The sequence below is a fragment of the Pseudomonas sp. 43mfcvi1.1 genome, assembly GCF_900115935.1.
Taxonomy (GTDB): domain Bacteria; phylum Pseudomonadota; class Gammaproteobacteria; order Pseudomonadales; family Pseudomonadaceae; genus Aquipseudomonas; species Aquipseudomonas bijieensis.
Genome location: NZ_UETT01000001.1, coordinates 459,386 through 572,291, shown reverse-complemented (window position 1 = coordinate 572,291; position 112,906 = coordinate 459,386). Strand labels below are relative to the sequence as shown.

110 protein-coding genes and 3 tRNA genes (2 of these 113 cut by a window edge) are annotated in these 112,906 nt (G+C 60.5%); 67 read left to right on the top strand and 46 right to left on the bottom strand.

The window, feature by feature from the left end:
- On the top strand, positions 1–441 hold the end of the coding sequence (locus tag DTP52_RS02685) for an intermembrane transport protein PqiB (protein WP_109751720.1). It extends 1,218 nt beyond the left edge of the window; the window shows 441 of its 1,659 coding nt (coding positions 1,219–1,659); its start codon lies off the left edge, out of view; the stop codon is at positions 439–441.
- Positions 442–458: 17 nt separating this feature from the next.
- Positions 459–995 carry a membrane integrity-associated transporter subunit PqiC gene (locus DTP52_RS02680; protein WP_109751719.1) on the top strand — a complete coding sequence of 179 codons (537 nt, stop codon included), beginning with the start codon at positions 459–461 and terminating at the stop codon, positions 993–995.
- A gap of 1 nt (position 996) precedes the next feature.
- On the opposite strand, the gene DTP52_RS02675 is transcribed toward DTP52_RS02680, so the two are convergent.
- Positions 997–1,626: a glutathione S-transferase family protein gene (locus DTP52_RS02675; protein ID WP_109751718.1), complete on the bottom strand. Its 630-nt coding sequence runs from the start codon at positions 1,624–1,626 to the stop codon at positions 997–999.
- Positions 1,627–1,819: 193 nt separating this feature from the next.
- On the opposite strand from DTP52_RS02675, the gene DTP52_RS02670 reads away from it, so the two are divergent.
- Entirely contained in the window at positions 1,820–2,332 is a 513-nt protein-coding gene (locus DTP52_RS02670) for a hypothetical protein (RefSeq protein ID WP_063325134.1), read from the top strand.
- A gap of 99 nt (positions 2,333–2,431) precedes the next feature.
- On the opposite strand, the gene DTP52_RS02665 is transcribed toward DTP52_RS02670, so the two are convergent.
- The 4 genes from DTP52_RS02665 to DTP52_RS02645 form a co-directional block, all read right to left on the bottom strand.
- On the bottom strand, positions 2,432–3,526 hold the full coding sequence (locus DTP52_RS02665) for a DUF1615 domain-containing protein (protein WP_109751717.1): 1,095 nt from the start codon (positions 3,524–3,526) through the stop codon (positions 2,432–2,434).
- Positions 3,527–4,070: 544 nt separating this feature from the next.
- Entirely contained in the window at positions 4,071–5,045 is a 975-nt protein-coding gene (hemB, locus tag DTP52_RS02655) for a porphobilinogen synthase (RefSeq protein ID WP_109751716.1), read from the bottom strand.
- 114 nt (positions 5,046–5,159) lie between these two features.
- On the bottom strand, positions 5,160–6,017 hold the full coding sequence (locus DTP52_RS02650) for a PhzF family phenazine biosynthesis protein (protein WP_109751715.1): 858 nt from the start codon (positions 6,015–6,017) through the stop codon (positions 5,160–5,162).
- Positions 6,014–6,712, bottom strand: a complete 699-nt coding sequence (locus DTP52_RS02645; protein WP_109751714.1) for a glutathione binding-like protein — start codon at positions 6,710–6,712, stop codon at positions 6,014–6,016. The genes DTP52_RS02650 and DTP52_RS02645 overlap by 4 nt, the downstream gene beginning before the upstream one ends.
- Before the next feature lie 316 nt (positions 6,713–7,028).
- Between DTP52_RS02645 and DTP52_RS02640 the strand changes: the two genes are divergently transcribed.
- Positions 7,029–7,703 (top strand): histidine phosphatase family protein, encoded by a 675-nt coding sequence (locus tag DTP52_RS02640; RefSeq protein ID WP_109751713.1) that lies wholly within the window; start codon positions 7,029–7,031, stop codon positions 7,701–7,703.
- 142 nt (positions 7,704–7,845) lie between these two features.
- Here DTP52_RS02640 and mnmH read toward each other — a convergent pair whose 3' ends face one another.
- Positions 7,846–8,949, bottom strand: coding sequence for a tRNA 2-selenouridine(34) synthase MnmH (mnmH, locus tag DTP52_RS02635; RefSeq protein ID WP_109751712.1), 1,104 nt, complete (start codon positions 8,947–8,949; stop codon positions 7,846–7,848).
- Positions 8,949–9,983, bottom strand: a complete 1,035-nt coding sequence (selD, locus tag DTP52_RS02630) for a selenide, water dikinase SelD (RefSeq protein ID WP_109751711.1) — start codon at positions 9,981–9,983, stop codon at positions 8,949–8,951. Before selD ends, mnmH begins: the two co-directional genes overlap by 1 nt.
- 308 nt (positions 9,984–10,291) lie before the next feature.
- Here selD and DTP52_RS02625 point away from each other — a divergent pair, with 308 nt between their 5' ends.
- From DTP52_RS02625 to DTP52_RS02615, 3 genes are all read left to right on the top strand, one after another.
- The gene (locus DTP52_RS02625; protein WP_109751710.1) at positions 10,292–11,242 is read left to right on the top strand and encodes a nucleoside-specific channel-forming protein Tsx; all 951 of its coding nucleotides are present in this window, start codon (positions 10,292–10,294) and stop codon (positions 11,240–11,242) included.
- Positions 11,243–11,283: 41 nt separating this feature from the next.
- Positions 11,284–12,300 carry a purine nucleoside permease gene (locus DTP52_RS02620; protein ID WP_109751709.1) on the top strand — a complete coding sequence of 339 codons (1,017 nt, stop codon included), beginning with the start codon at positions 11,284–11,286 and terminating at the stop codon, positions 12,298–12,300.
- A gap of 128 nt (positions 12,301–12,428) precedes the next feature.
- Complete coding sequence (locus tag DTP52_RS02615; protein ID WP_109751708.1) at positions 12,429–12,710, top strand: hypothetical protein; 282 nt, start codon at positions 12,429–12,431, stop codon at positions 12,708–12,710.
- A 5-nt stretch (positions 12,711–12,715) separates the two neighbouring features.
- On the opposite strand, the gene DTP52_RS02610 is transcribed toward DTP52_RS02615, so the two are convergent.
- A complete protein-coding gene (locus DTP52_RS02610; RefSeq protein WP_109751707.1) occupies positions 12,716–13,168 on the bottom strand; it encodes a DMT family transporter in 453 nt (150 codons plus the stop codon).
- Between the two features lie 2 nt (positions 13,169–13,170).
- Positions 13,171–13,665, bottom strand: coding sequence for a DMT family transporter (locus DTP52_RS02605; protein ID WP_109751706.1), 495 nt, complete (start codon positions 13,663–13,665; stop codon positions 13,171–13,173).
- A 112-nt stretch (positions 13,666–13,777) separates the two neighbouring features.
- On the opposite strand from DTP52_RS02605, the gene DTP52_RS02600 reads away from it, so the two are divergent.
- Positions 13,778–14,710, top strand: a complete 933-nt coding sequence (locus DTP52_RS02600) for a LysR family transcriptional regulator (RefSeq protein WP_109751705.1) — start codon at positions 13,778–13,780, stop codon at positions 14,708–14,710.
- A 14-nt stretch (positions 14,711–14,724) separates the two neighbouring features.
- Here DTP52_RS02600 and DTP52_RS02595 read toward each other — a convergent pair whose 3' ends face one another.
- On the bottom strand, positions 14,725–15,327 hold the full coding sequence (locus DTP52_RS02595; RefSeq protein WP_109751843.1) for an NADPH-dependent F420 reductase: 603 nt from the start codon (positions 15,325–15,327) through the stop codon (positions 14,725–14,727).
- Positions 15,328–15,469: 142 nt separating this feature from the next.
- Here DTP52_RS02595 and DTP52_RS02590 point away from each other — a divergent pair, with 142 nt between their 5' ends.
- Together DTP52_RS02590 and DTP52_RS02585 are read left to right on the top strand one after the other, a co-directional pair.
- The gene (locus DTP52_RS02590; RefSeq protein WP_109751704.1) at positions 15,470–16,417 is read left to right on the top strand and encodes a LysR family transcriptional regulator; all 948 of its coding nucleotides are present in this window, start codon (positions 15,470–15,472) and stop codon (positions 16,415–16,417) included.
- A 36-nt stretch (positions 16,418–16,453) separates the two neighbouring features.
- Entirely contained in the window at positions 16,454–17,041 is a 588-nt protein-coding gene (locus DTP52_RS02585) for a hypothetical protein (RefSeq protein ID WP_109751703.1), read from the top strand.
- Positions 17,042–17,100: 59 nt separating this feature from the next.
- Here the strand turns inward: DTP52_RS02585 and DTP52_RS02580 are convergent, their stop codons facing one another.
- A complete protein-coding gene (locus tag DTP52_RS02580) occupies positions 17,101–17,817 on the bottom strand; it encodes an alpha/beta hydrolase (RefSeq protein WP_109751702.1) in 717 nt (238 codons plus the stop codon).
- A gap of 135 nt (positions 17,818–17,952) precedes the next feature.
- On the opposite strand from DTP52_RS02580, the gene DTP52_RS02575 reads away from it, so the two are divergent.
- From DTP52_RS02575 to DTP52_RS02525, 11 genes are all read left to right on the top strand, one after another.
- A complete protein-coding gene (locus tag DTP52_RS02575; protein WP_109751701.1) occupies positions 17,953–18,777 on the top strand; it encodes a DUF692 domain-containing protein in 825 nt (274 codons plus the stop codon).
- A complete protein-coding gene (locus DTP52_RS02570; protein ID WP_109751700.1) occupies positions 18,767–19,558 on the top strand; it encodes a DNA-binding domain-containing protein in 792 nt (263 codons plus the stop codon). Before DTP52_RS02575 ends, DTP52_RS02570 begins: the two co-directional genes overlap by 11 nt.
- A 599-nt stretch (positions 19,559–20,157) precedes the next feature.
- Positions 20,158–20,805 carry a DUF2282 domain-containing protein gene (locus tag DTP52_RS02565; RefSeq protein ID WP_109751699.1) on the top strand — a complete coding sequence of 216 codons (648 nt, stop codon included), beginning with the start codon at positions 20,158–20,160 and terminating at the stop codon, positions 20,803–20,805.
- A 253-nt stretch (positions 20,806–21,058) separates the two neighbouring features.
- Positions 21,059–22,456, top strand: a complete 1,398-nt coding sequence (locus DTP52_RS02560) for a KamA family radical SAM protein (protein ID WP_109751698.1) — start codon at positions 21,059–21,061, stop codon at positions 22,454–22,456.
- A 31-nt stretch (positions 22,457–22,487) separates the two neighbouring features.
- Positions 22,488–24,047 carry a thioredoxin family protein gene (locus tag DTP52_RS02555; protein WP_109751697.1) on the top strand — a complete coding sequence of 520 codons (1,560 nt, stop codon included), beginning with the start codon at positions 22,488–22,490 and terminating at the stop codon, positions 24,045–24,047.
- A gap of 49 nt (positions 24,048–24,096) precedes the next feature.
- Complete coding sequence (locus DTP52_RS02550; RefSeq protein ID WP_158285161.1) at positions 24,097–25,017, top strand: JmjC domain-containing protein; 921 nt, start codon at positions 24,097–24,099, stop codon at positions 25,015–25,017.
- A 26-nt stretch (positions 25,018–25,043) separates the two neighbouring features.
- Positions 25,044–26,003 (top strand): hypothetical protein, encoded by a 960-nt coding sequence (locus tag DTP52_RS02545; protein WP_146206832.1) that lies wholly within the window; start codon positions 25,044–25,046, stop codon positions 26,001–26,003.
- On the top strand, positions 26,000–27,277 hold the full coding sequence (locus DTP52_RS02540) for an ATP-grasp domain-containing protein (protein ID WP_109751694.1): 1,278 nt from the start codon (positions 26,000–26,002) through the stop codon (positions 27,275–27,277). Before DTP52_RS02545 ends, DTP52_RS02540 begins: the two co-directional genes overlap by 4 nt.
- A 25-nt stretch (positions 27,278–27,302) precedes the next feature.
- Entirely contained in the window at positions 27,303–27,938 is a 636-nt protein-coding gene (gene yfcF, locus DTP52_RS02535; RefSeq protein WP_109751693.1) for a glutathione transferase, read from the top strand.
- Between the two features lie 48 nt (positions 27,939–27,986).
- Positions 27,987–29,357: a cysteine--tRNA ligase gene (gene cysS / locus DTP52_RS02530; protein ID WP_176689567.1), complete on the top strand. Its 1,371-nt coding sequence runs from the start codon at positions 27,987–27,989 to the stop codon at positions 29,355–29,357.
- 34 nt (positions 29,358–29,391) lie between these two features.
- On the top strand, positions 29,392–30,645 hold the full coding sequence (locus DTP52_RS02525) for a cysteine desulfurase-like protein (RefSeq protein WP_109751691.1): 1,254 nt from the start codon (positions 29,392–29,394) through the stop codon (positions 30,643–30,645).
- Between the two features lie 30 nt (positions 30,646–30,675).
- On the opposite strand, the gene DTP52_RS02520 is transcribed toward DTP52_RS02525, so the two are convergent.
- Positions 30,676–31,110 carry a rhodanese-like domain-containing protein gene (locus tag DTP52_RS02520; RefSeq protein ID WP_109751690.1) on the bottom strand — a complete coding sequence of 145 codons (435 nt, stop codon included), beginning with the start codon at positions 31,108–31,110 and terminating at the stop codon, positions 30,676–30,678.
- A 101-nt stretch (positions 31,111–31,211) separates the two neighbouring features.
- On the opposite strand from DTP52_RS02520, the gene ftrA reads away from it, so the two are divergent.
- Entirely contained in the window at positions 31,212–32,171 is a 960-nt protein-coding gene (ftrA, locus tag DTP52_RS02515; RefSeq protein ID WP_109751689.1) for a transcriptional regulator FtrA, read from the top strand.
- A gap of 167 nt (positions 32,172–32,338) precedes the next feature.
- Here the strand turns inward: ftrA and cobF are convergent, their stop codons facing one another.
- Complete coding sequence (gene cobF / locus DTP52_RS02505) at positions 32,339–33,097, bottom strand: precorrin-6A synthase (deacetylating) (RefSeq protein WP_109751688.1); 759 nt, start codon at positions 33,095–33,097, stop codon at positions 32,339–32,341.
- A gap of 5 nt (positions 33,098–33,102) precedes the next feature.
- Positions 33,103–33,672, bottom strand: coding sequence for a histidine phosphatase family protein (locus tag DTP52_RS02500; protein ID WP_109751687.1), 570 nt, complete (start codon positions 33,670–33,672; stop codon positions 33,103–33,105).
- 299 nt (positions 33,673–33,971) lie between these two features.
- Between DTP52_RS02500 and DTP52_RS02495 the strand changes: the two genes are divergently transcribed.
- The 11 genes from DTP52_RS02495 (at position 33,972) to DTP52_RS02440 (ending at position 44,013) form a co-directional block, all read left to right on the top strand.
- Positions 33,972–34,826 (top strand): MurR/RpiR family transcriptional regulator, encoded by an 855-nt coding sequence (locus DTP52_RS02495; RefSeq protein WP_109751686.1) that lies wholly within the window; start codon positions 33,972–33,974, stop codon positions 34,824–34,826.
- Between the two features lie 2 nt (positions 34,827–34,828).
- A complete protein-coding gene (locus DTP52_RS02490; protein WP_109751685.1) occupies positions 34,829–35,473 on the top strand; it encodes an isochorismatase family cysteine hydrolase in 645 nt (214 codons plus the stop codon).
- Complete coding sequence (locus DTP52_RS02485; protein WP_109751684.1) at positions 35,470–36,822, top strand: glutamine synthetase family protein; 1,353 nt, start codon at positions 35,470–35,472, stop codon at positions 36,820–36,822. Before DTP52_RS02490 ends, DTP52_RS02485 begins: the two co-directional genes overlap by 4 nt.
- Positions 36,806–37,558, top strand: a complete 753-nt coding sequence (locus DTP52_RS02480) for an N-formylglutamate amidohydrolase (protein WP_109751683.1) — start codon at positions 36,806–36,808, stop codon at positions 37,556–37,558. Before DTP52_RS02485 ends, DTP52_RS02480 begins: the two co-directional genes overlap by 17 nt.
- A 71-nt stretch (positions 37,559–37,629) precedes the next feature.
- Positions 37,630–38,979 carry an APC family permease gene (locus DTP52_RS02475; protein ID WP_109751682.1) on the top strand — a complete coding sequence of 450 codons (1,350 nt, stop codon included), beginning with the start codon at positions 37,630–37,632 and terminating at the stop codon, positions 38,977–38,979.
- 109 nt (positions 38,980–39,088) lie between these two features.
- Positions 39,089–40,105 (top strand): arginine N-succinyltransferase, encoded by a 1,017-nt coding sequence (locus DTP52_RS02470; RefSeq protein WP_109751681.1) that lies wholly within the window; start codon positions 39,089–39,091, stop codon positions 40,103–40,105.
- 61 nt (positions 40,106–40,166) lie between these two features.
- Positions 40,167–41,201 carry an arginine N-succinyltransferase gene (astA, locus tag DTP52_RS02465; protein ID WP_109751680.1) on the top strand — a complete coding sequence of 345 codons (1,035 nt, stop codon included), beginning with the start codon at positions 40,167–40,169 and terminating at the stop codon, positions 41,199–41,201.
- A 199-nt stretch (positions 41,202–41,400) separates the two neighbouring features.
- Complete coding sequence (locus tag DTP52_RS02460) at positions 41,401–42,105, top strand: hypothetical protein (protein ID WP_109751679.1); 705 nt, start codon at positions 41,401–41,403, stop codon at positions 42,103–42,105.
- Positions 42,102–42,785, top strand: coding sequence for a transposase (locus DTP52_RS02455; protein ID WP_109751678.1), 684 nt, complete (start codon positions 42,102–42,104; stop codon positions 42,783–42,785). The genes DTP52_RS02460 and DTP52_RS02455 overlap by 4 nt, the downstream gene beginning before the upstream one ends.
- Positions 42,782–42,964 carry a hypothetical protein gene (locus DTP52_RS02450; RefSeq protein ID WP_109751677.1) on the top strand — a complete coding sequence of 61 codons (183 nt, stop codon included), beginning with the start codon at positions 42,782–42,784 and terminating at the stop codon, positions 42,962–42,964. Before DTP52_RS02455 ends, DTP52_RS02450 begins: the two co-directional genes overlap by 4 nt.
- Positions 42,965–43,143: 179 nt before the next feature.
- Positions 43,144–44,013 carry an oxaloacetate decarboxylase gene (locus DTP52_RS02440; protein WP_109751675.1) on the top strand — a complete coding sequence of 290 codons (870 nt, stop codon included), beginning with the start codon at positions 43,144–43,146 and terminating at the stop codon, positions 44,011–44,013.
- Positions 44,014–44,302: 289 nt separating this feature from the next.
- Here the strand turns inward: DTP52_RS02440 and DTP52_RS02430 are convergent, their stop codons facing one another.
- Positions 44,303–45,532, bottom strand: a complete 1,230-nt coding sequence (locus DTP52_RS02430) for an acyl-CoA dehydrogenase (RefSeq protein WP_109751674.1) — start codon at positions 45,530–45,532, stop codon at positions 44,303–44,305.
- A gap of 177 nt (positions 45,533–45,709) precedes the next feature.
- Here DTP52_RS02430 and DTP52_RS02425 point away from each other — a divergent pair, with 177 nt between their 5' ends.
- The 3 genes from DTP52_RS02425 (at position 45,710) to DTP52_RS02415 (ending at position 48,226) form a co-directional block, all read left to right on the top strand.
- Positions 45,710–46,639, top strand: coding sequence for a LysR family transcriptional regulator (locus DTP52_RS02425; protein WP_109751673.1), 930 nt, complete (start codon positions 45,710–45,712; stop codon positions 46,637–46,639).
- Between the two features lie 188 nt (positions 46,640–46,827).
- Positions 46,828–47,229: a MerR family DNA-binding transcriptional regulator gene (locus tag DTP52_RS02420; RefSeq protein WP_057447765.1), complete on the top strand. Its 402-nt coding sequence runs from the start codon at positions 46,828–46,830 to the stop codon at positions 47,227–47,229.
- A gap of 97 nt (positions 47,230–47,326) precedes the next feature.
- On the top strand, positions 47,327–48,226 hold the full coding sequence (locus DTP52_RS02415; protein WP_109751672.1) for a hydroxymethylglutaryl-CoA lyase: 900 nt from the start codon (positions 47,327–47,329) through the stop codon (positions 48,224–48,226).
- 637 nt (positions 48,227–48,863) lie between these two features.
- Here the strand turns inward: DTP52_RS02415 and DTP52_RS02410 are convergent.
- The gene (locus DTP52_RS02410; RefSeq protein ID WP_109751671.1) at positions 48,864–50,561 is read right to left on the bottom strand and encodes an AMP-binding protein; all 1,698 of its coding nucleotides are present in this window, start codon (positions 50,559–50,561) and stop codon (positions 48,864–48,866) included.
- A gap of 185 nt (positions 50,562–50,746) precedes the next feature.
- On the opposite strand from DTP52_RS02410, the gene DTP52_RS02405 reads away from it, so the two are divergent.
- The 4 genes from DTP52_RS02405 to DTP52_RS02390 are packed head-to-tail and all read left to right on the top strand — an operon-like array spanning position 50,747 to position 56,307.
- Positions 50,747–51,910, top strand: a complete 1,164-nt coding sequence (locus DTP52_RS02405; protein WP_109751670.1) for an isovaleryl-CoA dehydrogenase — start codon at positions 50,747–50,749, stop codon at positions 51,908–51,910.
- A gap of 11 nt (positions 51,911–51,921) precedes the next feature.
- Entirely contained in the window at positions 51,922–53,529 is a 1,608-nt protein-coding gene (locus DTP52_RS02400; protein WP_109751669.1) for a carboxyl transferase domain-containing protein, read from the top strand.
- A 13-nt stretch (positions 53,530–53,542) separates the two neighbouring features.
- Complete coding sequence (locus DTP52_RS02395; protein WP_109751668.1) at positions 53,543–54,361, top strand: gamma-carboxygeranoyl-CoA hydratase; 819 nt, start codon at positions 53,543–53,545, stop codon at positions 54,359–54,361.
- Positions 54,358–56,307 (top strand): acetyl/propionyl/methylcrotonyl-CoA carboxylase subunit alpha, encoded by a 1,950-nt coding sequence (locus tag DTP52_RS02390; protein ID WP_109751667.1) that lies wholly within the window; start codon positions 54,358–54,360, stop codon positions 56,305–56,307. Before DTP52_RS02395 ends, DTP52_RS02390 begins: the two co-directional genes overlap by 4 nt.
- Before the next feature lie 29 nt (positions 56,308–56,336).
- Here DTP52_RS02390 and DTP52_RS02385 read toward each other — a convergent pair whose 3' ends face one another.
- Positions 56,337–56,984, bottom strand: a complete 648-nt coding sequence (locus DTP52_RS02385) for a LexA family transcriptional regulator (RefSeq protein WP_109751666.1) — start codon at positions 56,982–56,984, stop codon at positions 56,337–56,339.
- Positions 56,985–57,115: 131 nt separating this feature from the next.
- On the opposite strand from DTP52_RS02385, the gene DTP52_RS02380 reads away from it, so the two are divergent.
- Positions 57,116–57,457, top strand: a complete 342-nt coding sequence (locus tag DTP52_RS02380) for a DUF6124 family protein (RefSeq protein WP_109751665.1) — start codon at positions 57,116–57,118, stop codon at positions 57,455–57,457.
- Between the two features lie 493 nt (positions 57,458–57,950).
- The gene (locus tag DTP52_RS02375) at positions 57,951–59,102 is read left to right on the top strand and encodes a M14-type cytosolic carboxypeptidase (RefSeq protein ID WP_109751664.1); all 1,152 of its coding nucleotides are present in this window, start codon (positions 57,951–57,953) and stop codon (positions 59,100–59,102) included.
- Between the two features lie 139 nt (positions 59,103–59,241).
- Here the strand turns inward: DTP52_RS02375 and DTP52_RS02365 are convergent, their stop codons facing one another.
- Both DTP52_RS02365 and DTP52_RS02360 read right to left on the bottom strand, forming a co-directional pair.
- Positions 59,242–59,778: a cytochrome b gene (locus DTP52_RS02365; protein WP_109751663.1), complete on the bottom strand. Its 537-nt coding sequence runs from the start codon at positions 59,776–59,778 to the stop codon at positions 59,242–59,244.
- Positions 59,775–60,857 carry a catalase family peroxidase gene (locus tag DTP52_RS02360; protein ID WP_109751662.1) on the bottom strand — a complete coding sequence of 361 codons (1,083 nt, stop codon included), beginning with the start codon at positions 60,855–60,857 and terminating at the stop codon, positions 59,775–59,777. Before DTP52_RS02360 ends, DTP52_RS02365 begins: the two co-directional genes overlap by 4 nt.
- 168 nt (positions 60,858–61,025) lie before the next feature.
- On the opposite strand from DTP52_RS02360, the gene DTP52_RS02355 reads away from it, so the two are divergent.
- Together DTP52_RS02355 and DTP52_RS02350 are read left to right on the top strand one after the other, a co-directional pair.
- Positions 61,026–61,532 (top strand): sigma-70 family RNA polymerase sigma factor, encoded by a 507-nt coding sequence (locus tag DTP52_RS02355; protein ID WP_109751661.1) that lies wholly within the window; start codon positions 61,026–61,028, stop codon positions 61,530–61,532.
- Positions 61,529–62,281, top strand: a complete 753-nt coding sequence (locus tag DTP52_RS02350; protein WP_109751660.1) for an anti-sigma factor — start codon at positions 61,529–61,531, stop codon at positions 62,279–62,281. The genes DTP52_RS02355 and DTP52_RS02350 overlap by 4 nt, the downstream gene beginning before the upstream one ends.
- A gap of 135 nt (positions 62,282–62,416) precedes the next feature.
- Here DTP52_RS02350 and DTP52_RS02340 read toward each other — a convergent pair whose 3' ends face one another.
- Positions 62,417–63,253 carry an IclR family transcriptional regulator gene (locus DTP52_RS02340; protein WP_109751659.1) on the bottom strand — a complete coding sequence of 279 codons (837 nt, stop codon included), beginning with the start codon at positions 63,251–63,253 and terminating at the stop codon, positions 62,417–62,419.
- A gap of 247 nt (positions 63,254–63,500) precedes the next feature.
- Between DTP52_RS02340 and DTP52_RS02335 the strand changes: the two genes are divergently transcribed.
- The 8 genes from DTP52_RS02335 (at position 63,501) to DTP52_RS02300 (ending at position 71,675) form a co-directional block, all read left to right on the top strand.
- Positions 63,501–64,526 carry an ABC transporter ATP-binding protein gene (locus tag DTP52_RS02335; RefSeq protein WP_109751658.1) on the top strand — a complete coding sequence of 342 codons (1,026 nt, stop codon included), beginning with the start codon at positions 63,501–63,503 and terminating at the stop codon, positions 64,524–64,526.
- A complete protein-coding gene (locus DTP52_RS02330; RefSeq protein ID WP_109751657.1) occupies positions 64,523–65,392 on the top strand; it encodes an ABC transporter permease in 870 nt (289 codons plus the stop codon). The genes DTP52_RS02335 and DTP52_RS02330 overlap by 4 nt, the downstream gene beginning before the upstream one ends.
- Positions 65,393–65,398: 6 nt before the next feature.
- On the top strand, positions 65,399–66,193 hold the full coding sequence (locus DTP52_RS02325; protein ID WP_109751656.1) for an ABC transporter permease: 795 nt from the start codon (positions 65,399–65,401) through the stop codon (positions 66,191–66,193).
- 7 nt (positions 66,194–66,200) lie between these two features.
- Positions 66,201–66,491 carry a (2Fe-2S)-binding protein gene (locus tag DTP52_RS02320; protein ID WP_109751655.1) on the top strand — a complete coding sequence of 97 codons (291 nt, stop codon included), beginning with the start codon at positions 66,201–66,203 and terminating at the stop codon, positions 66,489–66,491.
- Between the two features lie 166 nt (positions 66,492–66,657).
- Positions 66,658–68,013 (top strand): NAD(P)/FAD-dependent oxidoreductase, encoded by a 1,356-nt coding sequence (locus DTP52_RS02315; RefSeq protein ID WP_109751654.1) that lies wholly within the window; start codon positions 66,658–66,660, stop codon positions 68,011–68,013.
- On the top strand, positions 68,010–69,125 hold the full coding sequence (locus DTP52_RS02310) for an FAD-binding oxidoreductase (protein WP_109751653.1): 1,116 nt from the start codon (positions 68,010–68,012) through the stop codon (positions 69,123–69,125). The genes DTP52_RS02315 and DTP52_RS02310 overlap by 4 nt, the downstream gene beginning before the upstream one ends.
- 18 nt (positions 69,126–69,143) lie before the next feature.
- Positions 69,144–70,205, top strand: coding sequence for an ABC transporter substrate-binding protein (locus tag DTP52_RS02305; RefSeq protein ID WP_109751652.1), 1,062 nt, complete (start codon positions 69,144–69,146; stop codon positions 70,203–70,205).
- 144 nt (positions 70,206–70,349) lie between these two features.
- Positions 70,350–71,675, top strand: coding sequence for a leucine-rich repeat-containing protein kinase family protein (locus tag DTP52_RS02300; protein WP_109751651.1), 1,326 nt, complete (start codon positions 70,350–70,352; stop codon positions 71,673–71,675).
- Positions 71,676–71,865: 190 nt separating this feature from the next.
- On the opposite strand, the gene DTP52_RS02290 is transcribed toward DTP52_RS02300, so the two are convergent.
- Positions 71,866–72,570: a YebC/PmpR family DNA-binding transcriptional regulator gene (locus tag DTP52_RS02290; RefSeq protein ID WP_003199952.1), complete on the bottom strand. Its 705-nt coding sequence runs from the start codon at positions 72,568–72,570 to the stop codon at positions 71,866–71,868.
- A 218-nt stretch (positions 72,571–72,788) separates the two neighbouring features.
- On the opposite strand from DTP52_RS02290, the gene DTP52_RS02285 reads away from it, so the two are divergent.
- Complete coding sequence (locus DTP52_RS02285; RefSeq protein ID WP_109751650.1) at positions 72,789–74,195, top strand: type VI secretion system Vgr family protein; 1,407 nt, start codon at positions 72,789–72,791, stop codon at positions 74,193–74,195.
- Between the two features lie 126 nt (positions 74,196–74,321).
- Complete coding sequence (locus tag DTP52_RS02280; RefSeq protein WP_109751649.1) at positions 74,322–74,870, top strand: cytochrome b; 549 nt, start codon at positions 74,322–74,324, stop codon at positions 74,868–74,870.
- 6 nt (positions 74,871–74,876) lie between these two features.
- On the opposite strand, the gene DTP52_RS02275 is transcribed toward DTP52_RS02280, so the two are convergent.
- Positions 74,877–75,785 carry a 1-aminocyclopropane-1-carboxylate deaminase/D-cysteine desulfhydrase gene (locus tag DTP52_RS02275; protein WP_109751648.1) on the bottom strand — a complete coding sequence of 303 codons (909 nt, stop codon included), beginning with the start codon at positions 75,783–75,785 and terminating at the stop codon, positions 74,877–74,879.
- A 188-nt stretch (positions 75,786–75,973) separates the two neighbouring features.
- Positions 75,974–78,013, bottom strand: a complete 2,040-nt coding sequence (locus DTP52_RS02270) for an FAD-dependent oxidoreductase (RefSeq protein WP_109751647.1) — start codon at positions 78,011–78,013, stop codon at positions 75,974–75,976.
- A 240-nt stretch (positions 78,014–78,253) separates the two neighbouring features.
- Here DTP52_RS02270 and DTP52_RS02265 point away from each other — a divergent pair, with 240 nt between their 5' ends.
- The 3 genes from DTP52_RS02265 (at position 78,254) to DTP52_RS02255 (ending at position 81,813) form a co-directional block, all read left to right on the top strand.
- Positions 78,254–79,471 (top strand): DUF3422 domain-containing protein, encoded by a 1,218-nt coding sequence (locus DTP52_RS02265; RefSeq protein WP_109751646.1) that lies wholly within the window; start codon positions 78,254–78,256, stop codon positions 79,469–79,471.
- A 171-nt stretch (positions 79,472–79,642) separates the two neighbouring features.
- Complete coding sequence (locus DTP52_RS02260; protein ID WP_109751645.1) at positions 79,643–80,773, top strand: carbon-nitrogen hydrolase family protein; 1,131 nt, start codon at positions 79,643–79,645, stop codon at positions 80,771–80,773.
- 2 nt (positions 80,774–80,775) lie between these two features.
- Entirely contained in the window at positions 80,776–81,813 is a 1,038-nt protein-coding gene (locus DTP52_RS02255) for an AraC family transcriptional regulator (RefSeq protein ID WP_109751644.1), read from the top strand.
- 287 nt (positions 81,814–82,100) lie between these two features.
- Here DTP52_RS02255 and DTP52_RS02250 read toward each other — a convergent pair whose 3' ends face one another.
- The 10 genes from DTP52_RS02250 to DTP52_RS02200 all read right to left on the bottom strand — a co-directional run bounded on the left by DTP52_RS02250 (position 82,101) and on the right by DTP52_RS02200 (position 92,625).
- Positions 82,101–82,961 (bottom strand): DUF2242 domain-containing protein, encoded by an 861-nt coding sequence (locus tag DTP52_RS02250; RefSeq protein ID WP_109751643.1) that lies wholly within the window; start codon positions 82,959–82,961, stop codon positions 82,101–82,103.
- Between the two features lie 392 nt (positions 82,962–83,353).
- Complete coding sequence (locus DTP52_RS02245) at positions 83,354–85,225, bottom strand: SurA N-terminal domain-containing protein (protein WP_109751642.1); 1,872 nt, start codon at positions 85,223–85,225, stop codon at positions 83,354–83,356.
- A 224-nt stretch (positions 85,226–85,449) separates the two neighbouring features.
- Complete coding sequence (locus tag DTP52_RS02240; protein WP_002552737.1) at positions 85,450–85,722, bottom strand: HU family DNA-binding protein; 273 nt, start codon at positions 85,720–85,722, stop codon at positions 85,450–85,452.
- 149 nt (positions 85,723–85,871) lie between these two features.
- The gene (gene lon, locus DTP52_RS02235; protein WP_109751641.1) at positions 85,872–88,268 is read right to left on the bottom strand and encodes an endopeptidase La; all 2,397 of its coding nucleotides are present in this window, start codon (positions 88,266–88,268) and stop codon (positions 85,872–85,874) included.
- 160 nt (positions 88,269–88,428) lie between these two features.
- On the bottom strand, positions 88,429–89,712 hold the full coding sequence (gene clpX / locus DTP52_RS02230; protein WP_109751640.1) for an ATP-dependent Clp protease ATP-binding subunit ClpX: 1,284 nt from the start codon (positions 89,710–89,712) through the stop codon (positions 88,429–88,431).
- Positions 89,713–89,819: 107 nt separating this feature from the next.
- Positions 89,820–90,461, bottom strand: a complete 642-nt coding sequence (gene clpP / locus DTP52_RS02225; protein ID WP_003183177.1) for an ATP-dependent Clp endopeptidase proteolytic subunit ClpP — start codon at positions 90,459–90,461, stop codon at positions 89,820–89,822.
- Positions 90,462–90,554: 93 nt separating this feature from the next.
- Positions 90,555–91,865, bottom strand: coding sequence for a trigger factor (tig, locus tag DTP52_RS02220; protein ID WP_109751639.1), 1,311 nt, complete (start codon positions 91,863–91,865; stop codon positions 90,555–90,557).
- A 423-nt stretch (positions 91,866–92,288) separates the two neighbouring features.
- Positions 92,289–92,373 (bottom strand) — tRNA-Leu (locus tag DTP52_RS02210).
- A gap of 58 nt (positions 92,374–92,431) precedes the next feature.
- A tRNA-His gene (locus DTP52_RS02205) sits at positions 92,432–92,507 on the bottom strand.
- A 41-nt stretch (positions 92,508–92,548) separates the two neighbouring features.
- A tRNA-Arg gene (locus DTP52_RS02200) sits at positions 92,549–92,625 on the bottom strand.
- A gap of 281 nt (positions 92,626–92,906) precedes the next feature.
- Here DTP52_RS02200 and folD point away from each other — a divergent pair.
- Complete coding sequence (folD, locus tag DTP52_RS02195; RefSeq protein ID WP_109751637.1) at positions 92,907–93,761, top strand: bifunctional methylenetetrahydrofolate dehydrogenase/methenyltetrahydrofolate cyclohydrolase FolD; 855 nt, start codon at positions 92,907–92,909, stop codon at positions 93,759–93,761.
- Positions 93,762–94,103: 342 nt separating this feature from the next.
- Positions 94,104–95,042 carry a D-alanyl-D-alanine endopeptidase gene (pbpG, locus tag DTP52_RS02185; protein ID WP_109751636.1) on the top strand — a complete coding sequence of 313 codons (939 nt, stop codon included), beginning with the start codon at positions 94,104–94,106 and terminating at the stop codon, positions 95,040–95,042.
- A gap of 43 nt (positions 95,043–95,085) precedes the next feature.
- Here the strand turns inward: pbpG and DTP52_RS02180 are convergent, their stop codons facing one another.
- Complete coding sequence (locus tag DTP52_RS02180; protein WP_109751635.1) at positions 95,086–95,280, bottom strand: DUF6021 family protein; 195 nt, start codon at positions 95,278–95,280, stop codon at positions 95,086–95,088.
- A 101-nt stretch (positions 95,281–95,381) separates the two neighbouring features.
- The gene (locus tag DTP52_RS02175) at positions 95,382–96,059 is read right to left on the bottom strand and encodes a hypothetical protein (protein ID WP_109751634.1); all 678 of its coding nucleotides are present in this window, start codon (positions 96,057–96,059) and stop codon (positions 95,382–95,384) included.
- Positions 96,060–96,282: 223 nt separating this feature from the next.
- Between DTP52_RS02175 and DTP52_RS31155 the strand changes: the two genes are divergently transcribed.
- Positions 96,283–96,447, top strand: a complete 165-nt coding sequence (locus DTP52_RS31155; protein WP_176688252.1) for a hypothetical protein — start codon at positions 96,283–96,285, stop codon at positions 96,445–96,447.
- A gap of 67 nt (positions 96,448–96,514) precedes the next feature.
- Here DTP52_RS31155 and DTP52_RS02170 read toward each other — a convergent pair whose 3' ends face one another.
- Together DTP52_RS02170 and DTP52_RS02165 are read right to left on the bottom strand one after the other, a co-directional pair.
- Positions 96,515–97,264 (bottom strand): TerC family protein, encoded by a 750-nt coding sequence (locus tag DTP52_RS02170; RefSeq protein WP_109751633.1) that lies wholly within the window; start codon positions 97,262–97,264, stop codon positions 96,515–96,517.
- A 26-nt stretch (positions 97,265–97,290) separates the two neighbouring features.
- Entirely contained in the window at positions 97,291–97,542 is a 252-nt protein-coding gene (locus tag DTP52_RS02165) for a hypothetical protein (protein WP_109751632.1), read from the bottom strand.
- A 139-nt stretch (positions 97,543–97,681) separates the two neighbouring features.
- Between DTP52_RS02165 and nhaR the strand changes: the two genes are divergently transcribed.
- Entirely contained in the window at positions 97,682–98,578 is an 897-nt protein-coding gene (nhaR, locus tag DTP52_RS02160) for a transcriptional activator NhaR (protein ID WP_063322135.1), read from the top strand.
- On the opposite strand, the gene DTP52_RS02155 is transcribed toward nhaR, so the two are convergent.
- Entirely contained in the window at positions 98,575–99,726 is a 1,152-nt protein-coding gene (locus tag DTP52_RS02155) for an MFS transporter (protein WP_109751631.1), read from the bottom strand. The two genes, nhaR and DTP52_RS02155, sit on opposite strands and share 4 nt — an antisense overlap.
- 282 nt (positions 99,727–100,008) lie before the next feature.
- Here DTP52_RS02155 and sstT point away from each other — a divergent pair, with 282 nt between their 5' ends.
- Positions 100,009–101,241: a serine/threonine transporter SstT gene (gene sstT, locus DTP52_RS02150; protein WP_109751630.1), complete on the top strand. Its 1,233-nt coding sequence runs from the start codon at positions 100,009–100,011 to the stop codon at positions 101,239–101,241.
- A gap of 226 nt (positions 101,242–101,467) precedes the next feature.
- Here sstT and DTP52_RS02145 read toward each other — a convergent pair whose 3' ends face one another.
- Complete coding sequence (locus DTP52_RS02145) at positions 101,468–101,977, bottom strand: DUF1993 family protein (protein ID WP_109751629.1); 510 nt, start codon at positions 101,975–101,977, stop codon at positions 101,468–101,470.
- Between the two features lie 130 nt (positions 101,978–102,107).
- Here DTP52_RS02145 and DTP52_RS02140 point away from each other — a divergent pair, with 130 nt between their 5' ends.
- Complete coding sequence (locus tag DTP52_RS02140; RefSeq protein WP_109751628.1) at positions 102,108–102,755, top strand: YceH family protein; 648 nt, start codon at positions 102,108–102,110, stop codon at positions 102,753–102,755.
- 6 nt (positions 102,756–102,761) lie between these two features.
- Here DTP52_RS02140 and DTP52_RS02135 read toward each other — a convergent pair whose 3' ends face one another.
- Positions 102,762–103,583 carry a shikimate 5-dehydrogenase gene (locus DTP52_RS02135; RefSeq protein WP_109751627.1) on the bottom strand — a complete coding sequence of 274 codons (822 nt, stop codon included), beginning with the start codon at positions 103,581–103,583 and terminating at the stop codon, positions 102,762–102,764.
- A 260-nt stretch (positions 103,584–103,843) separates the two neighbouring features.
- Between DTP52_RS02135 and DTP52_RS02130 the strand changes: the two genes are divergently transcribed.
- Positions 103,844–104,194: a hypothetical protein gene (locus DTP52_RS02130; RefSeq protein WP_109751626.1), complete on the top strand. Its 351-nt coding sequence runs from the start codon at positions 103,844–103,846 to the stop codon at positions 104,192–104,194.
- A 213-nt stretch (positions 104,195–104,407) separates the two neighbouring features.
- Here the strand turns inward: DTP52_RS02130 and DTP52_RS02125 are convergent, their stop codons facing one another.
- The 5 genes from DTP52_RS02125 to DTP52_RS02105 form a co-directional block, all read right to left on the bottom strand.
- The gene (locus DTP52_RS02125) at positions 104,408–105,928 is read right to left on the bottom strand and encodes a nucleobase:cation symporter-2 family protein (RefSeq protein ID WP_109751625.1); all 1,521 of its coding nucleotides are present in this window, start codon (positions 105,926–105,928) and stop codon (positions 104,408–104,410) included.
- A gap of 123 nt (positions 105,929–106,051) precedes the next feature.
- The gene (locus tag DTP52_RS02120) at positions 106,052–106,876 is read right to left on the bottom strand and encodes an arylamine N-acetyltransferase (protein WP_109751624.1); all 825 of its coding nucleotides are present in this window, start codon (positions 106,874–106,876) and stop codon (positions 106,052–106,054) included.
- A gap of 116 nt (positions 106,877–106,992) precedes the next feature.
- Positions 106,993–107,787 carry an exodeoxyribonuclease III gene (gene xth, locus DTP52_RS02115; protein ID WP_109751623.1) on the bottom strand — a complete coding sequence of 265 codons (795 nt, stop codon included), beginning with the start codon at positions 107,785–107,787 and terminating at the stop codon, positions 106,993–106,995.
- A 107-nt stretch (positions 107,788–107,894) separates the two neighbouring features.
- Positions 107,895–109,466 carry a GGDEF domain-containing protein gene (locus tag DTP52_RS02110; RefSeq protein ID WP_109751622.1) on the bottom strand — a complete coding sequence of 524 codons (1,572 nt, stop codon included), beginning with the start codon at positions 109,464–109,466 and terminating at the stop codon, positions 107,895–107,897.
- A 211-nt stretch (positions 109,467–109,677) separates the two neighbouring features.
- On the bottom strand, positions 109,678–110,337 hold the full coding sequence (locus DTP52_RS02105; RefSeq protein ID WP_109751621.1) for a ribonuclease T2: 660 nt from the start codon (positions 110,335–110,337) through the stop codon (positions 109,678–109,680).
- A 178-nt stretch (positions 110,338–110,515) separates the two neighbouring features.
- On the opposite strand from DTP52_RS02105, the gene chrA reads away from it, so the two are divergent.
- Positions 110,516–111,874, top strand: a complete 1,359-nt coding sequence (gene chrA / locus DTP52_RS02100; RefSeq protein WP_109751620.1) for a chromate efflux transporter — start codon at positions 110,516–110,518, stop codon at positions 111,872–111,874.
- On the opposite strand, the gene arsN2 is transcribed toward chrA, so the two are convergent.
- Positions 111,871–112,302, bottom strand: coding sequence for an arsenic resistance N-acetyltransferase ArsN2 (arsN2, locus tag DTP52_RS02095; RefSeq protein WP_109751619.1), 432 nt, complete (start codon positions 112,300–112,302; stop codon positions 111,871–111,873). The genes chrA and arsN2 overlap by 4 nt on opposite strands.
- 130 nt (positions 112,303–112,432) lie before the next feature.
- Between arsN2 and DTP52_RS02090 the strand changes: the two genes are divergently transcribed.
- Entirely contained in the window at positions 112,433–112,747 is a 315-nt protein-coding gene (locus tag DTP52_RS02090) for a type II toxin-antitoxin system RelE/ParE family toxin (protein ID WP_109751618.1), read from the top strand.
- A 2-nt stretch (positions 112,748–112,749) separates the two neighbouring features.
- Positions 112,750–112,906, top strand: the 5' portion of a protein-coding gene (locus DTP52_RS02085) for a DNA-binding transcriptional regulator (protein ID WP_058545613.1). The gene runs 131 nt beyond the window's last position; only the first 157 of its 288 coding nucleotides appear in the window; its start codon is at positions 112,750–112,752; its stop codon lies beyond the right edge, outside the window.

The following is a 112,906-nucleotide window of genomic DNA, read 5'->3' as shown; positions in this document are numbered from 1 at the left end:
AAGGCGGAAAAAGTCACCTTCGACCCAAGCGCCCGCCCCGTGCGCATCCCGACCATCCCGGGCAGCCTCCAACAACTGCAGGAACAACTGCAGGCGATGATCGAGCGGATCAACAAACTGCCACTGGAGAGCATCGCCGGCAACCTGGATGGCAACCTGGTAGAGCTGCGCAAAGGCCTGGCCCAGTTCAACAGCAAGACCCTGCCGGGCGTACAAAGCACCTTGCAGGACGTGAGCAAGACCCTGCAATCGGCCAATTCGACCCTCGCCGAAGATTCGCCCCAGCGCGAACAACTGACCCAGACCCTGGACGACCTGGGGCGCATGTCGCGCTCGCTGCGCGAACTGTCGGACTACCTGAGCCGCCACCCCGAATCGCTGCTTCGCGGTCGTCCCAAGGACGCACCGGCACAGAACCTCACATTGCCGGTGAAAGAATGATCACAGGAGCCCGCCCCATGCCGATGACGCTGAAACTCACCCTGGTTGCCGTGGCGTTGCTACTGGGCGCCTGCCGCAGCGATCCGATCCACTACCACACCCTGAGCCCGGCCCAACCGGCCGGCCAGTCGCGCTCCGGCGTGGACATCCAGATCGAACAGGTCAGCGTGCCGCCCCAGGTGGACCGCACCCAGATCGTCATACGCCAGGGCAACAGCGGGCTGGCGATCCTGGAAACGCAATGGTGGGGCGCCAGCCTGGCCGATGAACTGCGCAGCAGCCTGGACGAACAACTGGGCAACCCCGGCGCGCCGAAAGCATTGCTGCGGGTGGACGTGCAACGCTTTGATTCGATCCCTGGCCGCTATGCCCGCATGGATGTGCAATGGCGACTGCGCAACCCGGGCAACGACGCCCGCCCCCTCACCTGCCGCAGCAGCCTGCAGACGCCGACGGGCGCCAGTATCGACGAGCTGGTGACGGCGCATCAGGAGAATGTCCGGCAATTTGTCGGCCTCGTCGAGCAGGCGGCCGCACGCAAGATGTGCCCTTGATTCACTCAGGCCAATGCAGCGACAGCACGGGCGCAACACGCGGATGGTGATCGATGCGCTCCAACAACTCATAGAACGCTGGACGTGCGTTTAGCATCGCCGCCCGCGTATCTCTCCACTTCGTGATCACGGCCGCCAGGATATCCAGCGCCCCCGGCTCGGCACCGCTGAGAAAAGGTCGGGCCGGGAACTGGTCGGCAAACAGTGCCCAGTTGTGATGCAGCCGTTGCTGCGTGCCGGATATCAAACGCTGCCGAGTCGCTTCGTCCGCATCCTCCAGCCAGCGTTGCGGAAAATCGATAATGCCGATGGGCGTGTAGCAATTGGCCGCGATGTAAACCAGGCCCCGTATGGCTTGCGCACGCTGGGCCGGATCTTGCGGAAGCAGCTTCGATGCGGGGAAGGTCAACCCGAGGTGGATCAGGATCGCCGCCGCCTCAGTCAGCACCGAGCCATCCGGCAACAGCAGGGTCGGCACCTGCTTCTGCGGGTTGAGTTTCTCAAGCTCTTTCGCTGCATCGCTGTCCTCGGTCGAATAGGCATCGACCCGCCGATAAGCCACCTTACAAAGACACAGGGCAACCTCCACCGCCGAGGAACCGGATTGCCTGTAACCGAATAACTGATACATGGACGCACCTCCTGCATAAGGGTTAGCCGGTAGAGCCTGGGAGCCTATCAGTGTTCCATCGAGCTGACCGGCAGTGGCCCAACGAGCTATCACTGCCGTCGATGTTCACCATCATGTCAATGAAGTTCTCTTGATGATCGCCCGGGACAACAATGGCCCCACACAAACCTACTGCACCCCGGAGCACACCATCATGAAACGCCAAGTCATCCTCAGCCTCGCTTTCTCTGTACTGGCCGCCAACGTATTTGCCGCCTCCTCGCAACCCGTCGTCGCTGAAGGCGGTTCTGATCGCCTGATCGAAAACCGCGTCGCTGAAGGCGGTGCCGATCGCCTGCTGGAACGTCGCGTCGCCGAAGGCGGTTCTGATCGCCTGATCGAAAACCGCGTTGCCGAAGGCGGGGCTGATCGTCTGCTGGAGCGTCGCGTCGCTGAAGGTGGCTCCGATCGCCTGATCGAAAACCGCGTCGCTGAAGGCGGTGCCGATCGTCTGCTGGAACGTCGCGTCGCCGAAGGCGGCTCTGATCGCCTGATCGAAAACCGCGTCGCCGAAGGCGGTGCCGATCGTCTGCTGGAACGTCGCGTCGCCGAGGGTGGCTCTGATCGCCTGATCGAAAACCGCGTCGCCGAAGGCGGTGCCGATCGTCTGCTGGAACGTCGCGTCGCCGAGGGTGGTTCTGATCGCTTGATCGAAAACCGCGTATGAGTTGTTCCGTCGTCACAACGTTCCAGATAGCGCCCGCCCCCACACCATCCCAGTAAAGCCCGGCCTTATCCGCCGGGCTTTTACTTGGCCTGCGTTTGGCTAACGCCCCGACGTCCGCGCCATGCACCGCTGATAACGCTCATCCACCCGCTTGGCGAACCACGCGGTGGTCAGCTTGCGCGTAATCTTCGGGCTCTTGAGCACGATCCCCGGCAGTACCGCCCGCGGCAACGCCTTGCCCTCGGCCCGCTCAGCCATCTCGAACACACGCTTGTAGAGCTTGCTGTCCTCGAATGCCAGGCTGTCACCCTGCTCCAATTGATCGCGAATGGTCGGATTGCGCATCCCTAGCGACTTGCCCAACGTACGTACCGCCAATTCCGTGCTGCCTGGCATGATTGAATCATGGGCAACCAGATCGCCATCCAGCGCCAGGGAAATGCCCGACGCTACACTTACCGCATGCTGGAAAGCCGCGTTACGACTGGCGTACCACCCGGCATTGAAATCGGCAAAACGATACAACGGCTCGGTGTAGCTCACCGGATAGCCCAGCAAATGCGCGATACCGAAGTACATCCCGCCACGACGACTGAACACTTCGCGACGAATCGAGCCATCTACCGTATAGGGATAATTTCGCGCATTGGCCTGGGCAAAGGCGATGCTGACCTGCATTGGCCCACCCGTGTGCACCGGATTGAAACCGTCGAACAGTGTCTTGCCCAACGGCACCATGCCAATGAAGTCGTCGAAAATCTCGCTCAGTTCTTTCTCGCTACGCGCCGCGTTGAGCCGATCGCTGTAGCTTTTGCCGTTGGGCGAACGTACCTGGAGTGCACCACTGACCAACAGCTCCGGAACGTGCACCTTCGCCGCACGGCGGTTGATCTCCTGACGCGCGATCCTGCCCAGCCCCGGCACCGGCGGGTCGGCCTGGAACGTCGACTCCTGTTCGGTCACCGCCAGGACAGCACAGATGTTCTGCGTGGTGGTCGGGATCTGCTGAGCCGCGAAAGCGACATAGATATCAGTCGCCCAGCCCTCGCGATCCACAGTCTTGGCCGGCAGCAATCGCACAATCTGCGCCTTGACCTCGGCGGGCTGGCGCTCAGGCTCCTGGACCTGGCGGCTGCCGCAACCGGCAAGGGCCAGCAATGCGGCGACGCTGATCATCAATCGATTGAGTTGCATGGTGCTCCATCAGGTCTGTTATTCCGGAGCAACCATACGATCAAAAGCGGGTACGGGCTATGTTCTATCGCGCAGAGCACCGAAATGGTCCTGGAAGGAAACCGGCTCGATAGCCCCAGAAACCCAATGTGGGAGCGAGCCTGCTCGCGATGCCGACGGCACATTCACCATCGCCGCCAACTGACCCACCGCTATCGCGAGCAGGCTCGCTCCCACAGGGGAATGGCGGTGAATATAAAACTTGCGTCCAATCAAATCAGTGTGGGAGCCGAGCTTGCTCGCGATGACGGCGGCACATTCACCATCGCCGCCAACTGACCCACCGCTATCGCGAGCAGGCTCGCTCCCACAGGGGAATGGCGGTGAATATAAAACTTGCGTCCAATCAAATCAGTGTGGGAGCCGAGCTTGCTCGCGATGACGGCGGCACATCCAACATCACCGAAGCTGACCCACCGCTATCGCGAGCAAGCTCAGCCCCCACAGGGATTGGGGTGAACGCCGGATGTGTGAACACCCGCTCCCAGCGAAAATCCAGCGCTGATCAGATCCCGCTCAGCGCCAGATCCATCGCGAAATAAGTGAAGATCAGGTCTGCCCCCGCGCGCTTGATCGCGCCGAGGCTTTCGCGCACCACGCGGGCTTCGTCGATGGCGCCGGCCTGGGCGGCGAACTTGATCATCGCGTATTCACCACTGACCTGATAAGCCGACAGCGGCAGGTTCGAAGCCTGGCGAATGTCGCGGATGATATCGAGGTAGGCACCGGCCGGCTTGACCATCAGCGCATCGGCACCTTCCTGTTCATCGAGCAAGGATTCGCGCAGGGCTTCGCGGCGATTCATCGGGTTCATCTGGTAACTCTTGCGATCGCCTTTCAGCGCGCTGCCGCCGGCCTCGCGGAACGGACCATAGAGCGCCGAGGCGAACTTGGTGGAATAGGCCATGATCGCCGTCTGGCTGAAACCGGCTTCGTCCAAGGCCTTGCGAATGGCCTGGACCTGCCCGTCCATGGCCGCCGATGGCGCGATCACATCGGCACCGGCGCGGGCCGCCGCCACGGCTTGCTTGCCCAGGTTGACCAGGGTCCGGTCGTTGTCCACTTCGTGCCCGTGGAGGACGCCGCAATGACCATGATCGGTGTATTCGCAAAAGCAAGTGTCGGACATCACGATCATTTCCGGCACCGCGTCCTTGCAGATCCCGGCCATGCGCGACACCAGACCGCGCTCGCTCCAGGTGTCGCTGCCGTCGTTGTCCAGGTGATGGGACACACCAAAGGTCATCACCGCCTTGATGCCGGCACGGGCATAGCGCTCGATCTCGCCGGCCAGCTTCGATTCAGGAATGCGTACCACCCCCGGCATGCTGTTGATCGGCACGAAGTCATCGATTTCTTCTTCGACGAAAATCGGCAGCACCAGGTCGTTCAACGTGAACTCGGATTCCTGGAACAGGCTGCGCAGGCTCGCATTGCGACGCAGGCGGCGTGGACGGGCTTCGGGGAACTGACTGGTCATGGGACTCCTGGCAAATGGATGCTCGATCACAAGGGGGCAAAGCTTATGCCCTGGTCGACCAGGGCACAAACGCCGGCAGGAAAACAGAGTGTTACCGGCGCGGCAATAATCGCCTCACAAGGTCAGCGAGCCATTGATGCAAGTCACCACCGCGCCGCCAATCCAGATCTCCTCCCCTATTTGCTCGACATGAATCCGCCCGGCCCGGCCCATGGTCAAGCCCTGGCTGACCACATAGGACGAAGACGCCAGGCCCTTGTCCAGCATCCATTGCGCGAGCCCGGCGTTCAGGCTGCCGGTAGCAGGGTCCTCGGGCATGCCGTCACCGGCGATGAAGCCGCGCACTTCAAAGTGTGCCGCATCGCCATCCACGGCCCGATCCCAAGGTGCGATCACACCCACGGCCAGATCGAGTAATTGATGATAATCGGGCTTGAGCGTCAGGACCTGCTGGCGATCCTTGAGCATCAAGGCCAGCCAGCCAGCACCATTATCGACCCATTGCGCCTCGACAATCGCCTCGGCGGCGAGCCCCAGCGCCTTGCGCACCCGCTCCAGCAGGTCGGCCTCCAACGGACCGGACTTGAGCAAGGGCGGTGCGAGGAATGCCAACCCACGATCGTTGCGGCGAATCCTGACCAGGCCAACGCCACATTCCTGCACGATCTCCTGCCCTTTCGGCACGCCTCCGGCTTCCAGCCAGGCGTGGCAACTGCCCAGGGTCGGATGCCCGGCAAACGGCAATTCGGTCGAGGTGGTGAAAATACGCACCCGGTAATCGGCCTGCGGGTGCTGCGGCGCCAACAGGAACGTGGTTTCGCTGAGGTTGGTCCAGTTGGCAAAAGCCGCCATGCGCGAATCACTGATCCCATCGGCCCCCAGCACCACCGCCAACGGATTGCCCTTGAGGGGTACGTCGCTGAACACATCCAGTTGCTTGAAATCGAATCGGCGGGGCGGCGGGTTACTCATTCCGGGATCTTCAATCCACGTGCCACAGCCGGTCGGGCCAGGAAACGCTCCAGCACCCGCGTCACATTGGGGAAGTTCTGGATACCGACCAGATCACCTGCCTCATAAAAACCGATCAAGTTGCGTACCCAGGGAAAGGTGGCGATATCGGCAATGGTGTAACGCTCGCCCATGATCCAGTCCCGCCCTTGCAGACGGCCATCGAGCACCTTGAGCAGGCGCTTGCTTTCCTCGACGTAGCGATCGCGCGGCCGCTTGTCCTCGTAGTCCTTGCCGGCGAACTTGTTGAAGAACCCCAACTGCCCGAACATCGGCCCGATCCCGCCCATCTGGAACATCAACCACTGGATCGTCTCGTAGCGCGCCGCCGATTCCTGGGCCAGCAGCTGTCCGCTCTTGTCCGCCAGATAAATCAGGATCGCCCCCGACTCGAACAACGCCAACGGTTGGTCCCCCGGCCCATGAGGGTCGAGAATCGCCGGGATCTTGTTGTTCGGGTTCAGGGAAAGGAACTCGGGCGACAGCTGATCGTTGCTGGCGAAGTCCACTTTGTGGGGCTCGTATGGCAGGCCGATCTCTTCCAGCATGATCGAGACCTTCACGCCGTTAGGGGTTGGCAGGGAGTAGAGCTGGAGCCACTCCGGGTATTGGGCGGGCCATTTCTGGCTGATGGGGAATGAGGTCAAGTCGGGCATGGGACAGGCTCGGCAATTAAGGAAAGGCCTGAGAATAATCCAAGATGTGCCAGACAGCACCAGCGCATCACGGGTTTCACACCGACCGTTCTTAATTCCGCAACATCCTGTCGCTAAGATTCGACTGACCTCCAAACAGGAGGCCTTACAGTGCACGGGATCAACCGAGATCGAACCAAAGGGCACGAAGAGACTCTGAGCAGTGCCCCTTTGGAACCGAAGCGGAGTAACGACACGGAAAAACACCCGAGGCCAACGCTTCCCGGTGCCCCAGGTTTGTCAGCCTGACTAGAGAGTTCAAAAGAACATTTATTCGATGATGAACCCACTGAATTTCGCCAGACGCTTCAAACGCCGTTCGTGGCTGTTGCTGCCGACGCTGCTTGTGACCTGTGGCCTGGTGCTGTCGCTGGAATCGAGCGTCAGTCGCGCCCAGCCAGTCGATGGCATCCAGACCCTGGTGTTCCTGCGCCACGCCGAGAAACCCGCCGGAGGCCTGGGCCAGCTCAACTGCCAGGGCCTTAACCGCGCCATCGACCTGGCGACCCTGCTGCCAGAAAAATTCGGCAAGGCCGACTACGTGTTCGCAGCCAACCCTACCCGCAATGTCGAAGAGGGTGAGCTGGACAATTCCTATAGCTATATTCGCCCGCTGATGACCATCAGCCCCAGTGCCATCAAGCTCGGGTTGCCGGTGAACATCAATTTTTCGGCCAACGATACCGGCGACCTGGCGGACGAATTGCTGCATGACAAGTACCACAACTCGACCATCTATACCGCTTGGTCCCATGGCTACTTGCCGGAGCTGATCAACAAGGTTGCCGGCGAGGCCGTGGGCAAGAAGCAGACCATTACCGATGACTGGGCATCCGGCGATTATGATTCGCTGTATGTGCTGACCCTGACCTGGCACAACGGCAAGGCCAGCCTCACCAGCCAGAGCTACAAGCAAGGCTTGGACAACGGCCAGGAAGCCTGCCCGACTTGACCAAAAAGGCCCCCTGTGGGAGCGAGCCTGCTCGCGATAGCGTTGGCCCCATTGGCATTGATGTGACTGATGCACCGCTATCGCGAGCAGGCTCGCTCCCACCGGGTTAGTATTTTCCAATCATGAGCCCGAACTTGCGAGTTCACCCTCCCCGAACCGCCCGCTCACGCAGATACTCCAACACCGCCGCCTGCTCCCCCGAGAACTCGATCCGCCGCCCCTTCTTTTCCCGCTGGAACGCGTACATCGGGTCGTAATACTCACGCAACAAGCCTTCGATCCAACCGCGATGCAAGTCGACGGCGCCGCTGCTGGCCTGCTCGGCCAGGGCGGTTTCCAAGATGTTCATCAAGCGCCGGTGACGGTCGCCGCCCAGGCGTTTGTGGATATTGTCCAGACTTGCCAGCAACCGCTCGGAAAACAGCGAAAAACCTTCGTCGCCATGCACGGCGACAAACTCCGCACACAGATCGACCACGTAATCGCGCAGGATCCGCTCCACCCGGTGCTCGAGGCTGTCTTCCAGCCAGACCATCGGAACCTCCTGCATACGCTGGTACAAGGACAGCGGCAAGGCGCAACTGCCGACTGCACGGCTCTCATCTTCAAGGATAAATTGTTCGATGCCGGCGGCGCGCTTTTTCAGCACATCCACCGCCAGGCGGTTTTCAAAATCGATGTTGGAAGGCTGGCCGGTGGCGCGTTTGCCGAAGCTCGAACCACGGTGGTTGGCATGCCCTTCCAGATCCAGGCTGTTGCCCAACTGACCCAGCACTTCAGTCTTGCCGGTGCCGGTCATGCCGCCCAGTAGCACCAGGTCGCACTGGCTCACCGCCTGCTCGACAGTCTCCAGCAGGAACGTACGCATGGCCTTGTAGCCACCACCGACCCTGGGGTAGTCAATGCCCGCTTCGTCCTTGAGCCACTGCTGGACGATCTGCGAACGCAAGCCTCCGCGAAAGCAATACAGCACACCGTCGGGATGGGCCTTGGCGAACTCGGCCCAGGCCTGGATGCGCTGGGCCTTGGTTTCACCGGATACCAGTTGGTGCCCCAGGACAATGGCGGCCTGCTGTCCCTGTTGTTTGTAGCAGGTACCGACGCGTTGCCGTTCGCTGTCGGTCATCAACGGCAAATTGACCACACCGGGGAAGGCGCCCTTGATGAATTCGACCGGGGCACGGGTGTCCATCATCGGTCGGTCATTGAGGAAGATGTCGCGGTAATCGGTGATGTCATGGCCCATCAAGACACCTCGACCGCGTAGGTCTGTCGCTCGACCAGTTCGCCGATGGGCTCCAGGGCCAGGCCCAGTTCAGCGGCAACCCGCAGGAATTCGCCCTCGCCTTCGGCGGTGACCGCAATCAACAGGCCGCCACTGGTCTGCGGATCGCACAGCACGCGCTTGTGCAGTTCCTGGACCCGACCGACCTTGCTGGCATAGCTGTCGTAGTTGCGCAACGTACCGCCCGGCACACACCCCAGGTCGAGGTAGTACTCGACACCCGGCAGACGCGGCACTGCGTCATAGCGGATGCGCGCGGTCAGTTGGCTGCCGTCAGCCATTTCCACCAAGTGCCCAAGCAGGCCGAAACCGGTGACGTCGGTCATCGCCGTCACACCGTCGAGCTTGCCGAAGCGGCTGCCGGGTTTGTTGAGGGTGCACATCCAGTCACGGGCCAGGCCAACATCGGCGGCGCGCAGCTTGCCCTTCTTTTCCGCCGTGGTCAGGATGCCGATGCCCAGGGGCTTGGTCAGGTACAGGCGGCAACCGGCGATAGCCGTGTCGTTGCGTTTCATGTGGCGCTTTTGCACCAGCCCTGTGACCGCCAGGCCGAAAATCGGCTCAGGCGCGTCGATCGAATGTCCGCCAGCCAGGGGGATACCCGCCTCGTCGCACACTGAACGACCACCGCGAATCACTTCCCGGGCAATTTCCGGGGCCAATACATTGACTGGCCAACCGAGGATCGCGATAGCCATCAGCGGGTCACCGCCCATGGCGTAGATGTCGCTGATGGCATTGGTGGCGGCGATGCGACCGAAATCGAACGGGTCATCGACAATCGGCATGAAGAAATCGGTGGTCGAGACCACGCCGCGTTCCTCGTCGATGGCGTATACCGCAGCATCGTCCCGGGAGGCGTTGCCGACCCACAGCTTGGGATCAAGGTTTTGCGCACCGCTGCCGGCCAGGATCACTTCCAGCACCTGGGGCGAAATCTTGCAGCCGCAACCGGCGCCGTGGCTGTACTGGGTCAGGCGAATCGGCTCGCTCATGGGCATACCTCGTGTCAGTCAATTGGAACGAGTCTACCAGCAACGCCGACGGTCCTGTGTCGCTGCACGACAGTGCCCCCTTACGCCCTGCCACCTTTTGGTGCCCCTTCAAGGAACCGGGTAACAGGTCGTGCACGACGCCTGACCATAAGGACAGGAAAAATGTCCTAAATACATGTTTTTCAAGCCAGTACGAAAAACTGGTACAGGATGTGCAAACGTTTGCGAAATCACTCGCAACGCCGAAGCGAGTCGCGTTTTTTCAATCACGGAACCCGGGTTTCGACCCGCACGAACAAGGACTTTCCATGGACTTCAATCCTCGGTGTCACGCCGCGCCCGGCGTATTCGCAGCCGCTGTGCTACTGACCGCCGTTACCGGATTACTCAGCACCACCAGCCAGGCCCAGACGAGCGAAGCATCCGCCCAAGGTGAGGCGCTCAGCCCTGAAGCCACTTCCTCGAAAAAAGGTGTCTACCTGTCCGACTGGTACAACCAGGATCTGACGATCATCGGCAGCAAGGACATCAGCTTCGGCCCGCAACCCGTTGATGACATCTATCTGGAATACGAATATTTCGGACGCAAGGGGCCGTTCGAGCTGTATGGCTATATCGACATCCCAAAGATCTTCGACATCGGCAACAGCCACGACAAAGGCGTGTGGGATCACGGCTCGCCGGTGTTCATGGAGCATGAACCGCGTATTTCCATCGACTACATGACTGGCCGCAGCCTGGCCATCGGGCCATTCAAGGAGTGGTATGTGGCGTTCGACTGGATCTACGATCACGGCAGCAATAGCGCCAATCGCGCGAACACCTTGTACAGCGGCCTGGGCACCGACATCGATACCCATTCGCGGGTCAACCTGTCGGCCAACTTCTACGGGCGTTATCAATGGGAAAACTATGGCGCCAGCAATGAATATTCCTGGGATGGCTATCGCGCCCAACTCAAATACATCGTGCCGATCAGCCAGTTCAGCAACGGCGCCTCGCTGACGTACATCGGCTTCACCAACTTCGATTTCGGTTCAGACCTGCACAAGGACAACCCGGCCCGCACCGCCAACGCCACAGTCGCCACCAACGTCTTGCTGTATTCCTTCACGCACCTGCGCTTCACCCTGGTGGGCCGTTACTTTCACAACGGCGGCAACTGGCAGGACGGCAGTGAGCTTAACTTTGGCGACGGTAACTTCCGCGCCCGTTCCGATGGGTGGGGATACTACGCGGGTGTCGGCTATCAATTCTGAGCCCCTGCTCGCCCCTTTCTAATCCATGGAGGTAACGATTCATGACCAATCGCCTGCTTGCTTCAATCGGTTTGGCCCTGTTCTGCTCGACCGCCGGGGCCACACCGCCGCTTCAACCCAAAGTCATGCTGATCACGATGTTCGCTCCCGAGGCGCAGAACTGGATCGAACGCCTGCAGCTCAAGAATGAGATCCGTATACCAGGGCTGTCCGCCGAGTATCCAACGATCCGCTGCAATGCCGAGCGGGTTTGCCTGCTGATCACCGGCATGGGCCAGACCAACGCCGCGGCCTCGACACTGGCCCTGGCGCTCTCGCCAACCGTCGACCTGCGCAAAAGCTATTTCCTGGTAGCCGGGATCGCCGGGATCAACCCGCACCATGGCACCCTCGGGACGACTGCCTGGGCCCATTACCTGGTGGAATTCGGCACCCAATGGGAGCTTGATTCGCGCGATGTACCCAAGGATTGGCCCACCGGCTACCTGGGCATCAACACCAAGGGGCCGAATGAAAAGCCGCCGCTGGACTACAAGACCGAAGTCTTCGAACTCAACCCGGCCCTGCAAGCCAAGGCATTTGCCCTCAGCCAGAAAGTGGCCCTGACTGAAAGCAAGGAGTCAGCCGCCTGGCGTTTGAAATATCCGTATGCACCGGCCAACCAGCCACCGGTGGTGACCCGCTGCGACACCCTGGCCGGCAACACCTGGTTCTCCGGTACGCGCCTGAGCGAACGCGCCGAGGTCTGGACCCGCCTGCTCACGGATAACAAAGGCGTCTACTGCACCACCCAACAGGAGGACAACTCCACCTACGAGGCCTTGCTGCGAGCCAGTCGTGAAGGTCGGGTCGATATCAACCGGCTGGCCGTACTGCGGGCCGGGTCCGACTTCGATCGTCCCGAACCCGGCGGCAACGAAGTGGACAACCTGCTCAAATACGCTGACCAGGGCGCGTTCGTTCCTGCACTGGAAAACCTCTTCCGCACCGGCAACCCGGTGGTGCAGGACATCGTGAAAAACTGGTCGGTGTGGGAAAACGGTGTGCCTGCTTTGTGATCTGTCGAAGCTCACACCACAGGACATGTGCAGGGGTGGTGAGCTAGTTTCCATAGCTCACCCGATGGAATTTTCCATTCCAGGCAGGATCACTTGAACATCCACCGAGCGTCCCCAGGAGACCGCCGATGCACATGCCCCTTGCTGCCGACAGCACTCACTTCTATTACGGCCTGGACGCGCTACTTGGGCACCAGACCCAAAATGCCACTTGCCAGTTCGACGTCAAACGCTTCGACGACGCCGAACCGCCATGGTTCGTACTGCACGTACACCCACCGATGCCGGACGACCTGGATAAAGCCCAGATCGTAGTATTCAGCGCCGAAGGCCGGCAAACCAGTGGCATCGTCCGAAGCACCGAGCGCCTGGACGATGGCAGCCTGCGACTGAATGTCGAAAGCAACTGAGCCCTTCAGGCCTGCTGCACACTGCTGCGATACATGAACACCAGCGCCAAGGCCAGGCAGGCCATGGCCAGGATCCGGCTACCGGACAACCCGATGGCCGGGTTGCCCAGCCAGCCGAAGTTGTCGATCAACATACCCATGCCCAATTGCCCGACGATCACCGCCACCGTCGCCACGCCCGTCCCGACCCGCGGCACCGCACCGACCATCACCATCATGTAGACGACGCCGAACAACGCACCGCTGAGCTGCCATTTCGGCACATCCAGCAAGGTGACCGCGTGGGCCGGTTCGAAAAATACGATCAGCAACCCGGTGACCACAGCGCCCACAGCAAAGGTCAGCAGGCTGCTGCGCAGCACACCGACCGTCTGGCCCAGGCGGCCGTTGATAGCCGCCTGGACACTCAGCACCGCACCCGCAGCGACCACCACCAGCAATAAAATGAACAGACTCATATTCAACCTCGGGCAATCAGGATAAGGGCTACGACTATCAGTGCCAACGCCAGCCAACGTTCGCCGTTGACCCGTTTGCGGCTCGCACCGAACCAGCCGAAATGGTCGATCAAGACACTTTTTCCCACCTGGCCGGAAAGGATCGCGACCATGGTCATGGCGATACCGATGTGGGGCGTGGCGAGCGTCAGCACCACCACGTAGATGGGCCCCAGGAAACCGCCGATCAGTTGCCAGCGTGGCAGTTCATTCAGGGCCGGGCCTTGTTGCCGACCGCTGAGCAGTAATAGCAGGAAGAGAATCGCCGAGCCGACGCCAAAGATGCTCAGGGTGGCCCACAAATGCCCGACCTGGCTCCCAAGCGGCCCCAGCAGGCCGGCCTCTACCGACAAGCCCATACCGGCCAGGATCACCACGGGCAACAATAGCCAGCGCAAGAACGACCGTGGTTGGGCAGCCGTCACCGGACCGGCTTCGTTCAATGAGGAAACCTGCATGCTCAGAACCTGTTTGGAAAAGGAAGGCCGGCATTATCGGCTGGTGTCCCTGTGCGATAAATGGGAGTATCCCGACAACACTTTTGCGTAATACGCACAGGACCGCCACCCCATGCACGGCCTCAATGAACTCGGCTTCAAGGCGCTTCGCTTGTTTGTCGCGGTGCTCGATCACGGCAGTTTCTCGGAGGTGGCCCGGCGCGAAGGCTTGGCTCCGTCATCGATTTCCCGGCAGATCCAACTGATGGAGCAGGCCCTGAACCAGCAATTGCTTTACAGGCACACCCGCGCCGTGTCCCCCACCGAAGCCGGCCGCCTACTGGGGCATCATGCGCGGCTGCTACTGGTGCAATTGGAGGAAGCCGAACAAGCCTTGCAGGAACAGCACAGCGAGCCCTCCGGACTGGTGCGGATCAACGCCCCGGTGGTATTCGGCCAGCGCCACCTGACACCGTGGCTGGGCCAGTTGTGCGAACGCTACCCAAAGCTGCAATTGGAGATCCAGCAGACCGACAGTTACGTCGACCCACTGCAGGAAGGCGCCGACCTGCTGTTTCGGATCGGCCCGCTGCATGATTCAGGCATGCAGGCGCGGGTCGTCGCCCCCCATCGTTTTCAGATCGCGGCCAGCCCCGCCTACCTGGCTCGCCACGGCGTGCCGCTCAAACCCCAGGATCTGGCGGCCCATCAATGCCTGGCCTACAAAGGCGTGACCGGCCAGCAGCGCTGGTTCTTCCGCCGCCCGGGCCAGGCCTGGACGCCCTACAGCGTCAAGGGCCCGATCACCGGCAACCACGCCGACACCTTGACCCAGGCCGCCGAACAAGGCCTGGGGTTGGTGATGTTTCCGTCCTGGCTGATCGGCGAAGCGTTGCGCAATGGCAGGCTGGTCCCGGTACTGGAGGATTACCAGGCCTCCAACAGCCTCGAACCCCAGCAGATCGCCATTCTCTGGCCGGGCAGCCGACGCCTGTCAGTGAAGGTGCGCACGGTCATCGATTTTTTCCTGGAGTGTTTTGGCGAAGTGCCCTATTGGGATCGCTGAGCGCACTGTGAGGCTCAGTCGAACTTGACCAGGTTCAGCACCGGCAGAGGGCCGCCCGGGAACTGGGTCAAGCGTGCGCCTACACTCAGGGGCCCCAGGTCCACGGCGAAGAATCCCAAGCGCTCGATCAACTGCGCGACCTCATCGCGTGCCTGCACGTCGTCACCGCTCAGGAACAGCACCCGCTTGCCGCCTTCGGACGTCGGATCTGCCTCCAGCAGGCGCGCCAGCAAGTGATTGAAGGCCTTGACCACCCGCGCGCCCGGCACCCACTCACTGAACACCTCGGTGGAAGCCCGGCCCTGCAGATCAACCGCCTCGAACTCCGGGACTTTGATTGCATTGTTGGCATCGATCACGATGCGCCCGGCAAAGTCCGGCAAACCACTCAACGCCTCCGGCAGCCTCGACCAGTTAACGGCCACCAACACCATCGGCTGGGCCGCGGCTTGCTGCACGGTGCCGGCACGCACGGTGGGCCCCAGATCGGCGACCAGCCCGGCCAGGCTGTCCGGGCCACGGCTGTTGGCAATCACCACGTTGATGTTCTGGCGGGCCAGGGCGCGGGCGAAAGCACTGCCAATGGCGCCGGCGCCGATGATGCCGATGGTTTCGATACTCATGTCGTCTGTCCTCAAAGGTTGGGATAAGCCTGGCGGTGATGTCCGCCGTTGGGGTGCATATTGCTCTTGTCATTCCCGCCTGATTAGCCGGTAATAGCTTGAATCATTTTCAAGCATTGCTATCAGGCAGAACGCCATGGAAACCCTCGCCAACCTTGAATGCTTCGCCCGCAGTGCCGAGACGGGGAGTTTTTCCGCTGCCGCCAGATTGCTGGGCCTGACGCCTGCCGCCGTCAGCCGCAACGTAGCGATGCTCGAGCGCAACCTGGGCGTGCGCCTGTTCCAGCGCTCGACCCGAAAATTGTCCCTGACCGAAAACGGCGAACACTTCCTGGCCAGTATCGGCGCTCACCTCGAAGCCTTGCAGACGGCCATCGGCGCCGTGACCACGGAACGGGGTGAACCGGCCGGGGTATTGCGAGTGAGCCTGTCACCGAGTTTCGGCATCGGGCATGTGTTGCCGCTGATGCCGCAATTCCTGGCTCGCTATCCGCTGATCCGGCCACAATGGCATTTCGAAAACCGCCGGGTAGACCTGATCGCCGAAGGCTTCGACGCGGCGATTGGCGGCGGCTTCGAACTGACGCCCGGCGTCGTCTCGCGCACCTTGGCCCCGGCCCATCTGATCGCGGTGGCAAGTCCTGCCTACCTGGTTACACACCCCCGGCCCGCGCATCCAGAAGACCTGGCCCACTTCGATAACATCGTGCTGCGCTCGAGCCTGACCGGTCGCGTGCGCCAGGCCGTGATGCGCAACGCTGCCGGGCTTGAATCGGCGCTGCGGCTGCCCGAATCCATCGTCCTCAACGACCCCGTCGCCATGCGCGAAGCCACCCTGCTGGGCCTGGGTATCTCACTGTTGACGGTGCCGGACGTGCTGCCCTGGCTGGAACGGGGCGAATTGGTGCGGTTGCTGCCGGACTGGTACATGGACCTTGGCGCAATCTCCTTGTATTACCCCAGCCGCACATTGATGCCCGCCAAGACCCGGGGCTTTATTGACTTCATCACCGAACATTTCGAACGCGAAGGGCTGGCCAAGCGTTTCTGCGCGCTGGAATCCAGTGCAGCGCCCATGGGATGATCGGCCTCCGAGCACGACCATCCGTGGAGCGTTTCAATGTCATTGCTGAGTAAACAAGCCACCGCCCTGTTGCTGGCGGCCATCGCCAGCCTGGTCGTGGTACCTGCCCATGCCGCCCCGGCCAAAACCGCTGGCGATGCACCGGCACAGAAGGTTTCGATGCTGGGTGGCAAGCTTAACTTCACCCTGCCCAAGGGTTTCACGGCGACGCCGCTGCCCGCCGGTGAACTGACCCAGGGCACGGCCGGGGCAACGGGCACGATGTACAGCAATGCCGCCAGCAGAACCGTTGTGATCACCGCTGAAAACACCATCGTCAACGGCGCGAATGTGAAGGACAACGACAATGCCTTTCTCGATACCACCTTCGCCGACTTCGCCGTTCAGAAAACCAAGGCCCTGCCGGACGCCAAGATCCTCGGCGAAAAAAGCCTGACCCAGAAAGGCACCGGCCTGGGTCTGCGCCAGCTCGATACCAGCGCCACCCAGGGCGGCGGGCCAACCCTGGACACCACGTTGATAGGCGCCTCCGGCACGCGCATGGCGGTGGTGCAGATCATCTCCCGGGCCAGCGACAAGACCGGTCATGAAGCGTTGGTGAAACAGATCGCCAGTGGTCAGTGACGGGCACCGCATAGCCCTCAATCGCGAGCAAGCTCGCTCCCACAGGGATTTACAGCGGGTCAGGGGTTGAGTCGCTCCAGCCAGGCTCGCAGGTCCTGCACCTCCTGCGCACTGATGCTGTGGCCCAGGCCCAGGTAGGCATGGAATTCCGGTTCCAGCGCCAGGGTCTTCAGGAATGTGTTGGCCTCGGTGCCATCGTGGTAGGGAATGATCGGGTCTGCCGTGCCATGGCCGATGAATATCGCCAGTGCCCGTCGCGACTCGTCGGGGGTCAGTTCCGCCCGCAGCACCGACAGGACACGCCCGCCCATCGCGGCAATGCCGTCGACAGCTTCGGGGTGTCGCAGGGCCACCTCGTAGCTCATCATCGCCCCCTGGCTGAACCCCACCAGGTAGACCTTACTCGCGTCGGTCGAATATTTGGCCCGGGCCTTGTCGATGAAATCCAGCAGCACCTGGCCGCTGGCCTTCAGGTCCGAGGCGTCACCGTCATAGGCGCCCTCGCCCTTTTTGGCGAACCACTGGTAACGGTCCTGCTCCATGCTCTTCGGCGCCCGCACCGAGAGGTAGTTGTAATCCCGGGGCAGTTCGTCCTTGAGTTCGAACAGGTCCTGTTCGTTGCTGCCGGAGCCGTGCAGGAAGATCACCAGCGGGCGGTTACCGGCTTGCCCATCGACTTGGGCCAGGTAGTTGAGCGGCAAGTCCGTGTGCAGCGAGGGTTGGGCCTGCAACCCGGACGAGACCAGCAACAGAAACAGGGTGAGCGCTTTAAACATCAATCTTCCTCCATCGTTCGATAGCCGCACAGCAGACACGGTGCCGGCGGTAGACAGCGGTTATCAGTGGTTGCTCAATTCGATCCGACACTGCGCTATGATCAGCGGCGACCATCGACAAGCGAGTCAGAAAAAGTGCGTCCATTACCACGGATTGGTGTTGGCCTCAGGGCCCCTCATTATCAAGCGTTCCTGGAGGGCCATCCCGCCGTCGACTGGCTTGAGGTTCATACGGAGAACTACTTGGGGCCTGGCGGCAAGGACCTGCATGTTCTGCGATGCCTGGCGCAAAGATATCCCATCAGCCTACATGGCGTCGGACTGGGCATCGGCTCGGTCCATGGTTTTTCCAGCGCCCATGTCGAACGCATACGACGCCTGGCTGCGGACGTAAATCCGTTCCTGGTATCCGAGCATTTGAGTTGGGGGGCGATTGAAGGACGATGCCTCAACGACCTGCTGCCGCTACCCCTGGTTGAAGCTTCGCTGGACCTGGTCTGTGACCGGGTCGACCAGGTCCAGGATACGTTGGGCCAACAGTTGTTGCTCGAAAACATCTCCACCAGCTTGCGCTACCACGGCGATACCCTGGGCGAAACCCAGTTCCTCGCCGAAGTGGTGGCACGCACCGGAAGTGCAGTGCTACTCGACCTCAATAACCTCCACGTCAATCAGTACAACCATGGTGAATGCGCACTCGCCGCCCTGGAGGCTCTGGATAAATCGGCTGTTCGCGAATTTCATCTGGCGGGCCATAGCCAGGAAGAGGACCTGTTGATCGACGATCATGGCAGCGCGGTGGCGGAACCGGTCTGGGCACTGTATCGCAATGCCTTGCGCCGGTTTGGCCCGGTACCGGTACTGGTTGAATGGGACACACGCCTGCCGCCGCTGGGCGAGTTGTTCGATCAGGTCGAGATCGCTCGGACGATTGCCCGGGAGGTGTTGCATGACACGTGAAGAGTTGGCCGCGCTGCAGATCAGCTTTACCCAGGCGCTGGATAGTTCATCATCGCCCTCTGTCCTGCCACAAGGATGGTTGGAGACGGCAAGCGCTGGGGACCGGCGACGCTTCGCACGCTATCGCAGCGGGCTGTGGCGGCATCAGGAGCAGTCGTTGGCCTTGACCTATCCCGTCATCAAGGCGCTGGTGGGCGATCATTTTTTTCGCTCGCTCGCCTATGACTATGGGCGGCGCTATCCGTCGCGACATCCAGACCTGGGCATGTTCGGCGAGCGCCTGCCGACTTTCCTCGATCAATATCCTTCCGTAGCGCCCTACCCATATTTTGCGGCGGTGGCCTCATTGGAATGGGCCCTCCACCTTGCCTCTCATGCCCGAAAAGCCACGGCACTCGATCCTCGGTCACTGGCCACAATGAGCAGCGCCGAGCTGGATATCCAACGATTCACCTTGTCGCCGGGCTGTGGACTGCTGCCCTGCGAATGGCCGGTGGTCAAGATATGGGCCGCCCATCGCCAGCAGAACCAGCCTCTACCGTCGGTGAACCGCCACGCCTGCACCGCTCTCGTCTATCGAAACGGCTGGAGCGTCGAAGCACGCGAGGTCGAGCCCTGGGAAGCCGCGGCGCTGGAGCGCTTGGCGCAGGGCACGACCCTGGGCGAAGCGTTGATCGCCGCCCAGGAGCGTTACAGCGCGCTGGGTCAGCCCCAACTGGTCGATAGCGCTACCCTGGTCACCCGCTGGTTGAATGATGGCCTGCTGACTGCCGTTCCCTGAGCCCTGCCAAAACACCTGTATCGGGCAATTCTGTCTCCGTGGTCGCGTACTGCTGGGGCCGAACCCCCATTGTAGACAGCCGGCGACATCCTGTTACATCTTGAATCATTTTATAAGCTTATATCGATTAGAAATATTCTGGTCGTGGGCTACAAATAGAAAGCACCTTGCAAACTCCCCAGCAATAGATTCGATTTCGCGGTGAAGATACGACGGGCACATAGCACTTTCGATAGACAACGAGTGCTGTGTAACCTGACAGGAACGGATTCCGAACAAGTCGCCAGACGCGGCCTGTACCAAAAGGGAGCGGTAAATGTATCCAAACAGTTACTTGAGCGAATCAACTCCGCGCACACGGCGTCCTCTTATCGCTGTTTGCCCCTCGACCTTCATGACTCCCTGCATACGAAGTTCCGGCACGACTTGCTGGTCAAGTTCGCTTGTCGCGGGCACCGTTAAAAACCCATTTAAAAATCAAATAATCCGCTGAACGCCTGATACATGTTTACAGACTGACTGTAATACGGTCCGTTCGTGTGTGCGAAAGACTCATAAAAATTAATGACTGTATAAAACCTTGACCGGGAACTTGCGTGATGAATCTAAAGGATATTCTGGTAGCCACCGCGTTGGCCTCCATCAGCAGTGCTTCGCTGGCCGATGTGGCAACTGATAAAACAGCAGAGACCGAGGTTTGCTACGGCGTAGCCAAGGCAGGTCATAACGATTGCTCCGACAGCAGTTGCCTGCACGACTGCTCGGAAATGAGCAAGGTCGACAACGATCCACTTGAGTGGGTCGCTGTACCCAAAGGCACCTGCACGCAGATGGGCGGCGTCGTCAAAGCCCAGCCAGATGCCTGCCCGTTCGACGAGCCCGCTGTCGCTGCGACCGTTGACGTTGGCGCCGGGGAACGGCTCTTCAACGCCGGCGATCATGCCCGCGGCATCGTAGCCTGCTCTTCCTGCCACGGCACGGCTGGCGCCTCTGAAAACGCCGAGTACCCAAAACTGGCAGGTCAGTTTGCCAAGTATGTGGAGACACAACTGCGAGCCTTCCGTGATGCCTCGCGTCCATCTCCTGTGATGGTGACCGTGGCCAAGTCCCTCAGCGACCAGGACATCGCCAACGTGGCGCAATATCTGGTCCAGTCTTCGGGCACGGCGCAGCCTCAACCGGGGGTTGTCGCGTCCTCCACAGCACTCATTCATCAAGAAGTGAAATCGGGCAGCGTGCCTAACTGAATTCACCGTGCTCCTATATACATTTCATTAACCGCTTCAGGCGCCGATAGAGCAGCGTAGAACAATACGCGCTCAACAATAGCGCTTGGCCTGGTTATGCTCGGGACAAAAAACTGCAATTAAAAAATTTGCAGTACGTACACTTTCGCCTTTGAAAAGTACTGAATAAATAAATAAACCAGCACCTTGATTTAAGATAAATATTAAGTATTGTCAGTCTATGGACGCAGCCATCTGAAAGGGACGACACCAAATGTCAAGTAACATTGTGGATTATGACTTTGCTGACATTCCATTAAAGTCATTGATTGCCCATTCTTCTCAGGGCCAACGTCTGAAACCATTACTGTCGCTGCGATATGCCTTTCGAAGTGATGAATTCTGGCGCGACCTGGATCATTGGAAAGGCATTGATGCCCAGTTGTTTCTGAATCATCTGTGGCAAGAAAAAAATGCCATTACCAGCGTTGGTGCACTGGGTGCATTGATCAAGAACAGAATCAGTGCCGCGTTCCTGAGAGACCTTGAAGAAGGTCATCAGATGGCTCCGATGTCTATCCGGCTGACGCCCTATATCCTCTCGCTGATTGACTGGGACAACCCTTACCTGGACCCGTTGCGGCGCCAGTTCCTGCCCCTGGCCTCGGAGATATCCATCGATCATCCCATGGTGAAGCTCGACCCCATGGGCGAGCAGGATGATTCACCGGCCCCGGGGCTGACCCACCGCTACCCGGACCGCGTGTTGTTCCTGGCGACCAATGTCTGTCCGGTCTACTGCCGGTATTGCACCCGCAGCTATGCGGTGGGGCTGGACACCGATGCGGTGACCAAGAAGAAGATCAACGCCCCCGGCGAGCGCTGGGAGCCTGCCCTGCGCTACATAGAAGCCAATTGCAGTGTCGAGGACGTAGTGATCTCGGGCGGCGATGCCTATCGACTCAAGGCCCGGCAGATCACCGAGATCGGTGAACGACTGCTGGACGTTCCCCATGTACGACGCATGCGTTTCGCCACCAAGGGGTTGGCGGTACTGCCGATGAAGATCCAGAGCGATCACGACTGGACCGATGCCATTTCGCGCTTGTCGGACCGGGCGAGGAAGATGCACAAGTCCATTGCGATACACACTCATTTCAACCATCCGAACGAAATAACGGCGATCACCGCCAAGGCCTTGGAAATGCTCTATGAGCGTGGCGTCGAGGTCAGGAACCAGGCCGTCATCCTCAAAGGCGTCAATGACAACCCGCAGACCATGCACCGTTTGAACGAATGCCTTGCCTACCTGAACGTGCGTCCCTACTACTGTTTTCAAGGGGACATGATTCGTGGTGTCGAGGCACTCAGAACCAGCCTTTGCGATTCGATCGCCCTGGAAAAATCCACCCGTGGCCTGATTGCCGGGCATAACACGCCGCATTTCATCGTGGATCTGCCCGGCGGTGGCGGCAAGCGCGATATCCATAGCTACGACTACTACGACCAATACCTGGGTATCGCCGCCTATCGCGCGCCGGCCGTAAAGGAGGACAAGGTTTTTCTTTACTGCGACCCGCTCCATACCCTGACCGCAGACGCCCAAGCCCTCTGGATGAATCCGGCGACGCGGACACAGTTGCTCGAAGATGTACTGAAATCCGTCAAATAAGTGTTCAACCACCGTGAATGGAAGCATAGAAATGAGCGAAACCAACAAGATTGACTGGGTCCACCATACGTCCTACGTCCACGCCATTGAGCAATCCAAATCGACTGGCAAGCCGATACTGATTTATTTCCATAGCCAGTCCTGTAATGGCTGTAATCGCTTGGTGGACAGCGTTTTCAACGACCCCCAGCTTATCGGTGCGGTCAATGAGTCAACGATTCCGGTGTGGGTTGAAGTAGAGAACTCCCAACCCGATCCACGCATCTCCGAGTTGGTCGGGAGCCACATCTTCATCATGTCGCCGGTTCTCCAACTCATATCCAGCGACGGTGACATCTACCATAAATTCCTCGGTGCTCCGCTCCATACCCGACTCGACCTGGGGTACTGCCGTGTGCATCACGACGTCGAGGGTGATATCGATGCCAGCGAAACCGTTTCCCAACTCTCGGTAGGCCTGGCCAAGCAGGCCATGGCCAGCTTCAACTATTCCATCGCCGAATCGAAATTGCGAAAGGCGCTGAACGCCAGCAGTACGGCCAGCGTGGCGGTGCGGGAAGCGGCGTATTGGCTGCCTATCGTGCAGGCCCGTGGACAATACCCTGAAGACAGCTTGTCCGAAGATGGCATCGCGCAGACAGCCATTGCCCGCGAAGTGCGTCGCTTCTGCAATACGCTGATTCAGGTGCCGGACCATGAACTGATGGCCGACTGGCCGGGCGTCCAGGGCGAAGGCGGCTGGGCCCATTACACTGACTGCCTGCGTGAGTTGTGCCTGGGCATCTACCAGATGCTGCTGGATGTCGCGACCGAAACGGCGCACAAGCGCGCGGCACAAGGCCGCGGATTGACCCGTGCGCAAATGATCATCCGGGACTGGCAGATTTCCTTCCGAGACCTGCAAGCCAGCCTCATCGGTCTCAAGGGGTCCGAATACGATCAGCAGCACCTGCATCAGAATTACACCCTCGGCAAGCAGCGGACAATTCGCAACAACATCGTCCACTGCGTCATGGCCGAGTTCTGGGCGCACTCCCCTGCTATCCGTTCTACCCTGGAAGCCAGCCGGACGGGCATCCGCCACTCCCAGGACGTCAGCCCGGCGTTGCTCAACTGGAAGATACATGGCCCGGCCCCCTACAACTTCGGCAGCATCCAGTCGTTGCTGACCCTCTGGGAAAAACGCCACCAACAGCTGGTGGAGGAGTTCTCCGGGATCACCGACGCCGAACTCGACGCCTCGCTGAACTGGTGGGAAGACTCGCCTGTCTCTGTGAAATTCCGTCTTTGCCGACTGGGTTGGCACTTCCACGATCATGCCGCGGTCGTCGAAACCATTTGCCAGCGAATCGGCCATGAACGATCGGAAACCGAACTGCTCGCCAAGCTCCTGTTCAACGCACTGGGTCGCGCCGAGGGTGAAATGGTGGGCCTGTCGCGAGACGAGCAGCAAGCGCTTTTCGCCAGCGCCGCCAGCCAACTGAAAACCCGCAGCGATGAGCTTGCCCGCGTCTACGAGGGCTACCTCTACAAGCGGGAAAACGCCTCCTACGCCACGTCGAATACTCAGCCAGTAGCCGCGGCCGTGTAATGAAAAAATGCGGCGCGCAATGCGCGCCGCTTCAAGGATGGAATGCGTGATGAATATTCTGCAGCAGATGTTTGGCGACCAAACCGAGGTGTTCCTCGACACGTGCTGGCCCAAGCGCTCATACGTCGCCGACGGTGCAATGAGCCGCTTTACGCAATTGTCGGCCCTGGAAGAATTCCAGGACATTCGAAAGCTGTTCAATGCGCTGCCTGGGCCCGTCGACCTGCTCTTTGCAGGTGGCAAGCGTATTACCGTGGCCAGGTCCGCCGATGCCCTCGCTCCGTACAACGATGGCGCCGCGATGGTCTATATAAAGGATCTGGAAGCGCTCCCGGCGATATCCCTGGCCTGCGATGAACTGGCGAAGATACTCGACATCCCAAGGCACTATGTCAGCTGCGAGGCGTTCGCGGCCAACCATGGCGTGGAAGTGGCGACGCACTTCGATCATGAAACCAACTTCATGATCCAGATCAAGGGCGAGAAGACCTGGAGGTTCGCCGAAAACACTTCGCTACCAGATCCCATCTATCCATTTTTCCCGAATAACCCGAACCGCTTCTACCAGGAAGGTACGCATCCCTACACCGGCGCCAAATTGCCGCTGACGATGCCCGAAGGCCACGAGGAGAGGCTGGTCAAGCCCGGCACCACGACGTTCATGCCCCGAGGTTATTGGCATGCCACGGTGGCCCACGAAGAGTCCTTTTCCATCGGTTTCGTGATCAACCCGCCGACTGTTGCCGACATCATTACCTATGCACTGCTGGACCGTTTGCATGGGGACGAACGACTCAGGGCTCACCCGCTCGATACGCTGTCGGAGTCTGCACTCCAGCGCATCCTGGGCGATATACAGAGCGGCCTGGACGAAGTCGCGAAGTTGTCCAGGACATTGCCGGCAGAAGCGCTGCTCCAACGCTACAAGCAATCGAGGAAAGGGAACATTCGCACACTTACCTCCCTATGACCGCTTTCTTGATTGGAATCCGTACCATGCGCACTGCACAAGCTCTGTTTGTGGGGATCACGGCGTTGATGCTTGTCAACGTGATCGATGGGCTCAAGGAGGTGTATTTCGGGATCCTGCTGCAACGCCTCGACAGTGTCATAGCGACATTCGTGTTATTCGCCGTCGCCTGGCCTGTGTTCTTTCTCGGCTACATGGCCCGGAAACGCTCGACGCCTGCCCTGCTTTCGAATCCGGAAAAAAAGGCCTCCATCCGACGTTGCCTGCTGATGTTGAACGTCAGCTCCGCCGCACTCTGGATCTCCTTTCTGCTGGCATTGAAATGGGTGGAGCCGGCCATCGTCAGTGCGCTGGTGGGCGGGGTCGGGATAATTTCGACGCTCGTGCTGAACAAGCTGTTGCGTCCGACCGCGATCATGATCCGGGCCGACTATATAGCCGCCCTTGTCATCGCACTGGCCAGCGTCTACCTGGGGTGGGTCTCGGTGGACGGACGCACCGCCGTCAGGGATGAGTTCGACAGCGACCAGGTGCTGCTGGGCTACCTGATGATGCTCGTGTGCGGTGTCGCAATGGCATTGACCAGCATTCTCTCGAAGGTCGTCGCGGATCACGGGGCGTCGAGTCACTATCTCTATGCCCATCGGTTCTATCTCTTGCTGGCGGTTACCGGCATCTACACCTCTTTGAACCTGAGCGAGATCGCCGCCGTCATCGATCATCTCGACGCCTTGGTCCTGCTGGCGTTCGTCGGCGTGATCCTGCCCTTGTTATTGCTGCAGGAAGGGATAAAGCGCTGCGAACCCGTCACCACGGAAGCCATCCTGGCGGCCGCTCCCTTGTTCACCATCATTTTTCAAACCGTTGATTCGAGACTGGCCTTTTCAGTGTTCAGTTTCGCGGGAGTGGCCCTGATCTGCCTGGCCGCAACCTACAACGGCTATTGCCACCTTAGTCGCCTTTCAGTCGAAGGAGTTAGAACATGAAATACGCGGTGATCGTCGATGCCTACTCGACCGGGGCAAGCCTTGCGGACGAACTCAAGTTGTATGGAATAACCTGCATCCATGTGCAGACATCCGCCGAAATTCTCGAATATGACGTGGACAGCTACAGGCCAGAGGATTTCCAGCAGCGGTTTGTCGCGACGCAAGATCTCAAGGCGCTGACGGACAAATTGGCTGAATTCGAACCGGCGTTCATCATTCCCGGATGCGAGTCCGGCGTTGAGCTGGCCGACCAGCTCAGCGAGTTGATGGGCACGCCTGGCAACGGCACGGCGCTGTCAGCCTGCCGCCGGGATAAATGGCACATGGCCAAGCGGCTGCATCAGATGGATATCCCGGCGGCACGGGTCGCCTTGATTCATCAGATGAGTGAGGTCGAGGCCGCGATCGAGACGATCGACGGCTGGCCGGTGGTCATTAAGCCGGTCAACAGCGCCGGGGCGGACGGTATTCATTTCTGCTACGAGATGGTGCAGGTGCGTCACGCGGTGGACAAGGAGCTGGGCCGACTCAACGAAATGGGGCTCATCAACGACACGCTGCTGGCGATGGAATACCTGGCTGGCCAGCAGTACCTGGTACAGGCTGTTTCCCGCGACGGTGAACATTTCGTCTTCGAGATCTGGCGCGACAATCGCAAGCCCGTTCCAGGCGCCGGGGTGGTCAACGATCGTGAGGTGCTGATCGACCTGCTCTCGGAAGAAGCGGCTCCCATCATCGCTTATGTTCACCAGTGCCTGGATGCATTCGGCGTCAACATCGGCCCCTCGTTCCTGGAAGTAATGGTGACGGCCAACGGACCGATGCTGATCGAGTGGGCAGCCCGGATGATGGGGACCCAGGAGCTCAGCGCGATGACTCGCGTGCGCGGCGTCAACGCCGTCAATCTCTGCGCGGCCTGCTATGCCGATCCCGAGGTGTTCTATTCGATGCAGGATAAAGTCAACCGATCGAACGCGACGTGTGAAGTCATCGGGATGATCAACAGCGTCGCCGGCCAGGTGATCCATCGCCGTTGGCTCGATGAACTGAGCGCCAGGCCAAGTTTCTTCAAGATGATCAGGGCCCCTGAAATTGGCGACAGCGTCGCGCCTACCATCGGCATCTCGACGAACTACGGCTTTATCTATCTGGTTCACGAAGACCCTGCGGTTACCTATGCCGATTACCTGTGGATCCGGGAAAAGGAGGCCGAGGCCACCGGCTTTTTCGACGTGCAACTCAGCCAGGAAGCTGTCGCGCAAGCCTGCTGACTTTGATCGGGATGGAGCGGACTCAATGAAGCTATATGTGGATCATCAATGCACGTCGCCCTTTGCCATGTGCGCGTTCGTAGCGCTCAAGGAGTGCCGGTTCGATTTTGGCCTGCACTACCTCGACCTCTCCCAAGGCGATCACCAGCGGCCGCCATTTACCGGGATCTCGCTCACCCACCGCGTTCCGACGCTGGTGGACGGGACGTTTTCGCTGGCTGAATCGTCCGCCATCGCCGAATACCTGAACGACATTGCGCCGGGCGCCCGCTTGTTCCCGGTTGACGTTCAGGCCCGCGCCCAAGCCCGGCAGGTCCAGGCCTGGCTGAGGAGCGACTTCTTCAACCTGCGCGGCAACCGGCCCACGGAGACCATCTTCATCGCACCGTCGCAGGAACCGCTGGGGCCATTGGCGATGGCCGATGCCCGGCGGCTGGTCGAGACCTTGTCCCATAGCCTTCGGGACGGGAGATCGTTTCTTTTCGACGATTGGAGCATCGCCGACGTCGATGCCGCCGGCATGTTGAACAGGCTCATCTACAACGGCGACCCGGTTCCCGAGACGTTGAAGCATTATGCGCTTCGGGCGTGGGATCGCGAGAGTGTCCATCAATGGCTGGATCTCGACCGACAGGGCAATACGACTTCCTCCGGGCGCTGAGCCCGGTTGGCCCGGGGCGTCAATGCCCCCTCAACGCAAGAGTTGGCAATGGAACTATTCAATACACTTGGAAGGACTGTCGTCCCCTTTATTCCGATCGTTGAAAACCATGTAGGCCTCTATGCCTGCGGCCCCACGGTCTACCACTATGCGCACATCGGGAATATGCGCACATACATCTTCGAAGATGTCCTGGCCAAGACCCTGCGTCATCAAGGGCTGGTGGTAAAGCACGTCATGAACATCACGGATGTCGGGCACCTGCAATCCGACGCCGACGCCGGCCATGACAAATTGATGGTGGGTGCCGCTCGCGAGAACAAGACCCCCTGGCAGGTCGCTCAATTCTACGAAGAAGCGTTTTTTCGTCACTGCGGCCTGTTGAATATCACCCGGCCTGACGTGGTCTGCCGGGCGACGCAACATATTCCCGAAATCATCACGTTGATCGAACGCTTGCTGGAAAAAGGCGTGGCCTATGAAAGTGCCGGCAATGTCTATTTCAGCGTGGAAAAATTTCCTGCCTATCATGAACTTGGACAGCTGGTGCTGGACGAGCAAAGAGCCACTGAGCGTGTCAGTCACGATCCATTGAAGCGGTCGCAAGCGGACTTCGCCTTATGGTTTTCGACCTCGAAGTTTCCTGGTCAGATCATGAAGTGGGAATCTCCCTGGGGCCTGGGATTTCCCGGCTGGCATATCGAGTGCTCAGCCATGGCAAGCAAGTACCTGGGTGAAAGGGTCGATATCCATTGCGGTGGTATCGATCATATCAACGTCCACCATTCCAACGAGATCGCGCAGTCGGAATGCTGCTTCGGTCACCGTTGGGTCAACTACTGGTTCCACTGCGAGTTTCTCAACGTGGAGGCAGAGAAAATGTCCAAGTCCAGCGGGGAATTCCTCACTGTGGACTCGCTGGTCGACAGAGGCTACGACCCCTGCGCGTTCCGGTTGCTGGTCCTGGGCTCGCATTATCGCAGCGCCCTGGCTTTTTCATGGGAGGCCCTGGATGACGTCGCCACGGCATTGCAAAAAGCTCGGCGACGGATCAGCAGTGCCCTGGAGAACAACAGCCCTCCCGGCGAAGCTTTTTCAGCACTGCATGCCGCGTCCTATCGAAGGTTCTTCGCTGCGCTCGAAAAGGACCTGCACACGCCAAGCGCCATGGCTGAGTTCTGGTGGGTGATCAAGTCCAATGAACTGACTGAGTCGGAACGCATCGACCTGCTACGCAGTTTCAATGCGGTGCTGGACATCGGTTTATTCGACACTCAGGCCACCCGCCTGACATCGGAACAAAGCGACTTGATCGCGGCGCGTAACGTTGCCCGTAACGAAAGAAACTGGGCGGAATCCGATCGAATCAGGGATTTGCTGCTGGCCCAGGGCATCAGCCTCAGCGACCTGAAGGCCTGAACGGCCTCAGTCGCCACCACGAAGGAACGACAGTTTGAATATCGAGCGTATCAGGCAACAGTTTCCGATTTTCTCCCTGGCATCGGCGAGCAACAGCGTGTTTCTCGACAGCGCCGCCGGGACCCAGATGTGCAAGCGCGCCCTGGAGGCGAGCGTCGAGGCGGCGATTGAAAACAATGCCAACCTGGGCGGCCATTTCTCGACATCGGTCATTGCAGAAAAAGCCATCGTCCAGGCACGGTGCGCGGCAGCCGCACTGGTCAATGCCCACTGTGCCGAGGAAATCGTGTTCGGCCAGAACATGACGACGCTGACGTTTCATCTCTCCCGTTGCCTCGGCCGAAGCCTTGGCAAAGGCGACGAGATTGTCCTGACCCAGTCAGATCATGAAGCCAATATTTCGCCATGGCTCGAATTGGCGAAAGACCTGGAACTGAAAATTCTCTGGCTGCCGTTCGATCCCCTTACCTACGGTTTCAGCACCGCCGACATGGAGTCGATCATTACGGAACGTACCAAGGTCGTCGCGTTGAGCTATGCGAACAACGTCACCGGCACGATCAATGATGTCGCCGCGGTTGCCGCACTGGCCAAGCGCAAAGGCGCAATGGTCTATGTCGATGCGGTTCAGTTCGCCCCCCATGGGGTGATCGATGTGCAGACCCTGGGGTGTGACTTCCTGGTGTGTTCCTCGCACAAACTCCACGGCCCCCATCACGCAATCCTCTGGGGTCGCCTGGCGTTGCTCGAAAGGCTCATGCCCTACAAACCTCGCCCCACTGCCGATAAGCCGCCCTATAAATTCGAAACCGGGAGCAAGAGCCGAGAGGCGATCGCCGGAATCCTGGGGGCCATCGATCATCTGGCATGGATCGGTCGCGAGTTCGGAGCGTGCGGCGAGCAGACTGGCAAGCGCCAGCAGATTGTCGCGGGGATGCACGCCATCGTCGAATACGAGCAGCGGCTGGTGCAGTCAGCCCTGGAAGGATTGAGCAGCCTCAAGGGTGTTCATATCCACGGCTACCGAACGTCACATGAACGGGAGCGCCGGGTGCCGACCGTCTCCTTTACCCTGGAGTCGACACCCAGCGAAATGATTTCCCGGCACATGGCCGAACAAGGCATTCGTCTCTGGCATGGTCATCATTTCAGCCCGCAGACCGTTCGCGCCCTGGGCATTGACGAGCATGACGGCGTGGTCAGGATCAGCCTTGCGCAGTACACCTCTGAAGACGACGTTCATCGTTTCCTGTCGGCAATGGATGACCTCGTTCGAATCATGCCCTGAGCAAGCCACCGGACAGTGGATCGGCCAGCCTCAGCAATCGCAGCGAATGGCCTGGTCCGCCACGCGCTCCACTGAGCCGGTCAGGCGAAAGCCTTCATCGAGCCAGCCCATGACGCCGCCGATCATTTCCTTGACCGGGTAACCCAAGGTTGCCAGACGCACCGCCGCCTTGTTCGCGCCATTGCAATGGGGGCCGGCGCAATACACCACGAACAGGGTGGTCTTGGCGTAGGCGGCCAGTGCCTGGGCGGTGATCGTGCGAGTTGGCAGGTTGATCGCCCCGGGTACATGGCCGCGCTCGTAGGCCAGTGGTCCGCGTACGTCCACCAACACAAAATCAACGTTGCCGACCTGTTGGCTGGCATGAACGTCGGAACAATCCGTTTCGAATGTCAGGCGACTACTGAAATGCTGCAGGGCGATATCGGACGGGGCAGCAGGCACTTCGCGAACCAGGCTGGTCATGGGTGTGTACTCCAGGATAGATAAGGCATGAAGAGACTTTATCCCCCTGGTGCTTACCGCTACAGTGGCGCACAAGACACTCTGTGGGAATTTTCCGCCAAATGCAGCCTACTCCTGGTCTGGTCGCGATCCTCGCCTACGACGGCCTGTGCACTTTCGAATTCGGTGTTGCCGTCGAGATCTTCGGATTGGAGCGACCGGAATTCGATTTCCCCTGGTACGCGCATCGGATCGTCGCGGTCGATGAAGGGCCGATGCGCGCCATGGGCGGCTTCCAGGTATTGGCCGATGGCGGCATGGAACTGCTCGAAACCGCTCGGACCATTGTCGTGCCAGGCTGGCGCAGCCGCAGCGAGCCACCGTCCCCGGCGTTGCTCGAGGCGCTGCGCAGGGCCCACGCACGTGGTGCGCGCCTGCTGTCGATCTGCTCCGGTGCCTTCGTACTCGCCGCCGCCGGGCTGCTCGATGGCCTGGGCGCCACGACGCATTGGCGCTACACCGACGAACTGGCCGCAAGCTTTCCCGCCGTGCGGGTAGACCCGGATGTGCTGTATGTGGATTCAGGACAGGTCATCACCTCGGCGGGCAGCGCCGCCGGTATCGATGCCTGCCTGCACCTGGTGGCACGGGACTATGGTGTCCAGGTCGCCAACTCCGTGGCACGCCGATTGGTGATGTCGCCGCAACGTACGGGCGGCCAGGCCCAGTTCATTCCCTCGCCGGTCAGCCGCACGCCACGCAGCGACCTGTCGAGCGTCATGCAATGGGCTCGCGAACGCCTGCATGAACCACTCGGCGTGCGCGAACTGGCCAGCCAGGCGGCCATGAGCGAACGCACCTTCCTGCGCCATTTCACCCAGGCCTGCGGCGTGTCGCCCAAGGCCTGGCTGCAACATGAACGCCTGGCCCGGGCCCGTGAGCTACTGGAAAGCACCGGGGACAACACCGACAACATCGCACAACTGTGTGGCTACCGCTCGGTGGAAAGCTTTCGCGTGGCGTTTCGCAGCGTCGTGGGGTTGGCGCCGTCGGTGTATCGGGAGCGGTTTGGGCGGGGGTAAGTAGCCCATTGGTGATGGAATTGTCGAACGCTGTCATGGCGAGCGAATATATGTGGGAGCAAAGCTTGCTCGCGATATGAGCGCCTCGATTTCTTGAAGCCCTCATCGCCTGTATCGCGGGCAAGCCTTGCTCCCACATACCTCTCGCCACAGGTTGATGGGCGGCATCATTGGGGCTTACGCAACAAATACGTATCCATGATCCACCCATTCGCCTCGCGCGCAGCCTTGCGGGTGCGTTCGATGTCATCGGCCACGTCTCCCAGTCGGCCGGCGATAAGGATTTCATCCGGCGTGCCCACATAGGCGCCCCAGTAAATCTGCGTATCGGGATCGCTCACCTGGCGATAGGCGTCCTCAGCATCGAGCATCACCACCATACTCGCCGCATCACCCACCTGCCCTGCCGCCAACCGGCGTCCAGTGGTGATTTCCAGCGCACCACCAATGCTGTTCAACGGCACTTTGTGCCGGGCGGCAAGGGCCTGGACACTGGTGATACCGGGGATCACCTCGAATTCGAAAACGCAGCGGCCCGCATCGAGGATCGCCTGCAGGATGCGCACGGTACTGTCGTACAACGCCGGATCGCCCCACACCAGAAAACCACCCCGCTGACCGTCGGACAGTTCTTCATCGATCAAGCGTTCGAAGGTGGCCTGTTTAGCTCGGTTCAACGCTTCGACGGTGTCCTTGTAGTCCAGGTCGCCGCGTTGGCGCTCCGGGCTGTCGGCTTCGACGAAACGGTAGGTGCAATCAACGATGTAGCGTCGACAGATTTCACGCCGCAGGTCCAACAGTTTGTCCTTGGCCGGGCCCTTGTCCATGAGAAAGACCACGTCCAAGCGGTTCAAGGCTTTCACCGCCTGCATCGTCAAGTGGTCCGGATCGCCGGCCCCGATGCCAATGACTGACAACTTCTTCATCGCGGCTACTCCTGGCCAGGTCCCTGGGTGCGCAATCGCCATACGCCGTTGAAACGCAGTTCGAGGGTGGACAACGGTTCGATGTCGATCCGGTTGAATGTGGCGGCCGGGCAACCCAGGACATTCACCAGGGCTGCACGGATCACGAGGGGGTGGGTGACGGCCAGCAGATGTCCTGGTCGGTTTTCCAGGTCGGTCAGCCAATCAGCCACACGGCGACACAACTGGGCGACAGATTCACCGCCATGGGGGGCCGCCTCGGCATCGTCGAGCCAGGTTTGCACGGCTTGCGGTTCAGCCTTGAGCAACTCATCGATGGACAGCCCGCGCCAGCGTCCCAGATCGCAATCGACCAGGGCCGGGTCCACCAGGGGTTCGTCGCCGAACAAGGCGGCGGTCTGACGAGTACGCAACTCCGGCCCGCACAGCAGTTGCCGGACATTTCGGTAGCGCTGGGCAACCTGCGCTGAACGCGCCAGCCATTCGGCGTCCAACGATTCGTCCAGACCGAAGCGCGCCTGCTTCTGGGCGACGGTGCGAGCGTGGCAGATCAAGGTCAGTCGAGTGGCTTGCACGCTGGATACTCAGGCAATCGGAAGGGGCGCATGGACGGGATATTCATGCATTTAGTTGTACAGCACCTTATACGAAATCAAATAACCGAGACAAAAAGGCGCTATATCCGACATCACCAGAAGCATCGGCTGACATACCTGGTCTACCCAGTCAGGACCAACTCCTACAGGGGTTTCGCACAATTCTGGAGCATTTTAAACGGAACGTAAAAACCGCTGGACATGTAGCACCAGCTACATAAATACTGTTTTCAGGAGTTATGAAAGAAATTCAACACCCATCCCGGCAAGGAGCACGGATGCCACCCCTCAGAGACCTGATCACTGATCCCGGCCTGGTTTTGACGCCGTCGGAACGCAAGGTCGTACGTGCCCTGCTTGATCACTACCCACGCAACGGCCTCGGTCCGATGTCACGCCTGGCAGACCATGCCGGCGTCAGCGACCCGACCATCGTGCGGCTGGTGAAAAAGCTCGGGTTTGGCGGTTATGCCGAATTCCAGGATGCTCTGCTCAGTGACATGGACCATCGCCTGCGCTCCCCACGCACTCTGTTGCAACCGCGGGCCAAATTGCAGCAAGGCGATACCTGGAGCCAGTACCTGGCCGCCAGTCAACGCAAGCTCATCGACACCCAGGCCCTGACCCAACCCGAAGACGTGCGCATTCTTGTGCAGTGGCTGCTCGACAGCCGCCACCAGGTGCATTGCTTCGGCGGGCGCTTCAGCAGCTTCCTGGCCCACTATCTGCTCAACCATTTGCGTCTGCTGCGCGCTGGCTGTTTCGCCCTGGACGATAACGCCCAACTGCCCGACCGGCTGTTCGACGTGCAACGCCAGGACGTGGTGCTGATCTTCGATTACCGTCGCTACCAGGCCCAAGCCCTGCGCGTGGCCAGCGCGGCCAAGGAGCGCCACGCCCGCGTCGTGCTGTTCAGCGACGTCTATGCCTCGCCCTTGCGCGAGCTAGCCGACCTGATCATCAGCGCCCCGGTGGAATCGATCTCAGCCTTCGACAGCCTGGTGCCGGCGCTGGCCCAGGTCGAGGCACTGATCGCCTGCCTGACCCTGCAATGCCCCGAACTGGCCGAACGCCTGGAAGGCATCGACGCCTTGCGCACGGAATTCAACACGCATCTGTTGGAGGAAAAATAAGGATGTTCTCGCTCCCCCACCGCTCCCCTCGGGATTTGCCGTTCACTCGCGACCACACCGCATTGCTGCTGGTGGACATGCAACGCGCCTGGCTGGAACCGCAATTCGATGCCCACCTGCACACCCGGGAGGCCGAGTACTTCATCCATCGGGCGCGCCAGCAGGTCATCCCCAACCAGCAGCGCTTGCTCAATGCGATGCGAGAAGCCCAGCACAACGTGTTGCACACCCACATCGAAAGCCTCACCGCCGATGGCCGCGACCGTTCCCTGGACCACAAGCTGTCGGACATGCACCTGCCCAAGGGCAGCCCAGAGGCGCAGATCATTGCCGAACTGGCGCCGCTGGAAAACGAAATCGTACTGCCCAAGACCTCCTCCGGGGTTTTCAATTCCACCAACATCGACTACGTGCTGCGCAACCTGCGGACCCGACACCTGATCGTTGCCGGCATCGTCACCGACCAGTGCGTCGACATGGCCGTGCGCGACGCCGCCGACCGCGGCTACCTGGTCACGCTGGTGGAAGATGCCTGCGCCACTTACACCGAACAACGGCACCTGGCATGCCTGAACGCGATCAAGGGCTATTGCTGGATCACCGATACCGACACCGTACTCGCGCGTTTGCAGGAGATGCAGCCGTGAGCCGCCTCGATACTGCTAGCATCCTCGCCCCGTTGCCCGTCACGACGCTGGTGACCACCGACCTGATCGGCGTGACCCGTGGGCGCTCGTTTCCCAGCGATGAATTGCCCCACTACGTCACCGCCGGTTGTGGCTGGGTGCCGGCCAACAGCGCGCTGACGCCCCAGGACATCATCGCTTCGACCAACCCCTGGGGCGCCTATGGCGACCTGCGACTGGTGCCGGACCTGTCCAGCCGGGTGACCGTCAACAACGGCCCCGACGTCCAGGCGCCCGCCCTGGACTTCATCCATTGCGACATCCGGGAGACCGATGGCCGCCCCTGGAGTGCCTGCCCGCGCACGCTGCTGCAGGACGAAGTGGAGCGTTATCGCGCCGACCTGGGCTTGCAGGTTTTCGCCGCGTTCGAACATGAATTCAACCTGGTGACCACGCCTGCGCAGCCTGATCGACTGGCCTTCAGCCTCCAGGCCCAGCGCCAGCAGGCCGGGTTCGCCGGGTGGTTGCTCAGCGCCCTGCGCGCTGGCGGCGTCGAACCGGAAATGTTCCTGCCTGAATATGGCAAGCAGCAATACGAGATCACTTGCCGCCCGACCTTGGGCGTGGCCGCTGCCGACCGAGCCGTGAACGTACGGGAAATCACCCGCGAGATCGCCCGGCAAATGGGCCTGGACGTGAGCTTCGCCCCCAAGACCTCGGAACATGCCGTGTGCAACGGCGTGCATTTGCACCTGAGCCTGCAAGACCTGAGCGCAGACCCGGTGCTGCATGACGCCGCCAGCAGCAACGGCTTGTCCAGCCTCGGCCAGCATTGGGCCGCCGGGGTGCTGCACTATCTGCCGGCGCTGTGTGCGCTGACCGCGCCGACGCCAGTGTCCTACGAGCGGCTGCAACCGCATCACTGGAGCGCATCCTATGCGTGCCTGGGACAGCGCAACCGCGAAGCGGCGCTGCGTATCTGCCCAACCGTGAGCCTGGGTGGAAAACCGCTGGCGAACCAGTACAACCTGGAGTTCCGCGCCATGGACGCCAGCGCCTCGCCGCACCTGGCGATGGCGGCGCTGTTGATCGCCGGGCGCCTGGGCATCCAGCAACGACTGGCGTTGAACGCTGTCACCGATGAAATACCCGATGAGCTGGATGAAGCACAACGTCGTGCCCGTGGCATTATCGCCTTGCCGACAACCCTGGCCGAGGCACTGGACTGCCTTCGCCACAGCGGGGCGCTGCTCGAAACCCTGCCCGGCCCGCTGGTCGAAACCTACTTCGCCTTGAAGGCCCAGGAGCTGGCCTTGACCCAGGCGCTGTCACCTGCCGAGCGTTGTGAGCACTATGCACGAATCTATTGAATGTGCTGAATCAGGTCTCTACACCAAGCCACCTTACCGGCTGGCCCGGGAGGAGTCCGAACATCCGGTGCTGCTGGTGTGCGAACACGCCAGCCGCTTCATTCCCGGTGCGCTGAATGACCTGGGTCTGGATGAAACGGCGTCCCAGGAGCACATCGCCTGGGATATCGGTGCCCTGGCCTTGGCCGAACGCCTGTCCGAAACCCTCGGCGCAACGTTGCTGTCGGCCAACTATTCACGGCTGCTGATCGACCTCAACCGCCCACTGCACGTGCCGGACAGCATTCCAGCCCAGAGCGAGATCTATCAGGTCCCGGGCAACCATGCCCTGAACGAAGCCACTCGCGAATATCGCCGGCAGTGCCTGTTCCACCCCTTCCATGATCGATTGCGGGCGTTGATCGACCAGCGCCTGGCCGCCAACCGACCGGTGCGCGTGGTGGGCATCCACAGTTTCACCCCGGTGTTCTATGGCCAACCGCGCGCCCTGGAAGCGGGCGTGCTGTTCGGCGAAGCCAAGGAATACGCCCAACGTATCGTCGACGGGCTGGGCCGGCACTCACTGCGGGCGGCGGGCAACCAGCCCTACAAGATCAACCCCTTGAGCGACATGACGGTCCCGGTGCACGGCGATGGACGCGGCCTGGATTCGGTATTGATCGAAGTGCGCAACGACCTGTTGCGCAGCCCCGAGGCGGTACGGACCTGGAGTGCCTACCTGGCACCTTTGCTGTAGCGCGGCAGCGGCAGACTCCCAGCGACAGACAGCAAGCAAGAGCAACCCACAGCTGAAAAGGAAAACGGCTCATGAGCATTGAGGCATTTGGCTACAAACAGGAATTGAAGCGCGGCCTGTCGCTGACAGACCTGGTGGTATACGGGATGATTTTCATGATCCCCATCGCACCATTCGGCGTGTATGGCTACGTCAACGCCGAAGCACCGGGGCTGGTGCCGCTGGCGTACATCATCGGCATGGTGGCGATGCTGTTTACTGCCCTGAGCTACGGCAGCATGGCCCGAGCCTTTCCGGTGGCAGGTTCGGTCTATTCCTACGCGCAACGCGGCCTCAACCCACACGTCGGGTTCATCGCCGGCTGGCTGATGCTGCTGGACTATCTACTGATCCCGCCGCTGCTCTATGTCTACGCCGCCATGGCGCTGAACCATTTGTACCCGGACATTCCCAAGGTCGGTTTCATCCTGGCCTTCCTGGTGAGTGCGACCTTCGTGAACCTGCGGGGCATCACCTTCACTGCGCGGATGAACATCATTTTCCTGCTGGCGCAGTTGGTGGTACTGGGGATTTTCCTGTTCTACGCCTGGAATGCCCTGCACGGTGGGGCTGGAAACGGCCAACTGACCCTGGCGCCGCTGTACAGCCCGGAACACTTCAACTTCGCCCTGCTGATGCAAGCCGTGTCCATCGCAGTATTGTCGTTCCTGGGCTTCGATGCCATTTCCACCCTGGCGGAAGAAATCAAGGGCGACCCGGGCCGCAGCGTCGGCAAGGCGGCGCTGGTGACCTTGCTGGTGATGGGGGCGATTTTCGTGGTGCAAACCTGGATCGCCACGGACCTGGCGGCCGGCATGGGTTTCAAGTCCGCCGACACCGCGTTCTATGAAATCGCTGAACTGGCGGCTGGCAGTTGGCTGGCTACCTTGACCGCGGTTGCCACGGCCCTGGCCTGGGGCGTGGCGGTGGCGATCACCTCCCAGGCGGCCGTGTCGCGCCTGTTGTTCGGCATGGCCCGGGACGGCCAGTTGCCCAAGGTGCTGGCCAAAGTCCATCCCAAACACAACACCCCGTATTTGAGCATCTACCTGGTGGCGGTGCTCTCGTTGCTGATCTGCTACCTGTTCATCGACGCCGTGGACACCCTCACCTCCCTGGTCAACTTCGGCGCCCTGAGCGGCTTCATGTTGCTGCACATCACCGTCATCAACCACTACTGGCGCCGCCAGCAGTCCGGCCAACTGATTCGCCACTTGATCTGCCCATTGATCGGCTTCGTGATCGTCGCGGCCATCATGTACAACATGGGCGTGGCGGCGCAGAAGCTCGGCCTGATCTGGATTGCCGCGGGCGTGGTCTATCTGTGTGTGCTCAATAAATTCGGCACCCCTGGCACCGTGCCCGATCCGGCCGGTCGGTGAGGGCCGGCGGTCGAAGGATTCGGCCAACCATGGTTACAACGCGTGGACATCGACAGTGATCGTCAAGCCCGGTGCCTGTCACCGGGCTCTTGGAACAGGAGTGCAATCCATGCTGGCCTTACGTCCAGTTCAATTAACCGATCTGCCACAATTGCAACAATTGGCCCGTGACAGCCTGGTGGGCGTCACGTCGCTGCCGGACGATAGCGGGCGCCTGGAGGAAAAGATCCTCGATTCGTGCGCCTCGTTCGAGGCCGATGTGCAGAACCCTGGTGCAGAGAATTACTTTTTTGTCTTGCAGGACCAGGAATCCGGGCGTCTGGTCGGCTGCTCGGAAATTCTCGCCAGCACCGGTTGCAACGAACCGTTCTACAGCTTGCGCAACCGGCCGTTTTCCAGCGAGTCCCGAGAGCTGAACATCCAGCATGGCGTGCCGGCGCTGTCGCTGTGCCAGGACCTGACCGGGCAGACGCTGCTGCGGGGCTTCCACATCGACGCCGAGCGGGTGCGCACGCCGGAATCGGAGCTGTTGTCCCGGGCCCGGCTGATGTTCATCGCGGCTCACCCGCAACGCTTCGCCGAATCGGTCATCACCGAAATCGTCGGTTTCAGCAGCGAAGACGGCCAGTCGCCTTTCTGGGACGCCATCGGCCAGCACTTCTTCGACCTGCCCTACGTCGAAGCCGAACGGTTGTGTGGCTTGCAGAGCCGAACCTTTCTCGCCGAACTGATGCCGCAGTATCCAATCTACGTACCCATGCTCCCCCCAGCGGCCCAGGCCTGTATCGGCCGGGTCCATCCCGACGGCCAGGAAGCCTTCGACATCCTGGCGCGCGAGGGTTTCGAGACCAACAGCTACGTCGATATCTTCGACGGCGGGCCGACCGTGCATGCCCGTATCGCAAACATTCGCACCATCACGCAAAGTCGAATCGCCACGGCCCGGCAAAGCCGGCAGATTGATGCAAGAGGCCATTACCTGGTGAGCAACGACCGCCTTGGAAACTATCGGGCCATCGTCGCCGGGCTGGACGTCAACACCGAGGGGCCCGTGGCTTTGTCGCCTGACATGCTGGCCGCCCTGGACATCATTGATGGTGAGCGGATCCGGGTGGTTACCCTATGACCCTCACTCGATCCTGTGGTACGCATTGGCGCTTGGACCGACACAATGAAGGAGCCGCATCATGATTGTCCGTCCGGTCGCCCTCACCGATCTGCCCGCATTGCTGGACCTGGCCCGTTGCGCAGGCCCCGGTTTCACCAGCCTGCCGGCCAGCGAAGAACGCCTGGCCCACCGCGTTCGCTGGGCCCAGCGGACCTTTGCCGGGCAAGTCGAACGTGCCGACGCCGATTATCTATTCGTGCTCGAAGACGATGACCGGCAGGTGGTGGGTATCAGCGCCCTGACCGGCGCGGTCGGACTGCGCGAGCCCTGGTACAACTATCGGGTCGGGCTGACCGTCAGCTCGGCGCCGGAGCTGGGGATCCAGCGGCAGATCCCGACTCTGTTCCTCAATAACGAGATGTCCGGGCAATCGGAAATCTGCTCGTTGTTCCTGCACCCCGAACAACGCCGTGGCCATAACGGACGTCTGTTGTCCTTGGCGCGCCTGTTGTTCGTTGCCGAATTTTCCCAGCTATTCGGTGAAAAACTGATTGCCGAACTGCGGGGCCATGCCGATGAACAGGGTTGTTCGCCGTTCTGGGACAGCCTGGGAAGGCACTTTTTCAAGAAGGATTTCAGCTACGCCGATCAGTTGTCCGGCATGGGCAACAAGTCGTTCATCGCCGAGCTGATGCCACGCCAGCCGCTGTATACCTGCCTGCTCACCGAACAGGCCCAGGCGGTGATCGGCAAGGCTCACCCGAACACCGAGCCGGCCATGAAAATCCTCAGCGCCGAGGGCTTCAGCCACAAAGGCTACATCGATATTTTTGACGGTGGCCCGGTGATCGAGGCGCTGGTATCGAAGATCCGCACCGTACGCGATAGCCAGGCGCTGACCCTGGTCATTGGCACCCCGGACGAACAGGCACCGGTCTGGCTGATCTACAATCGACGCCTGGAAAATTGCCGTGTCACCAGCGCCCGTGCGCACCAGCATGGCAACAAGCTGCTCGTCGATCGCCTCACCGCCAAACGCCTGCAGGTACAACCGGGCGATACGGTGCGCGCCGTGACATTGCCCAGGCTGGGGCAGCAGGCGGAGGCGGCGTAGCCCTGGGTATCGCCCAGCCTTGGATAATCAATATCATTAAGCAGCAATACTTCTCCACAATTGCATAATTGCCACTCACTAACTCGAGACCCATACTTTCGCGCACCGCCCCACTGTAACGGCAATATTCATGATCAGAAATCTGATTGCCACAAGATTACCGCCCGAATACGTAGCGCAGACAATCACGACATTAGACATGAGTGCACAAATCAAGCAATTGATCGAAGACCTGTACGCTCAACAAAATTTTGCTACGGCGCAGTCTCGCCGCGCAGCCATCATGAACATGACCAACCCGCACACGGGCACCCTCACATTGCACTGCACGGACATTGGCAATATCAGTATCAAGGCACTTGCGTTCAACAATACTTCTTCGCAACTGTACTCGGTGCCCGGCCAGAGTATTTTATTCGCACTGGATCGCCCCTTCGAAGTCCAGCAATACATCCTTGACGGGCATCAACTTGAAAAAGCTGACACTCGGATCATCGACAACAACAATCCTCTGGTCATCGATGGTAGTCGAACCCTGTTCGACTACTCCCAACAGAGCCGAAAACAGGCGGGGTTGATCGGCAGGATTAACTTTCCCGACCGAAGTTCGGACATCAGCGTATTTGACCGTGCCTCATTGCGCAAAACCGCCTGGCTGCCTCATGACGGCAGTGCCGCCCGGTACCTGGTGAGCCTCGAACTGCTCGAAACAATCCAGGACCCAGGAGGCGCCAGGGTTGCCGGGGAGCTGATCTACCACTATCACCCCGCCGTGGCCTGGAAAGCCTTCCAGATGCTTTATCGGGCTGACCCGCAAAACGCGCTGAACTACGTCCCACTGCTGAAAAAATTCAAAAATACGCGCCTGGACAACTTGCTTCGCCCATTGGAGCAGGCGACATGAAGCTGGAAGCTTTTATCGAGCGCCTGAATACCTATGACCTGCAGCGAGACAGAACCAGGATCATTGCGGATTTGCGTCAGTTGGCGTCAAACCGTTGTTTATTGAGCAATCATCTTTATTCCACCCTCCAGCAAGACGGCTTTAGTACACGCAACAGTCTCTATAACGCTTATGGTTTTGTTCTGTATAAAAACTCTTTATTCACCCTTCGCCTGGGGTTTTGGTCCCCGGTAAAGACGCAGGATGAGCGCGAAACTTTCATTTACGACCTGAATCACAGTCACGACTTTGAAATTTATTCGGTCGGCTACAGCGGAGATGGCTACACCACCATTACCCGGGAAATACTCGATGATCTACCCCTGCAAAAAGGTAAAAGACCCCGCTTGGGTAAAGCGCGAAGACTTAAACTTGCGCCAGGAAAAGTCTTGTACATACCTGCATTGCGGGTAATCCATAAGCAAATAGCCCCGAACACAATGTCTGCGTCCCTCAGTCTGCTTATCCATCCCGAACGTTTGGACAAGATCGACGAAGCCTGGTGTTTTGACAGGAATTATTACCCTCTATACCCCGGCGTAGCGGCGCAAGAAATCGCGTTGTTTACCGATACGCTGTCGCTGCTCGATGCCGGTAGCCCTTCACTGTCCAGTAACCAAAGAAAGGAGGAAGAAACTTGAATAAACTGATGAAAGACTGGGAGCAAGCTCCATTGCTGCGGGCAAGTACCGATGTGGTCGATACCGCAATCCAACTGACGAACGACACTCACTGCACAATTCCTGGATTCCCCACCCGCTTCAACGTCGGAAACATCCATGAGATCAAGCAACTCTGGAGCCTGCCGACCGAAGACTGAATAGCTTGATGGCCCTCACCCGGCTGCAGACTTTCCGGGCCTGCGGCCTTTCTTCGATGCCGTAAACGCATCGCCCATACACATTCGTCATCATCTTTGCGCTTGCCACGTGATAGCCTTTGGATCTTTCGGCGTTGACACTTTTGCTCAAGCCTTTCCATTCCATTGGTGGAACTCATATGTCCAGGCTTTCCCATCAAGATTTGCGTCGTGACTTCCGTCAACTGCTGGCTTCCAAGACCTGCTACCACACCGCATCGGTATTTGACCCCATGTCGGCGCGTATCGCCGCCGACCTGGGTTTTGAAGTGGGCATCCTGGGAGGCTCGGTGGCGTCGTTGCAAGTATTGGGCGCGCCGGACTTCGCCCTGATCACCCTGAGCGAATTTGCCGAACAGGCCACCCGCATCGGCCGCGTGGCCCAACTACCGGTCATTGCCGACGCCGACCACGGCTACGGCAATGCCCTGAACGTGATGCGCACCATCGTCGAACTGGAACGTGCCGGCATTGCGGCGTTGACCATCGAGGACACCTTGCTGCCGGCCCAGTTCGGGCGTAAGTCCACCGACCTGATCAGCGTCGCCGAAGGCGTCGGCAAGATTCGTGCAGCCCTGGAGGCGCGAGTCGATTCGGAAATGGCGATCATTGCCCGGACCAACGCCGGTATTCTGCCGGTCCAGGAAATCATCAGCCGGACCCAGCAATATGAACGTGCCGGGGCGGACGGGATTTGCATGGTGGGCGTGCAGGACTTCGATCACCTGGAGAAGATCAGCGAAAACCTGACGGTGCCGCTGATGCTTGTCACTTATGGCAACCCACTGCTGCGCGACGACAAGCGCCTGGCCGAGTTGGGCGTGCGCGTGACCATCGACGGCCACGGCGCCTATTTCGCCGCGATCAAGGCCACGTATGACAGCCTTCGCGAACAACGGCAGATATTCACCCAGGCGTCAGACCTCAACGCCACCGAACTGACTCATACCTACACCCAGCCCGAGGACTACATCCGCTGGGCCGAGGAGTACATGAGCGTCAAGGAGTAAGCTGACCTCCAGCCTGCGGTGATACTCAAGGACGCTATCGCGAGCAGGCTCGCTCCCACATTGATCTGTGGGTAAATCGAATATCTCGAATACCCAGAAAATTCATGGTGGGAGCGGGCTTGCTCGCGAAAGCGGTGGGTCAGTTTGCATCAGTGTTGAATGTGCTGCCGCTATCGCGGGCAAGCCCGCTCCCACAGGGGGTTGCAGTGAACGCCAATCTTGCGTCCACCCAACAACCCCTGTGGGAGCGAGCCTGCTCGCGATAGCGTTGCCAGGGTGAAACAGGTCTTCAGCGCCCGCTACGCAACATCTCCTTGGGCACGTACTTGCCAATCTCGAACTTGCCGATGGCGGCGCGGTGGACTTCATCGGGGCCGTCGGCCAGGCGCAGGGTCCGTTGCATGGCGTACATGTAGGCCAGCGGGAAATCGTTGGAGACCCCGGCGCCACCGTGGATCTGGATCGCCCTGTCGATGACTTTCAAGGCCACGTTCGGCGCGACGACCTTGATCTGGGCGATTTCGCTTTTCGCCACTTTATTGCCAACGGTGTCCATCATATACGCCGCCTTCAAGGTCAGCAGGCGCGCCATGTCGATTTCCATTCGCGAGTCGGCAATCTTGTCGACGTTACCGCCCAGGCGCGCCAACGGCTGGCCGAAGGCCGTGCGGCTGACGGCCCGCTTGCACATCAATTCCAAGGCGCGCTCGGCCATGCCGATGGAACGCATGCAGTGATGAATGCGACCAGGACCGAGGCGACCCTGGGCAATTTCGAAACCACGTCCTTCACCCAACAAGACATTTTCGTACGGCACCCGCACATTATCGAACAGCACTTCGGCATGCCCGTGCGGCGCATCGTCGTAGCCGAACACCGGCAGTGGCCGGACGATTTTTACCCCAGGCGTATCCACCGGAACCAGGATCATCGAGTGCTGGGCATGCCGTGGCGCATCGGGATTGCTCAGGCCCATGAAGATCAGGATTTTGCAGCGCGGGTCACAGGCCCCTGAAGTCCACCACTTCTTGCCGTTGATCACCCATTCATCACCGTCACGCTCAGCACGGGCGGCCATGTTGGTGGCGTCCGAGGAGGCGACGTCCGGCTCGGTCATGGCAAAGGCCGAGCGAATCTCGCCGCGCAGCAGTGGCTCGAGCCAGCGCTGCTTTTGTTCTTCATTGGCATAACGCACCAGTACTTCCATGTTGCCGGTGTCCGGCGCCGAGCAGTTGAACGGCTCCGGCCCCAACAGCGAACGGCCCATGATCTCCGCCAATGGCGCATATTCCAGGTTGGTCAGGCCGGCACCCAGCTCGGATTCTGGCAGGAACAGGTTCCACAAACCTTCAGCCTTCGCCTTGGCCTTGAGCTCTTCCATGATGGCCGTGGGTTGCCAGCGGTCGCCTTCGGCCACTTGCCGTTCGAACACCGCTTCGGCTGGGTAGACGTAGGCATCCATGAACGACGTGACACGTTCACGCAGTTCCTGAACCTTGGGGGAATACGCAAAATCCATGAGCAGCACCTTCTGGGCAGAGGTTGTTTTAGGTCATGAAATCGATGCTAGTTCAGCTACGAAAATTTACCTAACCTATTCTCGGCGTGTATTAACATTCATCACTGATATATGTTTCACTGATTCTCATCGCCACCCGGCACCTCACAACAAGCCCAAGAACAAGAGTGCAGCGCCATGAATCTGAGCAAGGTCGACCTCAACCTTTTCATTGTCTTCGATGCGATCTACACCGAAGCCAACCTGACCCGCGCCGGGCAGATCGTCGGCATCACTCAGCCGGCCGTGTCCAATGCCCTGGCCCGCCTGCGGGAGACCTTCAACGACCCACTCTTCGTGCGCACTGCCCAAGGGATGGTGCCGACACCCATGGCCCAGAACATCATCGGTCCGGTGCGCAACGCCTTGTCGCTGCTGCGGGTATCGGTGCAGGAAAGCCGGATCTTCAACCCGTTGCAGGCGGTCAAGACCTACCGCATCAGCATGACCGACCTCACTGAAGGCGTGATCCTGCCCCTGCTGTTCCAACGCCTGCGCCGCCTGGCACCGACCGTGGCGATCGAAAGCTTCCTCTCCAAGCGCCGTGAAACCACCAAGGAACTGGCCGCCGGCCGCCTCGATTTCGCCGTCGACGCGCCGCTCAACACCGACCCGCAGGTGCGCCACGTCAAGTTGATGGAAGATCGCTACGTGTGCGCCATGCGCAAGGGCCATCCATTGGCGGGCAAGGAAAAGATCAGCCTCGACGATTACCTGGCCCAGACCCACGTGCATATTTCGAGTCGCCGCAACGGCCTGGGTTATGTCGACCTGGCCCTCGGCAAGATGGGCATCCAGCGCAAGATCGCCCTGCGCTCCCAGCACTACCTGATGGCCTCCCAGGTGCTACAGCAGACCGATATGGTCATGACCGTTCCCGAACGCTTTGCCCGTCGTCACGATTTGCACGCCTTCCTGCTCCCGGTCAACGACGTGCCACCGGTGGAAACCCACTTGTACTGGCACGAAAGCACCGACCAGGACCCCGCCAACCGCTGGATGCGCGAGCAGATGATCGAGCTGTGCCAGCAGGTGACGGCGCATGAGAAGAAGCTCGATACGGTTTAGAAGACGATAATATTGTGGGAGCGAGCCTGCTCGCGATAGCGGTAGACCAGCCAATGCCATGGCGACTGATTCGACGCTATCGCGAGCAGGCTCGCTCCCACAGGTTTCGTGTGCAAAACCTCATTGCTTGACGCGAACGTCAACCTGCCATTAGCTTAGCGCCAGTCCCTTTCGTTTCGAGCGCGTTCATGAGCAGTCAGACCTACAGCATCTCCGACCTCGCCCGCGAGCTGGATATCACCACCCGGGCCATCCGCTTCTATGAAGAACAAGGCCTGTTGAGCCCGGAGCGACGGGGCCAGGAACGTATTTACTCGCCGCGGGACAAGGTCAGCCTGAAGTTGATCCTGCGGGGCAAGCGCATCGGTTTTTCCCTGGCCGAGTGCCGCGAGCTGATCGAACTCTACGATCCCTCCAGCGGCAATCAGAAGCAATTGCACAGCATGCTGGCGAAAATCGCCGAGCGCCGGGAACAACTCGAACAGCAATTGCTGGACATCGAACAGATGAAGCTGGAACTCGACACCGCTGAAGAACGCTGTATCCAGGCGCTGGAGCAAACGATCAAAGGCGAGGAAATCGTCCAGTAACACTTTCTGAAAAAACTGTGGGAGCGAGCCTGCTCGCTCCCACAATGGCTCATCATTGCTCTCGATATATTGGCACCCCCACCACAGGTCAATCCCCATGTCCCTCCCCTCCTTTGTACGCTTGATCGAAGTCGGCCCTCGTGACGGCCTGCAGAATGAAGCACAGCCCATCAGCGTCGCCGACAAGGTGCGCCTGGTAGATGCCTTGAGCGCCGCCGGCCTGGGCTACATCGAAGTCGGCAGTTTCGTCTCGCCCAAGTGGGTGCCACAAATGGCCGGCTCCGCCGAGGTGTTCGCGCAGATCCAGCGCAAGCCGGGTGTGACCTATGGCGCTCTGGCACCAAACCTACGGGGCTTTGAAGACGCGCTGGCGGCGGGCGTAAAAGAAGTCGCGGTATTCGCCGCCGCGTCCGAAGCGTTCTCCCAGCGCAACATCAACTGCTCTATCAAGGAAAGCCTGGAGCGCTTCGCGCCGATCATGGAGGCCGCCAGGCAGCACGGCGTCAGTGTGCGCGGCTACGTGTCCTGCGTACTGGGCTGCCCCTATGAAGGTGCGGTCAAGCCTGAGCAGGTGGCTTGGGTCGCTCGGGAACTGTATGCGATGGGCTGCTACGAGGTCTCCCTGGGTGACACCATTGGCACAGGCACCGCTGGCGCCACACGCCGGATGTTCGAAGTGGTGGGCGCCGAGGTGCCGCGGGACAAGCTCGCCGGACACTTCCACGATACCTACGGCCAGGCCATGGCCAACGTGTACGCCAGCCTGCTGGAAGGCATCGCGGTGTTCGACAGCTCCATCGCCGGCCTTGGCGGCTGCCCTTATGCCAAGGGCGCCAGCGGTAACGTTGCCACCGAAGACGTGCTGTACCTGCTCGATGGGCTGGGTATCGAAACCGGTGTCGATCTGAATGCCCTGATTGCCGCGGGTCGGCAGATCTGTGATGTGCTCGGTCGTCCTAGCGGGTCGCGTGTCGCCAAGGCCCGTAGCGCACAGTGAGGTGTTACCGCTGGCTTTGTAACAGCGGCGAAACGAGTAACACGGAAACAATTTGTCAGGTTTGGCCCGTCAGATTTTTCAGCCTAAAAACACAACTCATTGATTTATATGAGTTTTTAAAAGTTGGCACGCCACCTGCTATATCTCTGGCATAACAAGAATAAAAAAACGCAGCAAACCCAATAAAAACAAGACGAAACGACTCTGACATAACAAAAACAACACGGCAGAGACGCAGCTAACAGATTTTTTTGGAGAAGATGTGCTTTTCAGGGTGCTTCCAGAAGCAACCCGCAACCGGGCAGAGAATAATAAAACTACCTTCAGGTAGCTCCCGAATCGGTTGGATCGCAAGGCGAAAAAGCAGATCAGCGCTCAAAAAAATACGTTTGCTCTTGATCCCGGATGGGGATCGCCAAAAACAGCGGTAAAGGGCCACGGCTGCCAAAAACAACAACAGGCCGCCCCTCAATAATAAAAAAAGAGCACGCGACGACAAAATTAAAGGGGAGCTTCGGCTCCCCTTTGTGCTGTCTGGGGTTTTGGTTTTTCGGTTGTTTGGAAGGCGGTGTATCAGCCACAGCGCTTTGACCGACACACCGCATCGCGAGCAGGCTCGCGCCCACAGGTCTTGTGGCTAGTCTTCCTTCTTGCGCAGTTCTTCGATGCTGATTTCGCGCATGCGGAATTTCTGGATCTTGCCGGTGACCGTCATCGGGAATTCCTCGACGAATTTGAAATGACGCGGCGTCTTGAAGTGGGCAATGCGCTCCTTGCACCAGGCTTGCAGCTCTTGCTCGCTGGCGCTGTGGCCGGGATGGAACTTGATCCAGGCGACGATTTCCTCGCCGTAGCGCGAACACGGAATGCCGATCACTTGCACGTCCGCCACGGCCGGATGGGTGAAGAAGAACTCTTCCAGCTCGCGCGGATAAACATTCTCGCCACCACGGATGATCATGTCCTTGTTACGTCCGACAATGCGCACATAGCCCTGCTCGTCCATGGTCGCCAGGTCACCGGTGTGCATCCAGCCATCGGAGTCGATGGCATCGGCGGTGCCCTTGGGGTTGTTCCAGTAACCCAGCATCACGCTGTAACCACGGGTACACAGTTCGCCAACGGCGCCACACGGGACGACATTGCCTGCCTCATCGATAATTTTGCTTTCCAGTTGCGGCTGGGTGCGGCCGACGGTGGTCACGCGCAATTCCAGTTCGTCTGAAGGACCAGTCTGCAATGACACCGGGCTGGTTTCCGTCATGCCGTAGGCAATCTGCACTTGCGCCATGTGCATTTCGTTGATGACCCGCCGCATCACTTCGATGGGGCATGTGGCGCCTGCCATGATCCCGGTGCGCAGGCTGGACAAGTCAAAATCACCTCGCAGTGGCTGGTCCAGCATGGCGATGAACATGGTGGGCACGCCATACAGTGCAGTGGCTTTTTCCTCGGCCACGGCCTTTAGCGTCAGCAACGGGTCGAAGGAATCGTTGGGGTAGATCATGGTGCTGCCGTGAGTCATGCAACCCAGGTTGCCCATGACCATGCCGAAGCAATGGTAGAGCGGCACCGGGATCACCAACCGATCGCCAGCGCTCAGGCCCAGGCTTTCGCCGACCATGTAACCGTTATTGAGAATGTTGTGATGGCTGAGGGTCGCGCCCTTGGGAAAGCCGGTGGTGCCGGAGGTGTACTGGATGTTCACCGGCTGATCGAAATGCAGGCTGGCCTGACGCTCGGCCAGTTGTTCAGGCGTAACCGCCGCACCAAGGCCTGCCAATTGCGCCCAGGGCAGAAAGCCTGAAGGCGGCTGGGGATCGAGGCTGATCACGCCTCGCAAATCCGGCAAGCGCTCACTCTGCAGGTGGCCGATCGATTGCTCTGCCAGCTCTGGCGCCAGCGTTTGCAACATGGCGTGATAATCCGAGGTCTTGAACGCCCCGGCACACACCAGCCATTGGCATCCGGATTGTTTGAGCACGTATTCGAGTTCAGAAACCCGATAGGCCGGATTGATGTTGACCAGAATGACGCCGATCTTCGCACTGGCGAACTGGCTGATGCACCACTGGGCGCAATTGGGCGCCCACACGCCAAGGCGATCACCGGTTTTCAAGCCCAACGCCAACAAGGCGCGGGCGTGCAGATCGACGGCCTCGGCCAGTTGTTGCCAGGTATAGCGTAGCGATTGATGGCGAACCACCAGCGCCTCGCCCTCTGGATACCGGGCTACGGTCTGGTCGAAAACCTCGCCGATGGTTTGCGCCAACAAGGCCTTGGCCTGGGAGCCACGGGTGTAGCTGAGCTGCGAATGCGAACCGGGTTGATCCATGACGCCCCCTCTTGTCTTTATTAGTGGGTGTAGCGGTGAACCTGATGCAGAGCACAGTTACTCTCGCTCAAGTTGACGTTAACGTAAAGGGCGATTGACAGCTTCTCGTCGCAGGCTTACGTTAACGTAAAGGTGAGAGCCATCCCGCCACTCTCCACACCCGATAAAAAAGCCAAAGGTGTCCCATGAGCTACCCATCCCTGAATTTTGCCCTCGGCGAAACCATCGACATGCTCCGCGACCAGGTGCAGGCCTTCGTCAAGGCCGAACTGGCGCCGCGAGCAGCGCAGATCGATATCGATAACCTGTTTCCCGCCGACATGTGGCGCAAGTTCGGCGACATGGGCCTGCTGGGCATTACCGTACCGGAAGAATATGGCGGTGCTGGCCTGGGCTACCTGGCCCACGTGGTGGCAATGGAAGAAATCAGTCGCGGCTCGGCCTCGGTCGCCCTCTCCTACGGTGCCCACTCCAACCTCTGCGTGAACCAGATCAACCGCAACGGCAACCACGAACAGAAAACCAAGTACCTGCCCAAGCTGATCAGCGGCGAACACATCGGCGCCCTGGCCATGAGCGAGCCGAACGCCGGCTCCGACGTGGTCTCCATGAAACTGCGGGCCGACAAGCGTGGCGACCGTTACGTGCTCAACGGCAGCAAGACCTGGATCACCAACGGTCCCGATGCCAACACCTATGTGATCTACGCCAAGACCGACCTGGAAAAAGGTCCCCACGGCATCACCGCCTTCATCGTCGAGCGCGACTGGAAAGGCTTCAGCCGCAGCAACAAGTTCGACAAGCTCGGCATGCGTGGCTCCAACACCTGCGAGCTGTTTTTCGATGACGTCGAAGTGCCGGAAGAAAACATCCTCGGTGTGCTCAATGGCGGCGTGAAAGTGCTGATGAGCGGTCTCGATTACGAGCGCGTCGTACTCTCCGGCGGTCCGACCGGGATCATGCAGGCGTGCATGGACCTGATCGTGCCGTACATCCACGACCGCAAGCAATTCGGCCAAAGCATCGGCGAATTCCAGCTGATCCAGGGCAAGGTCGCCGACATGTACACCCAGCTCAACGCCAGCCGCGCTTATCTATATGCCGTGGCCCAGGCCTGCGAGCGCGGCGAAACCACCCGCAAGGACGCCGCCGGGGTGATCCTCTACAGCGCCGAACGCGCCACGCAAATGGCCCTCGACGCCATCCAGATCCTCGGTGGCAACGGCTACATCAATGAATTCCCGGCCGGTCGCCTGCTGCGTGACGCCAAGCTGTACGAAATCGGTGCTGGCACCAGTGAGATTCGTCGGATGTTGATCGGCCGCGAACTGTTCAACGAAACCCGCTAACGGAGCTGACCATGGCCACGCTGCACACTCAGCTCAACCCACGCTCCCCGGAGTTCATAGCCAACCGCGATGCGATGCTCGGACACGTCGAGGCCCTGCGCACCTTGCTCGCGCAAGTGCGCCAAGGCGGCGGCCCCAAGGCCCAGGAACGGCATACGTCGCGGGGCAAGTTGCTGCCCCGTGAGCGCATCAACCGGCTGCTGGATCCGGGCTCGCCGTTTTTGGAGATCAGCCCGTTGGCGGCTCACGAAGTCTATGGCGAAGATGTGCCGGCGGCCGGCGTGATTGCCGGCATTGGTCGCGTGGAAGGCGTCGAATGCATGATTGTCGCCAACGACGCGACGGTCAAAGGTGGCTCTTATTATCCACTGACGGTGAAGAAGCACCTGCGCGCCCAGACCATCGCCCAGCAAAATCGCCTACCGTGCATTTACCTGGTGGATTCGGGCGGCGCCAACCTGCCACGCCAGGACGAAGTGTTCCCGGACCGCGAGCACTTCGGCCGGATCTTCTTCAACCAGGCCAACATGAGTGCCCAGGGCATCCCGCAGATTGCCGTGGTCATGGGTTCCTGCACCGCTGGTGGCGCCTATGTGCCGGCCATGGCGGACGAGGCGATCATGGTCCGCCAGCAGGCGACGATTTTCCTCGCCGGACCACCGTTGGTGAAAGCCGCCACCGGCGAGGTGGTCAGTGCCGAAGACTTGGGCGGGGCCGACGTGCATTGCAAGATTTCCGGGGTGGCCGACCATTACGCCGACAGCGACGAACATGCCCTGGCCCTGGCCCGTCGTAGCGTCGCCAACCTCAACTGGCACAAACAGGGGCAGTTGCAGCAACACCTGCCCATCGCCCCGCTGTACTCGATCGATGAGCTGTACGGTGTGGTTTCGGCCGACGCCAAGCAACCGTTCGATGTCCGGGAAGTGATCGCGCGCCTGGTAGACGGTTCGGTGTTCGACGAATTCAAGGCGCTGTTCGGAACGACGCTGGTGTGCGGCTTCGCTCACTTGCACGGCTACCCGGTCGCGATCCTCGCCAACAACGGCATCCTCTTCGCCGAGGCCGCGCAGAAAGGCGCGCACTTCATCGAACTGGCGTGTCAGCGCGGGATTCCGCTGCTGTTCCTGCAGAACATCACCGGCTTCATGGTCGGGCAGAAGTACGAAGCGGGCGGCATCGCCAAGCATGGTGCCAAGCTAGTGACGGCGGTCGCCTGTGCCAAAGTGCCGAAATTCACCGTGATCATCGGCGGCAGCTTCGGCGCGGGCAACTATGGCATGTGCGGTCGCGCCTACGACCCACGGTTCCTGTGGATGTGGCCAAACGCGCGGATTGGCGTGATGGGCGCCGAACAGGCGGCCGGCGTGCTGGTGCAGGTCAAGCGCGAGCAGGCCGAACGCAGCGGCCATCCCTTCAGCGCCCAGCAGGAAGCCGAGATCAAGCAGCCGATCCTCGATCAATACGAAGAACAGGGCCACCCCTATTATTCCAGCGCCAGGCTGTGGGACGACGGCGTCATCGACCCGGCCCAGACCCGCGACATACTGGGCCTGGCCTTGTCCGCGTCACTGAACGCGCCTATCGAACCGAGCCGCTTCGGCGTGTTCCGGATGTAAACGGGGAACGACCATGGATAACTTCAACACCCTCGAACTGCACACCGACCCACGGGGCGTTGCCACCCTGTGGCTCAGCCGCGAGTCGAAAAACAACGCGTTCAACGCCGAAATGATCCGCGAACTGATCCTTGCCCTGGACCACGTCAGCAGCGATCCAAACTTGCGTTTCCTGCTGATCCGCGGGCGCGGCAAGCATTTCAGCGCTGGCGCCGACCTGGCCTGGATGCAGCAATCGGCCGAGCTCGACTACCACACCAACCTCGATGATGCCCGGGAACTGGCGGAGCTGATGTACAACCTCGCCAAGCTGAAGATTCCCACGCTAGCCATCGTCCAGGGTGCGGCGTTCGGTGGCGCACTGGGGCTTATCAGCGCCTGTGACATGGCCATTGGCGCTGATGAAGCACAGTTCTGTCTATCGGAAGTGCGCATTGGCCTGGCGCCGGCGGTGATCAGCCCGTTCGTGGTGCAAGCCATCGGCGAGCGTGCGGCGCGTCGTTATGCCCTGACTGCAGAACGCTTCGACGGGCAACGCGCGAAAGAAATCGGTTTGCTGTCGGAAAGTTACCCGGCCGAAACCCTCGACCAGCAAGTCGAGCAATGGATCGACAATCTGTTGCTCAACAGCCCGGCGGCCATGCGCGCCAGCAAGGAACTGTTGCGCGAAGTCGGTAACGGCGCCCTGACCCCGGCGCTGCGGCGCTACACCGAAAACGCCATCGCCCGTATTCGCGTCAGCCCGGAGGGCCAGGAAGGTCTGCGGGCCTTCCTGCAAAAGCGCGCGCCGAACTGGCAAGCCGAATCGAGTCATAAGGAGCCGCGTCGATGAGCGCACCCGCCCTCACCACATTGCTGGTGGCCAACCGTGGCGAAATCGCCTGCCGCGTGATGCGCACCGCCAAGGCCATGGGCCTGACCACCGTTGCCGTACACAGCGCCACCGACCGCGATGCCCGCCACAGCCGCGAAGCCGACATTCGCGTCGACCTGGGCGGCAGCAAGGCCGCCGACAGCTACCTGCAAATCGACAAATTGATCGCCGCCGCAAAAGCCAGCGGCGCCCAGGCCATCCACCCCGGCTATGGCTTTCTGTCCGAGAACGCCGGGTTCGCCCGGGCGATTGAAGACGCCGGGCTGATCTTCCTTGGCCCACCGGCCTCGGCCATTGATGCCATGGGCAGCAAATCGGCGGCCAAGACCTTGATGGAAACTGCCGGGGTGCCCCTGGTGCCCGGTTATCACGGCGAAGCCCAGGACCTGGACACCTTTCGCGACGCCGCCGAGCGCATCGGCTACCCGGTTTTGCTCAAGGCCACCGCTGGCGGTGGCGGCAAGGGCATGAAAGTCGTCGAGGACGTCAGCCAACTGGCCGAAGCCCTGGCCTCGGCCCAGCGTGAAGCGCAGTCCTCGTTCGGCGACTCACGGATGCTGGTGGAGAAATACCTGCTCAAGCCGCGCCATGTGGAAATCCAGGTATTTGCCGACCAACACGGCAACTGCCTGTACCTCAACGAACGCGATTGCTCGATCCAGCGCCGCCACCAGAAAGTGGTGGAAGAAGCCCCCGCGCCCGGCCTGACCCCGCAACTGCGGCGGGCGATGGGCGAAGCCGCCGTGCGCGCGGCCCAGGCGATTGGTTATGTCGGAGCCGGTACGGTGGAGTTTCTGCTGGATGCGCGGGGCGAGTTTTTCTTCATGGAGATGAACACCCGGTTGCAAGTCGAGCATCCGGTCACCGAAGCGATCACCGGACTGGACCTGGTGGCCTGGCAGATCCGCGTCGCCCAAGGCGAGCCATTGCCGATCACTCAAACGCAAGTGCCGCTGCTGGGTCACGCCATCGAAGTACGGCTGTATGCCGAGGATCCGGTCAACGATTTCCTGCCGGCCACCGGGCGCCTGGCGTTGTATCGCGAATCGGCCGAGGGGCCGGGGCGGCGGGTCGACAGTGGTGTGGAGGAAGGTGACGAGATCTCGCCGTTCTACGACCCGATGCTCGGCAAGCTGATTGCCTGGGGTGAAGACCGTGAGCAGGCGCGCTTGCGGCTGTTGAGCATGCTCGACGAATTTGCCATTGGCGGGCTGAAAACCAACATTGGTTTTCTGCGACGAATCGTGGCCCACCCCGCTTTTGCGGCGGCGGAGCTGGATACCGGATTTATCCCACGTTACCAGGCGCAATTACTGCCAGAGCCTGGCGAATTGGATGACGCGTTCTGGTCCGCAGCCGCCCAGGGATTCGCCTTGAGCCTGACACCGCGCGTACGCGGTGATGACGCCGATTCACCTTGGGCCAGCACCACCGGGCTGCGCCTGGGGCTGCCCAGGGAAACCACCCTGCACCTGAGCTGCGAAGGCCAGGATCGCGCGATAACGCTGGACATCAGCGCCCGCCGCGCGGAACTCAAGGGCGAGCAACTGATAATCGAGCAGCACGGCCTGCGCCGCAGCCATCGGGCCATTCGCCGGGGCGATAGCCTGTATCTGCAATGGGCGGGTGACCTGCACCGGATCGACCTGTACGACCCTCTGGCCGCCGCCGAGGCCAGCCACAGCCATCAAGGTGGCCTGGCTGCGCCCATGAATGGCAGTATCGTGCGGGTATTGGTGAGTGTCGGCCAGACGGTGGAAGCCGGGGCGCAACTGGTGGTACTGGAGGCCATGAAAATGGAGCACAGCATTCGTGCGCCGAAGGCCGGTGTGATCAAGGCGTTGTACTGCCAGGAAGGTGAAATGGTCAGCGAAGGCTGCGCCCTGGTGGCGTTCGAAGAATAGGAATCGGCCCGCTCCCAGGGCCGATCCAGTCAGAACCTGATGGTGGCCTGCACCACCACACCGATGAGGCGGCACTGTTCGGTGTACAGGGTTTTCGGGTAAGTCGGATTGAGCGGAACCAGGTAACGCTGACCGCTCTCTTCGATCAATTTGCGAAAGGTCGCGTCACTGCTGCCAGGCAAGCAGGCGACCACCAGTTTGCCAGGCACCGCCTCGATGGCCGGATCCACCAGGATCGACATGCCCTCGGGAATGCTCAACCCGCTGGGTGCGGTCATCGCATCGCCCACCACTACCAGCCAGAATGCATCGCCCAGGGCGTGGTAGTCCGTCAGCTCGTAGCGCGCCTGGCTGTAGGCGCCAGGATCACCTTCGCGAACCCCGCCAACCTCATGCCATTCACTGACCGGGTAGCGGAAGTACGGGTTGTACTTCTGCGCCAGGGCCATGCCTTCGTCCGTGGAGGTGTCCGGCTCGCGAATCACCATTGCCACCTCCAGAAACTCCAGCCCCAGCTCCCGCAGGACCCGGTTCATGTCTTCGACACTGGGTTGCCGGCGCTTGGTCAGCCAATGGCCGACGCCGCCCTGGGACATTCCCAACCGCTCCGCGAGCACCACTTGCGTGATGCGCAGCTCCTTCATCTTGGCCTTGACCAACTCTATCCATTTATCCATGTGCGGCACGATACGTGGGTGACTGTGACCATTCAAAACACAAATTGTAGTATTTAAATTATCGTCACAATTACGATAAGTACTATTCTGGATTCAGGAGTTCAGCCCCCTACACGGAGATTTCCATCACCATGGATACACCCAGCAAAGACCAGCCCAGCAGCCCTTTCGACGGTACGTTTCCTCCCTTGCAGGATTGTCCGGCGGCCAAACGTGCCCTCGACTACTACCTGAAACCAGGTGTTTCGCAGGCACCGGCAGAACATCGCTTCTTCGACGTCAACCACAATATCAGCGCAGAAGAAGCCCTCGTTCATGCGTGCGACCTGCTGCGTTGTGCCGCGGCGACCGCCCACGAGTCCGCCAACCAGTTGAATGGTTCGAGCCGTGACCTGGCATTTTCGGTGGTGCACATGATCGATCTGGTCAAGGTGATGCTTGACCGATCCCTGGATGGTTACCCTGCCCGCTAGGAGTAACACATTGGGAATGTCGTCGCGAACGCGAACGACGAGAAAAATTTTCCAATCGATGCGATAAAACCATTTGACTTGCAAATGATAATGATTATTATTGCATCAGCTGGTCGCGAGATCAGTCGATAGACCAGAAGACCTTAGGTCGGACTTCTGGAATATCTCCTCATCAGGCTAATCACGGTTTTTGACCCGGCTTTTTGCCGGGTCTTTTTTTGCCGATTTTTCGGCTTATGGCTTCAGGCTAATGAAGTCTTTTTGGATGCTGCCAATTCGGTGGCGGCGATGATAGCAAATGAATATCCGTTTACAAGAGCCCTCCCGCCACACAGGCGAAATCTATCGCTAACCAGCACTTGAGAATCAATTGCAGACTCTCTAAGCTGGCTCGGCGTCCAGGGAGGACGCCCCCTCGTTTACGTGACTTAAATCGTCTCGATTCGCCTTCCTTGCGTGTAAAGTAACGGCATGAAAATCCTTTCCAGGAATCGTGACCGTGGCTAAATCTTCCTTTGATATCAGTGCCAATTTCGACAGCGGCAACATCGAGGTCGTCGACATCAGCAACCCGTTGCAGTCGTTGCTCAAGATCAGGCCCGACACCCGCAGTGCCCATTTCCAGTGGTTCCACTTCAAGGCCAGCGGCCTGCATGTCGGCCAGGAATATTCCTTCCGCCTGCTCAACGCCAGTCAATCGTCCTATAACAAGGCCTGGACGGGCTACCAGACCGTTGCCTCCTACGACCACGTCAATTGGTTCCGCATTCCGACCCAGTTTGAAGGCGACGCCCTGCGCTTTCATCTGGAGGCCGAACAACCCCACGCCTGGTTCGCCTACTTCGAACCCTACAGCCGCGGTCGTCATGATTGGCTGATCGAACAAGCGCAGCACAAGGCCGGCACCGAGCTATTGGCCGTTGGTAAAAGCGTGGAAGGCCGTGACATTCAACTGCTGCGCAAGGGCAACGGTGCCGAAGGCCGACGCAAAATCTGGATCATCGCCCAGCAGCACCCCGGTGAGCACATGGCCGAATGGTTCATGGAGGGCGTGATCGAGCGCCTCCAGCACCATGACGATGCGCAACTGAACCGGTTGCTCGCCAAGGCCGATCTGTACCTGGTACCGAACATGAACCCCGACGGCGCATTCCACGGTCATCTGCGAACCAACGCCATGGGCCAGGATCTCAACCGTGCCTGGCAGAACGCCAGTCCGGAAATCAGCCCCGAGGTTTTTTTCGTACAACAGCAAATGGAAAAGTACGGCGTCGATCTGTTCCTCGACGCTCACGGCGATGAGGAAATCCCCCACGTCTTCACCGCCGGTTGCGAAGGCAACCCAGGCTACACGCCACGCATCGCCAAACTCGAAGAGCGCTTTCGCAGCCATCTCAAGCACCAGACCAAAGACTTCCAGACAGCTCACGGCTACACCCGCGACGAACCGGGCCAGGCCAACATGACCCTGGCCTGTAATGCGGTCGGGCAGAAATATGACTGCCTGTCCCTGACCCTGGAAATGCCGTTCAAGGACCACAACGATCACCCGAACCCGATCACCGGCTGGTCTGGCAAACGCTCGATGCAACTGGGCAAGGATGTGTTGAGCACCATCGAGGCCATGGTCGACGAGTTGCGCTGATCCAATGACCTGATCAACCCTTGTCCAAGGTGCTTCCCTGAGTGGGAACAATGTGGGAGCAAAGCTTGCTCGCGATATAGGCGGTGAGGTCTTTCTGAAACCGAGTCGCCTGTATCGCGAGCAAGCTTTGCTCCCACCATCAACCCTTGCCGCGCAACATGCTGTCCAACACCTCATCCCGACGCACCCACGCGTGAAACAACGCCGCCGCCAGATGCACCAGCACAGTCAGGAACAGCAAGTAAGCCAGGTACCCGTGGGCCTTGCGCAGCAGCGCGAACGTCTGGGCGTGCGCTGGCAGGATCGAGGGCAGTTGCAACCAATTGCCGAGCATCACCGGATCCCCCGCCGCCGAAATCATGCCCCAGCCCAGCAGCGGCAGAACCAGCATCAAGGCGTACAGCAATACATGCGAAGCCTTCGCCGCCAACACTTGCCAGCCTGGCAGATCGGCCGGCAGCGGTGGTTGTCGGGTACTGAAGCGCACCACCAGGCGCACGATCACCAACAGCAAAATCGCGATACCCAATGGCTTGTGCAACTGAAGCAGCCATTCATGGCGCTCGGACACCGAGGCGACCATGCCCGCGCCGATAAACAGCATGGCGATGATCATCAATGCCATCAGCCAGTGCAGCAACCGAGCCAGCGGTGCAAAGTGACGAGGGGCGCTCATGGGCGGGACTCCTGGTGGGCGGGCAATTGGTTCACTTCGCTGGTGCGCCGCAGGTAGGAACTGGCATAGGCAGCGGAGCGCGCGACCAGCAGCGGATCGTCGGAACCTTCGATCCCTTGGGGCAAGATCAGCGGGTCATAGTTGATGTCGCGGCATTCGCCGTTGTCCTGCGCCTGGGTACGCTCCAACACCAGCGTGCCGGCATTGAGTACCTTGCGGTCAGCGGGCCAGGCCTTGCTGGCGTCGTTCACCGGATCACCCGGGTTGGCCAAGGTGATGTTCAGTTGCCAGCGCAACGGCCCGGCGGCGAGACGCTTCACCAAGTCTTGCTCGAGGAAGTCGGCCCCCTGGGGTGGCGTCGTATCCGCAGCGTCCTGAGTCATCGGCACCACGCCCCAGCGCACCGCCTGGCGTTGCCCGGCGGGGTTGACCAGATAGAACGCGTTGATGCCGTTGTAAGTTTCGCTGGCATAACTGGCCGACGGCTTGGCGGTCTTGATCCATTGCAGGAATGGCGCGGCTTCGGGGTGAGCGGCAAAGAACGCCGGTACGGCCGCAGGGTTCGGTTTTCCTGTGGCGGGGTCCGGCGACTGGGCTTGCTGCAGTTGGTAGAAGGCTTCGGGCGTGCCCACCGGAAACACCGGCATGCTGTTCATGCCAGTGCGCCACTGCTGGCCGTTGGCCTGGGTAAAACGCAGCGCCAGGCTGCGAATCGGCACGCTTGCGTCCGGTGCATAGGGGTTGCCGCTGGGCAAGGCGAAACGCCCGACCACCGGCGTTTGCGGCTGCGAGAACACTTGGGCGCTGGAATAGGCGCTGGCCTCGCCCGTGCTTTGGAAATAGCCCACGACGCAGACACCTTTGGAGTGGTTACGGCGAAAGCCCGGGTGAACGCCGTTGTTTTTTTCCAGGACATTGACCAGCGCCTGCGGTGTCAGGCGCTGTGGGTCGAGGCTGCCATTGACGTAGGCAAACGCCCCGGCCAACGCGGCAACAATCACGGCGATGCCGCTCAGGCGCAATGTCAGGGCGGCGGCACTCAAGGGTGGCCGGCTCGACGAGGATGAAGGATCAACCATGAGAAAGCTCCAGGGCGCGAGGCCATTCGTTGGAAATGGACCCGTCAGACGAAGGACCGTCAGGTTTATTCCCATGCCTCGTATTTATTTTTCCTGCCCTGGAATAATCTCGTTCGTGGGTCGTCTTTCCAGTCCCGGTGCAGTGACTGCCCACAGAAGCCACACCCTATGAACGCACTCGACGAACAGTTGCGCGAACTCATCCCCAGGCTACGGCGTTTTGCCGTGTCGCTGACGCGCAACCCGAGCAATGCCGACGACCTGGTGCAGATGTGCCTGGAACGGGCGTTGTCCAAATGGACCGACAAGCGCCCGGACGGCGACCTGCGGGCCTGGTTGTTTTCGATTCTGTATCGGCAGTTTCTCGACGGCCATCGCCGCTCCCGGCGGTACGCGCGCATGCTGGAGTTTTTCACCGGTCGCGATGACGCCCATCCTTCGGCCGAGCGTAGCGTGATCGCACAATCGTCCCTGCAGGCCTTCGATCAGCTCACGACGGAACAGCGTGCCCTGTTGCTCTGGGTGTCGGTGGAAGGCTTGAGTTACCAGCAAGTCGCCGACATCCTCGGCGTGCCGACCGGCACGGTAATGTCCCGCCTGTCCCGCGCCCGCCAGGCCTTGCGCCAACTCAGCGACGGCGAAATCACCCGCCCTGCCCTGCGGATACTCAAATGATCAACATCCCCCCCAGCGACAGCGACCTGCACGCCTACGTCGATCGCCAACTGAGCGAGGCCGACCAGCGCCTGGTGCAGGCCTACCTGGCCAACCAGCCTGAAGTCGCCGCCCGGGTCCGAGCCTGGCAACAGGACGCGCAGCACCTGCGCACGGCCCTGAGTGGAACCTTGCAGCAGCCGCCCAACCCGGACCTCGACCCGGCGATGATTCGCCAGCACCTGAAACATCGCTCCCGCCGCCACCTGGCCAGCGCCGCGATGTTGTTGCTGGCCGTCAGCGTGGGAGGCTTCGGTGGCTGGCAAGCGCGGCAAATGACCCTGCTCAGCGCCGCAGCCCCCATGGCCGATGCCCTGCAGGCGTACCGGTTGATTGCCCAGCAAGGTATCCTGCCAGCCGATTACCAGACGGGCGACGAGCGGAGCATGCAAGGCTGGCTCGACCGCTACTTCACCCAGGCCGACCGACTGCCCGACCTGTCGGGCGCGGGCTTCAAGCCGGTCAGCGGGCGCTTGCTCAGCACCGAGCAAGGGGCGGCGGCCATGGTGGTTTACCAGGACCAAAGCGGTCAGAAGATCAGCTTCTACGTGCGCCCACCGGGCCCGAAAAACTTCCTGCTCCCTCGTGGCAGCCGCCGTGACGGCGAGCTGCAAGCCGAGTACTGGTCCGGCCCGGGCTACAACTATGCGATGGTCATACCCAGCGATATGCCGGCAGCGCAGCGGCTCAAGCAGACCCTGAATTTCTGATCCCCGCCGCCGCCCCTGTGGGAGCGAGCCTGCTCGCGATAGCGATGTGTCAGCCGGCACATTACTGACTGGACCACCGCTATCGCGAGCAGGCTCGCTCCCACAAGGGTTCTGCGATAGTTCAGAGGAGTCGGTTCACCCCTGCCCAAACACCTGCGAAGGCCTGCGCAGCAATGGGTCGAACGGGTTGATCCGCGGCCCGATCAGGGCCGCCTCACGCTTGAGCATGTCCACCACCGTCGGCAGGCGATCAGGCCCCAGGCGATCGCTCACCGTCGCCACGCTCAAGGCGGCCACGGCCCGACCGTCACGGTCCAGGATCGGCACTGCCACCCCGGCCATGCCTTGCAATACACCAGTGTTGCGCCCGGCGTAGCCCAGCGTGCGCACGTTCTCCACTTCCGAACGCAGGAAGACTTCATCGTACAAATGGAAATCCTTGAGCCGCGGCAGGTTGTATTGAATCACCGTGTCGCGCTCTTCTTCCGGCAGGAACGCCAGGATCGCCAGGCTGCCCTGCCCCACGCCCAACGCCACGCGCCCCCCAATGTCGCCGGTGAACGTGCGGATCGGAAATGGCCCTTCGCTACGGTCCAGGCAGATGGCATCGAAACCGCTGCGGGCGAGCAAAAATAGCGAGTCTCCCAAGGAAGCCGACAACCGCAGCATGGCCGGGCGCACCAGTTCGCGCAGGTTGCCGGTGTTACCGGCGCGGGCGGCCAGGGCGAAGAACTCCAGGCTCAGGCGATAGCGCTTGCTGCGAGCGTCCTGCTCGACCATGCCCTCGTCCATCAGGCTGCGCAACAAGCGATGGGTGGTGGGTTGGGACAAACCGATGCGCTGGGCCAATTGCGTCACCCGCTCGCCGCCCTCGACGGTGTCACCCAGGCTGCGCAACACGGCAAACAGTCTGGAGACCGCGCTGACACCCACCTCGCCTTTTTCATTATTCCGCTCAGTGGAATTAAACATGCTATTTCTCATTATTAAATTTACTCACTGAATGAAATTGAAAATAGTCTTCTCTTCAGTGAAATAGTCCATTGAGCCCATCCTATTCTTCGTCCTACTCTGCGTCCATACAGGGGCGATTCGAACAACAGCGGCAGCCGACTCAAGGTCGAGCGCCAACGCACCCCAGCAGCACCTTTTCGTATCTGCCCATACAAAAAAGCGCGCCCTTGCGGCGACGCATAACAATCCCAGGTGGAGCGCAGCTATGGCTTTTGTGCAACTTAAAGGACTTGGCAAACGTTACGGCGACATCGACGCCGTGGTCGCCACCAACCTGTCGGTGGAAAAAGGCGAGTTCGTCTCGCTACTGGGGCCTTCGGGCTGCGGCAAGACCACCACCCTGCAAATGATCGCCGGCTTCGTCGAAGTCAGCAGCGGGCGCATCCTGCTGGACGGCCGCGACATCACCCATGCCAAGCCCGCCAGCCGTGGCCTGGGGGTGGTATTCCAGAGCTACGCGCTATTCCCCCACATGACCGTCAGGGACAACGTCGCTTTCGGCCTGCGCATGCGCAAGGTCGCCAATGCCGAGCTGCAACAACGCGTGGATCGAGTGTTGAAGCTGGTGCGCCTGGACCAACACGCCGAACGCTACCCACGGGAACTCTCGGGCGGCCAGCGTCAACGCGTGGCGCTGGCTCGAGCCTTGGTGATCGAGCCGCCGGTGCTGTTGCTCGACGAACCGCTGTCCAACCTCGACGCCAACTTGCGCGAAGAGATGCAATACGAAATCCGCCGCATCCAGCGCGAAGTCGGAATCACTACCCTGATGGTGACCCATGATCAGTCCGAAGCCCTGTCGATCAGCGACCGGGTCGTGGTGATGCAGGCCGGGCGTATCACCCAGATCGACGCGCCGTACACCCTTTACGAGCACCCACGTACCGAATTCATTTCCGGCTTCGTCGGCAAGGCCAACCTGCTGCCCGGCCTGCGCGATGGCGCGGGCGTCGTTCAAGTCTGCAACCGGAGCGACGCTGACCTGACCCTGAGCCTGCGCCCGGAAAAAATCGATCTGCTTGCCTCGGGCTCGGGCCGCCTGCAAGGCACCCTCGTCAGCCGCTTCTTTCTCGGCAGCCAATGGCTGTACGGCGTCACCACCAGCCTGGGTGAACTCTGCGTGGTACGCCGCAACGACGGCTCCGCGCCCTTGGTCGAAGGCACGGCGGTGGGCCTGGACTGGGATCCGGCGCTGCTGCGGGTGCTGAGCACGGACGAGGTGCCGGCATGAAGCTGATCGATGCGATGCGCCGTGGCCGGCAAGGTTACCTGATGTCCGCGCCGGCCCTGGCCTTGTACCTGGGCCTGCTGGTCATTCCCTTGGGCTTGACGCTCGTCCTGTCATTCAACGTCTTCGACTACAGTTCGGGCATCAACAACGACGCCTTTACCTTCGACCACTACACCAGCCTGCTGGGGGACCCGTACTTCTACGAGATATTCCTGCGCACGTTCTGGATCAGCGCCCTGACCACGCTCTTGTGCGTGCTGATCGGTGTGCCCGAGGCGTACATCCTCAGCCGCATGGGCGCACCGTGGCGTTCGATTTTCCTGATCCTGATTCTCACGCCGCTGCTGATTTCAGTGGTGGTGCGAGCCTTCGGCTGGAGCCTGCTGCTCGGCGCCGACGGCCTGGTCAACCAGGCTCTGCAAGCCTTCGGTGGCGCACCGATGAAGCTGCTCTATACCCCGTTCGCCGTGGTCATCGCCCTGGTCCACGTGATGTTGCCGTTCATGATCATTCCAGTCTGGACCTCGTTGCAGAAACTCGACCCGGCCGCCGAACAGGCCGCGCTGTCGCTGGGGGCCAGCCAGTTCACGGTGATCCGCAAGGTCGTGCTGCCACAGATCATGCCCGGCGTGCTCTCCGGCACGCTGATCGTGTTCGGCCTCGCCGCCAGTTCCTTCGCCATCCCCGGTCTGCTCGGCGGACGGCGCTTGAAGATGGTCGCCACGTTGATCTACGACCAGTACCTGTCAGAACTGAACTGGCCCATGGGTGCGGCCATTGCTGTCGCCCTGCTGTTGCTCAACCTGCTGATCATGCTGTCGTGGAACCGGATGATCGAAGGCCGCTACAAGAAGTCATTGGGGTAACGGGTCATGTCCAGAAACGGTCCTTTCGCACTGCTGTTCCACGCCCTGGTGGTGGTCTTCATGCTCGCGCCGCTGGTGGTGGTCTGCCTCGTCGCCTTCACCCCGGAAAACACCTTGAGCCTGCCGACCACCGAGTTCTCCCTGCGCTGGTTTCGCGCCGTGTTCGAGCGCGCGGACTTTGTCGACGCGTTCTACAACAGCCTGATCCTGGCGTTCTGCGCGGCCTCGCTGGCGACCTTGATTGCAGTGCCGGCGGCCCTGGCGATCACCCGGCTCGAGTTCCCGGGCCGGGATTTCTTCAATGGTCTGTTCCTGTCGCCGATCATCATTCCGCACCTGGTATTGGGGGTGGCGTTACTGCGTTTGTTTGCGCTGATGGGCGTGAACGGCAGCTTTGCCTGGCTGATCTTCGCCCATGTGCTGGTGATCACGCCGTACGTGCTGCGCCTGGTGCTGGCCTCGGCCATCGGCCTGGACCGCAGCGCCGAGCAGGCCGCGCAATCGTTGGGGGCTGGGCGCTTCACGCTGTTCCGGCAAATCACCCTGCCGATGATCCTGCCGGGGGTGGCCGGAGGCTGGTTGCTGGCGTTCATCAACAGCTTCGATGAAGTCACGCTGTCGATCTTCGTCACCTCGCCGGCCACGCAAACCCTGCCGGTACGCATGTACGTATACGCCACCGAATCCATCGACCCGATGATGGCGGCGGTGTCGGCGCTGGTCATCGGGCTCACCGCGCTGACCATGATTCTGCTCGACCGGGTCTATGGCCTGGATCGAGTCCTGGTAGGCAAACAATGAGGGTGTCATGGCACTGCTGAAACGACTGGCCGAAGGCGACCGCCCGGCCCTGGACTTTACCCTCGACGGCCAGCCCGCCACCGGCCTTCTGGGGGACACCCTGTTGACCGCCGTGCTGACCTGCAGCGAGCACCTGCGCGGCAGTGACTTCAGCGCCGAACCCCGGGCCGGTTTCTGCCTGATGGGTGCCTGCCAGGACTGCTGGGTGCGCCTGGGTGATGGCCGCCGCGTACGCGCCTGCTCGACCCTGCTCGAAGCCGGGCAGCACATCATCCGCGAACCGGGGCGCCAGGTATGAACAATGTAGCCAAATATGCCCCCATCGCGAGCAGGCTCGCTCCCACAGGGGACTTGTGCCGTCCACAAAATCCACGTCCACCGCAAATCCGATGTGGGAGCGAGCTTGCTCGCGATGGCGTCTTTAAAGATGTCGCCAATCTCACTGCATCGCCAACGAGGTGGTCATGAAACCCGTCGCCATCATCGGCGCCGGCCCGGCCGGTATCCGTGCCGCACAGACCCTGGTCGCCCACGGCATATACCCCGTCCTGCTGGACGAAGCCACTCGCGGTGGCGGGCAGATCTATCGGCGCCAACCGGCCAACTTCAAGCGCCCGCCAGCCAAGCTCTATGGCTTTGAAGCGTCCAAGGCCAACGCCATCCACCAGACCCTCGACGCGTTGCGTGAACAGCTCGATTACCGTCCCGACACCCTGGTGTGGAACGCCGAGGCCGGCCTGCTCGATACCTTGCATGAAGGTCGCACCGCGCGCCTCGAGTACGCCAGCGTGATCGTCGCCACCGGCGCCACCGACCGGATCCTGCCTGTACCGGGGTGGACCCTGCCCGGGGTGTACAGCCTGGGCGCGGCGCAGATCGCCCTGAAGTTCCAGGGTTGCGCCATTGGTGAACGGGTGGTGTTCGCCGGCAGCGGTCCGTTGTTGTATCTGGTGGCCTATCAATACGCCCGGGCCGGCGCCAAGGTGGTCGCGGTCCTCGACAGTTCGCCCTTTAGCGCCCAGGTTCGTGCCCTGCCCGGCTTGCTGGCACAACCGGTCACCCTCGCCAAGGGCCTCTACTACCGCGCCTGGCTAACCGCCCGCGGCATCGCCGTGCATCAAGGCGCGAGCCTGGCGCGTCTCGATGGAGAACGCCGGGTGCAGTCGCTGCAATGGCACGACGCAAGCGGCGAACACACCCTCGACTGTGACGCGGTGGCGTTCGCCCATGGCTTGCGCAGCGAAACCCAACTGGCCGACCTGTTGGGTTGCGAGTTTGCCTGGAATGCCCTCAACCGCGCCTGGCTGCCACGACGGGACCACGCCGGGCGCAGCAGCGTGCCGGGGATTTACCTGGCCGGTGACGGTGCCGCAATCATGGGCGCGGACGCAGCTGAAATGGCCGGTGAACGGGCGGCCCTGGCCTTGCTCGAAGACAGCGGCTACTCCACCGACCCACAACGTTGCACGCAACTGGAACAAGCCCTTGAACGCATCGGTCGGTTCCGGGAAGGCCTGGAGCGCGCGTTTGCCTTTCCTGAACGCTGGGCCGCCGATGCGGCCGATAACCTGATGATTTGCCGCTGCGAAGAAGTCCGCGCGGGTGACATCCGCCGGGTGGTGGGCGAAGGCCATTGGGAGATCAATCGGGTCAAGGCGCATTGCCGGGTCGGCATGGGTCGTTGCCAGGGTCGGATGTGCGGTGCCGCGGCAGCGGAAATCATTGCGCGCGAAAGTGGCCGCACCATTTCCGACATCGGCCGCTTGCGGGCCCAGGCGCCGGTCAAGCCAGTGCCGTTCGGCCTGGAGGTCGAGCCATGATCGAAGTGGATGTGGTGATCATTGGCGGTGGCATTATCGGCGCCTCGGCCGCGTTGTTCCTGAGCAAGGCCGGCCGCCGGGTAGCGCTGCTGGAGCGCGACTTCTGTGGCTCGCACTCCAGTGGCGTGAACTACGGCGGTGTGCGACGCCAGGGCCGGCCATTGTCGCAACTGCCCTTGTCGCAACGGGCCCATGAAATCTGGAGCCAGTTGCCCCAGTTGATCGGCATCGACGGTGAGTACCAGCGCAGCGGTCATCTCAAACTGGCCCGCAGTGCCGATGATCTGCAAGCGTTGCGCGACTACGCCGCCAGCAGCCAGGGCTTCGGCCTGGATTTGCAGCTGCTCGATCAAGAAGAACTGCGGGCTCGCTTTCCGTGGGTCGGTGCTGTCGCGGTCGGGGCATCGCTGTGCCCGGATGACGGCCATGCCAATCCGCGCCTGGTCTCACCAGCGTTTGCCCAGGCCGCTCGCCGACATAGCGCGCAAGTCCACGAACAATGCACCGTCAGTAACGTTGTGCACGACGGCCAGCGCTTTGCCGTAAACACCGCGACAGGTCTGACCTTCCACGCGCCCTGGCTGCTGAACTGCGCCGGAGCCTGGGCCAGCCAGTTCGCCGCGCAGTTCGGCGAAGCGGTGCCCATGCATGCAGGGCACCCGGCGATGCTGGTCACCGAGCCCTTGCCCTTGGTCATGGACGCCAGCACCGGCGTCGAGGGGGGCGGTATCTATGCCCGCCAGGTCGCGCGTGGCAACTGTGTGCTGGGGGGCGGCCAAGGTTTTGCGTTGGACGCTGCTCGCGCCCGTCCCGGCCAGAACGCAGTGATCGAGATCCTGCGCCAGGCTGTCGAGCTCTATCCATTCCTGGAGGGCACCCAGGCGATTCGTACCTGGAGCGGCACCGAAGGTTACCTGCCCGATCGCCAGCCGGTGATCGGCCACAGCAGCACCCAGCCTGGTCTGTTGCACGCGTTCGGCTTTGCCGGCGCGGGTTTCCAGATCGGCCCGGCGGTGGGCCAGGCGCTCACCGAGATCATCTGCAGCGGGGCTTCGAGCACGCCGCTGGATGCGTTTTCCATCACCCGGTTCCACTCCATCTCCGTTGCTTGATAGAGGAAGGTCGCGCCAATGAATAACGTCAAACGCAGTGCACTGTTCGGTTTCTGCTCGCTGGGCTCCGCTTGCCTGGGCGCCCTGCTCCCGGTCACCCAGGCGTTGGCCGAGCCGACGCTTTACCTGGGCATGAACGGTGGAACCATGGAGCGGCTTTATGCCGACAAGGTCTTGCCTGCTTTCGAAAAAGCCAACAACGTCAAAGTGGTCATGGTACCGGGCACCTCAGCCGATATCCTGGCGAAGGTGCAGGCCAGTAAAGGCAACCCGCAGATGCACGTGATGTTCCTGGATGACGGCATCATGTATCGCGCCATCGCCATGGGGCTGTGCGACAAACTCGAGGACAGCCCGACCCTGGCGCAGATCCCGGCCAAGGGGCGCATCAAGGATCAGGCCGTGGCCGTCAGCCTCGGGGTGACGGGGCTGGCCTACAACACGCGGCTGTTCAAGGAAAAAGGCTGGAATACGCCCACCTCATGGATGGACCTGGCCGATCCACGTTTCAAGGATAAAGTGGTGTTCCAGTCGATGGCCTCCTCCACATTCGGCCTGCACGGTTTCCTGATGTTCAACCGGATCCAGGGCGGCAGCGAAACCGATGTCGAGCCGGGCTTCAAGGCCTGGCCAAACACGGTGGGGCGCAACGTGCTGGAGTACATCCCCAGCTCGGCGAAGATATCCGAAATGCTGCAGACCGACGAAGCCGCCCTGTTTCCGCTGACGCCGACCCAGGTGACCGCGTTGAAACTCAAGGGCATGCCGGTCGAATACGCCCAGCCGAAGGAAGGCGCCGTGGTGCTCAACGTCGCCGAATGCGCCATCGCCCAGAACACCCAGCCGGAACTGGCGCAAAAGCTTGCCGCGTTCCTGCTGACACCTGAAGCCCAGGCCATTGCCCTGGAAGAAGGCGACCAGATCCCCTCCAACCCCAATACCCCGACCACCGACAAGACCCGCGGCCAGGTGGAGGCGATGAAGCAATACCTGGAAACGGCGATTGCCGTGGATTGGGACCAGGTCAACGAACAACGCCCGGCCTGGAACGCGCGGTGGAACCGCAGTATCGAACGCTAGGGCGATCGATTGTGGCCAAGGGAGCAACACTGTTGCTCCCACAGATAAATCCCCTCGCCACAGGGTTTTGTGTTGGGCTGATTATTGGTTAACTGTCTGGCTTCGGACCTTGCGCCCGCCCCTTGATCAACAGCGAACCCCGCCATGCACACCCTCGCCCAACTGCGCGCCGGCCAGCTCTCAGGCATCACCCGACTGGACCTGGCCTGCGGCTTGACAGAGTTTCCCCGGGAAATCTTCGACCTGGCCGACTCCCTCGAAATACTCAACCTCAGCGGCAATCAGTTGGACACGCTGCCCGACGACCTGCATCGGCTGACCCACCTGCGCGTGCTGTTCTGTTCGGATAACCGCTTCACAGAACTGCCCGAATGCCTGGGCCGTTGCAGCGCGTTGACCATGGTCGGTTTCAAGGCCAACCGTATCGAGCGCGTCACTGGCGCCGCCCTGCCACCGCTGCTGCGCTGGCTGATCCTGACCGACAACCTCGTCAGCCAATTACCCGATGAACTGGGCCAACGCCCACACCTGCAAAAACTGATGCTGGCCGGCAACCGTCTGCAGCAATTGCCTGCAAGCCTGGGCCAGTGTCATCGCCTCGAACTGCTACGCATCGCCGCCAACCAATTGACCGAACTGCCGCAATGGTTGCTGCAACTGCCAAGCCTCAGTTGGTTGGCCTACGCCGGCAATCCGCTGGAAGCCCAAGCCGAAGCGGCCGCCCTGGCTGCCACGACGCCCATCGACTGGGCGCAGTTGCGCTTGCAACAACAATTGGGCGAAGGCGCATCGGGAGTGATTCACCAGGCGCTCTGGCAGCCGCCCGGCCAAATTGCCCGAAACGTTGCAGTGAAGCTGTACAAAGGCCAGATGACCAGCGACGGCTCGCCCCTGCATGAGATGCATGCCTGCATCACTGCCGGTCGACACCCGAACCTGATTGACGTGCTGGGCCAGGTTGACGGGCATCCCGAGCAACAGGCCGGACTGGTGATGGCGCTGATCGCGCCCAGCTACCGTAATCTCGCCGGGCTGCCGAGCCTGGCATCATGTACCCGCGACGTGTATGCCGACGAGCTGCGCCTCAGCGCCCCAACAGCCTTGCGCATCGCCCACGGCATCGCCTCGGTGGCCGCGCACTTGCACCGCCAGGGCATCACCCATGGGGATCTGTACGGGCACAACATCCTGTACAACGACCAAGGCGATTGCCTGCTGGGAGACTTTGGCGCGGCGTCTTTCCACGCCACCACGGACAACGGGCAAACCCGCGCACTGCAACGCATCGAGGTGCGAGCCTTCGGGATTCTGCTGGGGGAATTGCTGACGCGGATCGAGCCGAGGCTCAGTGCTGTGGACCTGGCAGCGCTGCAGGATCTGCAGGCGCGCTGCTGTCAGCCGGATGTGCTGGCGCGGCCAGAGTTCGATGAGATTGAAAGGTTGCTGAGCGAGTTCAAACACATCGACTAAACCAGCCCCCCAAACTAACAGGCACGCCGCCTATTGTGGTGAGGGGATTTATCTGTGGGAGCAAGGCTTGCCCGCGATGCGGACACCTCGATTTCTCAGAGACCGCGTCGTCTTCATCGCGGGCAAGCCTTGCTCCCACAGAGTGAACCGCACCCAGGGATAAATTCCCTCGCCACAGGGGGTGTAGTGCTTAACCGGCCAACCCGACAAACATGTCCTGCACGTCGTCATGGTTATCGAGGCCTTCGAGGAAAGCTTCGACTTCAGCCATCTGCTCATCGGTCAGGCCGCTGACCGGGTTTTTCGGCTGGTAGCCCAGTTTGGCCGACAACACGGTGAAGCCCTGCTCCGGCAACGCCTTCTGTACGGCATCGAGGTCGGCAGGGTCGGTGAGAAACAAGGTCGCGCCTTCTTCGCCCGGCTCGAAATCCTGGGCACCGGCCTCGATGGCGGCCATTTCCGGATCGGCGTCCGGGCTGTCCGGTGCGGCTTCAATCATGCCGACATGGTTGAAGTCCCACGCCACCGAACCCGAGGCGCCCAGTTGGCCCTTGCGGAACGCGACGCGAATTTCGGCAACGGTACGGTTGATGTTATCGGTCACGCATTCAACGATCAGCGGCACCTGGTGCGGCGCGAACCCTTCATAGGTCACGCGGTGGTACTGCACGGTCTCACCGAGCTGACCAGAACCTTTCTTGATCGCACGCTCCAGGGTCTCGCGGGGCATCGAGGCCTTCTTCGCTTGTTCGACCACCAGGCGCAAGTGCGCGTTGGTAGCGGTATCAGCGCCGTTGCGCGCGGCAATGGTGATTTCCTTCACCAGTTTGCCGAAGATCTTGCCCTTGGCGTTGGCAGCCGCTTCTTTGTGTTTAACCTTCCACTGTGCGCCCATTACTCACTCTCTTGTCTGACGCGCCGAGACATCTGCCGGCCGGCGCTGTGGCGCAAGTTTATACGGCCTAAACCGGCTGATCGACCAAAAATTCACCCTGCTGGATCGACATTTTCACAGCGTGTTGTAGGGCTTTTCTGAAACAGCGACTCACACGCACCGTTCTCCGTCACGGTTTCGTACCCTCTGCGCCTCTCTCCCAGCCAGTAGGAGCTGCGATGCGCAACGACACGGAAAGTCCCTTCAGCCTGACACTCACGCAAAGCGACTTGCAATTGCAAGTATTGCGGTTCAATGGCCGCGAAGCCCTCAACCAGCCGTACCGCTTCGACCTCGAACTGATCGGCCTGGCCCCGCCGATAAACCCCGACCTGCTATTGGGGCATCCGGCCTTCCTGCGCCTGGACGGCGAATCGGGGGTCCATGGGATTGTCCACAGCGTCAGCCTGAACGCCCAGGCGCCGCAGCTCATTGTCTATCGCCTGACACTGGTTCCCTACCTCCAGCAACTGGAACAAGGCCCGCGGCGCCGGGTTTTCCATCAGCTCAGCGTGGTGCAGGTGCTGCAACGCCTGTTGGAAGAACACCCGCTACCCACCGACAGTTACCGTTTCGAACTGCCCCATGGGCAGTATCCGTGTCGCCCGTTTTGCATCCAGTACGACGAAAGCGACCTGACCTTCCTGCAACGACTGTGCGAGGAGGAAGGCATCCACTACCACTTCGAACACGCCCCCCATGGCCATGTCCTGGTGTTTGCCGAAGACCCGAAGAGCTTCCCCGCGCGCGCCATCGAGCTGCCCCTGCGCCCGAGTGACAACCTGCTACCGGCCATCAAGCGCCTGTATTTGCGTCACCACTCGCGAATGCCTGGCCTACCCGTCGGCTTCAGCGACCGGGCCATGCCTGAAGCCGGGGCCACGGCGGCGAATCACCTCCTTGAACAGATCGATCACGAAGCCATGCGCGGCGACCCGGCCTTGGCTCACCGTTACCAGGCCGGACGCCGCCACCTTGAACGACTGCGCTGTCGGCAGCGGGAAATCCATGGCCACAGTACCCAACCTGCCCTGCACGGCGGCGACATCGTACAGGTCTGCGAACACCCGGTTGCCACCTTCAACGATCAATGGCTGATCACCGAGGTCCAGCATCGCGGGCGGCAGTTTTCGATCCTGGAGCCGGACTTGCCCGCCACACCGTCGGCCCGTGACTACCGCAACCGGTTCACCGCCATTCCATGGTCCACCGTATTCAGGCCGGCCCTCAAGCATCCCAAGCCCTGTATCCCCGGGTACCACCTGGCACACGTACTCGGCCGCACCGGCCAGCCAGCCAGGCCCGATGAACGCGGCCAGGTGAGTGTCAGCCTATGGGCGCCGGACCAGGAAGGCATCACGCTACCCGTATCGCGACTGACGCTGGGTGACAGCCCCAGCCTGATGGCCGGCAGCGAAGTGCTGGTGAGTTTTCTCGATGGCGACCCCGACCGCCCGGTGCTGTGCCCGGGGGCTATCGATACCGGTGCCGGACAAACCGCCGTGCCACCGAAACCGCCCCGTGGCAATCATGATGCCGGGCTGCTGTTGGACTGGCTGCTGAACCCGCCGGACTTCACCCCCTGACTCATCTCTGTGGCTTCATCCCGGCAAAACTGATCTGGCTCATGCAAACCCAGCGAAACGGGCTTACAGTAAACAGACAACGCCGCTCTAGACGGCGCTCTACCCTGATTGTTGGAGATACCCACAATGCCCTGGAAAAACTCAGAAAGCCGCTACAGTACCGTCACGGTGACCTTGCATTGGTTGATGCTGGTTCTGCTGGCGGTGGTCTATGCCTGCATCGAGTTCCGGGGGATTTTCCCCAAGGGCAGCGGCGGCCGGACCCTGATCAAGGAAGCGCATTTCATGCTCGGCCTGACCGTGTTCGTACTGGTCTGGCTGCGCCTGTTCGCCCGCAGCATGGGTAAGGCACCGGCGATTTTCCCGGCCTCGCCTGCGTGGCAAACCTTCCTCGCGCGCCTGATGCACTGGGCGCTGTACCTGTTCATGATCGCCATGCCGCTGCTGGGCTGGCTGATCACCAGCGCCGAAGGGCATCAGGTGATGTTCTACGGTTTCGATTTGCCCTTGCTCGTCGATCAGGACAAGGATTTCGCCAAGCAACTGGAAAGCTGGCATGTGCTGGGCGGCACCATCGGCTATTGGTTGATTGGCCTGCATGCCTTGGCGGGGCTGTATCACCACTATGTGGTACGCGACAACACGCTGTTGCGGATGATGCCCAAACGCGGCTGATCGCTGTTATTCGAACCCTCGGCGGCCTTGCAAGCCGCCGGTGTGGACGAAGATCAAGCGGGTACCTGGGGCAAACCCTCCGGCCTCGACCCGCGCTTTAAGCAACAGCAAGGCTTTGCCGGTGTACAACGGCTCCAGCTCGATGGCCGCCGTGGTTTCGATGAAATCGGTGAGTTCACCATCGACCCGGGCGAAACCGCCACGGCTGCCGTCGAACAGTTCATAAAGCGCACTGCAAAGGCCCGCTTCCCCCAGGATGCTTTCGACTTGCTGCGCCACGCCATGGTCCTGGGGCACCGCCAGTACGCCATAGACCGGGCGCTGCCCGGCTTCGGCCAACACCAGCCCGGCCAGTGACGTTCCGGTGCCGCAGGCCAGCCACCAGCCGTGATAATCCGCCCATCCCAACGTCGCCAATTGTTCACGGACGCTGGCCGCCCAAGCCATGCAACCTTGTGCACCAGGTAATCCTGAGCCGCCTTCGGGCACCGGATGCAAATGTGGATAGCGGATCTGCCACGACTCCCAGAAATCCGCTGCGTGCCGCTCTCGGTATCCGCCATAACCCAGCCAGTGCAGGTCCATGCCAAAGGCTTTCAGGTCGCGCACCGTCGGCGTGTCCTGGGGGTGCCCACGCAAGAGCCCCGCCGTGGGAAAGCCGAAACGCTTGCCCGCCGCCGCCAGTGCATGCAAATGATTGGAATAGGCCCCACCCAGGCTCATGATCCCCTTGGCACCGACCTCATGGGCGGTGCGCAAATGATTGACCAGCTTGAACCACTTGTTGCCGCTGATCAGCGGGGCGATCCGGTCCAGGCGCAACACTGCCACTTCAACACTGGCACGGGCGAGCCAGTCCAGATGAAGGGGTTCAAGTCGGGGTTGGGGATGCCAGTCGAGGGCGGGAAGCAGCATGGCGGCAGGCCGGACAGGAAGACGCCGGTATCTTAACAGCTGGTCGCAGACTCCCTGACGTCGAAAAACCTGTGGGAGCGAGCCTGCTCGCGATAGCGGTGGATCAGCCAGCGCTTCTGAAACTGACTAACCGCCATCGCGAGCAGGCTCGCTCCCACAGGGGATCCGGGTGATACGGGGCGTGAACCTTACAACTGCGCCGCCAACCGCGAACCCTGGTTGATCGCCCGCTTGGCGTCCAGCTCCGCCGCCACGTCGGCACCGCCGATGAGGTGAACGGTCTGCCCCGCGGCTTCCAGTCCTTCCTGCAATTCACGCAGCGGATCCTGGCCGGCGCAGATCACGATGTTGTCCACGGCCAGCACTTGTGGCTCGCCGGTTTCGCCGATGCGAATGTGCAGGCCGTCGTCGTCGATCTTCAGGTACTCGACGCTGTTGAGCATCTGCACCTGCTTGTTCTTCAGGCCCGTGCGGTGAATCCAGCCAGTGGTCTTGCCCAGGCCGTCACCGACCTTGGAAGTCTTGCGCTGCAGCAGGAACACCTGGCGCGCCGGTGCGTGTGGCTGGGCCTTGATCCCGGCCACGCCGCCGCGGGCTTCGAGCCGGGTGTCGATCCCCCACTCCTTCCAGAACGCCTCACGGTCCTGGCTGGTGGCAACGCCCTGATGCACCAGGAATTCCGACACGTCGAAGCCAATACCGCCGGCACCGATCACCGCGACGCGGCTGCCCACTGGCTTGCGCTCCAGGATCACGTCCAGATAACTCAACACCTTGGCATGCTCCACCCCGGGAATCGCCGGCACGCGCGGCGCGATGCCCGTAGCGAGGATGATCTCGTCGTAACCGCCGGCCACCAACTGCGCCACATCCACCCGGGTGTCGAGGCACAACTCGACATGGCTGGTCTGCAATTTGCGCTTGAAATAGCGCAGGGTTTCAAAGAACTCCTCCTTGCCTGGCACGCGCTTGGCGATGTTGAACTGACCACCGATTTCGCTGGCCGAATCGAACAGTGTCACCTGATGCCCACGCTCGGCCGCCACCGTGGCGGCGGACAACCCGGCCGGGCCGGCACCGACCACGGCGATTTTCTTCACCTGGGTCGCCGGCAAGTAGTTGAGTTCGGTTTCGTGGCAAGCCCGTGGGTTGACCAGGCAACTGGTGAGCTTGCCGCCAAAGGTGTGGTCCAGGCACGCCTGGTTGCAGCCGATGCAGGTGTTGATTTCATCGCTGCGCCCTGCGGCCGCCTTATTGACGAACTCCGGGTCGGCCAGGAAAGGCCGCGCCATGGAGACCATGTCGGCATCGCCTTCGGCCAGGATCTGCTCGGCCACTTCCGGAGTGTTGATGCGGTTGGTGGTGATCAGCGGAATGCTCACCGAACCGCGCAGCTTGGCCGTGACCTTGCTGAACGCCGCCCGTGGAACCTTGGTGGCGATAGTGGGAATTCGCGCTTCGTGCCAACCGATACCGGTGTTGATAATCGTCGCGCCGGCCTGCTCGATGGCCTTGGCCAACTGGACGATTTCGTCCCAGGTGCTGCCACCTTCCACCAGATCGAGCATCGACAGACGAAAGATGATGATGAAATTCGGGCCTACCGCCTCGCGTACCCGACGCACGATTTCCACCGGCAGGCGCATGCGGTTTTCATAGCTGCCGCCCCAGCGGTCGGTACGGTGGTTGGTGTGGGCCGCCAGGAACTGGTTAATGAAATAACCTTCCGAGCCCATGATCTCGACGCCGTCGTATTCGGCCTTCTGGGCCAGGACCGAGCAGGTGACGAAATCGCTGATCTGCTTCTCGATCCCCTCTTCGTCCAGCTCCTTGGGCTTGAATGGGTTGATCGGCGCCTGGATCGCGCTCGGTGCCACTTGCTTGGGGCTGTAGGCATAGCGCCCGGCATGGAGAATCTGCATGCAGATCTTGCCACCAGCCTCGTGTACGGCCCGGGTAACGATCTGGTGCTTGAGCGCCTCTTCTTCAGTGGTCAGCTTGGCCGCGCCGGAGTAGACACCGCCCTCGTCGTTCGGCCCGATCCCACCGGTGACCATCAGGCCCACACCGCCCCGGGCGCGCTCGGCGAAATACGCCGCCATGCGTTCGAAGCCGCCCGGCTTCTCTTCCAGGCCGGTGTGCATCGAGCCCATCAGGGTACGGTTGCGCAACGTAGTGAAACCCAGGTCCAGCGGGGCCAGCAGGTGCGGGTAATGAGAGGCGGTCATCGGTAACTCCACAACGGGCGATCACGGAAAAAAGCGCAGGCTCTGCGGCTTGCGTCTGTCATGGCCCACAGCGTAAGAGGCAGAGTTCGGGCGCTCAATGACCGTAACTGACAACTTAATGATCCAAATGTGCAGGACGCCGCTCAGTCGTGCGTGACTCTCAGCCGGATACGCCAGTCCTATCAACGCAGGTCCAGGTGCTCAAACCAATAATAACGTTAACAACACGGTTGTCCTTGCATGCATCCCCAACGAAAAATGCTGCACAACGAGTTGCACGCCCGCCCGTCGTTGTATTTCGACGAACCGGCCCATGTCTTCCACCTGGCGTTTCTGGGTGACACCGCCCAGTGCAACGCACTGCTCGAGCGACTGTGCCCTGATACCGTCGCCGCGCAGGCCGCACAGGGCATCACCCGCCTGGAAGGACATCCGCTGAAGTGGGAACGCCACGCCGAGTTCTTCACGCTGACCCTGGTCGTGCCGGCCAGCAGCAATGAGTTGCAATGGACGACGCTGCCCGAAAGCCTTGCCCGAGGTATCGAAGGTCACGCCCAGCACCTCATCAATGCCGTTCAGGTGGTGGTGCGCGCAGAAGCCGGTCTCGACCTGCCCAGCTACGGTTTCAAGGACCCTTGCGGCTCATGCGTGGGCGGTGGCGATGCGGTGGTCTGGAGCGATTTTCGCCTGACCGAGGACGGCACCAATCGCCTGCTGTTCATCAACCGACGGCTCAATGCGTATCGCCAGGGCCGCATGATCCGGCGCCTGCTGGAAATCGAGACCTACCGGATGATGGCGTCCTTGTCGCTCAGTACCGCCAAGGCACTGGACCCGCAACTGAACGAATTCGATCGCACCCTGGTGAGCCTGTCCGAACGCAACGCCAATGCCAGCGGCGTGCATGCCAAGGCGCTGCTGGAGGACATCGCCCTGCTGTCTCGCCAGGTGGTCAGCAGCACGGTCAGGAATCGCCACCGCTTCAGCGCGACCCGCGCCTACGCACAACTGGTGTTCGAGCGCCTGGGGGAGTTGCGTGAAAGTCACCTGGGGGATTGTCAGCGGCTGGGGGTCTTCATCGAACGGCGTTTCAAACCCACGGTGCGCTATTGCGCTGCCACCGAACAGCGCCTCGAACAACTGGCCATGAGTGTCGCCAACCTGGGCGACTTGCTGCAAGCACGCGTACAGGTCGAAATGGAGGACCAGAACGCCGAGATCCTGCGCAGCCTCAATGCGCGTGCCGATGCACAGATCAAGATCCAGCGCGCGGTGGAAGGCCTGTCGATCATTGCCATCACCTACTACCTGATCAACCTGTTCAAGTTGGTCTATAGCGGGCTGCATACCTTGGGCGCAAACCTCTCGGCCCGCGAAGCCTTGCTGGGCATGACACCGCCAGTGCTGTTGATCATGCTGCTGATTCTGATCAGGATCAGGAAGGCGAAAAGTCATTAGCGCGCCTTGCCAGTGCGGATGGCGTCCAATAGCTCCATGGACGCCGTTGCGCTTGCTTGCCGTGAGTACAAATCAGCGCCCGCCCTTCGCTAATCCCTTGTTTTACCGTACCCTGCCCCGTAGCTCCTGATGAAAATCACGAACCTGCACACGGCCGCTGACTGTTCCCCCATGCGCAAATTTCTGTACCTGCTGTTCACACTGGCCTTGATTGCCGCCCTGATCACCTACGCGCTATGGACGACGGATCGTCCGACGGGTCATTACCTGTCAGACCTGCGGATCAACCTGGCGGTCGACCAGGGTACGCCCGCCGATCGCGGCAACCTGCTGGGCATCCAGCCCGAATTGTTCCCCACCGACTACCAAAGTCCCGAGCGCCTGCATCGCAAACTGGCGGCCTATCTGCAAACGGCTCGCGACCTGGGCTTTCTCAATGCCAAGACCGTGGTGGTCCTGCCCGAGCACATCGGCACCTGGTTGATGGTCGGCGGCGAAAAAGACGAGTTGTACCAGGCCACTACCCTGAAGGAAGCCATGAACTGGCTGGCGATCAGCAATCCGCTGGCGTTTATCCGGGCGCTGGTCAGCGCTCAAGGCGATAACCGACTGGACGATGCCTACCTGCGCATGAAAGCCGAACGCATGGCCCATGACTATCAAGCGCTGTTCGGTGGACTGGCCAAGGAGTTCGGTATCACCCTGGTGGCCGGTTCCATCGTGCTTCCCGAGCCCAGCGTCAGCGAGGGTGAACTGAAGATCGGCCGCGGCGCGTTGTACAACAGCAGCCTGGTATTCGGCAGCGATGGCCGGCCGATCGGCCAGCCACAGCGCCAGCGTCATCCCGTGTTCGAACAGCGAGATGTGCTTGGGGCCAACCATCCGACCGTCCCGCAAGTCATCGACACCCCCGCCGGGCGCCTGGGCGTGCTGATCGGCAGCGACAGTTGGTACCCGCTCCATTACCGGCAACTCAACGACCAAGGCGCGCAACTGATCGCGGTACCTGCCTTCATCATTGGTCGCGATACGTGGGACAAACCCTGGAGCGGTTACAAAGGCCTGTCCACGCCGAGCGAAGTGAGCCTCAAGCCAGGTGAAGTAAGCGAGGGGCAAGCCTGGCATCGCCTGACACTGACCGGCCAATTGCCCATCAGCCAGGCCCGGGGCGGCGTCAGCGTGTTCCTGCGTGGCCAGTTCTGGGACAGCGGCAGCGCCGGCCAGAGCTTCATCAGCCACGACGGCCAACACTTCCCCGATGGCGAAGCCCGTGGTGCCCGCCTGCTGAACCTGTGGTTGTGAACATGAAACCGCAGCCGATGCGCCTGGGGGACTTGTCAGTGGGCTTCGTCCATAGCCTGGCTGACGCGGTCGCCAGCCATGGGCAAGACCCGCAACCCTTGCTTGAACAGTACGGTCTCGATGCTGCGCGCCTGGCCGAGCCTGGGGCTCGATTGTCGATTCCACGCTACATGCGCCTGGGCCACGCCGCGATCCAACAAACCCAGGACCCGGCCCTGGGCCTGCGCATGGGTCAGCTCGGCCGCTTGAGCCAGGCCGGGCTGGCGGGCGTTACCGCGGCCCAGGCACCGACCGTGCGCGAGGCGGCCCGCTGCATGATCCGCTTCGAACCACTGTATGGCTCCAACTATCGCGGCCAATCGAGTTTCCATGAGGATGCCCGGGGCGCTTGGCTACGGTTCTATTCCATCAGCCCGTATAACGCCTATAACCGCTTCGTCGTGGATTCGATCCTTGCCGGCTGGCTGGCGCAGTTGTCCAGCGTCAGCGGCATCGCGCTGCGGCCCGAACGCATCGAAATCGAATTCGAGGAGCCTGCGTACCTGGACGCCTACCGCACGCTCGGTGACTGCCCGATCCAGTTTGGCGCCGAACAGAATCAACTGCGCCTGGGCCTGGACAGCCTCGCCCAGCGCAACCCACAGCATTGCCCCAGCACCTGGCACCATCTGGTTCAATTGTGTGAACGGGAATTGGAACAACTGACCCGCACCCGCAGCCTGCGTGAGCGCATCATTCAACTGCTGGGGCCGTTGCTCAACGGCGGCCGGGAGCCCGACCTGGAGGAAGTGGCGGCTCGCTTGAAGCTGCCGACCTGGACCCTGCGTCGCAAGCTGGCCGAGGAAGGCACGCAGTTTCGCGCCATTCTCAACGACACCCGCCGCGACCTGGCCATGACCTACATACGCGATACCGAACTGGCGTTCGGCGAAATCGCCTATCTGTTGGGATTCGCCTCGGCCGAGGCATTTCAACGGGCCTTCAAGCGCTGGAACGACCAGACGCCTGGGGAGTTTCGTCGTAGTCACAGAGGGAGTTGAGCTTCAAGCGTTTAGCTGAAGCTTGCAACGCCCTTACAACTCCGTCGCATCTTCGGCGGGTTCCAGCGGGTCCAGTTCATAGGCCTGGTATTCCAGCAGCTCTTCCTGATAATCATCCATTACGTGTCCTTCCCCTGTCATTGAGACCATGCCTGATGGCGCTGGCATCAGCATAAAGCTGCTTTATGAACAAAACATGAAGCAAAGGCTTCATGAATTAAACGTAGCACAGGGGCAGGAAATTACCGCGTGAAGTGTGACAGGGCGTAACTCCCTGCCACAGCACCTCAGGAGGCCGGAAGCGGCTGGATCGGCTCGGTCGGGGGCGGCAACGAGCTGGACGGCGGTGGTGGCGGTGTCACGGTTTCCGTCGTCGGCGCAGATTCGAACGACTCGGGCGCAATCGGCGCGGGCTCGCTTGGCGGTGCGACTGGCTCCGATACCGTAGGAGCGGTTTCGACAGGGGCCGGCGTGGCCTCCTCCACCGGCGTAGCGGGCGCGGGGGCAACAGGCTCCGGTGCAGGCGCTGGTCCAGGCACCAGGGCGGCCGGTTCGACCTTGGTTTCCGGAATACCCAGTTCAGCTTTCGGTTTATCGGCGCTCTCGACAGCCTTCTTCGCTTCGGGCGGCAGGAACAGCTCTACCAAGGCAAAGAAACGCTCATAGAACTTGGCCGCCGACACGGTTTCGCTGGCGACCTTGACCATCGAATCGTCCGAAGAGCCGATCGGCATCGATACGGAACCCAGCACGCCCACGCCCAGGCTCGCGGAGTTGTTGATTTTCTTCAGGGCGTAGCGGTCCTGCAAGGCGTTGGCGAACATGGTCGCACGATGCCCTGCCCCACCATCTTCGGCACAGACCAGGTTGAAGCTGATCTCCATGTGGGTGTCGCCGGTCTGCTGGAAACTCTTGTGGCCGCTGACCAGCTTCGGATCGCTGCTGGTGATGATGTAGCCCTGGCTGAGCAACGCCCTACGCCCCGCCTCGCAGGTGGCGGCGTCACTCACTGGATAAGTGCGCGAGAACGTGCCGGAGTCATCGAAGTTCTCGTGCTCGTAAATGGCGGCTTTCTTCGACGAGCAACCGGCTGCGGCGGCCAGCAGCAATGCAAGCCCGACGGTGCGCATGTGAAATGATCTGAACATTGAACATCCTGAGAAAAACGGTCCGGGGCGTATTGTGCAACAGAACGCGACCTGGCAGCGTGGCTAATCTTGTTTCAAGGGGGTTACAAGTCTACTGGGGGTTGTTTGCAGGAAAAAGACGCTGGTCCGGTGGAGCGACGAATACCCCCCGCTTTTGGGCAACAAGCAGATATGAAAACCCTGGCATTTTGGCCTAATGCCGTTTACTTGAGCCGGTTAATGAAGATTTTGACATTCCGCTTCGAGAGGCGTGGTTTTTACCTGGTTTGGTGTGTGTATCCCCCATCTCCGAAAAAACGAAGCAAAAAAAACGACGCTTCCCATTTCTGAAGAAGCGCCGTTTTTTTCTAACTGAACAGCATCACAACCAAGTTTGAAAAAGCATCACGCAATTAGAACCGCTTGATATCCGCCTGGCTCTCCAACTGCTTGCGATACGCCGCAAAGTCCTGCTGACCAACACGGGACGCAAGGTAACGACGATATTCAGCCTTCTCTTCGTCAGTCGGTGCCGCCGCTTCGTTCACGCCGTTCAGACGTACGACCACCAGGCTGCCGTCAGGCAAGGTCACGCTGCTGAACGTCGGCTTGTCCTTGGATTCAGGCTTGGGCATGCGGAACAGTGCTTGCAGCACCGCCGGGTCGATGCCTTCCTGGTTGCGGGTCGCCGCCTGGGTGGCTTTCCAGCCTTGGCCGTCGACCGGCTTGTCCAGTGCCGCCTTGCCGTCGCGCAGGCTGGCGATCAACTCATCGGCCCGGGTCTTGGCTGCCGCGCTGGCGTGCTCCTTGGCCAATTGGGCACGAATGGGTCCTGCCACCTTGTCCAGCGGCAGTTGCTCAGGCTTGCGGTGCTCCTTGGCACGCAGCACCACGACGGTTTCCGGGTCCAGCTCGATGGCGGTGCTGTTGGCACCCTCATCCAGTACTTCCGGGCTGAACGCAGCGGTGACCACGGCACGATTGGCCGCAATCCCTTCGCCGCCTTCGCGACCGAACGGAGCCGACGTGTGGACGGTCAGCTTCAGATCCTGGGCTGGTTGCGCCAGGTCGGACGCTTCGAACGAGGCATCCTCCAGTTGCTTGGTCGCCTCGACAAAACGCTGCTCCACCTGCTGGGTTTTCAGCTCGCGGGTCAGCTTGTCCTTGAGACTGGCAAACGTAGGCACTTCAGGCGCCTCGACACCCAGCAGCTTGATCAGGTGCAGGCCGAAATCGGTGCGTACCGGTGCTGAGACCTGGTCCTTGTTCAAGGCATACAAGGCCTTTTCGAATTCCGGATCGTAGACGCCTGGACCGGCATAGCCGAGGTCGCCACCGTTGTTCGCCGAACCTGGATCCTGGGAAAATTCCTTCGCCAACGCTTCAAACGACTCGCCTTTGGCCAGGCGAGCCTGGATCTCTTCGATCTTCGCCTTGGCCTGGGCTTCGGTCACCTTGTCGTTCACTTCAATCAGGATGTGCGCAGCCCGACGCTGTTCGGACAGGTTGGCGATTTCCTTCTGATAGGCCGCTTGCAGGTCTTCGTCCTTGACGCTGACCTGATCGAAGAAAGAGGCTTTCTTCAGTTCGAGGTAATCGATGACCACCTGGTCAGGCGTCATGAATTCCTTCGCGTGTTGGTCGTAGTAAGCCTTGACCTCGTCATCGGTCAGCTTGACGGACGCCGGGTCAGCCTTGATGTTCAAGGTGGAGAAATCACGGGTCTGTTTCTCCAGGCGGGCAAATGCCAGCACTTGGGCATCGGTGACGAAACCGCTGCCTGCCAGGCCTGCGCGCAACTGACCGATCAGCATTTCCTGAGCCAGCATCTGGCGGAACTGCATACGGCTGTAACCCAGCTGGCGGATCACCTGGTCGAAACGCTCGGCGCTGAATTTGCCATCGACCTGGAACTCAGGCGTTTGCAGGATCACTTGATCGAGCGCAGCTTCGGAGAAAGCGAATTTGGCATCGTGTGCGCCCTGCAGCAACAGCTTGCGATCGATCAGGCCCTTGAGCGCCGAATCGCGCAGCATTTTTTCGTCCAGCAGGGAGGCGTCGAAATCCTTGCCCAGCTGTTGCATGAGCTGACGGCGTTGCATGTCGACCGCCTGGCTCAGCTCGTTCTGGCTGATGTTTTCGCCGTTGACCTTGGCCGCTTCGTTGCTGTTGGTGGTGGCTTTGAAAATGGCATCGAAACCGGTCAACGCCATCAATGCGACGATGACCCCGATGATGGTCTTGGCAATCCAGCCTTGTGAATTGTCCCTGATATTCTGCAGCATGCGTCCCCCAGAAACGGTTGAACTTCAAATTTAGGCAACCGTGGAGCGTGGGTAGAATCCGGATAGAAGAAAGGCGCATCCGAGGATGCGCCTTCTCGTAACTGGCGGAGCGGACCGGGCCCTAACCTGCAAGCCCTGGTGTGCCAGGCCGGTTGCAACCGGCCGTGTTACCGCTCCGCTGCCAAGCCAGGCATGACCCCGACCCGGATAAACTCAACGAAACCTTAGTTAACGGCTTCTTTCAGTGCTTTACCAGCTTTGAAGCCTGGCTTTTTGGCAGCAGCGATTTCCAGCGTCTTACCGGTCTGCGGGTTGCGACCGATACGAGCAGGACGATCGGTCACGGAGAAGGTGCCGAAACCAACCAGAACAACGGAGTCGCCAGCCTTCAGAGCGCCAGTGACGGATTCGATTACAGCGTCCAGCGCACGGCCAGCAGCAGCTTTCGGGATATCAGCGGATGCAGCGATAGCATCAATCAGTTCCGACTTGTTCACTCTAAGTCCCCTTATATCTATTTGAGATGATTCTAAGTTTTTTTGGTGAAAGCAAAAAACGAGTGCTGAATGGCCTGCAGACACTTAAGAGCCGCTTTATAACAAGGGCTCTAAAAAACTGTCAAGAAAGCCCCCCAGGCAAATGCGTACTAATGCGTGCTAATTCTTTCCTTAGAGTCAGACTCTCGCTTTTCTTCCTTCGCGACAATCTCCGGAGCCACATCCGGCAAGGGCTCCGGCGCGTATTGCAGCGCAATTTGCAGGACCTCGTCAATCCATTTAACTGGTTTGATCTGAAGATCTTGCTTGATGTTGTCAGGAATTTCCTTCAGGTCGCGGACATTCTCTTCAGGAATGATCACGATCTTGATCCCGCCACGGTGTGCCGCCAGCAGTTTTTCCTTCAGACCGCCGATCGCCAGGACTTGGCCGCGCAACGTGATTTCACCTGTCATCGCGACATCGGCGCGCACCGGAATACCGGTCAACGCCGAGACGAGGGCCGTGCACATGCCTACACCGGCGCTAGGGCCGTCCTTGGGCGTAGCCCCTTCAGGCATGTGGATATGCGTGTCACGCTTCTCATGGAAGTCCAGGGGGATGCCCAGGCTCCGGGCGCGGCTGCGAACCACGGTCAGCGCAGCGGTGATCGACTCGACCATCACGTCGCCCAGGGAACCGGTCTTGATCAACTGCCCCTTGCCCGGCACCACGGCCGCTTCGATGGTCAGCAACTCACCACCGACCTGTGTCCACGCCAGGCCAGTCACCTGGCCGATCTGGTCCTGCTGCTCGGCGAGGCCATAGCGGAACTTGCGTACGCCCAGGAAGTGCTCCAGCAGGTCCGAAGTGACCTTGACCGCGAAGCGTTTTTCCAGCGCGTGCTCCTTGACCGCCTTGCGGCAAACCTTGGCAATCTGCCGTTCCAGGCCACGCACACCGGCTTCGCGGGTGTAGTAACGGATGATGTCGCGAATCGCTTCCTCGTCGAATTCCAGCTCGCCTTTTTTCAGGCCGTTGGCCTGGATCTGCTTGGGCGAAAGGTATTTCACGGCAATGTTGATCTTCTCGTCCTCGGTGTAGCCCGGCAGACGAATCACCTCCATCCGGTCCAGCAATGCTGGCGGAATGTTCATGGAGTTGGAGGTGCAGAGGAACATCACGTCCGACAGGTCGTAGTCGACCTCCAGGTAGTGATCGTTGAAATTGTGGTTCTGCTCGGGATCGAGGACTTCGAGCAATGCAGAGGCAGGATCGCCGCGCATGTCGCTACCCATCTTGTCGATTTCATCCAAAAGGAACAGCGGGTTGCGCACGCCAACCTTTGTCATCTTTTGAATCAATCTTCCTGGCATCGAACCGATGTAGGTACGGCGATGACCACGAATCTCCGCCTCGTCGCGCACGCCGCCAAGGGCCATGCGTACGAATTTGCGGTTTGTGGCGTGGGCAATCGACTCCGCCAAGGAGGTTTTACCGACCCCGGGAGGACCGACCAGGCACAGGACAGGGCCACGAATCTTTTTCACGCGTTTCTGCACGGCGAGGTATTCAAGGATGCGCTCCTTGACCTCTTCCAGGCCGTAATGGTCGGCGTCGAGGATGTCTTCGGCGCGCGCCAGGTCCAGGCGTACCTTGCTCTGGGCTTTCCACGGCACCTGGACCAGCCAGTCGATGTAGGAGCGCACCACGGTGGCCTCGGCCGACATCGGCGACATTTGCTTGAGCTTGTTCAGCTCGGCCTGGGCCTTGGCCAGTGCATCCTTGGGCAAACCAGCGGCATCGATGCGCTTTTTCAGCTCTTCGATTTCGTTGTGGCCTTCATCGCCGTCGCCGAGTTCCTTCTGAATGGCCTTCATCTGCTCATTCAGGTAGTACTCGCGCTGACTGCGCTCCATCTGTTTCTTGACGCGGCCGCGAATGCGTTTCTCGACCTGCAGCAGATCGATTTCGCCGTCGAGCAATGCCAGCACGTGCTCGACACGGGCGGACAAATCGATGATTTCGAGGATTTCCTGTTTCTGCTCGATCTTGAGGGCCATGTGGGCCGCCATCGTATCGACCAGCCGGCCCGGCTCATCGATGCTGTTAAGCGACGACAGGACCTCTGCAGGCACCTTCTTGCCCAGTTGCACGTATTGTTCGAACTGAGACAGCAGGCTGCGGACAAACACCTCTGATTCGCGCTCGGGCGCATCGACTTCTTCGATCAGCGACACTTCGGCCCGGCAATGGCCGTCCACTTCGCTGAAACGCTCCACAGCACCGCGCTGCTCGCCTTCAACCAGGACCTTGACGGTGCCGTCAGGCAGCTTGAGCAGTTGCAGAACCGTTGCAATCGTACCTACGCGATAAAGTGCGTCCTCGCCAGGATCATCGTCAGCAGGGTTCCTCTGAGCCAGCAAGAGAATCTGCTTGTCACCCGTCATCGCAGCCTCGAGGGCTTCGATGGACTTCTCGCGCCCCACGAACAGCGGGATAACCATGTGCGGATACACCACTACATCGCGCAATGGCAGGAGAGGCAATTCGATGGTTGTCTTCATGATTTCGCCTCTACGGCGGCCCTAAGGCCGGAAACAGATGGAAGTAAGCTTGAAACCAAGATGGGGGCAGCCTTGAAAAAAAACAAGCACTAGACACGTCTAAAACGCGCTAAAAGCAAAGGGGCCCGAAGGCCCCTTCTTTGTTCCGGCAGCGGGACGCTCAAGCGTCCGGCGCGGCCTTGGCAGTCGGCTCACTGTTTTCGTAGATATACAGTGGCTTGGACTTGCCTTCTATAACGCTTTCATCGATCACGACTTTACTCACCTCGGACTGCGAGGGGATCTCATACATCGTGTCGAGCAATACACCTTCGAGAATCGAGCGCAACCCACGGGCACCGGTCTTGCGTTCCAGGGCACGTTTGGCGACAGATTTCAGCGCGTCGGAACGGAACTCCAGGTCTACACCTTCCATTTCGAACAGCTTGGCATACTGCTTGGTCAGGGCGTTTTTCGGCTCGGTCAGGATCTGCATCAACGCGGCTTCATCCAACTCGTCCAGCGTTGCCAGGACCGGCAGACGACCGACGAATTCCGGGATCAGACCGAACTTGACCAAATCGTCAGGCTCGACTTCACGCAGGGACTCACCGACTTTCTTGCCTTCTTCCTTGCTGCGCACTTCGGCGTTGAAACCGATGCCACCACGGGTGGAACGGTTTTGAATAACCTTTTCCAGGCCGGAGAACGCACCACCGCAGATGAACAGGATGTTACGGGTGTCGACTTGCAGGAATTCCTGCTGCGGATGCTTGCGACCACCTTGGGGCGGAACGGAAGCGACCGTACCTTCGATCAACTTGAGCAAGGCCTGCTGCACGCCCTCACCGGAAACATCCCGGGTGATGGACGGGTTGTCGGACTTGCGGGAAATCTTGTCGATTTCGTCAATGTAGACAATGCCCATCTGGGCTTTTTCCACATCGTAGTCGCACTTCTGCAACAACTTCTGAATGATGTTCTCGACGTCTTCACCTACATAACCAGCCTCGGTGAGGGTGGTTGCATCGGCGATGGTGAACGGAACGTTCAGCAAGCGAGCCAGGGTTTCGGCAAGCAGGGTCTTACCCGAGCCTGTCGGGCCGATCAGCAGGATGTTGCTCTTGCCGAGTTCGACCTCATCATTTTTCTTGTCACGCTGGTTCAGGCGCTTGTAGTGGTTGTACACCGCTACGGCCAGTACCTTTTTCGCACGTTCCTGACCAATCACATACTGATCAAGGATGCCGCTGATTTCTTTAGGCGAAGGCAATTTATGCGCGCTGCTCTCGGCCTGGGCTTCCTGCACCTCCTCGCGGATGATGTCATTGCACAGGTCGACGCACTCGTCGCAAATGAAGACCGAGGGGCCGGCAATCAATTTGCGTACTTCATGCTGGCTTTTGCCACAGAAGGAGCAATAAAGCAGTTTGCCGTTGTCCTCGCCGTTGCGGGTGTCAGTCATTCGATCGATCCAAATCCGATAGGCTTGCAACACAAGATGAAGGCAATTGCGGGCTTTTTCAAGCCCGCAGGCGGCCGGTCATCCCAACCACCTGCATTTTGAGCGGCTTAGGCAGGCATTTGACGCTTGTTGATCACGGAGTCGATCAGGCCGTATTCGGCTGCACGCTCGGCGCTCATGAAGTTGTCACGCTCGGTGTCGCGCTCAATGGTTTCGAGGCTTTGGCCCGTATGATGGGCCAGCAATGAATTAAGACGCGAACGAATGTGGAGGATTTCCTTGGCATGGATGTCGATATCCGACGCCTGGCCCTGGAAGCCGCCCAATGGCTGGTGAATCATCATCCGCGAGTTAGGCAGGCAGTGACGCTTGCCCGCTGCGCCGCCGGCGAGCAGGAAGGCGCCCATGCTGCAGGCCTGGCCGATGCAGATGGTGGAAACGTCAGGCTTGATGAACTGCATGGTGTCGTAGATCGACATGCCCGCAGTCACCGAACCGCCAGGTGAGTTGATGTACAGATGGATATCCTTGTCCGGGTTTTCCGCTTCAAGGAACAACAGCTGCGCCGCGACCAGGTTGGCCATGTAGTCTTCAACGGGGCCGATCAGGAAGATGACGCGTTCCTTGAGCAGACGCGAGTAGATGTCATAGGCACGTTCGCCACGGGCGGACTGCTCGATAACCATCGGGACCAGGCCGCCTGCGGCCTGGATGTCAGAGCTCTGCTGATAAAAAGAATTGCGGGACATGTCTCGCAGTCACTCCCAAATAGTTATGTCTTGAATACGCATAAGCCAGCACGAAGGCTGGCTTATGGGTGTTTATTTCTTACCGCAGAACCATCAATCGGCTTGTGGAGCTTCCACCGGCTTGACCGCTTCTTCGTAAGAGACCGCTTTATCGGTCACGCTAGCTTTCTGCAGAACAGTATCCACAACTTGTTCTTCCAGCACAACCGAACGGACTTCGTTCAGTTGCTGGTCGTTCTTGTAGTACCAGGACACGACTTGCTCAGGCTCTTGGTAGGCCGAAGCCATTTCCTGGATCAACTCGCGAACACGGGCTTCGTCAGGCTTGAGTTCGAACTGCTTGACCACTTCGGCGACGATCAGGCCCAGCACGACGCGGCGCTTGGCTTGCTCTTCGAACAGCTCGGCAGGCAGTTGATCCGGCTTGATGTTGCCGCCGAACTGCTGAACAGCCTGGACGCGCAGACGATTCACTTCGTTGTCCAGCAGGGCCTTTGGCACTTCGATCGGGTTGGAAGCCAGCAGACCGTCCATGACCTGGTTCTTGACCTTGGACTTGATGGCCTGGCGCAGCTCACGCTCCATATTCTTGCGAACTTCGGTGCGGAAACCTTCCAGACCAGCTTCCTTGATGCCGAACTGGGCGAAGAACTCTTCGTTCAGCTCAGGCAGTTTCGGCTCGGAAACGCTGTTGACGGTCACGGTGAACTCGGCGGCTTTGCCTGCCAGGTCCAGGTTCTGGTAATCCTCAGGGAAGGTCACGTTCAGAACGCGCTCTTCGCCGGCCTTGGCGCCAACCAGGCCGTCTTCGAAGCCCGGGATCATGCGACCGGAGCCCAGCACCAGCTGGGTAGCCTTGGCGGAACCGCCAGCGAACACTTCACCGTCGACCTTGCCGACGAAATCGATGTTCAACTGGTCTTCGTTCTGGGCAGCACGCTCAGTCACTTCGAAACGAGTGTTCTGCTTGCGCAGGATGTCCAGCATCTTGTCCAGGTCGGCATCCGACACGTCAGCGCTCAGACGCTCGACAGCGATGGATTCGAAACCGGCAACCGTGAACTCAGGAAACACTTCGAACGTGGCGACGAACTCCAGGTCCTTGCCTTTTTCCAGCACTTTCGGCTCGACGGACGGAGCACCGGCCGGGTTCAGCTTCTGCTCGACGACCGCTTCGTAGAACGAAGACTGGATCACATCACCCACGGCTTCCTGACGCGCATCAGCTTCGTAACGCTGACGGATCACGCTCATTGGCACTTTGCCTGGGCGGAAACCTGGGATTTTGGCCTTTTGGGCAGTCTGCTGCAGACGCTTGTTGACCTGAGTCTCGATGCGCTCAGCCGGCACGGTGATGCTCATGCGGCGCTCAAGAGCAGAAGTATTTTCAACAGAAACTTGCATGGATATTCCTCGTTGCACAGACGTTGGCCGGGCGTTTCCGACCCCAGAATCAAGGGCATGCATTCTAGTAGGTCAAACTCAAGAAGTCACCCTACTGAAAACACGCTGGAAACAGGCGCCGGATTTAGGACGAGGCAATCGCTCATGCCCCACCCGGATTGCAAATACAGTCGATTCAGCCCAGGGCTCTGCGCCAATGCTTCTATATATAGAAGCAGCTTGCCCGATGGTGCAGCTCCCGGCCTCACAAGGAGACCGACGGACATACCGCGCATCATCACGAAACATATTCGCGACGAATCGGCCGCTGCGCACAACCCCAAGAAACCGTAACGACGCCAAACACAGAACCACCGAAAACAAAAACGGCGCAGCCCTTTTCAGGTACTGCGCCGTTTTCTGCTATTTAAATAGCGACTTGTATGGTGCGGACGGAGAGACTCGAACTCTCACACCTTGCGGCGCTGGAACCTAAATCCAGTGTGTCTACCAATTCCACCACATCCGCGTATCAAGCTTTTAAAGCAAAGGCGCCAGACCGTTAAATCTGGCGCCTTTCTAGAATATGGGGTGGACGATGGGGATCGAACCCACGACAACGGGAGTCACAATCCCGTGCTCTACCAACTGAGCTACGCCCACCATATTGCCTTGTTGCCTTACTTGTGCCAAAGCTGCCTAATTGGCGCACCCGGCAGGACTCGAACCTGCGACCATCCGCTTAGAAGGCGGATGCTCTATCCAGCTGAGCTACGGGCGCCTTTTTAATCTGTATTCTTGGACGATTACAAACTAAGTGCTTTCAGTTTTACCGAGTTGAAACAACCAACTCCGCTCAACCTTCTTAACCAGTGCTAGGCTGTGCCCGACAAGTGCGACGAATGTTATAGACGGCCTGATAGGTCGTCAACTCTTTTTTAAAAAAAATTCATTTAATTAAAGGGGTTAGGGGAATTTGCAGACCAAGCGCCTTTGCCCTCGCGCCCCGGCATGCGAGAATGCGTTCTCTTTTTTTCCCCTCTCGATGGTTAACCACGCGCAATGACTGCACAACTTATCGACGGCAAATCGATCGCCGCCAGCCTGCGCCAGCAGATCTCCCAACGAGTCACCGAGCGCCGCCAGCAAGGCCTGCGTACGCCCGGCCTTGCGGTGATCCTGGTCGGCAGCGATCCTGCCTCTCAGGTTTATGTCTCGCACAAGCGTAAAGACTGTGAAGAGGTCGGCTTCCTTTCCCAGGCCTACGACCTGCCTTCCGAAACCACCCAGCAAGCGTTGGCCGATCTGATCGATCGCCTGAACGACGACCCGAACATCGACGGCGTTCTGCTCCAACTGCCACTGCCTGAACACCTCGACGCCTCCAAGCTGCTGGAGCGTATCCGCCCGGACAAGGATGTCGACGGCTTCCATCCTTATAACGTCGGGCGCCTGGCCCAGCGTATCCCACTGCTTCGTCCCTGCACCCCCAAAGGCATCATGACATTGCTGGAAAGCACTGGCGTGGACCTGTATGGCCTTGATGCGGTGGTGGTGGGTGCATCCAACATCGTTGGCCGTCCGATGGCCATGGAGCTGCTGCTGGCCGGCTGCACCGTGACCGTGACCCATCGATTCACCAAGGACCTGGCCGGTCATGTCGGCCGCGCTGACCTGGTGGTGGTGGCCGCCGGCAAACCCGGCCTGGTCAGGGGCGAGTGGATCAAGGAAGGCGCCATCGTCATCGACGTGGGCATCAATCGCCAGGAAGACGGCAAGCTGGTGGGCGACGTGGTCTACGAGACCGCCCTGCCCCGCGCCGGCTGGATCACGCCGGTACCCGGCGGCGTAGGCCCGATGACCCGCGCCTGCCTGCTGGAGAACACGTTGTACGCGGCCGAAACGCTGCACAGCTGATACGCGCCAATCAAAACCCTGTGGGAGCGAGCTTGCTCGCGATAGCGGTGGACCGGCCAACCTCCAAGTTGACTGACACGCCGCCATCGCGAGCAAACTCGCTCCCACAGGTGTTTTTGGCAGTCGGATTTGAGCCGCCAGGCCTCGACCGCGTCTTTGGATCGCGCAAATTACGAATTTTTCAGATTCGATTCGCCAAAATCGCCCTTCATTAAACTTTATTTATTCACAAGCCTTGGCGATACAGGCATATAGCGCTGCTGTCGCCCATACTCCTAAAATGCGACGTTTTTTTAAAAGTCGTTGCTCAACGGCACCTTCAACTCTATCGAGTCCACTCGCGTGAAAATCCGTCTTTCGATCCTCAGCCTGTTCTTCGTTTTCACAGGCACCTTCACCACACAGGATGTCTACGCGCAGGAAACCATCGCGGCCCCACGGGATACGTCAAAGCTGCAAGTCGCTTCAGGCAGCGCGATCCTGTTGGATCTCCAGACGGACAAGGTCGTTTATTCAAGCAACCCGGACGTGGTGGTGCCCATCGCGTCGGTGACCAAGCTGATGACCGGTCTGATCGTGCTGGATGCCAAGCAAAACCTGGACGAGTACATTTCCATCACCATCGCCAACACCCCAGAGATGAAGGGGGTGTTTTCCCGGGTCAAGCTCAACAGCGAACTGTCGCGCCGGGACGTGCTGCTGATCGCCCTGATGTCTTCGGAAAACCGCGCCGCCGCCAGCCTCGCCCATCACTATCCGGGCGGCTACGCGGCGTTCATTGCCGCCATGAACGCCAAGGCAAAGGCGTTGGGCATGACCAGCACTCACTACGTCGAACCGACGGGCCTGTCGACCCACAACGTCTCGACCGCCAGGGACCTGACCAAGCTGCTGATCGCCGCACGCAAGTATCCTCTGCTGAGCGAACTGAGCACTACCAAGGAAAAGACCGTTACCTTCCGCAAACCGGTGTATAGCCTGGGCTTTCGCAACACTGATCACTTGGTCCATAAGGCCAATTGGGATATCCAGTTGACCAAGACCGGTTTCACCAACGAGGCCGGCCACTGCCTGGTACTGGTGACGAAGATGAGCAATCGCCCAATGGCGCTGGTGATCCTCGACGCGTTCGGCAAGTACACGCACTTCGCCGATGCCAGCCGGATACGTAGTTGGGTCGAGACCGGGAAAAGCGCCGACGTGCCGGCGGTGGCCCTGCAATACAAGGCCGCCAAGAATCTCAAGAGCCGTCAGACTGGCGTGGTGGAAGCCTCCAAATAATTGCGCGACATAAAAAAGCCCCGACTCGTCGGGGCTTTCTTGTTTATGGCTTCAGGTCACCCAGCGGATCATAGGGCTTGGGCTTGCGCTCATCCTTCTTGTCCAGCGGCGCCTTGGCCGGCCCTATCGGATCGACCTGGGGATCATCGAGATCCGGCGAGTCCGGATCGAAACCCAGGTCGTCGCCGCTGGAATGCTCTGACGAATGTGGCCCCGTAGGTGTTTTCGATTGTGCCATGCGTGCCTTCCTCCAATCGCGGTCGGAAAATGCCCGACCCTGACGATAAGAGCCTCAGGCCTGCCGGGTTGTGCCCGGCAAGTGACGAACGGGGTGAACGATCAGTGTGCCGCACCCAAGGTCTTGGTGGCTCGTGCGGCTGCTTGCTCCTGCCCTGCCCCAGCCAATTCATCCGCCGCTTTCAGCCAACGCTGTGAATCGACATTGGCCGGAAGCTGCGTGGGACGCTGGAGCAGCACCGCCCAGCCACCCGCGCTCTTGAAGGCCGATTCGAAGGCACTGAAGCTGATCAATTGCCGCCGGTTCATGCCTGATCGCAGCAATACCGTCTGCTTCTGACGGTTGTAGCCGGCGAGAATCCCATACCGAGGCTCGGCCCAGAACGCCGAACCGTCTATGTAGCGCACCAGCACCGGATAACCTGCCGCGACCTGTTCCAACAGCGCGGGCAGCTTGGCGTCGAGGGGATACACCAGCAACCCGTATTCGCGCGCCAGGGTTTGCATATTCTGCTGCAAACCGGTTTCGCCACCCGGCAGGTGCAATGGTTTCTCCAGCAACCCCGGGGTAATTACCGTGCCTTGCAGCGTCAACAGAGCGGCCAGGGACTGCGGGGCGCCCTGGTGCATTTCGCCACGATAGAACGGCACACTGTTGAGTTCCACCCGCTCGGGCAGGCGCTGGATCTGCGGCGACACACTGCCCGCACAGCCCGCCAGGGCGACGAGACAGGACACTGTCAGTACCAGTGATCGAAAAGATGAAATGACCGGCGACATGATGACTCTCTTGTTCAGGCACCCGGCATCCGGGCCAGGCTTGGGTCGACGATCATAAGGCGCGCACAGCCCTGGGTATAGCCATAACAACAGTTTTACGAGCGCGATAGAACGAACCGATCCGTGCCCAACCGCCACGGATCGACTACCTGCAACACTTGAGCGACTAGACTGTCCACTGTACTGAGTGGGTTATCCCGGACCGGGATAAAAGGAGGCACAGATGAGCCTGACAACGACAATTCTGATGCTGATATTCGGCTGGCTGAGCGTAGCCACGGCCATGCTGTGGGGCGTGCTTCGGATCACCCGGCGCCATCACCACGCGCCAGCTGCGCAATCGGAAAAAACCACAAAAGCCGCCCGGCGCCACGCCACCGCACACTGACCACTCGCCATTCAAAACAAAAAAAGCCACCCGGGCCTGGACCCGGGTGGCTTCTGTCTGCCTGGCATCAGGCGTTGTTGGCCAACGCCCTTTCCTTGGCCCGTCGGGACAACATGTTCAACACCTCGATCGCCGCCGAGAACGCCATGGCCGCGTAGATATAGCCCTTGGGCACATGGGCACCGAAGCCTTCGGCGATCAGCGTCATGCCGATCATGATCAGGAAGCCCAGGGCCAGCATGACCACGGTCGGGTTGTCGTTGATGAACTTGGCGAGCGGTTCGGCCGCCAGCAGCATCACCAGCACCGACACAACGACTGCAATGATCATGATCGGCAGATGCTCGGTCATGCCCACGGCGGTGATGATGCTGTCGATGGAGAACACCAGGTCCAACATCAGGATCTGACCGATTGCCGCGGCAAAGCCCAGGGTCACACCGGACGTGGCTGTCTTGGGATCATCCGGCGCCGGGTCCATGCTGTGGTGGATTTCGGTGGTGGCTTTCCACAGCAGGAACAGGCCGCCGGCAATCAGGATCATGTCTTTCCAGGAAAACGCCTGGCCCAGGATTTCGATGACCGGCTCGGTCAACTGCACGATGAAAGCAATGGTGCTCAACAAGCCCAGGCGCAGGATCAGCGCCATGCCGATACCGATCCGCCGCGCCTTGGCCCGATGCTGAGCCGGCAATTTGTTGGTCAGAATCGAAATGAAGATCAGGTTATCGATGCCAAGCACGATTTCCATGACCACCAGAGTTGCCAGGGCGATCCACGCGGTGGGGCTGGCGGCGAGCTGTAAAAGATAATCCATGGGTCAGTCCTGACTGATGTGACGGGTTAGATGGTTTCGGTAGAGGATTCTGATTTTTCAGCGTCTTCAGCCGGCTGTTTCTTGGGGCTGATCAACCCGCCGGTGGCTTCGCTGATCGCCTGTTCGGCGGCCTTGTGGGTATCGTCGATGGCCTGCTTGGCGGTTTGCGCAGCTTGCCCCATCAGTTGCTGGGCACTTTTTTCAGCCTGTTCACAGCCCGCCAGTGTCATTGCGGACATCGCCAACAAGGCTGCAAGCCCCACGGATTTGTATGTCATGGAATGAACGCCTCTTGAGAGATATAGAAGGAGCACGAAGTGGCCCACCAATGGCCAGGCATTCTAGAGACGCGAATACTTCAGGAAAATTCGTATTTTCAGCGGTTATACTTCGCTTTTTACGAACTAACGTGAACCCATGCTCAATTACCGACAATTGCATTACTTCTGGGTGGTGGCGAAAACCGGCAGCATCGTGCGAGCGTGCGAGCAGTTGAACCTGACCCCACAGACCATCAGCGGGCAGATTTCCCTGTTCGAGCAGACCTATAACATCAAGCTGTTTCGTCGGGTCGGGCGGCAGTTGGAACTGACCGAGGCCGGCCGCCAGACATTGCCCTACGCCGAACACATGTTCCAGTTGGGCGGCGAATTGGAGCTGATGCTGCGGGCCCAGCCCAACGAACAGCAAACCCTGTTTCGGGTCGGGGTGGCGGATGTGGTGCCCAAATCCATCGTCTATCGATTGTTGGCACCGACCATGGAGTTGAGCGAGCCGCTACGCATCACCTGTCGCGAGGACAAACTCGAACGGTTGCTGGCGGACCTGGCGATCCAGCGTCTGGACCTGGTGATTTCCGACAGCCCGATGCCGACCCACCTGGACATCAAGGGCTACAGCCAGAAGCTGGGGGAATGCGGGATCAGCTTTTTCGCCACCGCCGCGCTGGCCGAACGCTACGGGCAGGATTTCCCCCATGGCCTGCATGACGCTCCGCTGCTGATTCCCGGGCCGGAAACCGTGGTGCGCAGCCGCTTGCAACGCTGGTTCGCCGAACAGCAGATCCAGCCGCGCATCGTCGGCGAGTTCGACGACAGCGCATTGATGCAGGCCTTCGGTCAATCCGGCAGCGGGATTTTCATCGGTCCAAGCGTGATCGCCGAAGAGGTGAAGCGCCAGTACGGCGTAGAAGTGATCGGCCAGACCGATGCGGTGAGCGAATCCTTCTACGCCATTTCCGTGGAACGCAAGGTCAGCCACCCCGGCATCGTCGCGATTGCCGAAGGCGCCCGACGCGAGTTGTTCAGCGCCTAGCAGGTAACCCGGGGCTTGAAGGTCATCAGGAGCAACGCCAGCAGGATCGATACAAAGATGAACCCGGCTGCCGCAAACCCGACACTGCCCAGGCCCAGGGTATCGATGACCCGGCCACCGACCATCGCCCCCAGGCCAATCCCCAGGTTCGCCCCGGCAATGTTCAACGATGCGGCGAACGCCGGAGCCTGTGGGGCCGCCTTCATCAGTCGCACGTGGCTGACCAGGAACAAAGCCGCCTGGGTCACGCCCCAGATGCCCATCGCCGCCGCCAGCGCGAGAGGCGAATGAATGCTCGGCACCAACGCCACCATGCCGCCGATCAGGAACAGGCAGAAGACCATCGATGCGATCAACGGATGCCGGTCCACCGCACGGCCGCCCAGGGAATTGCCCAGCAGCCCGACGGCGCCGAAGCCCATCAGGCACCAGCCCACCAGAGTGCCGTCGAATCCGGCCAGGCGCTCAAGGATATCCGCCAGATAGGTGTAGGCGGTGAACATGCCGCTGAACACCAGGATCGACAACAGCACATGCCCTTGCATCAACGGGCTGCGCAGGATCTTGAATTGCGAACGGAAACTCACCTGATGTTGGTGCAGGTTGGTTTTCGGCAAGTAGATAAACAGCAGCAAGGCCTTGGCGAAGGCAATGACAGCCAGGATCGCGAACGCGCTGCGCCAGCCAAACGCATCGGAAATCAACGTACCCACGGGAATGCCAAACACCGTGGCACAGACGATACCGAAGCCGATCCGGGCGATGGCCCGCCCGGCTAGCTGGGGTCCGACAATGTCCACCGCCGTTTCACTGGCCAGCGCCCAGAACACCGGCAGGCCCAGGGCCGGAATCAACCGGGCAATGGCCATCACCCAGATGTTGGGGGCGAACGCGGCAAGCATGTTGGCCAGACCGAACATGACCAGCACGCTGATAAACAACTTGCGCCGCTCGAAGCGGGCGAACCAGGCGGTCAGGAATGGCCCGAACGCGGCCACCGTAAACGCGAACAACGTCACCAGCAACCCGGCCTGGGGAATAGTGACATGCAGGTCACGGGCGATAGAGGGCAACAGGCCAACGATGACGAATTCCGTGGTCAGCACGGTAAAACCGGCGGCTGACAACAGGAAAATGGGTAACAACATGCAGAACTCCAGCGAAACGACGACACCAGCGTTAGCCCAAGGGCCCGCTGGCGGTAAGAAGGTGAGAACGGCAAAGCCTAACAGAATGCGCGCGTCTTACAAACGCAGGCCATGGTCCGGATAAGGGTGACGGACTGTCACAGGTCCGTCAGATTTTTTACCGGCTGTGATAAAGTCCGCGGCCTGCAAACGCCGTACTTTCTCTCGGTCCGCTCATGTGGCCTGCCCGCTTGTTGCCCTGATTCGTCGACCGTCGCACACAATAAAATCAGAGATGCCGCTATGACAGCTTCGTCCGTTACCCCATTGCAACGCCTTAAACGCACCAGCCTGGTGACGCAAATCATCATCGGCCTGATCGCCGGTATTGTCCTGGCATGGCTGGCGCCCGACCTGGCGAAGGCCACCGCATTCATCGGCAAGGTCTTCGTTTCCGCGCTCAAGGCCGTGGCGCCGATCCTGGTATTCGTGCTGGTCATGGCCTCGATCGCCAACCACAAGCACGGCCAGGAAACCCATATCCGGCCGATCCTGTTCCTCTACCTGCTGGGCACTTTCGCCGCTGCGGTGGTCGCGGTGGTGGCCAGTACGCTGTTTCCCTCCAGTCTCGTGCTGTCGACCCAAGACGTCGCGGTCACGGCGCCCGGCGGCATCAGCGAGGTGCTGCAAAGCCTGCTGCTCAGCGTGGTGGACAACCCGGTCCGGGCGCTGATGGACGGTAACTTCATCGGCATCCTGGCCTGGGCCATCGGCATGGGTATCGCCATTCGTCATGCCGGCGAAACCACACGCACTGTGCTCGACGACCTGTCCAATGGCGTGACCGTGATCGTGCGCCTGGTGATCAGCTTCGCCCCGCTGGGGATCTTCGGCCTGGTGGCCTCGACCCTGGCCACTTCCGGCTTCGGCGCCCTGCTCGGCTACCTGCACCTGCTCACCGTGTTGATCGGCTGCATGCTGTTCGTGGCGTTGGTGATCAACCCACTCATCGTGTTCTGGAAACTGCGTCGCAACCCCTACCCGCTGGTATTCACCTGCCTGCGCGAGAGTGGCATCACGGCGTTTTTCACCCGCAGCTCGGCGGCGAATATTCCGGTGAACCTGGAACTGAGCAAACGCCTGGGCCTGCACGAAGACACCTATTCGGTATCGATCCCACTGGGCGCGACCATCAACATGGCGGGCGCTGCCATTACCATCACCGTACTGACCCTGGCGGCCGTGCATACCCTGGGTATCGCAGTGGATGTGCCAACGGCCGTGCTGCTGAGCGTTGTCGCGGCCATTTGCGCGTGCGGTGCATCCGGGGTGGCTGGCGGTTCGCTGTTGCTGATTCCCCTGGCGTGCAGCCTGTTCGGTATTCCCAGCGAAATCGCCATGCAAGTGGTCGCGGTGGGCTTCATCATTGGTGTCCTGCAGGACTCGGCGGAGACGGCGCTGAACTCGTCGACGGACGTGCTGTTCACGGCGGCGGCTTGCCTGGGTGAGGAAGAGAAGCTCGCGCGTACGGCGTAATCAGGATCGACCTGCCTCTTGTGAGGTCTGTGACGCCGTCATCGCGAGCAGGCTCGCTCCCACAGGAGATTTGTTGTATAGCGTCTATTGTGCGAGCACCGTTGCCCCCCTGTGGGAGCGAGCCTGCTCGCGATAGCGGCGGTACATCCGCCGAGGATGTAACAGACAGCCACAAAAAAGCCCGGGAACGGCCCACACCGTCCCGGGCTTTTTCATGCCTGCGGGGTTAGAACGCGCCCATGTAGTCGCGCTTGCCCACTTCCACACCATTGTGGCGCAGCAATGCGTAGGTGGTGGTGACGTGGAAGAAGAACTGCGGCAGGCCGTAGGTCAGCAGGTAGCTCTGGCCGCTGAAGCGTTTTTCCTTCGGCGTGCCCGGACGGGTAACGATTTCGATACCTTCCTTGCCATCGATCTGCTCAGGGCGGATGCCCTCGATAAAGGCCAATACCTTGGTGATCAGGGCTTGCAGCTCGGCAAAGGTGGTCTCGCTGTCGTCATACTTCGGCACTTCGACCTCAGCCAGGCGTGCAGACACACCTTTGGCGAAGTCCACCGCGATCTGCACCTGACGCACCAGCGGGAACATGTCCGGGTACAGGCGGGCTTGCAGGAAGGCGTTCGGGTCGATGTTCTTCGCGGTGGCGTGGGCTTCGGCCTTGTTCAGAACGTCGCTCAACGCGTTGAGCATCTGCTTGAAAACCGGGACGGAAGCGGCGTACAGGGAAATAGTCATGGCAATCTCATGCAGGTGGCAGGAAAGAATGAATCAAACGGCTGCGATTATAGCCACGGCTTGTTGCACGGCTTGTCTTTTATTGCGCAAGGATTAGGCTAGGCGGCTTCCACAGCATAGGGAACGCGCGATGAGCATCGAAGAACAACAGCAGGCTGAAGAACCACGGCTCAATAGCACGGAAATCCGCATCCTCGGCGCACTGGTCGAGAAGCAGGCCACCAACCCCGAGACCTACCCGCTGACCCTCAACGCCCTGGTACTGGCCTGCAACCAGAAAACCAGCCGCGAACCGGTGATGAACCTCAACCCGGGCCAGGTTGGCCAGAGCCTGCGGGCGCTGGAAGGTCGCGGCTTTACCAAACTGGTGATGGGCAGCCGCGCCGACCGTTGGGAACATCGGGTCGACAAAGCCCTGGAGCTGGTGCCGGCCCAGGTGGTCCTGATGGGGTTGCTGTTCCTGCGTGGCCCGCAAACGGTCAATGAGCTACTGACCCGCAGCGCACGGATGCACGACTTCGAAGATGTCGAACAAGTGCTGCATCAGCTTGAACGCCTGATCGCCCGTGGGTTGGCGCTGCTGGTGCCACGCCAGGCCGGCCAGCGCGAGGACCGCTATGTGCACGCCATGGGCGACCCGGCGGACATCGAAGCGATTCTCGCCGCTCGCCAGCACCCGGTGGAGCGCGGCGCCGGCGGCGGTGTCTCGCTGGAACGCATCGAAGAACTCGAAGCGCGGATCGCGGCACTGGAAGAACGCCTGGCGCGGCTGGAATAGCGGCGTCTACGCCGAGCGGGCGAAGGCGACAGCTTTTTCGAATTGCTCCAGGTTGGGTCGCACGCCGGTGTACAGCACGAACTGCTCCAGGGCCTGGATCGCAATGACTTCCAGCCCGGTGATGACCCGTTTGCCTTCGGCCCGGGCGCGCACGATCAGTGGCGTTTCCGACGGGATCGCCACGACATCGAACACGGTCTCGGCCGCGGCGATGGTCCCGGGCTCGAACGCCAATTGGTCGGCCTCCGGGCCACCGGTCATGCCGATCGGCGTGACGTTGATCAGCATCTGCGGCTGTCGGCTCCCCAGTTCAGCTTGCCATTCATACCCCAGGGACTCGGCCAGGGCTCGCCCGGCGGTTTCATTGCGGGCAACGATCAGCCCGTTCTTGTAACCCCCATCACGCAAGGCACTGGCCACAGCCTTGGCCATGCCGCCGCTGCCGCGCAGGGCAAAGGTCGAGTCCTTGGGCACGGCGTGGCTTTGCAGCAACTGGGCGATGGCGATGTAATCCGTGTTGTAGGCCTTCAGATGGCCGTTGGTATTGACGATGGTGTTGATGGATTGGATCGCGGCGGCGGAAGGATCCAGCTCGTCCACCAGGGCGATGCAGGCTTCCTTGAACGGCATCGACACGCCGCAGCCGCGAATGTCCAGGGCGCGGATACCGCCCACCGCTCCAGGCAGGTCCTGGCTGCTGAATGCCTTGTAATAGAAGTTCAGGCCCAATTGTTCATACAAATGATTATGAAAGCGCAGGCCGAAGTTTCCGGGACGCCCCGAGAGCGACATGCACAGTTGGGTGTCTTTGTTGGGATTGATCTGCACGCGTGTCTCCTTGCGTTCACTTTCGGACAGACGGAAACACCGTCGCGAAAGGTTTATTCGATGATGATACCGCCCGGCCCGGCCCGATCTCCGGCCCCTGGATGACGCGGCGCGGTAAAGAAAAGCGCTACAGACCTTACACAATATTTACCCAACGGCGTCGCAAATCTTGAGAAAATCGCTGTCATAGCAAGTAACCCCGCGACCCTCATCGGGTCTGTTGCAGACCACAGGCGCCGGGGCCGAAACGAGGAACAGCCATGAATCGTAAACTTCCCATCATCGCCCTGCTCATGGGGGCACTCGCGGTCACCGGCCAGGCATCCGCCCACGGTCGTGGTGGTTGGGAGGGGCCCGCAGTGTTTGGCGCAATCGTCGGTTCGGCCATCGTCGGCTCGGCCATCATCAACCGTGATCGGCCGGTGTATGTGCAGCAACCGGTCTACGTCCAGCCGCAGCCGGTCTACTACCAGCCGCCACCACCGGTCTATTACCAGCCACAGCCGGTGTATGTAGAGCAACCGATCTACTATCGCCCGGCACCGGTGTATTACGGGCCACCACGGGGCTACTACTACGGCCCACCCCGGGGCCATTACGGCCGCTGGTAATCAGCTCTTTCGAGCAGCACAAAAAAGCCTGTGATCCTTGATCACAGGCTTTTTCATGTCCGCTGGATAACCTGTGGCGAGGGGATTTATCCCCGCTGGGGCGCGAAGCGGCCCTAAATGCCGACAACCCAGTGTGTCAGGCAGGTTAAGTTGACTGCTTAGGGGCTGCTGCGCAGCCCAGCGGGGATAAATCCCCTCGCCACAGTGTAATGGTCAGACGTGCTCGCTGCTTTTCAGTCGGATCGGCGCATGCCCTGCCGGCTCGTGAACAGACTCCGCCACCACGGGAATCTCGTTACCATCGCAATCATGCAGCTTGCCGTCGCTGAAGTAATCGCCTTCGCGCAACGCCGCCAGGTCCTGGTAACGCAACACCCGCTCGGTGCCGGCAGCGAAAACCGACTGTTGGTCGGAGTTACCCGCAGTGAGGTGGTTGAACGCCAGGTTCAGCACGATCGCCATGATTGCCGAAGAACTGATGCCCGAATGAAAGATGGTTGCGAACCAGCTCGGGAAATGGTCATAGAAATTCGGTGCGGCAATAGGAATCATGCCAAAGCCGATGGAGGTGGCGACGATGATCAGGTTGACGTTGTTGCGGTAATCGACTTTCGACAGCGTGCGGATGCCACTGGCAGCCACGGTGCCGAACAGCACGATACCGGCACCGCCCAGCACCGAGGTCGGCACCGCCGCGATCACCCGCCCCATGAACGGCAGCAGGCCGAGCACCACCAGAAACACCCCGCCGGTCGCCACTACGAAACGGCTCTTGATCCCGGTCACCGCCACCAGCCCGACGTTCTGGGCAAAGGCACTCTGGGTGAAGGAACCGAAGATCGGCGCGATCATGCTCGACAGCATATCGGCCCGCAAGCCGTTGCCCAGGCGCCTCGAGTCGACTTTGGTGTCGATGATTTCACCCACGGCCAGGATGTCGGCGGAAGTTTCCACCAGGGTCACCATGATCACAATGCACATCGACAGGATCGCGGCGATGTGGAAGGTCGGCATGCCGAAATGGAACGGGGTCGGGAAGCCGAACATCGGGCCTTGGCTGACCGATGAAAAGTCCGCCATGCCGAGGAACACAGCGATGACAGTGCCAATGACCATCGCCAACAGAATCGATAACCGGGAGATGGTGGCGCTGCCCATTTTGCTCAGCAACAACACCAGTACCAAGGTCACCGCAGCCAGGCCGATGTTGGCCATGCTGCCGAAATCAGCGGCGTGACTGTTGCCACCCATCGCCCAACGCGCCGCCACCGGCATCAGGGTCAGGCCGATGGTGGTGATCACGATGCCAGTGACCAAGGGCGGAAAGAACCGGGTGATGCGCGAAAACACCGGGGTAATCAGCAAACCGATCAGCGACGCTGCGATCACCGCACCGAGGATGGCTTGAAAGCCGCCTTCCCCGCCGCTGCCGACAATCGCCACCATGGTCGCGACGCCCGAGAACGATACACCTTGCACCAAGGGCAACTGGCAGCCGAAAAACGGCAAGCCAAGGGTTTGCAGCAACGTCGCCAAGCCCCCTGCGAACAATGACGCGGCAATCAACAGACCGATATCAGCCGGCGAAAGCCCGGCTGCCTGGCCGATGATCAACGGCACGGCGACGATGCCGCCGTACATGGTCAACACATGTTGCAGGCCGTAAGCCATATTCGCGCCGACGCCAAGGTTTTCGTCCTCGGGCCGTGGGAGTGAAACATGGGGCGTTTTCATGGTTCGGGAATTCCCTGTTTTTTGTTATGGGCACACTGTATTCAAAACTCAGGACAAATGTCCATAGAGTTGTATACAACTTGTTACCCTACCCAGGCACAGGATTCCCGCCCAACAGCCTTTTTATGGCTGGAGCAAGCCCACGACTGCTGGCCGCAACAGCTCGCGAGGCGGCACGCGCAAGTCGAATTCCTGTTCCAGCACGTCGATCAACTCGTCGGCATCGGTGAGCGATCGTCGTTCACTCTCCTGCCCTATCCGGTGCACGGCATAGCTGTTGCCGTTCAGGGTCTTGCGCAGCCCATCACCGGTGCGGGCGACCATCAACCGGCCCATGAACGGCGACTCAGGGTGGCTGCAGACGTACCAATTGCCGAGGGTGTAGTCGATGTCTTCCTGGCGTTGCAGATCGAACAGGTACATCGGCCGCCATTCGTCGGCCACGTTGGCACGCAACAGGTAACCGTCCGCATGGGTCTCGATGCGGTACGGTTCATGGGGCGTGACTTGTGCCTCACGGCTGTCCAGCAGCAGCGGCGCTGTTGGCACCATGCCACCGAAGCCGACGTCGGTGATGTAGCGCACACCCTCGAACGTCACCAGGCTCAGCCGGTGGGTCCGGGCAGTCCAAGTGCCCTCAGGCGCGTTCATCACCACGCGTCCGGTGATGCCCCGGGCCTCGAAACCCAACGTCTGCAACAACGCCAGGAACAATTGGTTGAGTTCATAGCAATAACCGCCGCGTCCTTGCTCGAACACTTTTCGCTCGACCGACTCAAGGTCGATGGGCACGGGTTGGCGCAGCAATGTCGAGAGGGTTTCAAAGGGGAATTCGGCGGTATGGCGCCATTGCAGTTGACGTAACGTGTCGAGGGTCGGCGCGGGGGGCGCATCGAAGCCCAGGCGCCGCAGATAGCGGGCCGTGTCGCTCAGTTGGGAATGACTCATGAGGGTGTCCTTTTCCGGGGGCGGCGCAGCGCTCACGACATACGCACTGCTATTGGGCGCCAGGTATAAGACATTCCCCTCACAGAGACAACAAGCGACCGGAGCGCTTCGCCCGCTCACCGCCGCTTGCGTGAAGCCAGCCGGATCCAGGTGGGCGCGTGGTCGCTGGGGTGGGGTTGGTTACGGACCCAGGCGTCCACGCCGGCCTCGCTCAGGTAGGCGCTGGCCGTCGGGTTGAGCAGCAGGTGATCGATGCGCAGTCCGGAGTTTTTCTGCCAGTGCTGGCGGAAATAATCCCAGAAGGTGTAGATCCGCTCGTCCGGATAGAGGTGGCGCAACGAATCGGTCCAGCCCTGGTCCAGCAGCCGCTGGTAGCACGCGCGGCTTTCAGGCTGCAACAGCGCATCCTTGAGCCAGGAGCGCGGGTTGTAGATGTCCATGTCGGTGGGCACCACATTGTAGTCACCGGCCAGCACCACGGGATGATCACTGGCCTGCAATCCTTGGGCATAGTCGATCAGCCGTTCGAACCACGCCAGCTTGTAGTCGAACTTCGGACCCGGTTGCGGGTTGCCGTTGGGCAGGTAAAGGCAGCCCACCAGCACACCATGGACCGCCGCCTCCAGATAGCGACTGTGGCTGTCGTCATCCCCGCCGGGCAGTCCTCGGCGGCTCTCCAGCGGCTGCGCGTCACGGGCCAGGATCGCGACACCGTTCCAGGACGCCTGCCCGTGCCAGATCGCTCCATACCCCACCGACTCCAACTCCGCCGCCGGGAAATCCTTGTCCACGGCCTTGAGCTCCTGCAAACAGACGATGTCAGGGCTCTCCCGCTCCAGCCATTCCAGCAGGTTGGGCAGCCGGGCACGGATGCCATTGATGTTGAAGGTCGCGATCCGAAGGTTTTTCATAGGTCCAGAATCCGAAATGCCAAGTCACAGTTGTGACCGACAACCGGACGCAGTGGTTGCACAGGTCTTCAGGAACCCGCGCCCCATCATCGAGATTCCAACCGATCTCAACGATCCGAGCGCGCCAGCGTATCGAGCCCACCTTCCGTCGATAGCACCGCCACGCGGTTGCGGCCGCTGTGCTTGGCCTGGTAAAGCGCCGCATCGGCCCGCTGGATGAAGACTTCAATGCTGTCCAGGCTGCTGGGGACAAAGGCATAGCAGCCCAGGCTTACCGTGAGGTAGCCGGTCGGGGAGCCGGAATGGGTGATGTGCCTGTCGATGACGCTGCGGCGGATCTGCTCGGCCAACGCCATGGCCCCCGAGAGATTGGTGTCGGGCAACAGCACCGCAAACTCTTCGCCACCATAACGTACCGCCAGATCGGCCTTGCGATGGCAACTGCTCTTGAGCACCTTGGCCACTTCCGCCAGGCAATGATCCCCGGCCACGTGTCCATAGGCGTCGTTGTAGCGTTTGAAAAAATCGATATCGAGCATGATCAGGCTCAAGGGGCTGCGCTGACGGGCGCCCCGGCCGAACTCGATGTCCAGGGCCCGCTCGAACAGGCGGCGGTTCGCCAGCCCGGTAAGGCTGTCGTGCGTGGCAATCAGCTCCAACGCTTCCTGGGCCTTGCGCAAGTCCGCCTCGATCCGTTCGCTATTACGGACCTGGCGCACGAATACCCAGCCGAACAAGCAAATGCCCAGCACCACCAGGCCGACAATGAGGCTGGACTGGAAAGCCCTGTCATGCCAGCCCGCCAGGATCGCCTCTTCGGATATCGCCGCGGTGACCACCAGCGGATAAGCCTGTAGATGTTGATGTCCATAAAGTCTGACGACACCATCGATGGCCGAACGGATGAGTGCATCGCCAGCCATGCCGCTGGCCAGGGCATGGTTGTAGATATGTTCCTCGGACAGCGGATGACCGATCCGTCCCTCATCGAAGGGACGCCGGGCCAAAAGCGTCCCGTCGGACAAAGCCAGGGCCATCTCGCCTTGATCATCCAGATTGAAGCTTTTGAAGAATCGGTCGAAGTACGACATTTTGACGCCGGCCATCAACACGCCCAGGAAGTTGCCATCCTGATCATTCAAGCGTCGGGAAACCGGGATGATCCAGTCGCCGTTTTGCCGACTGCGGATTGCCGGGCCGATATGGGCGACCAGGGAGGCGTTCTGTTGGTGGAAAGCAAAGTACTCCCGATCTGCCACCCCAGGCCCCCTGTGCAGGTTGTCAAAGGAGGTCACGACCCAGTGACCGTGCTTGTCGAACAGGAACAGGCCGTGCAATTGCTCAAGCGACTGCACGCGTCGGGCAAAAGTTTGCTGCAAGCGTGGTTGTACCGCGGGGCCGAAGCCGTCGACTTGGATCCAATCCGTCAAACTGGCCAACACCAGATCAGCCTGGAGAAAGGTGTCCTGGGCCTGCTGGGCCATGGCCCGGGCAAGAGTGGCCGAGGCGATGCGGGCCGACTCCAGATCCTGGCTGCGAGACTGCTCCAATTGCAGGTAAAGCAAACCGCACAGGCACAGGCACACCGCCGCGATAAACGTCACCGCTGCCTTGAGCAACGGCAGGCGTTTCAAGGCACCGCCAGGGGCATGGAAAGGATCGAGAATAGGGATAGGCAAGCGAGTTCCTGAAGAGGGCAAAACATGAGCGAATTCGCTCAAAGCCCCCAATATTCGAGAGCTTAGCCTACCGCTTGTGAGGCGGCAATTTGCCTGTGCAGCGGCGCCGATGGGTGGCTTGAGTGGATCCAAAAACCAGCCTGACAGCCGATAAAAATGCCCTCTCCAGGGCCCAGAGTTTCCCGCACCAAAGGCCAGTGGTTTGGGGTGCTCACCGCACAGGCGGCACTCGGACTTCCCCAGCCCGGCACTGTGTCCTGACACCCTTGCCGCACGCGGCGAACGCCAGGTCCTTGTCCATGCAAACCCGCACTTCCGACAGCTGCGGTCCGCTACAAATCACCGCAATGCCATCAGGCGCGATGCCTGGATTGTTTTGGCGGAACAGCCGGATGATCTCCTCGGCTTCAAAATAGTACGAGGAATTGAACGGTTGCAGCTGTGGTGGGATTTTCACTGCCCCCAGGGCTTTGTCGGCAACCTCCAGGTAGCCCATGGCGCCGAGGCCGCTGCAAGTACCATGCTTGGACCACTCATGCGCCATCAACTTGCGGGTAGGAAACAAGGTCAGGCCCTTCTTCTGCTCCTCTCTCGTCAAAGGCACCTGAGGCGCACAGGATTGCGGCCAGCCGCCCTTGGTGTATTGCGGCCAGAGGCCATGGAGTACAAAGCCGTAGCCTTTACCGGAGCACTGTGCGTCATTCTGGTGAGTCAGGCAGAACGTCGGTGACCAGGACAGCGCCAGCAGGTAGTAATCGAACACTCCGGCCACGGATTGCGCCCGTGCATTGCCAGATTCGCGGGCATTGCCCACTCCCATGCAGCCCAGTGTCAATACGATCAGCACGGCCACGGCAAGACGTTGTTTCATTGACCCACTCCTTGGGGCGATTGTGCGAAGACGGGATGATCCGGCGATGACCGTTTCAATTTGGTGTTTCAACTCTCTGGAGGGTTGTTTTTTTACAAGCAAACCTCGCCGGGGGCTATCTAAATTGCGTAACGCCCCATAACGTAGATCGCCTTTGACTTTTAAGTGCCCGTCGCCCATGAGCAAACCGATCCGCCCCCATGACGAACAGCCCCTGAGCAGACCCGACACCGTCAGCCTGCGCGAGGCCTTCTGGTTCTGGCTCAAGCTGGGCTTCATCAGTTTCGGCGGCCCGGCGGGGCAGATCTCGATCATGCACCAGGAGTTGGTGGAGCGCCGACGCTGGATTTCCGAGCGACGATTCCTGCATGCCCTTAATTACTGCATGTTGCTGCCGGGGCCAGAGGCCCAGCAACTGGCGACGTACCTGGGCTGGCTGATGCACCGAAGCTGGGGCGGGGTGATTGCCGGGGCGCTGTTCGTGCTGCCCTCGCTGTTCATCCTCATCGCGTTGTCCTGGCTGTACGTCGCCTTTGGCGAGGTGCCGATAGTGGCGGGCATTTTCTATGGCATCAAGCCGGCCGTGACAGCAATCGTGGCGCATGCAGCCCACCGGATCGGCTCCCGCGCACTGAAGAACAATTGGTTGTGGGCGATCGCCGCGGCATCGTTCACCGCGATATTCGCCTTTGATCTCCCCTTCCCTCTGATCGTCCTGGGTGCGGCTGTCATCGGTTATTTCGGTGGCCGCTGGGCACCGGGGAAATTCAGCCTGGGCGGTCACGACTCCCAGCACCAATCCTTCGGCCCCGCATTGATCGACGACGATACGCCGCCCCCGGAACACGCCCGGTTCAGCGCCGCCAGGTTGACCCGTCTGGCCGTCATCGGTGCCCTGCTATGGCTATTGCCGATGGGCCTGCTGACCGCCGTGTTTGGCTGGGGCGGCACGCTTACGCAAATGGCCTGGTTCTTTACCAAGGCCGCGTTGTTGACCTTCGGCGGCGCCTACGCGGTTTTGCCCTACGTGTACCAAGGGGCCGTCGGACACTTCGGCTGGCTGACGCCGACACAAATGATCGACGGCCTGGCCTTGGGCGAAACCACTCCCGGGCCGCTGATCATGGTCGTGGCCTTTGTCGGTTTCGTCGGCGGTTATGTGATGCAGGTGTTCGGTCCCGAACAGGCCTTTCTCGCCGGGGCCGTCGCCGCCACGCTGGTGACCTGGTTCACGTTCCTGCCTTCGTTCCTGTTCATCCTGGCCGGCGGCCCGCTAGTGGAATCGACGCACAACACGCTGAAATTCACCGCGCCGCTGACGGCGATTACCGCAGCGGTGGTCGGGGTGATCCTCAACCTGGCGTGCTTCTTCGGTTACCACGTGCTCTGGCCCAACGGTTTTGCAGGTGCCCTGGACTGGCCGTCGGCAATCATCGCCCTCTTGGCGGCCATTGCGCTGTTTCGCTACAAGCGCGGGGTGATCCAGGTGTTGCTGGCGTGCGGTCTGGCCGGGCTGGCGGTGCATTTGCTGCGCTAGACCAGGCGTTTGCTCAGGTACGTCGCCGAGGCCGGACACAAGGTCTTGAACTGGGCCGTCGCCCTGATCGGAGCGGGCGCCAACGAGCGATCCTGCACCTGATAGCCCTGGTCGGTAAAAAACGCGGTGGCGCTGTCGGTCAACAGGTGCAGCCGTTCTGCCCCCTCACGTTTCGCAAACGCTTCGATAGCGGCCAGCACCGCCGCACCAGTGCCCTTTCCCCGTTGCCCCTCAAGGACAACCAGCGAACGCAGCAACCGGTCGGCGCCCTCCCCCTCGATGCCACCAAACGCCACATCAACGCCTTGTTGGCTGAAGCTGAAGAACTGTCGACCGGGATACGTCAGGTCATCCACGGGTAGACCGGCCTGGGCGAGCGCATCGCGCAATGGTCCCAGGTCGTTATTGCTCAAAGCTGTCATTCGCATGGTTGATGCTCGCTGCAGTGTCCTGCCCTGATCATCGGGCACGCCCGAATTTGGTTACAACTCACCGGGTGCATCGGGGGATGGGGTTCAATAGGATTGCTCGAAAGTAAGCCACTGGCGTACATTAGCAATGATTTTTATTGAAACTCCAATTTTTACCCGTCGGGTCAAAGAACTGATGGATGACGATGATTTCGCTGTCCTACAGAAAATACTGGTCTGCAATCCTTCCGCTGGTGATGTCATGGAAGCCACCGGAGGGATCCGAAAGATTCGTATCGCAGCCAAAGGCCATGGCAAACGGGGTGGGGCCAGGGTGATCTACTACCACTTCGTCCATGCTTCGCGGATCGCATTACTGATGATATATCCGAACAATGAACAGCAAGACTTGACCGTCGATCAACGCAAAGCATTGAAATTGATTGTCGAGCACTGGAGATAACCATGAGCAAATTTTTCGATGAGCTGATGGAAAGCGTACAACAGATGGATGAAATCGTCCGAGGCGAACGCCAGCCGTCACGGGAGTTCATCGTCGATGCGTTGCAGGTGAAGGAAATACGCAAGGCTACCGGCCTGACCCAAGCCAAGTTCGCAGCAC

What these genes read in the sequence shown, in the direction of transcription:
- DTP52_RS02305 (WP_109751652.1), top strand. Translation starts at nt 69,144, where the DNA reads ATGAATAACGTCAAACGCAGTGCACTGTTCGGTTTCTGCTCGCTGGGC.
- DTP52_RS02170 (WP_109751633.1), bottom strand. Translation starts at nt 97,264, where the DNA reads ATGGATTATCTTTTACAGCTCGCCGCCAGCCCCACCGCGTGGATCGCC.
- DTP52_RS02300 (WP_109751651.1), top strand. Translation starts at nt 70,350, where the DNA reads ATGCACACCCTCGCCCAACTGCGCGCCGGCCAGCTCTCAGGCATCACC.
- DTP52_RS02415 (WP_109751672.1), top strand. Translation starts at nt 47,327, where the DNA reads ATGTCCCTCCCCTCCTTTGTACGCTTGATCGAAGTCGGCCCTCGTGAC.
- DTP52_RS02390 (WP_109751667.1), top strand. Translation starts at nt 54,358, where the DNA reads ATGAGCGCACCCGCCCTCACCACATTGCTGGTGGCCAACCGTGGCGAA.
- DTP52_RS02430 (WP_109751674.1), bottom strand. Translation starts at nt 45,532, where the DNA reads ATGGATTTTGCGTATTCCCCCAAGGTTCAGGAACTGCGTGAACGTGTC.
- clpX (WP_109751640.1), bottom strand. Translation starts at nt 89,712, where the DNA reads ATGACTGACACCCGCAACGGCGAGGACAACGGCAAACTGCTTTATTGC.
- DTP52_RS02315 (WP_109751654.1), top strand. Translation starts at nt 66,658, where the DNA reads ATGAAACCCGTCGCCATCATCGGCGCCGGCCCGGCCGGTATCCGTGCC.
- DTP52_RS02320 (WP_109751655.1), top strand. Translation starts at nt 66,201, where the DNA reads ATGGCACTGCTGAAACGACTGGCCGAAGGCGACCGCCCGGCCCTGGAC.
- DTP52_RS02350 (WP_109751660.1), top strand. Translation starts at nt 61,529, where the DNA reads ATGATCAACATCCCCCCCAGCGACAGCGACCTGCACGCCTACGTCGAT.
- DTP52_RS02680 (WP_109751719.1), top strand. Translation starts at nt 459, where the DNA reads ATGCCGATGACGCTGAAACTCACCCTGGTTGCCGTGGCGTTGCTACTG.
- DTP52_RS02175 (WP_109751634.1), bottom strand. Translation starts at nt 96,059, where the DNA reads ATGTCGCCGGTCATTTCATCTTTTCGATCACTGGTACTGACAGTGTCC.
- DTP52_RS02145 (WP_109751629.1), bottom strand. Translation starts at nt 101,977, where the DNA reads ATGACTATTTCCCTGTACGCCGCTTCCGTCCCGGTTTTCAAGCAGATG.
- DTP52_RS02360 (WP_109751662.1), bottom strand. Translation starts at nt 60,857, where the DNA reads ATGGTTGATCCTTCATCCTCGTCGAGCCGGCCACCCTTGAGTGCCGCC.
- DTP52_RS02260 (WP_109751645.1), top strand. Translation starts at nt 79,643, where the DNA reads ATGCGCAAATTTCTGTACCTGCTGTTCACACTGGCCTTGATTGCCGCC.
- DTP52_RS02355 (WP_109751661.1), top strand. Translation starts at nt 61,026, where the DNA reads ATGAACGCACTCGACGAACAGTTGCGCGAACTCATCCCCAGGCTACGG.
- DTP52_RS02490 (WP_109751685.1), top strand. Translation starts at nt 34,829, where the DNA reads ATGTTCTCGCTCCCCCACCGCTCCCCTCGGGATTTGCCGTTCACTCGC.
- selD (WP_109751711.1), bottom strand. Translation starts at nt 9,983, where the DNA reads ATGAGCGAGCCGATTCGCCTGACCCAGTACAGCCACGGCGCCGGTTGC.
- DTP52_RS02130 (WP_109751626.1), top strand. Translation starts at nt 103,844, where the DNA reads ATGAATCGTAAACTTCCCATCATCGCCCTGCTCATGGGGGCACTCGCG.
- DTP52_RS02140 (WP_109751628.1), top strand. Translation starts at nt 102,108, where the DNA reads ATGAGCATCGAAGAACAACAGCAGGCTGAAGAACCACGGCTCAATAGC.
- DTP52_RS02545 (WP_146206832.1), top strand. Translation starts at nt 25,044, where the DNA reads ATGCGCACTGCACAAGCTCTGTTTGTGGGGATCACGGCGTTGATGCTT.
- DTP52_RS02420 (WP_057447765.1), top strand. Translation starts at nt 46,828, where the DNA reads ATGAGCAGTCAGACCTACAGCATCTCCGACCTCGCCCGCGAGCTGGAT.
- DTP52_RS02460 (WP_109751679.1), top strand. Translation starts at nt 41,401, where the DNA reads ATGAGTGCACAAATCAAGCAATTGATCGAAGACCTGTACGCTCAACAA.
- DTP52_RS02600 (WP_109751705.1), top strand. Translation starts at nt 13,778, where the DNA reads ATGCACGGCCTCAATGAACTCGGCTTCAAGGCGCTTCGCTTGTTTGTC.
- DTP52_RS02275 (WP_109751648.1), bottom strand. Translation starts at nt 75,785, where the DNA reads ATGCTGCTTCCCGCCCTCGACTGGCATCCCCAACCCCGACTTGAACCC.
- DTP52_RS02155 (WP_109751631.1), bottom strand. Translation starts at nt 99,726, where the DNA reads ATGTTGTTACCCATTTTCCTGTTGTCAGCCGCCGGTTTTACCGTGCTG.
- arsN2 (WP_109751619.1), bottom strand. Translation starts at nt 112,302, where the DNA reads ATGCGAATGACAGCTTTGAGCAATAACGACCTGGGACCATTGCGCGAT.
- DTP52_RS02335 (WP_109751658.1), top strand. Translation starts at nt 63,501, where the DNA reads ATGGCTTTTGTGCAACTTAAAGGACTTGGCAAACGTTACGGCGACATC.
- DTP52_RS02410 (WP_109751671.1), bottom strand. Translation starts at nt 50,561, where the DNA reads ATGGATCAACCCGGTTCGCATTCGCAGCTCAGCTACACCCGTGGCTCC.
- DTP52_RS02675 (WP_109751718.1), bottom strand. Translation starts at nt 1,626, where the DNA reads ATGTATCAGTTATTCGGTTACAGGCAATCCGGTTCCTCGGCGGTGGAG.
- DTP52_RS02555 (WP_109751697.1), top strand. Translation starts at nt 22,488, where the DNA reads ATGAGCGAAACCAACAAGATTGACTGGGTCCACCATACGTCCTACGTC.
- DTP52_RS02570 (WP_109751700.1), top strand. Translation starts at nt 18,767, where the DNA reads ATGACACGTGAAGAGTTGGCCGCGCTGCAGATCAGCTTTACCCAGGCG.
- clpP (WP_003183177.1), bottom strand. Translation starts at nt 90,461, where the DNA reads ATGTCCCGCAATTCTTTTTATCAGCAGAGCTCTGACATCCAGGCCGCA.
- DTP52_RS02495 (WP_109751686.1), top strand. Translation starts at nt 33,972, where the DNA reads ATGCCACCCCTCAGAGACCTGATCACTGATCCCGGCCTGGTTTTGACG.
- DTP52_RS02605 (WP_109751706.1), bottom strand. Translation starts at nt 13,665, where the DNA reads ATGCAGGTTTCCTCATTGAACGAAGCCGGTCCGGTGACGGCTGCCCAA.
- folD (WP_109751637.1), top strand. Translation starts at nt 92,907, where the DNA reads ATGACTGCACAACTTATCGACGGCAAATCGATCGCCGCCAGCCTGCGC.
- DTP52_RS02405 (WP_109751670.1), top strand. Translation starts at nt 50,747, where the DNA reads ATGAGCTACCCATCCCTGAATTTTGCCCTCGGCGAAACCATCGACATG.
- hemB (WP_109751716.1), bottom strand. Translation starts at nt 5,045, where the DNA reads ATGACCAGTCAGTTCCCCGAAGCCCGTCCACGCCGCCTGCGTCGCAAT.
- DTP52_RS02270 (WP_109751647.1), bottom strand. Translation starts at nt 78,013, where the DNA reads ATGACCGCCTCTCATTACCCGCACCTGCTGGCCCCGCTGGACCTGGGT.
- DTP52_RS02325 (WP_109751656.1), top strand. Translation starts at nt 65,399, where the DNA reads ATGTCCAGAAACGGTCCTTTCGCACTGCTGTTCCACGCCCTGGTGGTG.
- DTP52_RS02380 (WP_109751665.1), top strand. Translation starts at nt 57,116, where the DNA reads ATGGATACACCCAGCAAAGACCAGCCCAGCAGCCCTTTCGACGGTACG.
- DTP52_RS02625 (WP_109751710.1), top strand. Translation starts at nt 10,292, where the DNA reads ATGGACTTCAATCCTCGGTGTCACGCCGCGCCCGGCGTATTCGCAGCC.
- DTP52_RS02265 (WP_109751646.1), top strand. Translation starts at nt 78,254, where the DNA reads ATGCATCCCCAACGAAAAATGCTGCACAACGAGTTGCACGCCCGCCCG.
- DTP52_RS02285 (WP_109751650.1), top strand. Translation starts at nt 72,789, where the DNA reads ATGCGCAACGACACGGAAAGTCCCTTCAGCCTGACACTCACGCAAAGC.
- DTP52_RS02565 (WP_109751699.1), top strand. Translation starts at nt 20,158, where the DNA reads ATGAATCTAAAGGATATTCTGGTAGCCACCGCGTTGGCCTCCATCAGC.
- DTP52_RS02665 (WP_109751717.1), bottom strand. Translation starts at nt 3,526, where the DNA reads ATGCAACTCAATCGATTGATGATCAGCGTCGCCGCATTGCTGGCCCTT.
- DTP52_RS02475 (WP_109751682.1), top strand. Translation starts at nt 37,630, where the DNA reads ATGAGCATTGAGGCATTTGGCTACAAACAGGAATTGAAGCGCGGCCTG.
- DTP52_RS02385 (WP_109751666.1), bottom strand. Translation starts at nt 56,984, where the DNA reads ATGGATAAATGGATAGAGTTGGTCAAGGCCAAGATGAAGGAGCTGCGC.
- DTP52_RS02590 (WP_109751704.1), top strand. Translation starts at nt 15,470, where the DNA reads ATGGAAACCCTCGCCAACCTTGAATGCTTCGCCCGCAGTGCCGAGACG.
- DTP52_RS02400 (WP_109751669.1), top strand. Translation starts at nt 51,922, where the DNA reads ATGGCCACGCTGCACACTCAGCTCAACCCACGCTCCCCGGAGTTCATA.
- DTP52_RS02340 (WP_109751659.1), bottom strand. Translation starts at nt 63,253, where the DNA reads ATGTTTAATTCCACTGAGCGGAATAATGAAAAAGGCGAGGTGGGTGTC.
- DTP52_RS02520 (WP_109751690.1), bottom strand. Translation starts at nt 31,110, where the DNA reads ATGACCAGCCTGGTTCGCGAAGTGCCTGCTGCCCCGTCCGATATCGCC.
- tig (WP_109751639.1), bottom strand. Translation starts at nt 91,865, where the DNA reads ATGCAAGTTTCTGTTGAAAATACTTCTGCTCTTGAGCGCCGCATGAGC.
- cobF (WP_109751688.1), bottom strand. Translation starts at nt 33,097, where the DNA reads ATGAAGAAGTTGTCAGTCATTGGCATCGGGGCCGGCGATCCGGACCAC.
- mnmH (WP_109751712.1), bottom strand. Translation starts at nt 8,949, where the DNA reads ATGGGCCATGACATCACCGATTACCGCGACATCTTCCTCAATGACCGA.
- DTP52_RS02620 (WP_109751709.1), top strand. Translation starts at nt 11,284, where the DNA reads ATGACCAATCGCCTGCTTGCTTCAATCGGTTTGGCCCTGTTCTGCTCG.
- nhaR (WP_063322135.1), top strand. Translation starts at nt 97,682, where the DNA reads ATGCTCAATTACCGACAATTGCATTACTTCTGGGTGGTGGCGAAAACC.
- DTP52_RS02650 (WP_109751715.1), bottom strand. Translation starts at nt 6,017, where the DNA reads ATGAGTAACCCGCCGCCCCGCCGATTCGATTTCAAGCAACTGGATGTG.
- DTP52_RS02255 (WP_109751644.1), top strand. Translation starts at nt 80,776, where the DNA reads ATGAAACCGCAGCCGATGCGCCTGGGGGACTTGTCAGTGGGCTTCGTC.
- DTP52_RS02440 (WP_109751675.1), top strand. Translation starts at nt 43,144, where the DNA reads ATGTCCAGGCTTTCCCATCAAGATTTGCGTCGTGACTTCCGTCAACTG.
- DTP52_RS02580 (WP_109751702.1), bottom strand. Translation starts at nt 17,817, where the DNA reads ATGTTTAAAGCGCTCACCCTGTTTCTGTTGCTGGTCTCGTCCGGGTTG.
- DTP52_RS02610 (WP_109751707.1), bottom strand. Translation starts at nt 13,168, where the DNA reads ATGAGTCTGTTCATTTTATTGCTGGTGGTGGTCGCTGCGGGTGCGGTG.
- DTP52_RS02470 (WP_109751681.1), top strand. Translation starts at nt 39,089, where the DNA reads ATGCTGGCCTTACGTCCAGTTCAATTAACCGATCTGCCACAATTGCAA.
- DTP52_RS02395 (WP_109751668.1), top strand. Translation starts at nt 53,543, where the DNA reads ATGGATAACTTCAACACCCTCGAACTGCACACCGACCCACGGGGCGTT.
- ftrA (WP_109751689.1), top strand. Translation starts at nt 31,212, where the DNA reads ATGCAGCCTACTCCTGGTCTGGTCGCGATCCTCGCCTACGACGGCCTG.
- DTP52_RS02585 (WP_109751703.1), top strand. Translation starts at nt 16,454, where the DNA reads ATGTCATTGCTGAGTAAACAAGCCACCGCCCTGTTGCTGGCGGCCATC.
- lon (WP_109751641.1), bottom strand. Translation starts at nt 88,268, where the DNA reads ATGAAGACAACCATCGAATTGCCTCTCCTGCCATTGCGCGATGTAGTG.
- DTP52_RS02670 (WP_063325134.1), top strand. Translation starts at nt 1,820, where the DNA reads ATGAAACGCCAAGTCATCCTCAGCCTCGCTTTCTCTGTACTGGCCGCC.
- DTP52_RS02125 (WP_109751625.1), bottom strand. Translation starts at nt 105,928, where the DNA reads ATGAAAACGCCCCATGTTTCACTCCCACGGCCCGAGGACGAAAACCTT.
- DTP52_RS02105 (WP_109751621.1), bottom strand. Translation starts at nt 110,337, where the DNA reads ATGAAACAACGTCTTGCCGTGGCCGTGCTGATCGTATTGACACTGGGC.
- astA (WP_109751680.1), top strand. Translation starts at nt 40,167, where the DNA reads ATGATTGTCCGTCCGGTCGCCCTCACCGATCTGCCCGCATTGCTGGAC.
- DTP52_RS02245 (WP_109751642.1), bottom strand. Translation starts at nt 85,225, where the DNA reads ATGCTGCAGAATATCAGGGACAATTCACAAGGCTGGATTGCCAAGACC.
- DTP52_RS02165 (WP_109751632.1), bottom strand. Translation starts at nt 97,542, where the DNA reads ATGACATACAAATCCGTGGGGCTTGCAGCCTTGTTGGCGATGTCCGCA.
- DTP52_RS02540 (WP_109751694.1), top strand. Translation starts at nt 26,000, where the DNA reads ATGAAATACGCGGTGATCGTCGATGCCTACTCGACCGGGGCAAGCCTT.
- DTP52_RS02290 (WP_003199952.1), bottom strand. Translation starts at nt 72,570, where the DNA reads ATGGGCGCACAGTGGAAGGTTAAACACAAAGAAGCGGCTGCCAACGCC.
- DTP52_RS02090 (WP_109751618.1), top strand. Translation starts at nt 112,433, where the DNA reads ATGATTTTTATTGAAACTCCAATTTTTACCCGTCGGGTCAAAGAACTG.
- DTP52_RS02425 (WP_109751673.1), top strand. Translation starts at nt 45,710, where the DNA reads ATGAATCTGAGCAAGGTCGACCTCAACCTTTTCATTGTCTTCGATGCG.
- cysS (WP_176689567.1), top strand. Translation starts at nt 27,987, where the DNA reads ATGGAACTATTCAATACACTTGGAAGGACTGTCGTCCCCTTTATTCCG.
- DTP52_RS02480 (WP_109751683.1), top strand. Translation starts at nt 36,806, where the DNA reads ATGCACGAATCTATTGAATGTGCTGAATCAGGTCTCTACACCAAGCCA.
- DTP52_RS02330 (WP_109751657.1), top strand. Translation starts at nt 64,523, where the DNA reads ATGAAGCTGATCGATGCGATGCGCCGTGGCCGGCAAGGTTACCTGATG.
- DTP52_RS02120 (WP_109751624.1), bottom strand. Translation starts at nt 106,876, where the DNA reads ATGAGTCATTCCCAACTGAGCGACACGGCCCGCTATCTGCGGCGCCTG.
- DTP52_RS02310 (WP_109751653.1), top strand. Translation starts at nt 68,010, where the DNA reads ATGATCGAAGTGGATGTGGTGATCATTGGCGGTGGCATTATCGGCGCC.
- DTP52_RS02280 (WP_109751649.1), top strand. Translation starts at nt 74,322, where the DNA reads ATGCCCTGGAAAAACTCAGAAAGCCGCTACAGTACCGTCACGGTGACC.
- DTP52_RS02615 (WP_109751708.1), top strand. Translation starts at nt 12,429, where the DNA reads ATGCACATGCCCCTTGCTGCCGACAGCACTCACTTCTATTACGGCCTG.
- sstT (WP_109751630.1), top strand. Translation starts at nt 100,009, where the DNA reads ATGACAGCTTCGTCCGTTACCCCATTGCAACGCCTTAAACGCACCAGC.
- xth (WP_109751623.1), bottom strand. Translation starts at nt 107,787, where the DNA reads ATGAAAAACCTTCGGATCGCGACCTTCAACATCAATGGCATCCGTGCC.
- chrA (WP_109751620.1), top strand. Translation starts at nt 110,516, where the DNA reads ATGAGCAAACCGATCCGCCCCCATGACGAACAGCCCCTGAGCAGACCC.
- yfcF (WP_109751693.1), top strand. Translation starts at nt 27,303, where the DNA reads ATGAAGCTATATGTGGATCATCAATGCACGTCGCCCTTTGCCATGTGC.
- DTP52_RS02455 (WP_109751678.1), top strand. Translation starts at nt 42,102, where the DNA reads ATGAAGCTGGAAGCTTTTATCGAGCGCCTGAATACCTATGACCTGCAG.
- DTP52_RS02640 (WP_109751713.1), top strand. Translation starts at nt 7,029, where the DNA reads ATGATGAACCCACTGAATTTCGCCAGACGCTTCAAACGCCGTTCGTGG.
- DTP52_RS02560 (WP_109751698.1), top strand. Translation starts at nt 21,059, where the DNA reads ATGTCAAGTAACATTGTGGATTATGACTTTGCTGACATTCCATTAAAG.
- DTP52_RS02180 (WP_109751635.1), bottom strand. Translation starts at nt 95,280, where the DNA reads ATGGCACAATCGAAAACACCTACGGGGCCACATTCGTCAGAGCATTCC.
- DTP52_RS02365 (WP_109751663.1), bottom strand. Translation starts at nt 59,778, where the DNA reads ATGAGCGCCCCTCGTCACTTTGCACCGCTGGCTCGGTTGCTGCACTGG.
- DTP52_RS31155 (WP_176688252.1), top strand. Translation starts at nt 96,283, where the DNA reads ATGAGCCTGACAACGACAATTCTGATGCTGATATTCGGCTGGCTGAGC.
- DTP52_RS02645 (WP_109751714.1), bottom strand. Translation starts at nt 6,712, where the DNA reads ATGCCCGACTTGACCTCATTCCCCATCAGCCAGAAATGGCCCGCCCAA.
- DTP52_RS02250 (WP_109751643.1), bottom strand. Translation starts at nt 82,961, where the DNA reads ATGTTCAGATCATTTCACATGCGCACCGTCGGGCTTGCATTGCTGCTG.
- DTP52_RS02550 (WP_158285161.1), top strand. Translation starts at nt 24,097, where the DNA reads ATGAATATTCTGCAGCAGATGTTTGGCGACCAAACCGAGGTGTTCCTC.